The following is a 110,467-nucleotide window of genomic DNA, read 5'->3' on the forward strand; positions in this document are numbered from 1 at the left end:
CGCCGCCCGGCACCCCGTGCCCGGCGGCGCGGTTTTTTCAGCCAACCGACATTTCGCCTTGCGTAAGATGCGGCATCGCCCCGCCGCGCCATCCGCCATGTCCGCCACCGATCCCGCCGTTGCCGCACCGCCCACGCTGCCGCAGATTTTCCTGGCCTTCTCCAAGGTCGGCCTGACCAGTTTCGGCGGCGGGCTGAGCGGCTGGATGATGCGCGAATTCGTGCAGCAGCGGCGCTGGCTGTCCGAATCCGACTTTCTCAGCGGCCTGGCGCTGGCGCAGTCGTTCCCCGGCGTGAACGTGGTGAACCTGGCCATCTGGATCGGCTTTCGATTGCGCGGCGGCCCCGGCGCGCTGCTGGGCGGGCTGGGCATTACCGTGCCGCCGATGCTGGTGGCGATCGCCGCCGCGGCGCTGTTCACCCGCATGGCCCAATCCCAGGGCCTGCACGTGGCCATGGCGGGCGTGGCGGCCGCGGCAGTGGGCGTGTCGCTGCAGACCGGCCTGCGCGCCGCGCGGCGCGCGCTGCAGGGCTGGGTGCCGGCCGCGGTCATGGGCGTGACCTTCGCCGCCATCTTCCTGTTGCGCCTGCCGCTGCTGTGGGTGGTGGGCGTCATGGCGCCGCTGTCGATCGGCATCGCCTACTCGCGCCTGCGGCGGCGGGAGCGGCAAGCATGAACCTGGCCACGCTGCATGACCTGTTCGCGGTCTTCGCGCCGCAGTCGTTCCTGACGGTGGGCGGCGGCCAGAGCATCCTGCCCGAGATCCACCGCCAGGCCGTGGACAACTACGGCTGGATCACCGAGGCGCAGTTCCTGGACTACTTCGCGCTGTCGCGCATCACGCCGGGGCCGGCCTCGCTGCTGGTGACACTGATCGGCTGGCAGGTGGGCGGCTGGGCCGGCGCCATCGTCGCCTCGATCGCGATCTTCCTGCCCTGTTCGCTATTGATCTATGCGCTGGCGCGGGTCTGGGCGCGCTACCGCCACGCCACCTGCGTGCGCGCCATCGAGGCCGGACTGGTGCCGGTGGCGGCCGGCATGATCCTGGCTTCGTCGTGCACGCTGCTGCGCGCCGCCGAAGGCGGGGCCTGGGCCTGGGGCGTGGCCGCCGTCTCGACGCTGGCGCTGGTCTACACCCGCGTCAGCCCCTTTTTGATGCTGGCGCTGGGCGCGGTCGTGTTCCTGGCCGCGCTGGCCTGACGCGCAACGCCGCCGATCGCCGCGCCAGCGTGCCCGGCTCCGCGCCCAGCCGCCGGCCGTCGCGCCGCTAGGCGCCGCCGCCCTGCATGCGCCGGCCCGACACCGCGGCCTGGCCCAGCCAGTACACCGCGCCCGCCACCACGAAGCTGGCCGGCGCCGCGAAGGTCGCGGCCAGGCCGCTCACGTGCATCAACACCAGGCCGCTGGCGGCGCCCGCGAACCAGGCGCCGAGGCCGCGGCGGTTGTAGGCGCTGCCGCCGCCCGGCGCCGGCGCGGTCTCGCCCACCGCCAGGATGTGCACCAGCGCCACCGCGACCCACGCCACCACGAAGATGCCCTGGTACGCCAGCGCCTGCAGCAGGTAGGCGAACACGTCGAACAGCATCAGGGCGTACGACACCAGGCCCACCACCACCGCCCACGCCGCCTTGGGCCAACGGCCCAGGCCGAAGCGCGCGAAGAAGGCCTGCATGTTGATGGTGGCCAGGTAGTAGTTGGCAGTGTTGATGCGGGTCTGCGTCACCCACACGAAGAACAGGCCGCCCAGCCCCATCAGCTTGAGCAGCGCCAGCACCACCGACACTTCGCTCAAGGCGCCATCGCCGGGAATGATGGCGACCAGGTAGATGCCGGCCACGCCATTGAGCAGGAAGGTGACCAGGTAGAACGGCATGCCGAAGTTGTAGCGGCCGTGGTAGCGCGCATCCTCGCGGCGGCCGAAGCGCGCGTAGTCGAAGGTGAACATCATCAGGATCCACACGCCCATGTAGTACACGTAGGCGTCCCACCAGCCGCCCGCCACCGGCCCGCCGGCCGGGCCGAACGCCAGCCAGGCGTCGCTGTAGCCGTATTCGCGCGTGGCCAGCACCACCGCCAGCAGCAGGCCGCCCAGGTAGAACGGCAGCAGCACGCCGTTGAACTTGTCGAGCCAGCGCTGCACGCTGCCGAAGATCAGCAGCACACTGTAGATGACCACCAGCAGCGCGAAGGCCCAGTAGGGCACGGCCGGGAACATGTGATGCGCGGCGACGGCCATCACCGAGCCCTCGAACACGGCGTAGTAGATGGCGGTGGCAAAGAAGATCAGCGTGGCCAGCGCCGCGCCCGAGGTGCCGAACACGCCGCGCGAGAACAGCGCCACCGACTGCCCGGTGCGGATGGCATAGCGCGAGATCACGGCGTTGATGAGGCCATACGAAATCACCGACAGCACCATGCCGATGATGGCGTTGCGGGCGCCGTAGTTGAGCGCCAGCGTGGCGCCGACCACGATGTAGAAGATGGCGCTGCACACGGCCCACCAGGCCATGGTGAGCGGGAATCGGCCCATGCGGTCGGCATCGGCCACGGTGGCTAGGGAAGTGTCCCGGTCAGAGGACGAGGAGCTGGAAGCAAGGTTGGCCATGGAGGCTCTCCTGACGTGCTGAAGAACCGCGGAATGCGGACGAGTACGGCGTGCAGCGTGTGAAACTCGAAAAGCACAGGCGCAGGCGCGCCCGCCCGGCCCGTCGCAACGGGCCGGAAGGAAAGCAACGATCAACGGGAAAGCGGGGCCGGGATCAACCCATGGCGGAGCGCAGCCTGTCGAGGCGGGCGCGGTAGTCCTTGCGGGCCTGCAAGGCGGTCTCGAGCGTGACCCGCTCGAAGCGGGCCTGCTGGTTGGGCTGCATCTGGCCGACCTTGTCGAGGTCGGCGCTGATGACGGTGCCGATCATGGCGTAGCCGCCGCCGGACACGGCGTCGCGATGCAGGATGATGGGCTCCACCCCGGCCGGCACCTGGATCGACCCGATCGGATAGCAGGCGTCGACGATGTTGGACGGATCGGCGCCCGCGCCAAACGGTTGCTCGCGCGGCTGGAACTTCAGGGCGCGGCCTTTCTTGTAGCGGTAGCCGATGCGGTCGGCCTCCGAGGTCACGCTCCAGGCGTCCTCGTAGAACGAGGCCGCCGATTCCGGCATCAGGCGATGGTCGTACAGGCCCGGCACCACGCGCAGCACCTGTTCCTTCGGGCACTCGCTGGCGAGCGCGGCCGGCAGCGCGCGGCCCACCCGTGCACCCGGGCGCGGCGCGCCCACGCGCAGGCGATCGCCGGCCTGCAGGCGGCGGCCCTCGAAGCCGCCGATCGCGCCCAGCGTATAGGTCGAACGGCTGCCCAGCACCTCGGGCACGTCGATGCCGCCGGCGATCGCCAGGCAGGCGCGCGCGCCGGCCTGCACGAAGTCGAACGACAGCCGGGCGCCGGCCGGCACCGCCAGCGCGGTGTTGCAGGCCTGCGCCTGGCCGTCGATCCTGGGCATCATGGTGGCGCCGGTGACGGCGATCACCGCGGCGCGCGTGAAGCGCAGCTCTGGGCCCATCAGCGTGCATTCCAGCACCGCCGCGTCCTCGGGGTTGCCCACCAGCAGGTTGGCGGCGGCCAGCGCATACTGATCCAGCGCGCCCGAGGGCGGAATGCCCAGGTGGTAGTAGCCCTGGCGGCCACGATCCTGGACCGACGTCGCCAGCCCGGGCTTGATCACTTCGATGAGCGGTTCGTCATGCGACATGGAGCGTCTCCAGAAGGCGGGCGTTGTACTGCGCCGGCGCGGCCATGAATTCGGACAGCGAGAACGACACCGGGCGGATGTCGAGCTGGAAGGTGCCGGCTTCGACTTCGGCCACCGCGGCGTCGTAGTCGGCGCGGCTGATCGGCTTGAACTTGACGATGTCGCCGGGGCGGAAGAACACCATGGAGTCGCGCAGGTGCGCCTGGCGCTGGGCCGGCTCGAAGATCGGCGCGGGCGTCACGCCGAACATCTGGTAGCCACCGGCGCCGCGCACGGAATAGATGCAGGCGAAGCAGCCGCCATGTCCCACCGTGTGCTTGGGCGTGTCGGTGCGCGGCCGCAGGTACTTGGGCACTTCGAGCTGGCGCTCGCGCTCGACCATCTGGAACATGAACGGCAGGCCGGCCACGAAACCAACCATCGACACGAACCAGGGCGCGCTGGAATGCGCCGCGATGAAGTCGTCGATGCCGGCAAAGCCATTGATGCGCGCGGCGTACTCCAGGTCGGTCGAGGCCGGGTCCTGGTGACGCTCGCGAAAGCGCATCAGCGTCTCGTGGGTCCACGGGTCGTTGTACAGCACCGGCACTTCAATGACGCGGGTATCGAGCCGCAGGTTGTCCAGGTCGATGGTGGCCTCGATCTCGCGCAGAATGGCCAGCATGGCCTCGGGCGCGACCCGCTCGGGGTCGTAGCGGATCTGGTACGAGGCGTTGGCCGGGCAGATTTCGCTGACGCCGGGCACGGCGCGTTCGCGCAGCGCGCGCGTGATCGCCATGCCCTTGAAGAACGCGGCCAGCGACATCGATTCGCTGATCTCGGCGAAGATGAATTCATCGCCGCCATGGGTGTAGCGCACCGTCATTGGGTCCCCTCCCGCTGCTGCATCCAGCTTTCCAGATAGTTGGTGTGATAGTCGCCCGCCATCACGCCCGGATCGGCCACCAGGGCGCGATGCAGGGCCAGCGTCGACGGCACGCCCTCGAATTCGGTTTCGTCCAGCGCGCGCGCCATCCGCGCCAGCGCGGCATCGCGGTCTTCGTCCCACACGATCAGCTTGGCCAGCAGCGAATCGTAGTAGGGCGGCACCACGCTGCCGGCGTACACCATCGAATCGATGCGCACGCCCGGCCCGGCCGGCCAGCGCACGTGCGACACGGTGCCGGGGCCGGGCGCGAAATTGCGCGACGGGTCTTCGGCGTTCAGGCGGCATTCGATGGCGGCGCCGCGCATGACGATGTCCGATTGCTTGAAGCGCAGCGGCTCGCCGTCGGCGATGCGCAGCATCTCGCGCACCAGATCGATGCCGGTGATGGCCTCGGTGATGGGATGCTCGACCTGGATGCGCGTGTTCATCTCGATGAAGTAGAACTCGCCGCGGGCCTCGTCGTACAGGTACTCCAGCGTGCCGGCGCCGCGGTAGCCCACCGATTCGGTCAGGCGCAGCGCCGATTCGCACAGCGCCTGCCGCAACGCGGGGCTCAGCGCCGGCGACGGCGCTTCCTCGAACACTTTCTGGCGGCGGCGCTGCAGCGAGCACTCGCGCTCGAACAGGTGCACCGCGCGCTCGCCGTCGCCCAGCACCTGCACCTCGATGTGGCGGGCGCGCGACAGGTAGCGCTCCAGGTAGACGCCGCCGTCGCCGAAGGCAGCGCGCGCCTCGGCCTGCGCCATGGGGATGGCCTCGCGCAACTGCGCCTCGTCGGCCGCCACGCGGATGCCGCGGCCGCCACCGCCGGCACTGGCCTTGATCATCAACGGATAGCCGATCTGCGCGGCGTGGCTCAGGGCCTCGTCCAGCGAGCCCACCACGCCCTCGCTGCCCGGCACCGTGGGCACGCCCGCCGCCTTGGCGCAGGCACGCGCCGCGGCCTTGTCGCCCATGCTGCGGATGGTGCGGGCGTCGGGGCCGACGAACACCAGGCCGGCGTCGGTCACGGCCTGGGAGAAGTCGGCGTTCTCGGCCAGGAAGCCGTAGCCCGGATGGATCGCGTCGGCGCCGCTCTCGCGCGCCGCGGCCAGCAGGGCCTCGGCATTCAGATAGCTGCGGGTGGCGTGGGCCGGGCCGATGTGGACGGCGGCGTCGGCCAGGCGCACCGCCAGCGCATCGCGGTCGGCGTCGCTGTAGACCGCCACCGTGCGCATGCCCAGTTCGCGCGCGGCGCGGATCACGCGCAGCGCGATCTCGCCGCGGTTGGCGACCAGCAGGGTCTGGATGCGGCGCGGCCGGTAGAAGGAATGCACGCCCATGCCTCAGCCCTCGATCCGCAGCAGGGCCTGGCCCGGTTCGACCGGATCGCCGTCGGCCACCAGGATCTCGGCGACCACGCCGCCGATCTCGGCCTCGATCTGGTTGAACTGCTTCATCACCTCGACGATGCCGACCACGTCGCCGGGCTTGATGGCGGCGCCCACCTCGACGAACGGCGCGGCGTCCGGACTGGGACGGCGATAGAAGGTGCCGGGCAGGGGGCACTGGATCTCTTGCTGCGACATGGTTTTCTCCTTGGAATGTATGGGAATGGTGGGCGGATCAGGACAGCTGCGGCGGCGCGATGCGGATGCCGTGCGCCTCGAGGCGGGCGCGGGTGGCCTGCACCAGCGCCAGCGCGCCGGGGGTGTCGCTGTGGATGCAGACGGAATCGAAGCCGATCGGGATGTCGCGGCCGTCCACGGTGCGCACCTTGCCATCGGTACATGCGCGCAGCACCTTGTCGGCCACCTGCTCCGGATCGAGCGCCTGGGTATAGCGCGTGAACACGATCGAGCCGCTGGCGTCGTAGTCGCGGTCCGCGTAGAACTCACGCACCACCGGCAGGCCCAGCTCGCGCGCCACCTTGCAGGTCAGCGAGTTTTCCATGCAATACAGCATCAGCGTGGGTTCCAGGTCGCGCAGCGTCTGCACCAGCCGGCGCGACAGGGTTTCGTCGCGCGCGGCGCGCATGTAGAGCGCGCCATGCGGCTTGACGTGCTGCAGCCGCAGGCCATAGAGGCGGGCGAATTCGCGCAGCGCGCCGACCTGGTAGACGATGTCGTTGACCAGGCCCTCGGCGTTCTCGTTCAGGTCGCGGCGGCCGAAGCCGACCAGGTCGCGAAAGCCGGGATGCGCGCCGATGCCGATGCCGTGCTCGCGCGCCATTACCACGGTGCGGTTCATGATGTTGGGATCGCCGGCATGAAAGCCGGTGGCGATGTTGGCCGAGCTGATCAGCGGCATGATGGCGTCGTCCACGTCATCGCCGATTTTCCAGGAACCAAAGCCCTCGCCCATGTCGGAGTTCAGGTCTATCGTCGCCTTGCTCATGAAACAGGATCTCCTTCTGCTTGCGGGCCGGCTGGCCGCGCAATGCCTGCACAGTAGCGAAGCGGCCAAGGGATAAAAAGTTCTTTTTTTGGATCAATCCTTATCTGAATTTCAGATGCCCCACGTTGCGCACCAAATCGGGGCGATGGATGAATTCCTATGAAATTTCAGGGATTTCCCTGAGATTCATCGCACCCCGATGGCGCGGATAAACAGATATTCTGGTGGCTATCTATCTATTAATCAGATATTGAAGCCATGTCGCTTACCCTCCGGCAGCTCAAATATTTCGTCGCGGCCGCCGAACTCGGACAGATCTCACAAGCGGCGATCCAGCTGGCGATCTCGCAATCGGCCGTCACCACGGCCATCCGCGAACTGGAAGAGAGCGTGGGCTCGCCACTGTTCCAGCGCAGCGCCAGCGGCGTGGCGCTGACCGAGACCGGACGCGGCTTCCTCAACCACGCCTACAACATCCTGTCGTCGGTCGACGAGGCGCTGCGCATGCCCAGCGCCGACGCGCGCGAGAGCGGGCGCCTGCTGCTGGCGGCGTCCTACACCGTGATCGGCTACTTCCTGCCATACCACCTGCAGCGCCTGTCGCAGCTCTATCCCAACCTGGACATCCAGCTGCACGAGCTCAACCGCAACGCGATCGAGGAGGGCCTGATCGCGCATCGCTACGACATGGCGGTGCTGCTGACCTCGAACGTGGTGAATCCGGAACTGGCGGTCGAGCATTTCTTCGGCTCGCCGCGGCGGCTGTGGGTGCCGGCGCGCCATCCGCTGCTGGCGCGCGACACCGTCACGCTGGAAGACGTGGCGCATGAACCGTTCATCATGCTCACGGTCGACGAAGCCGCGCACACCGCGCTGCGCTACTGGAGCGAGACGCCGTTCCGTCCCGACGTGCGCCTGCGCACCTCGTCGGTGGAGGCGGTGCGCAGCATGGTGGCCAATGGCGGCGGCGTGGCGGTGCTGTCGGACATGGTCTATCGGCCGTGGTCGCTGGAAGGCCGCCGCATCGAGACCATCCAGTTGAAGGATCCGATCCCGCCGATGAACGTGGGGCTGGCGTGGCGCAAGGGCGCCGACATCACCGGCCCGATGCGCGCGGTGCGCGACTATTTCCGCCATGCCTACGCCGTGCCGCGCGGCACCGATACCTTGCGCTGAGTCCGATTCGTGCGTAGTTGTGGCGCTGCAACCACGCGCCGCGTTGCCGCTTGATACACGTCAAGACCCGCTTTTCCCGCCTCTGCGAACCTGAATGCCTACATTCACGCAATACACGGAGAGAGGAAATGTTCGCGACGTATCGGCGCACCCGCGCCCTTGCCCTGGCCACTGCCTGCGGCGCCACCCTGATGCTTGCCGCCCCCGCCCAAGCCCACGAAGCCGGCGACATCCTGTTCCGGGTCGGCGTGACGCAGGTCCGTCCCGCATCCAACAACGGCACCGTGCTCGATGGCACCGTCAAGCTCGACGCCAACAACAACGTGCGCCCCAGCTTCACGCTGGCCTACATGGCCACGCGCAACATCGGCATCGAACTGCTGGGCGCCTGGCCGTTCCAGCACGACGTGAGCGGCAGCGGCCTGGGCAAGATCGGTTCGAGCAAGCAGTTGCCGCCGACCCTCAGCCTGCAATGGCACATCCTGCCCGACAGCATGGTGCAGCCGTACATCGGCGTCGGCATCAACTACACCAAGTTCTTCGACACCAAGGCCGAAGGCGCGCTCAAGGGCTCGGACCTGAAGATGGGCGATTCGTGGGGCGTGGCCGCGCAACTGGGCGCGGACATCAAGATCAGCGAACGCTGGTTCATGAACGCCGACATCCGCTACATCGACATCAAGTCGAAGGTGAAGCTCAACGGCGAACACATCGGCACCGCCCGCATCAACCCGTGGGTCGCCACGCTGGGCGTCGGCTACCGCTTCTGATACCCACGCCCCATCGGCTACTGGCGCCGCTGCGCCAGTAGCTGCTGCAACGCCTGCAATGCAGGCGTTTCGTCGTCCGCGCGCCAGATCAATCGCGTCTGCGCGCGGCCGTGTTTGCCGGACAGCGGCGTCACGCGCAGCGACTGCTCCGCCCCCAGCACCGCCAGCACCGAGCGCGGCACGATCGCCACGCCCGACCCCGCGGCCACGCAGGCCACGATCGCGTGGTACGACGCGAACTCCATCACCTTGCCCGGCGCCACGCCTTCCTGGCCGAACCAGGATTCCAGGATGCGGCGATAGGAACACCCCGCCGCGAACGCGATGACGCTGCGATCGCCCACGTCCTTGGGCCCGTGGATCTCGGGCCAGGCCAACGGCGAGATCAACGCCAGCTCTTCCTCGAACGCCAGCTGCTGCGCCAGGCCCTCCGCCTCGAAGGGCTGGGCCACGAACGCGGCCTCGATCTCGAAGTCGCGCACCTTGGCCGCCAACGCGCCCGAGGTCCCGGTCACCAGTTCGATCCGCACTTTCGGCCAGGCCGCGTGGTACGCCGCCAGGATGGGCGGCAGGCGCGCCGCGGCCGTGCTTTCCATGGTGCCGATGCGCAACAGGCCTTGCGGCGCGCCGTCGCGCACGGCCGCCTGGGCCTCGGCCGACAGACGCAGCATGCGGTCGGCATAGGACAGCAGCACGCGCCCCTGTTCCGACAACACCAGGCGCCGGTTTTGCCGGCGGAACAGCGGCGTCTCGAGCGTCGCCTCCAGCTGCTTGAGGCGGGTCGAGACGTTGGACTGCACCCGGTTCAGGTGGGCCGCGGCGCGCGCCACGCCGCCATGGTCCGCCACCGCTTTGAAGATCTGCAGCGCGTCGAGGTCTAAGTTTCTCATTTCAAGAACTCATATTCTTAATAATTCACTATTCAAGATATTAGTACAGCCGTAGAGTGGGAGCCATGTCAATAGCCGCCCGCCCCGATCCCGCGCCCCCGCGCGGCGCCCTCAGCCTGGCCTTGCCGGCCGCGCTGGCGCTGGCCGCCGCCATGGGCATCGGCCGCTTCGCCTTCACCCCGGTCTGGCCGCTCATGGCCCAGGAAGCCGGGCTGTCGCTGGCGCAGGGGAGCTGGCTGGCGTCGGCCAATTACGCCGGCTACCTGCTGGGCGCGCTGGCCGCCGCGGTGCGGCCGCCGCGCCATCCGCGCGCCATGCTGGCGGTCAGTCTGCTGGCCGTGGCCCTGCTGACGCTGGCCATGCCGTGGGTCCACGGGGTCCTCGCCTGGAGCCTGCTGCGGCTGGTGGCGGGCTATGGCAGCGCCAGCGCCTTCATCTGCGTGGCCGCCGCGCGTCCGGTCGGGCCCGGCGACCCGCGCGCCCCGGCGGTGTCCGCCATCACTTACGCCGGCGTCGGCGCCGGCATCGCGCTGACGGGCCTGGCCTGCCTGGCGCTGATGGCGTCCGGCGCCGGCGCCAATGCCAACTGGACCGCGCTGGGCGGACTGACGCTGGCGCTGTCGGCGCTGGCCTGGCCGGGCCTGAACCGCCCGGCGCCGGCCCACCACCTGGCCGCCGCGCCCGCCCCGGGACGCCTGCCGCCGGGCATCGGCCGGCTGGCGCTGCACTACGGCGTGTTCGGCGCCGGCTACATCATTCCGGCGACCTTCCTGCCCGCCATGGCCCGCGAGATCATTCCCGATCCGGCGGTGTTCGGCTGGGCCTGGCCGCTGTTCGGCCTGGCCGCCGCGCTCTCCTGCCTGGTGGCGCCGCGCGTGGCGCAGGCCCGCGACGACAAGACCGTGTGGCGCGGCGCGCAGGCAGTGATGGCGCTGGGCATGCTGGCGGTGGCGGTATGGCACAACATCGCCGCGGTCATCGTCGCCGCGCTGCTGGTGGGCGGCACCTTCATGGTCATCACCCAATCGGGCATGCTGGCCGCGCAGCGGCTGGCCGGCGGCGCCGCGCCGCGGGCCGCGGCCGTCATGACATCGGCCTTTGCCGCCGGCCAGATCATCGGCCCGCTGCTGGCCTCGGGCGCGGCGCGCTGGGGCGCCAGCCTGCCGCAGGTACTGGCCGGCGGCGCGGCGCTGCTGGCGCTGTCCGCCTGGCGCTTGGGAAATATCAGCGCCGCGGGCAAGAACGCTGGGCATAATGCGATCGGTTCCCAGGAACCATCAAATTAAGAGAGAGGAGTCACCCAGCATGAAATCGCTACGCCCCCTGGTCGCCGCCCTGGCCACCTTCGCCGCCCTTGGCGGCACCGCCCACGCCCAGGCCGCCGACTGGCCCGCCAAGCCCATCACCATGATCGTGCCCTACGCCCCGGGCGGCTTTGCCGATACCCGCGTGCGTCTGCTGGCGCGCAAGCTGGGCGAATCGCTGGGCCAGCCGATCGTGGTCGAGAACAAGGCGGGCGCGGGCGGCGTGGTCGGCACCAACCTGATCGCCAAGGCGGCGCCCGACGGCTACACCATCGGCACCGGCAACCTGGCGCCGATGGCGGTCAACCCGTCGCTGATGAAGGACATGCCGTACAACCCGCAAAAGGACCTGGCGCCGGTCATCCTGATCGAGAACAGTCCGCTGGTGCTGAGCGTGAACAACGAACTGCCGGTCAAGACCCTGGCCGACCTGATCGCCATGGCCAGGAAGCAGCCCGGCAAGCTGTCGTTCGGTTCGTCCGGCGTGGGCGGCGCGCACCACCTGTCCGGCGAGATGTTCCGCGAGCAGGCCAAGATCGACATCGTGCACGTGCCCTACAAGGGCGGCAGCCTGGCCGCGACCGACCTGATGGGCGGCCATATCTCGATGATGTTCGAGATGGGCTATTCGGCGCTGCCGGCCATCCAGGGCCAGAAGATCCACCCGATCGCGGTGACGTCGGCCCAGCGCCTGGCGGTGCTGCCGGACGTGCCGACCATGGCCGAATCCGGCCTGCCGGGCTTCGAGTCGTACAACTGGCAGGGCATCGTCGCCCCCGCCGGCACCCCGGCGCCCATCATCGCCAAGCTCAATGCCGAGTTCAACCGCATCCTGAAGGAGCCCGACGTGCAGAAGGCCATCGCCGACACCGGCAGCCAGGCCGGCGGCGGCACGCCCGAGGAATTCGGCGCGTTCATCAAGAGCGAAACGGCCAAGTGGGCGCAGGTCATCAAGGCTGGAAACATCCAGCTCCAGTAAGCCAACCAGGAGTATCCCCATGACATCCCGCCTTTCCGATCTGCTCAAGCTCGACCACCCCATCATCCAGGCGCCCATGGCGGGCGGCGCGACGACGGTGGAGCTGGTGTCGGAGGCCTCGAAGGCGGGTGTCCTGGGTTCGCTGGGCGCGGCCTACCTGACGCCCGAGCAGATCGAGACGACCGCCGCCGCGATCCGCGAGCGCACCGACCGGCCGTTCGGCATCAACCTGTTCGCGGCGGTGCCCGAACAGCCCTTCAAGGGCGACGCCAGCCGCATGCTGGCCCTGCTGGCGCGCTACCACGCCCAGCTGGGCCTGCCGGCGCCCGTCGCCCCCGCCCCGCAGGCCGATCCGCTGCCCGGCCAGATCGAGGCCGTGCTGCGCGTGAAGCCGGCGGTCCTGAGCTTCACCTTCGGCCGCCTGCCGGCGGACGTGCTGGCGCGCTGCCGCGAACTGGGCATCCTGACGGTCGGCACCGCCACCACCGTGCGCGAAGCCGTGGTGCTGGAGCAGGACGGGGTTGACGCCGTCGTGGCCCAGGGGGCCGAGGCGGGCGGGCACCGCGGCACCTTCCTGGACGATTTCGAGCATTCGCTGATCGGCACCATGGCCCTGGTGCCGCAGGTGGCCGACGCGGTGTCGATCCCGGTGATCGCCTCCGGCGGCATCATGGACGGCCGTGGCATCGCCGCCGCGCTGGCGCTGGGCGCGGACGTCGCACAAATGGGGACAGCATTCCTGACCACGGACGAAGCCGGCATCGGCGACGCCTACAAGGCGGTGCTGCCCGCCTCGCGCCCGGAACAGTCGCGGGTGACCCGGGCCTTCTCCGGACGCCCGGCGCGCGGGATCGTGAATTCCTTCATGCGCGACGCCGACCAACTTTCGGACGATATCCTGCCGTACCCGCTGCAGAACGCGCTGACCCGCCCCATGCGCACGGCCGGCGGCAAGGCCGGCAACATCGCCGTCCTGTCGCTGTGGGCCGGCCAGGGCGCGCCGCTCGCGCGGCGGGAAAGCACGGCCGCGCTGGTGGCCCGGCTGGCGCGCGAAACCGCCGCGGCGCGCGGCCGCGGCCAGGCCTGACGGACCCTGGCGCGGGCGGTTCGGGGGCTCTTTTGGCCCCCGGTGATTGTTCCCAATGGCGAAAACACTGTTCCATAGGGGGCCATATCGCACTGCGATGACAATTCGTCGGGCTACAATGGCCCCTCGCCGCCGGGTGCGACGGGTCTTTTCTCGTCCCCGGCATATGAGTAACAGGGCGCTTCCCGACGCAGCCCGTCTCGCTCGCGCCGGCCGGATGTCCCGCCCGCGCACCAGCGTGGCGGCAGGGCATTCGCCACCGAAACACCCTTTTGTTGCCCATGCCCGATCAAACCCGCAGCACCCCGGAATTCGCCCTGCGCCTGGAAGGTGTGGCGCTAGGCTACGGTGATTTCACCGTCTTGCGCGACATTTCCATGGAAGCGCGCTCGGGCCAGGTGGTCGCCATCATGGGCGGCTCGGGCTCCGGCAAGACCACCCTGCTGCGGGCCGCCACCGGCCAGCTCACCGCGCAACAAGGCACCGTGCTGGCATTCGGCCAGGACATCGCACGCGCCACGCCGGCCGAACTGCAGTCCCTGCGCAAGCGCATGGGCGTGCTGTTCCAGCAGGGCGCGCTGTTCACCGACCTGAACGTGTTCGAGAACGTCGCCTTCCCGCTGCGCGAACACACCACGCTGGCCGAGTCCGAAATCACCGCCCGCGTGCTCGACAAGCTCGACGCCGTCGGCCTGCGCGCCGCCGCCCACCTGAAGGTGGCCGAAGTCTCCGGCGGCATGGCTCGCCGGGTGGCGCTGGCCCGCGCGGTGGTGCTGGAACCCGAGCTGATCCTGTACGACGAACCCTTCGCCGGCCTCGATCCGATCTCGCTGGGCATCACCGCCCGCCTGATCCGCAGCCTGGCCGACCGCCTGGGTTGCGCCTCGGTGCTGATCACCCACGACGTGCACGAATCGTTCGCGATCGCCGACCAGGTCTACCTGGTGGGGCAAGGCCAGCTCAAGGCCGCCGGCAGTCCCGAGAGCCTGTCGGCCTCGCAGGACCCCTACGTGCAGCAATTCCTCAAAGGCGAACCCGACGGCCCGGTCGCGTTCCAGTACCCCGAAACGCCGGCCTTCCAGAAATGGCTGTCGCAACAACAAGGGCGCAAGGCATGAGCGGATCCAACAACGCCGTGAGCGCGCTGGGCGGCTGGGTGCGCACCCGCATCGCCGGCATCGGCTACTTCACCCGTTTCTTCGGCGCCATGCTGGCGCGCAGCGGCATCGCGCTGTCGCGGCCGCGGCTGGTGTCGCAGCAAATCCATTTCATCGGCAACTTTTCGCTGCTGATCATCGCTGTGTCCGGCATGTTCGTCGGCTTCGTGCTGGGCCTGCAGGGCTATTACACGCTGAACCGCTACGGCGCCGAGGAATCGCTCGGCCTGCTGGTGGCGCTGTCGCTGGTGCGCGAACTGGGGCCGGTGGTGACCGCGCTGCTGTTCGCCGGCCGCGCCGGCACCTCGCTGACCGCCGAGATCGGCCTGATGAAGGCCGGCGAGCAACTGTCGGCCATGGAAGTGATGGCGGTCGACCCGATGCGCCGCGTGCTGGTGCCGCGCCTGTGGGGCGGCATCATCGCCATGCCGATCCTGGCCGCCGTGTTCTCCATGGTGGGCATCCTGGGCGGCTGGGTGGTCGGCGTGCTGATGATCGGCGTCGACGCCGGCGCCTTCTGGTCGCAGATGCAGGGCGGCGTCGATGTCTGGAACGACGTCCTGAACGGCGTCATCAAAAGCCTGGTCTTCGGCGTCACGGTGACGCTGGTGGCGCTCTACGAAGGCTGGCAGGCCAAGCCCACCCCCGAAGGCGTCGCCCGCGCCACCACCCGCACGGTGGTGGTGGGTTCGCTGGCGGTGCTGGGGCTGGACTTCCTGCTGACCGCCTTGATGTTTGGAAACTGATTACGGATCGATCATGTCTCGCGAAAAAACCGATTTCTGGGTAGGCCTGTTCGTCTTGCTGGGCGCGGCCGCGCTGGCGTTCCTGGCGTTGCGCGCCGGCAACTTGAGCACCTTTTCTTTTGCCCCCACCTATACGCTGACGGCCAATTTCGATAACGTAGGCGGCCTCAAAGTGCGCGCGCCCGTGAAAAGCGCCGGGGTCGTGGTCGGCCGGATCTCCAAGATCTCCTTCGACGACAAGACCTTCCAGGCGGTCGTCGCGATGAACCTGGAAACCGCCTACCAGTTCCCCAAGGACTCTTCCGCGGCCATCCTCACCTCGGGCCTGCTCGGCGAGCAATACCTGGGCCTGACGCCGGGCAGCGAAGACGACAACCTGGCCGAGGGTGGCAAAATCCGCTATACCCAAAGCGCCGTGGTGCTGGAACAGCTGATCAGCAAGTTCCTGTACGGCTCGGCCGAGAAGGAAGGCACGAACGCGGCTGGCGCGCCCGACGCGAAAGCCCCGAATTGAAGAGGACCCGTCACGCCCGGCAACAACCCGAAGCTTGACGCGCCGCACGCTGCAATAAAAATAGAAATCTGCTGATAGGGATGCCCTGATCATGAACACGAAAGTTCTTTCCCGCATTGCCACCGTCGCCGCCGCCGGCGCACTGATGGCGGGCTGCGCCGCGCCGCAGCATCCGGATCCGCGCGATCCCTGGGAAGGCTTCAACCGCGGCGTGTACAAGTTCAACGACACCGTCGACCGCGCGGTCTTCAAGCCGGTGGCGCAGGCCTACACCTACGTCACGCCGGAGCCGGTGCGCAGCTGCGTCCACAACATCTTCAGCAACGTCGGCGATCTCTGGTCCGGCACCAACAGCTTCCTGCAAGGCCGCGGCCACGACTTCGTCAACACGCTCGGCCGCTTCCTGTTCAACACCACCATGGGCGTGGGCGGCTGCTTCGACGTCGCCTCGGCCAACGGCGCGCGCAAGATCCCGAACGACTTCGGCACCACGCTGGGCGTCTGGGGCTTCAGCCAGGGTCCGTACCTGGTGCTGCCGTTCTTCGGTTCGGCCAGCGTGCGCGACGGCGTCGGCCTGGTCGGCGACTGGCAGGGCCGCATGCACGGCTACATGGGCGTGAGCGCCATCGACAATGTGCCGCTGCGCAATTCGCTGTGGGGCCTGGAAGTGGTCGACACGCGCGCCAGCCTGCTCAACGCCACCGACACCATCGACCGCGTGGCGCTCGATCCGTACAGCTTCGTGCGCGATGCCTACCTGCAACGCCGCGCCGCCATGGTCAACGGCCAGCGCGTGGATGACGAATCCAGCCTGCCCAACTACGAAGACGACGAGGACGACGCCGCCAAGGCCAAGGGCGCGCCCGCTCCGGTCGCCAACCCCGCAACCAAGTAAGCTGTCGGATTGCGTTTTCAGTAGAGCAAGGAGTTTCCATGTCGTTTTCTTTTTTCCCCCTGCTCCAGCGCCTGGCGTTCGCCGGCCTGCTGGGACTGGCGGCATCCGCCGCCGTGCAGGCGCAACCCAACGCCAACGGCGCGCCCAACGACTTCGTGCTGGCCGCCGCCAATGAGGCGCTGGACGTCCTGAAGGCCGACGGCGCCGTCAAGGCCGGCAACACGGCCCGCATCAACCAGGTCGTGAACGAACACATCCTGCCCTACGTCAACTTCCAGAAGACGACGCGGCTGGCCGCCGGCCGCTACTGGCGCCAGGCCACCGAACAGCAACGGACCGCCCTGGCCGATGCCTTCCGCGGCACCCTGGTGCGCACCTACAGCGGCGCGCTGACGCGCGTCACGTCCGGCACCACGATCACGGCCCTGCCGTTCCGCGGCGACCCCAAGGCCGACGACGTGGTCGTGCGCACGCTCATCAGCCAGCCCAACGGCCAGCCGGTCGGCGTCGACTACCGCCTGGAAAAGACGCCCCAGGGCTGGAAGATCTACGACATGAACGTCGAAGGCATCTGGCTGATCGAGAACTACCGCAACCAGTTCGCCCAGCAGATCAACCAGAACGGCATCGACGGCCTGATCCAGGCGCTGAACCAGCGCAACCAGTAACGATCCCGTCCGGCTTGTCCCGGCCCGGCGCGCCCCTGCGGTCCGCCGGGCCTGTCATTTTTGGGGACAGACCAGCGCGCTGCGCCCCCACGGCCGTCGGGGCTATCGGCGCCTCGCGTAGCGGGGCGCTTATATAATGATCAATTCGCTCTTTGCCGGGCCCCCTCGCCGCCGTCATGTCCGCCGTCAGTCTTGAGAACGTCTCCAAAATCTACTCGCCGCGCCGCAGCGGCTGGGGCAAGCTCACCGGGCGCGCGCCCGGCGCCGGCTTCCAGGCGCTCGACAACGTCAGCCTGAACATCGAGCACGGCGAGTTCTTCGGCCTGCTGGGCCCCAACGGCGCCGGCAAGACCACCCTCATTTCCATCCTGGCCGGGCTGGCGCACGCCAGCGCCGGCCGCGCCACCGTCTGTGGGTACGACGTCGTGGCCGACTACAAGTCGGCGCGGCGGGCCCTGGGCGTCGTGCCGCAGGAACTGGTCTACGACCCGTTCTTCACGGTGCGCGAGACGCTGCGCATCCAGTCCGGCTATTTCGGCCTGCGCAAGAACGACGACTGGATCGACGAGATCCTCTTCAACCTCGGGCTGGCCGACAAGGCCAACTCGAACATGCGCGCGCTGTCCGGCGGCATGAAGCGCCGCGTGCTGGTGGCGCAGGCGCTGGTGCACCGCCCGCCCGTGATCGTGCTGGACGAGCCCACCGCGGGCGTCGACGTCGACCTGCGCCGCACCCTGTGGGAATTCATCTCGCGCCTGAACAAGGCCGGCCACACCATCATGCTGACCACCCACTACCTGGAAGAAGCGGAAGCCCTGTGCGGCCGCATCGCCATGCTCAAGGGCGGCCGCATCGTGGCGCTGGACACCACCCAGGCGCTGCTGGCCCGCGTCGGCGGCGTCGACCTCGAGGACGCCTTCGTGCGCATCATGCACCAGGACGACGCCCCGCAACCCGAAGAGATTTCGCAATGACGCAGCCCGCCGCCAATGCCAGCCAGCCGCTGGTGCAGCCCCGCCTGGACGCGGGCTCCGGCTTCCCGACCCTGCTGCGCAAGGAATTGCTGCGCTTCTGGAAGGTCAGCTTCCAGACCATCGCCGCGCCCGTCATCACCGCGCTGCTGTACCTGCTGGTGTTCGCCCACGTGCTGGAAGGGCGCGTCATGGTCTACGGCAGCGTGCCGTACACGGCGTTCCTGATTCCCGGGCTCATGATGATGAGCATGCTGCAGAACGCCTTCGCCAACCCGTCGTCGTCGCTGATCCAGAGCCGCATCACCGGCAACCTGGTGTTCATGCTGCTGCCGCCGCTGTCGCACCGCGACATCTTCGCCGCCTACGTGCTGGCGGCCGTGGTGCGCGGCCTGGCCGTGGGCCTGTGCGTGTGGGTGGTGGCGCTGTTCTTCGTCTCGCTGGTGCCGGCCAACCCGCTGTGGCTGCTGGTGTTCGCGGTGCTGGCCTGCGGCATCATGGGCGTGCTGGGCCTGATCGCCGGCCTGTGGTCCGAGAAATTCGACCAGCTGGCGGCGTTCCAGAATTTCCTCATCATGCCGGCCACCTTCCTGTCCGGCGTGTTCTATTCCATCCATACGCTCCCGGCCTTCTGGCAGGGCGTGTCCCACTGGAACCCCATCTTCTACACCATCGACGGTTTCCGCTACGGATTCTTCTCGGTGTCGGACGTCTCCCCCTGGCGCAGCCTGGCGGTGGTGACGGGGGTGTTCCTCGCGCTTTCGATCTATGCGCTGCGGCTCCTGGCCAGCGGCTACAAACTCAGGAACTGACGTCCATGCTTCCCACTCCCGCGCAAGTCCGCCAATACATCGCGGACGGCCTGCCCTGTGAACACCTCGACGTACAGGGCGACGGCTCGCATTTCGACGCGGTCATCGTCAGCACCGCCTTCGAAGGCAAGCGCCTGATCCAGCGCCATCAATTGGTCTACGCGGCGCTGGGCGACCGCATGAAGGCCGAGATCCACGCCTTGTCGATGCGCACGCTGACCCCTGCCGAATACACCCAGGCGGGCAAGTAACCATGGACAAACTCCGCATTACCGGCGGCGCGCGGCTGCACGGCGAAGTCACCATCTCCGGCGCCAAGAACTCGGCGCTGCCGATCCTGTGCGCCGGCCTGCTGACGGCCGACGCGCTGACCATCTCCAACGTGCCGCACCTGAACGACACCGCCACCATGCTGCGCCTGCTGGGCCGCATGGGCGTGCGCGCCGAGCGCGGCAGCGACGGCATCGTGACGCTGCAGGCCGACCGCGTCGACAGCCTCGAAGCGCCGTACGACCTGGTCAAGACCATGCGCGCCTCGATCCTGGTGCTGGGCCCGCTGGTGGCGCGCTTCGGCGAGGCCCGCGTCAGCCTGCCCGGGGGCTGCACCATCGGCCAGCGGCCGGTGGACCAGCACATCAAGGGCCTGGCCGCGCTGGGCGCCGACATCAGTATCGAGCACGGCTTCGTGGTGGCGCGCGCCAAGCGCCTGAAGGGCGCCTCGATCCGCACCGACATGGTCACCGTCACCGGCACCGAGAACCTGCTGATGGCCGCGGTGCTGGCCGAAGGCCAGACCGTGCTGGAAAACGCCGCCCGCGAACCCGAGGTGGTCGATCTGGCCGAGCTGCTCATCAATATGGGCGCCCGCATCCAGGGCCACGGCACCGACCGCATCGTGATCGACGGCGTCGAACGCCTGCACGGCGCCGAGCACCGCGTGATCTCCGACCGCATCGAGGCCGGCACCTTCCTGTGCGCCGTGGGCGCGGCCGGCGGCGACATCGTGCTGCGCAACACCGACGCCGGCATTCTCGGCGCCACGCTCGACAAGCTGACCGAGGCCGGCCTGACCATCGAGACCGGCCCCGACTGGATCCGAGGCGCCATGTCCACGCGCCCCAAGGCCGTGGGCTTTCGCACCCATGAGTACCCCGGCTTCGCCACCGACATGCAGGCCCAGGTGATGACGCTGAACACGGTGGCCGAAGGCACCTCGGTGATCGTCGAGAACATCTTCGAGAACCGCTACATGCACGTGCAGGAACTGCGCCGCATGGGCGCGGACATCGACATCGACGGCCATACCGCCATCGTGCGCGGCATCGCCCGCCTGTCCGGCGCGACGGTCATGGCCACCGACCTGCGGGCCTCGGCCAGCCTGGTCATCGCCGGCCTGGCCGCCGATGGCGACACGCTGGTCGACCGCATCTACCACCTGGACCGCGGCTACGACCGGATGGAAGTCAAGCTGCGCGCCCTGGGCGCCAATATTCAACGCGTTGCTGAACGCACTAGCGGCAAGGAATCGGCATGAGCAATGCCCCTCTCGCGCCCCTGACCCTGGCTCTGTCCAAGGGGCGGATCTTCGAAGAAACCATGCCTTTGCTGGCGGAAGCCGGCATCGAGGTGCCCGAGAACCCCGAAAGCTCGCGCAAGCTGATCCTGCCGACCAGCGATCCCGGCCTGCGCCTGATCATCGTGCGCGCCTCGGACGTGCCGACGTACGTGCAGTACGGCGCGGCCGACCTCGGCATCGCCGGCAAGGACGTGCTGATCGAGCATGCTGCCGAACAACCCGGCGGCCTGTACCAGCCGATCGACCTGAACATCGCCAAGTGCCGCCTGGCCGTGGCCGTGCGCAACGGCTTCGACTACGAAGCCGCGGTGCACCAAGGCGCGCGCCTGCGCGTGGCCACCAAGTACGTGCAGTCAGCCCGTGAACACTTCGCCTCCAAGGGTGTGTACGTCGACATCATCAAGCTGTATGGTTCGATGGAACTGGCGCCGCTGGTGGGCCTGGCCGACTGCATCGTGGACCTGGTGTCCACCGGCGGCACGCTGCGCGCCAACGACCTGGTCGCGGTCGAGGACATCATGCCGATCTCCTCGCGCCTGATCGTCAACCAGGCCGCGCTGAAGACCCGCGGCGAACGCCTGCAACCGCTGCTGGACGCCTTCGAGCGCGCCGCATCCCGCAACGCCTGACCCAGGCCGCCGCCCCCAATGCGGCGACCGCCACCCGCCTGAACGCCATGGCCCTGATCAATCGTCTCGACTCCCGCGATCCCGGATTCGCATCCGCCCTGTCCAAGCTGCTGGCCTTCGAGGCCACCGAGGACGAGTCCATCGACCGCGCCGCCGCCGGCATCCTGGCCGACGTGCGCGCCCGCGGCGACGCCGCGCTGGTGGAATACACCCAGCGCTTCGACCGCATGCCGCACGCGGCCGCGGACACGCTCGAAATCCCCAAGGCCGACTGGCATGCGGCCCTGGCCGCGCTGCCCGCGGCCCAGCGCGACGCGCTGCAGGCCGCCGCCGAGCGCGTGCGCCGCTACCACGAACGCCAGCGCGCCGAGACCTGGACCTACACCGAGGCCGACGGCACCGTGCTGGGCCAGCAGGTCACGCCGCTGGACCGCGTCGGCCTGTACGTGCCGGGAGGCAAGGCCGCGTATCCGTCGTCGGTGCTGATGAACGCCATCCCGGCCAAGGTCGCCGGCGTGCAGGAACTGGTCATGGTCACGCCCACGCCGGACGGCGTGCGCAACCCGATCGTGCTGGCCGCCGCCGCCATCAGCGGCGTCGACCGCGTGTTCGCTATCGGCGGCGCGCAGGCCGTCGGCGCACTGGCCTACGGCACCGCCACCGTGCCGGCCGTGGACAAGATCGTCGGCCCCGGCAACGCCTACGTGGCCGCCGCCAAGCGCCGCGTGTTCGGCGTGGTCGGCATCGACATGATCGCCGGCCCCAGCGAAATCCTGGTGATCTGCGACGGCAAGACGCCGGCCGACTGGATCGCCATGGACCTGTTCTCGCAGGCCGAGCACGACGAACTGGCCCAATCCATCCTGCTGTGCCCGGACGCCGCCTTCATCGCCGAGGTCGAGGCCGCCATCGCCCGCCTCCTGCCGACCATGCCGCGCGCCGACATCCTGCGCACCAGCCTGGCCAACCGCGGCGCGCTGATCCAGGTGCGCGACCTGGACGAAGCCTGCCGCATCGCCAACGACATCGCCCCGGAACACCTGGAGATCTCCACCGAGCAACCGGAAATCTGGACCGCCAGGATCCGCCACGCCGGCGCCATCTTCATGGGCCGCTTCAGCTCGGAAGCCCTGGGCGACTACTGTGCCGGCCCCAACCACGTGCTGCCCACCTCGCGCACGGCCCGTTTCTCGTCGCCGCTGGGCGTCTACGACTTCCAGAAGCGCTCCAGCCTGATCCAGGTTTCGCACCAGGGCGCCCAGACGCTCGGCCGCATCGCCGCCGAACTGGCGCTGGGTGAAGGCCTGCAGGCCCACGCCGCCAGCGCCCAGTACCGGATCGACCAGCCATGAGCGGGGTCGCCGGCCGCATCGCCGGCACCATCCGGCCCGACATCCGTGAACTGAGCGCGTATCCGGTGGCCCACGCCGAAGGCTGCATCAAGCTGGACGCGATGGAGTCGCCCTACGAACTGCCCGAGGCGGTGCGCGACGACCTGGCGCGCGTGCTGCGCGATACGCCGCTGAACCGCTACCCCGCCGCCGACCTGTCCGAATTGCGGCAGGCCGTGAAATCGGCCTTCGGCGTGCCCGCGGCCGCCGGCGTGCTGTTCGGCAACGGTTCGGACGAGCTGATCCACATCGTGGTGCAGGCCTGCTGCAACCCGGGCGAGGTGGTGCTGGCGCCGTGGCCGTCGTTCGTCTATTTCGACATGGCGGCGCGCTTCGACCACGCCCGCTTCGTCGGCGTGCCGCTCACCGATGATCTGTCCCTGGATCTCCCGGCCATGCTGGCCGCGATCCGCGAACACCAGCCCAAGGTGGTGTTCCTGGCCGTGCCCAACAATCCCACCGGCGGCGCCTGGTCGGACGAGGACATGGCCGCCATCATCGCCGCCGCGCCCGGCCTGGTGGTGGTGGACGAGGCCTACCAGCCCTTTACCGACCGCAGCTGGATGCCGCGCCTGCTGGACGCGCCCAACGTGGTGGTGATGCGCACGGTGTCCAAGATCGGCCTGGCGGGCCTGCGTTTCGGCTACCTGGCCGGCCACCCCGACTGGATCGCCGAACTGGACAAGGTGCGCCCGCCCTACAACCTGGACGTGCTGACCCAGGCCGCGCTGCTGACGGTGCTGCGCCACAAGCCGGTGCTGGACCAGCAGGCCGCGCGCCTGCGCGCCGACCGCGAGCCGCTGGCCGCGGCCCTGGCGGCTCTGCCCGGCGTCAGGGTATTCCCTTCCGCCGCCAACTTCGTACTCGCCCGCTTTTCCGGCAAGCTGGACGGCAACGCCGTGCATCTTGCCCTGAAACAGCGCAAAATATTGGTTCGTAACTTCTCCAACGCCCACCCGCTCCTGGCCGGCTGCCTCCGCATCTCGGTGGGCGCGCCAGCCGAGAACGCCGCTTTGCTATCGGCACTGCAAGACATCCTGAGTGCCTAATCGAGTCCTGACATGCGTACCGCAGAGATCACCCGCAACACCAACGAAACCCGCATCCGCGTGGCCATCAACCTGGATGGCACCGGCAAGCAGACGATCGACACGGGCGTGCCCTTCCTGGACCACATGCTGGACCAGATCGCGCGCCACGGCCTGATCGACCTCGACATCAAGGCCGAGGGCGACCTGCACATCGATGCGCATCACACGGTGGAAGACGTGGGCATCACGCTGGGCATGGCCATCGCCAAGGCAGTCGGCACCAAGGCCGGCCTGCGCCGCTACGGCCACGCCTACGTGCCGCTGGACGAAGCGCTGTCGCGCGTGGTGGTCGACTTCTCGGGCCGTCCCGGCCTGGAATACCACATCCCCTTCACGCGCTCGCACATCGGCGCCTTCGACGTCGACCTGACGCGCGAATTCTTCCAGGGCCTGGTCAACCACGCGCTGATCACCCTGCACATCGACAACCTGCGCGGCACCAACGCCCACCACCAATGCGAAACGGTCTTCAAGGCCTGTGGCCGCGCGCTGCGCATGGCCATCGAAGTCGACCCCCGCATGGGCGACGTCGTCCCCTCGACCAAGGGCGTGCTGTAACGTCCGCGACCTCCCGCCACGCATCAGGTAAACCGAAGTGACCACTATCGCCATCGTCGACTACGGAATGGGCAACTTCCACTCCGTCGCGCGCGCGCTCAAGTACGCCGCCCCCGACGCGGACATCCGCATCTGCAACCAGCCCCATGAAATCGACGCGGCCGACCGCGTGGTGTTTCCCGGGCAGGGCGCCATGGCGGACTGCATGCGCACCCTGAATGAATCCGGCCTGCGCGAAGCGGTCGTCAAGGCCGCCCGCGGCAAGCCGCTGCTGGGCGTCTGCGTGGGCGAACAGATGCTGTTCGACTCCAGCGAAGAGGGCGCCACCCCCTGCCTGGGCCTGTTCCCCGGCGTGGTGCGGCGCTTTGCCGGCCCGCGCTTCGCCGACCTCGCCGCCGGCGACGACGCAGCCTGCCTGGCCGACACCGGCGCCGCCGGCCCGGTCGACGCCCGCCCCGAACTGCTGAAAGTCCCGCACATGGGATGGAACAAAGTCCGCCAGACGCGCTCTCACCCTATCTGGGACGGCATTCCGGACGACACGCATTTCTATTTCGTCCATAGTTATTACGCCGACCCGGCCGATACGAGCCTGACCGTTGGTGAAACCGATTATGGCGTCGCCTTTACCTGCGCGGTGGCGGCAGCTAACATTTTCGCGGTGCAGTTCCACCCCGAGAAGAGCGCCGAGCACGGTTTGCGCCTGTATCGCAATTTTGTAGACTGGCAGCCGTAAGCCATCAGCACACCGCTCTGGCCCATGCGCTCCAGCCCGTTCAACCCCATATTTTCCCGCTGCCAACCATGCTGCTGATCCCCGCCATCGATCTCAAAGACGGACGCTGCGTGCGTCTGCGCCAGGGCGACCTGGACGATGCAACGGTGTTCTCCGAAGACCCCGCCTCCATGGCTTCCAAATGGCTCGAGCAGGGCGCGCGCCGCCTGCACCTGGTCGACCTGAACGGCGCCGTCGCCGGCAAGCCCAAGAACGAAGCGCCCATCAAGGCCATCCTGGACGCCGTCGGCGACGACATCCCCGTCCAGATCGGCGGCGGCATCCGCGACCTCGACACCATCGAGCGCTACCTCGACGCCGGCATTTCCTACGTGATCATCGGCACCGCCGCGGTCAAGAACCCGGGCTTCCTGCAGGACGCCTGCGGCGCCTTCCCCGGCCAGATCATCGTCGGCCTCGATGCCCGCGATGGCAAGATCGCCACCGACGGCTGGAGCAAGCTGACCCGCCACGGCGTGCTCGACCTGGCCAAGAAGTTCGAGGACTACGGCTGCGAAGCCATCATCTACACCGACATCGGCCGCGACGGCATGCTGTCGGGCGTGAACGTCGAGGCCACCGTGCGCCTGGCGCAGCACGTGCGCATCCCGGTGTACGCCTCGGGCGGCATCGCCGGCATCCAGGACATCGAAGCGCTGTGCGCCGTCGAGGAAGAGGGCGTCGAAGGCGCCATCCTGGGCCGCAGCATCTACGAAGGCACGCTCGACTTCCAGGCGGCGCAAGCGCGCGCCGACGAATTGGCCAAATGAACACCGCCAGCAGGTCCCCCGAGGCCGGCGCGCCCGCCCAGAGCGCGCTGACCCGCCGCATCATCCCCTGCCTTGACGTCACCGCCGGCCGGGTCGTCAAGGGCGTCAACTTCGTCAACCTCGCCGACGCCGGCGATCCCGTCGAAATCGCCCGCCGCTACAACGAGCAGGGCGCCGACGAGCTCACCTTCCTGGACATCACCGCCACCAGCGATGGCCGCGACCTGATCCTGCCCATCATCGAGCAGGTCGCCTCGCAGGTCTTCATCCCCCTGACGGTGGGTGGCGGCGTGCGCCAGGTGTCGGACATCCAGCGCCTGCTCAATGCCGGCGCCGACAAGATCAGCATCAACAGCGCCGCCGTGGCCAATCCGGAACTGGTGCGCGCGGCCTCCGACTACCACGGCTCGCAATGCGTGGTGGTGGCGATCGACGCGCGCCGGGTCTCGGCCGCGGGCGAACCGTCGCGCTGGGAAGTGTTCACCCATGGCGGCCGCAAGGCCACCGGGCTGGACGCCGTGGCCTGGGCCCGCCGCATGGCCGCCTACGGCGCCGGCGAGATCCTGCTGACCAGCATGGACCGCGACGGCACCAAGTCGGGCTTCGACCTGGAACTGACCCGCGCCGTCTCGGACGCGGTGCCGGTGCCCGTCATCGCCTCGGGCGGCGTCGGCTCGCTGCAGCACCTGGCCGACGGCGTCACCACGGGCCGCGCCAGCGCGGTGCTGGCGGCCAGCATTTTCCACTTCGGCCAGCACACGGTCGGCGAGTGCAAGCGTTTCATGGCCGAGCAGGGCATTGCAGTGAGGATGTGAAGATGAGCAACGAACCCAGCTGGATGGCCGACGTCGTCTTCGACGAAAGCGGCCTGATCCCCGCCATCGCGCAGGACGCCGACAACGGCCAGATCATGATGGTGGCCTGGATGAACCGCGAATCGCTGGCCGAGACCGCCGCCACCGGCCGCGCGGTGTACTGGTCGCGCTCGCGCCAGCGCCTGTGGCGCAAGGGCGAGGAATCCGGCCACGTGCAGCAGGTGCATGAACTGCGCCTGGATTGCGACGGTGACGTGGTGCTGCTCAAGGTGCACCAGGAAGGCGGCATCGCCTGCCACACCGGCCGCGCCAGCTGTTTCTACCGCCGCCTGGAAGGCCAGACCGACCAGGCCACCTGGGTCACGGTGGACCCGGTGCTGAAAGACCCCGAGCTGATCTACAAATGACCGATTCGCCCCTGACCGCCCACGACGTCCTGGCCCGCATCGCCGACACCCTGGAAACCCGCCGCCCCGAAAACGGCGGCGATCCCAAGGCCTCGTACGCGGCCAAGCTGCTGTCCAAGGGCCCCGACGCCTTCCTCAAGAAAATCGGCGAGGAAGCCACCGAACTGGTCATGGCCGCCAAGGATGGCGTGCCCGAACGCATCGTCAGCGAAACCGCCGACCTGTGGTTTCATTGCCTGGTCGCGCTGACGCACTTCAATCTGCGGCCCGACGACGTGCTGGCCGAACTGGCCCGCCGCGAAGGGCTGTCGGGCCTGGCCGAGAAGGCCAGCCGTCCCCAGGACTGACACGGAACCGGAAAAATGAGCGCCAACTGTATCTTCTGCAAGATCGCCGCCGGCGAAATCCCGTCCAAGAAGGTCTACGAGGACGAGGAGTTTGTTGCATTCCACGATATCAACCCGGCCGCGCCGGTGCATTTATTGCTGATACCTCGACGTCATGTCATATCCATGCAGGATATTACGGCCGAGGACGCAGGTTGGTTGGGTAGAATGATGGCATTGGCGCCGCGGCTTGCCGCTGAAAACGGTTGTAGCCCGGGCCCTGATGGCGGGTTTCGCATCATGATCAATTCTGGCGTCGAAGGCGGCCAGGAAGTCCCGCATCTGCATTTCCACATCATCGGCGGTCAGCGACCCTGGAAAGGGCGCATGGCCCCCACTGCGTAATACGGAGAACCATCATGGGTAGCTTTAGCATTTGGCATTGGCTGGTCGTTCTGGTCATTGTGGCGCTGATTTTCGGCACCAAGAAACTGCGTAACATCGGTTCCGACCTGGGCGGCGCCGTCAAGGGCTTCAAGGAAGGCATGAAGGACGCCAACGGCGAGAAGCCGGCCGAGCCCATTGCCCAGCAGCGCGTCGCCGGCGACACCATCGACGTGCAGGCCAAGGAAAAGTCCAACACCTGAGCGCCTGCTCCCCCGGGCCCGGCCTGAACCGGCCGGCCCTAATTGCCTCAATTCCCGAGCGGCCGTCGAATGTTTGATGTCAGCCTCACTGAACTGATGGTGATCGGCGTCGTCGCGCTGATCGTCATCGGCCCCGAACGCCTGCCCAAGGTCGCCCGCACGGTCGGCCACCTGCTGGGCCGCGCGCAGCGTTACGTCAATGACGTGAAATCCGATATCCAGCGCGAGATCGAGCTGGACGAACTGCGCAAATTCAAGAGCGAAATGGAGACGGCGGCGCAGGATGTGCACCAGTCCCTGAACGACACCCACAACGCCTTGCAGGAGCCGGTGCAGCAATTCCGCGCCGAACTCGACGAAGTCGCCCGTGAAGCCAGCGGCAAGCCCGCGCTGACGGCCGGCGCCGAAACCACCGCCCCCGCCGACCCGCACGCCGCGCCCGCCAATACGGCCGCGACCGGCGCCGCGCCGGCCCCGGCGGCCAACCCGCTGATGACGCCGCACGCCGCCCAGCCGGCCGAGCCGCCGCGCATCATCGCGCCGCCCAACCCGAACCTGAGCCTGGACCTGGATCCGCCCGCCGCCGCGCCGGCAGTCCAGCCCGCTCCCGCCCCGCAACCCGCGCCGACCCCGGCGCCCGCGGCCGACGCGCCCGCCGCCAGCGACCACCCGCCGGCCGCCAAGCCCGCCACGCCCCCCGGAACCGCAACGTGACCCAGGACGCCTCCCAAGAAGACGGCCAGCAGGAAAGCTTCATCTCCCACCTGGTCGAACTGCGCACCCGCCTGCTGCGCGCCGTCAGCGCGGTGGTGGTGGTGTTCATCATCCTGTTCATCTACCCCGGCGCCTCCGCCATCTATGACGTGCTGGCCCAGCCCATGCTGGCCTCGCTGCCGCAGGGCACGCGCATGATCGCCACCGGCGTCATCACGCCCTTCATGGTGCCGGTCAAGGTCACCATGATGGCCGCCTTCATCGTGGCGCTGCCGGTGGTGCTGTACCAGGCCTGGGCGTTCGTCGCCCCCGGCCTCTACAAGCACGAGAAACGGCTGGCGCTGCCGCTCATCATCTCCAGCACGCTGCTGTTCATCGCCGGCATGGCGTTCTGCTATTTCGTGGTGTTCCGCACGGTCTTCCACTTCATCGCCACCTTCGCGCCGCAGTCGATCACGCCGGCGCCGGACATCGAGGCCTACCTGAGCTTCGTCATGACCATGTTCATGGCGTTCGGCATCACCTTCGAAGTGCCGGTGGCCGTGGTGCTGCTGGTGCGCATGGGCGTGGTGGAGCTGTCCAAGCTCAAGAGCGCGCGCGGCTACGTGGTGGTCGGCGCCTTCATCATCGCCGCGGTGGTGACGCCGCCGGACGTGGTCAGCCAGTTCATGCTGGCGGTGCCGCTGTGCCTGCTGTACGAACTGGGACTGATCTGCGCGCGCATGGTCACGCCCAAGGCCGGGGCCGAGGAGGCCGCCAATGACGGCTCGCTGACTGAACGCAACTGAGCGAACGCAACCGGGCGCATCGCGTTCGAGCGAAGCGGGGGCCGGTGGCCCCCGTTTTTTTTCGCACAAACGGACGGTTTCCGCTTGTCCCGCGCGGGCTGCAAACTTACATTGCGGCCATGTCGCTCGCCCTACGCCTGCGCGCCCTGATGCGGTGGCGCGGCATCAAAAGCCAGAACCAGCTCGCCCGCATCTCCGGCGTGCCGCAGTCCTGCATCCACCGCATCCTCACCCGCGATGAGCGCTACGCGCCCACCCGCGCCACGCTGCTGCGGCTGGCGCAGGCGCTGGACACGCAGGTGCCCTGGCTGGCCGACGGCATGGTCGTGCAGGCCGCCGCGCCGGCCCCGCATGAAGCCCAGCAATCCGACGCCTACTGCATCGAAATCTGCGCGCTGCTGCGCGATCAGCCCGAGGCCACCCGCAAGCGCGTGCTGCAGGTGGTGCGCCTGGTGCTCGACGCCCCGTGCCGCCCCCGTCGCCCCGGTCGCCCGCAAACGCCAAGCCTGCCCAAGGCCGGACCGTAGCGCCACGCCCACGCCACCGCGGCTCGCGGCCAGCGCCGAATTCTTAGCGCGGCAGCCCCGGGCGCGTGCCCACCATCAACGTCAGCTCGGCCACCTTGCCGCCGCGCAACACGCCCAGCGTCGCGCGCTGTCCCGGCGTCAGTTGCGCGATCTCGGCCAGCAGCCCCGACGTGTCCATCATCGGTTTGCCGTTCACCGTCTGCACGATGTCGCCCACGCGCAGGCCGCCCTTGGCGGCCGGGCCGTCGCGCAGCACGCCGGCGATGATCACGCCGCGCGCATCGCGCTCCAGCTGGAACGCGCGCGCCAGCTCAGGCGTCAGGTCCTGCGGCTCCACGCCCAGCCAGCCGCGCTTGACGCCGCCGGTCTTGACGATCTCGTCCATCACCTTGCGGGCGATGTCGATCGGCGTGGCGAAGCCAATGCCCATCGAGCCGCCGGACTCGGAATAGATCGCGGTATTGATGCCCACCAGATTGCCCTGCGCATCCACCAGCGCGCCGCCCGAATTGCCCGGATTGATGGCGGCATCGGTCTGGATGAAGTTCTCGTAGGTATTCAGGCCCAGCCCGTTGCGGCCCAGCGCCGACACGATCCCCTGCGTGGTGGTCTGCCCCACGCCGAACGGATTGCCGATCGCCAGCACCACGTCGCCCACCCGCAGGCCGCGGTCCGGCGCCAGCGTGGCCGCCGGCAGGTTGCGCAGGCTGGCCAGCTTGAGCACCGCCAGGTCGGTGTCCGGATCCGCGCCCACCACCTTGGCCGTGTCCTTGCGCCCGTCCGCCAGCGCCACCTCGATTGCGTCGGCCGCCTGCACCACGTGATAATTCGTCAGCACGTAGCCGTCATGGTTCACCACCACGCCCGAGCCCAGGCTGGTGCTGGCCTGGCGCCGGCTCACGCCCGGCACCTGGCCGAACAGCTGACGCAGGATCGGATCGTCCGGCAGCGGCACCAGCGGCACGTCGACGTGCTTGGTGGTGTAGACATTGACCACCGACGGCGCCGCGCGCGCCACGCCATCGGCGTAGGACACGGCTCCCGCCACCGGCCGCGCGGCCGCGGCAACCGGCGGCAGCGTCGCGGCGGGCGCGGCGTCCGGCCCGACCAGCCGCAGCAGATCCGGCCGCAAGGTGGTGACGACGAATAGAATACCCAGGCAGACCGTGACGGCCTGAGCGAAGATCAGCCAATATCGGCGCATGTTTCTGATAGGACTAGCAATGAGTAAAGTGGACTCCCACGTCCTGGCCGCCTGGCTGGACGACACCCTGCAAGCCGCCCGTTTCAAAGACTACTGCCCCAACGGGCTGCAGGTGGAAGGTCGATCCGAAGTCGGACACATTATCACCGGTGTCACCGCCAGCGAAGCCCTGTTGCGCATCGCCGTCGAACGCGGCGCCGACGCGGTGCTGGTCCATCACGGCTGGATGTGGCGCAACGAGGACCGCCGCGTCATCGGCACGCGCCGCACCCGCATGGCGCTGGCCCTGAAGAACGACCTCAACCTCTACGCCTACCACCTGCCCCTGGACGCCCATCCCACCCTGGGCAACAACGCCCAGCTGGCCCGCGTCCTGGGCCTGCAACCCGAACGCCGCGACGACGGCGCCCCGCGCACCTGTGGCCCCGACAACCTGGTCTGGCTAGGCGCCGCCCCCGACCTCGCCACCCTCGGCCAGCTCGCCGCCCGCATCCAGCAACGCCTGGGCCGCCAGCCCCTGGTCGTCGGCAACCCCGACCAGCCCCTGGCCCGCATCGCCTGGTGCACCGGCGGCGCCCAAGGCATGCTCGCCGACGCCATCGACGCCGGCGCCACCGCCTACATCACCGGCGAAGCCTCCGAATCCACCTTCCACCTCGCCCAGGAAACCGGCGTCGCCTTCCTCGGCGCCGGCCACCACGCCACCGAACGCTACGGCATCCAGGCCCTGGGCCATGCCGTGGCGGAACGCTTCGGCATCAAGGTCGAATTCGTGGACCTCGACAACCCGGTGTAACAGCAACGAAGGGCATGCCCGCAACGCTGATCCCAGCGCGCCCCCGCAGCACGTATGCCAAAACCGGCTGCCCGCGCAGCCGGTTTTGGCGGGCAACACAACCCTCTCCCATGCCGCCTGGGTCCAGCAGCGCTTGGAACCTCGAAACCGGTAGCCCGGTGCGGGTGGTCGCGGGCGGGGCGCGCCGTCAGATGCGCCCGGCGGAAACCGAAGGCAGCCGCCAAAGGCGGCAACGAGGTTGAGCACGGGGCAGTCCGGAGCGAACGCTCCGGACCGCAATCGCAGGCGCGCCCCGCCCGCGACCACCCGCGCCGGGCGGCCTACGAAGCCCACAACCTCCGCAAGCAAACAACCGCTGAACCAATAAAAAAGCGCCCCACAGGGCGCTCTTCCATTTCAGCTCAAGGCTGCCTCTTCAACAAATCCCGAATCTCGCGCAACAACGCCACATCCTCAGGCGTCGCAGCCGGAGCCGCCGGCGCCGGCGCTTCCTCGGCCTTCGTGCGCGCCTTGTAGATCGCCTTCACCATCCAGAAGATCACAAACGCCAGCAACACGAAGTTGATGATGATCGTGACGAAATTCCCCCAGGCGAAAACATTGGCCCCCGCCTTCGTCAGATCCGCATACGTCATCGGCCCGTTGTAACCAGCAGGCATCGACAGCACCAGGAACTTGTTCGAGAAATCAACGGACCCGCCAAGCACGAAGTTCACCAGAGGCATGACGATATCCTTGACCAGCGAATCGACGATCCTGCCGAACGCCGCCCCGATGATCACACCAACCGCCAAATCGACCGCATTGCCTTTGACAGCGAAATCCCGGAATTCTTTGACGAAACCAGTTGCTTTGCTCATAAAAGCACTCCCTTCGTGATACGCCCACCAGTAGGCTGGCGCTATAATACGCGGTTGCTATGTTGTTACATATTCCCGCGAAGCCGATGCCGCAGAAGTGATGCTACTCGTAGAGCGGGCGCATCAACAAGGATAGGAAGATGAGTCAGGATACGCTGGTGCATGATGATGACGGTGCGGTTGATCCAAATCTGCCGCCCGATCCTTCGCGACGTTTCTGGGTAACCACCGCCTGTGCTGTGGGTGGCGTAGCAGGTGTCGCAACGGCAATACCGCTTGTGAGCACGTTTTCTCCTTCTGAAAAAGCCCGCGCCGCCGGCGCCCCCGTCGAAGTCGACGTGGGCGACATTCCCGTCGGCACCATGAAAACCGTGGAATGGCGTGGCAAACCGGTCTGGATCATCCACCGGTCTCCTGAACAGATCGCCGGCCTCAAGACCCAGGACGCGCTCCTGGCGGATCCCGACTCCAAACGGCCCGGCTTCACTCCCAAATACGCAGAAAACGAGGGCCGCTCGCGCAAGCCCGAACTGTTCGTCTGCGTCGGCATCTGTACCCACTTGGGCTGCTCGCCCACCTCGCACTTCGAAACTGGCGGCGGTGGCGGCATGGGCGCTTCCTGGCAAGGCGGATTCCTCTGTCCGTGCCACGGCTCTACGTTCGACCTGGCAGGCCGGGTCTACAAGAACAAGCCCGCTCCCGATAATCTCGAAGTTCCGCCGTACCAGTATCTCACCGACTCCCGCATCATCGTGGGCGTTGATGAAGACAACAAGGCCTGACGCACGCGTCGCGCTTTTTTCCCGAATTACGTAAGTAAAACAAATACGCCACGTATTAGAGAAGGAGCCGTTACATGGCTGGCGAGAAAACCGTCGAGACGACAGGCCTGTTGGGCTGGCTGGATCGGCGCTTCCCGGTGACCTCCACCTGGAAAGCGCATCTGTCCGAATACTACGCACCGAAAAACTTCAATTTCTGGTATTTCTTCGGCTCGCTGGCACTCCTGGTGCTGGTGCTGCAGATCGTGACCGGCATTTTCCTGGTCATGCATTACAAGCCGGACGCCGAGCGCGCGTTCCAATCCGTCGAATACATCATGCGCGAAGTCCCGTGGGGCTGGCTGGTGCGCTACATGCACTCGACCGGCGCCTCGATGTTCTTCGTCGTGGTCTACCTGCACATGCTGCGCGGCCTGCTCTATGGCTCGTACCGCAAGCCGCGTGAGCTGGTCTGGATCTTCGGCGTCGCGATCTTCCTCTGTCTGATGGCCGAAGCATTCTTCGGCTACCTCCTGCCGTGGGGCCAGATGTCCTACTGGGGCGCACAGGTGATCGTGAACCTGTTCGCGGCCATCCCGTTCATCGGCCCCGAGCTGTCGATCTGGATCCGCGGCGACTACGTCGTGTCCGACGCCACGCTGAACCGCTTCTTCGCCTTCCACGTCATCGCCATTCCGCTGGTGCTGGTGGGATTGGTGGCAGCGCACCTGGTGGCGCTGCACGAAGTCGGCTCGAACAACCCGGACGGCATCGAGATCAAGCAGGGCCCGAAGGACAAGTACGGTCGGCCGAAGGACGGCATTCCGTTCCATCCGTTCTACACGGTGCACGACCTGGTCGGCGTCGCGGGCTTCCTGCTGGTGTTCGCCTTCATCGTGTTCTTCGCGCCGGAAATGGGCGGGTACTTCCTGGAGTTCAACAACTTCATCCCGGCCGACTCGCTCAAGACGCCGCCGCACATCGCCCCGGTCTGGTACTTCACGCCGTTCTACTCGATGCTGCGCGCCACCACCGACGAGTTCACGTGGGTGCTGGCCGGCGCCTCGGTGCTGGGCGCCATCGCGTTGCTCGTCAAGAGCAACCTGAAGGGCTTCATGCGCATCGCCGTCCCCGGCATCCTGATCGTCGTGGCCGTGCTGCTGCGCGCGATCGACGCCAAGTTCTGGGGCGTGGTCGCCATGGGCGGCACCGTGGTCATCCTGTTCTTCCTGCCGTGGCTGGACCATTCCCCGGTCAAGTCGATCCGCTACCGCCCCACCTGGCACAAGTGGATCTACGGCATCTTCATGGTCAACTTCCTGGTGCTCGGCTACATCGGTACGCAGCCGCCCAGTCCGCCGTTGAACATCACGTCGCAGATCGGCACGCTGCTGTACCTGGCATTTTTCTTCCTGATGCCGGTCTGGAGCCGCCTGGGCACTTTCAAGAAAGTGCCTGACCGCGTGACGTTCCACGCCCACTGAGCCCACGAGAATAACGGACTGACCATGATCAAGAAGCTGATGGGTGCCGTGGCGTTGATGCTGCTCACGTGTACCGCCACGTTCGCCGCCGAGGGCGGCTATCCGCTGGACAAGGCGCCTTACCGCGTCAACGACATGGCGTCGCTGCAAAACGGCGCCAAGCTGTTCGTCAACTACTGTCTGAACTGTCACAGCGCATCCTCGATGCGCTACAACAAGCTCAAGGACATTGGCCTGACCGACCAGCAAATCAAGGAAAGCCTGCTGTTCACCGGCGAGAAGGTCGGCGACATGATGACTGTCGCCATGACGCCCAAGGACGCCAAGAAGTGGTTTGGCACCACGCCCCCGGACCTGTCCGTGATCGCGCGCGCCAAATCCGTCAACGCCGGCCCCTCGGGTTCCGACTACATCTACACCTACCTGCGCACGTTCTACCGTGACACCTCGCGTGCCACGGGCTGGAACAACCTGGTGTTCCCGGCCGTCGGCATGCCGCACGCGCTGTGGGAACGGCAGGGTCCGCGCGAGCTGACCACGGTGGCGATGCACGAGGTCGAAGGCAAGGACGGCGCGCCGCAGTCGTGGGAACGCGTCACGACGGTGTACGATGCGCAAGGTTTTTCCACGGTCAAGGCCGAACCGGTAGCCAGCTACCACGGCCATGCCACCTTCGAGGCCAAATTCAAGGCCGCCAACCCGGCCCAAATCGCAACATACGACAACGACGTCGCCGACCTGACCGCGTTCATGGCCTGGATGGCCGAACCCGTCCAGACCTTCCGCGTCCAGCTGGGCGTCGGTGTCATGTTGTTCCTGCTCTTGTTCTTCCTGGTGATGTGGCGCCTGAACGCCTCTTACTGGAAACACGTGCGCTAACCGCAACGCCCCGCCAGGCGTATCTGCCCCCATTTTCGTGGCGGTGGATAATGGCGGGTTAGGGCTGTATGCCTACCCCCCGCCTGGCAATCGGGGCCAGCGCCTGCTAGATTAGGGCGCTGGCCTTTCGTTTTTCATAAAGGATTTATCGCCATGATGGTGCTCTATTCCGGAACCACGTGTCCGTTTTCGCAACGCTGCCGCTTCGTGTTGTTTGAAAAGGGCATGGATTTCGAGATCCGCGACATCGACCTGTACAACAAGCCCGAAGACATCTCGGTGATGAACCCGTACGGTCAAGTGCCCATTCTGGTCGAGCGCGACCTGGTCTTGTACGAGTCGAACATCATCAACGAGTACATCGACGAGCGCTTCCCGCACCCGCAGCTCATGCCGGCCGATCCGGTCATGCGCGCCCGCACCCGCCTGTTCCTGTACAACTTCGAGAAAGAGCTGTTCGTCCACGTCTCGACGCTGGAAGACCGCAGCGCCAAGCCCGACGAGAAGAAGCTGGCCAACGCCCGCCAGAACATTCGCGACCGCCTGGCCCAGCTGGCCCCGATGCTGCTCAAGAACAAGTACATGCTGGGCGAGGAATTCTCCATGCTCGACGTGGCCGTGGCCCCGCTGCTGTGGCGCCTGGACCACTACGGCATCGAACTGCCCAAGAACGCGGCTCCGCTGCAAAAGTACGCCGAACGCATCTTCTCGCGCCCGGCCTACATCGAAGCGCTGACGCCTTCGGAAAAAGTGATGCGTCGCTAAGGTTGTCGCGTGATGGGTGAAACTTCGACCAAACCGTATCTGATCCGCGCGCTGCACGAATGGTGCACCGATAACGGCTATACGCCGTACATCACCGTGCAGGTCGACGAGCACACCATGGTGCCCGTCGCCCACGTGCGCGACGGCCAGATCACCCTGAACGTGGGTACGCTGGCCACCAACCGCCTGGTGCTGGGCAACGAATTCATCGAATTCCAGGCCCGCTTCAGCGGCGTGACCGAAAACGTCTACGTACCGGTGGGCGCCGTCAGCGCCATCTATGCGCGCGAAACCGGCGCCGGCATGGGCTTCGAAGTGCAGCCCTACGAACCGCCGGCCCCGGGCGCGCAGAACGCGTCCGAGAGCGTCCCGTCCGAAGCCGAGGCGGATGCCGCCCCCGGCGATGACGGCGGCGACGACGAGCCCAAGCGTCCGCGCCTGACCATCGTCAAGTAATCCGGCAGGTCCCCCGCGCCGCCCTGGCCCCAGGCCCGGGCGGCGCGGTCACGTCTGGCCGCCGCCGATGTGACGCGCCATTGCATGGCGATTTTTTGAAACCCAGGATAAGAATGCGTATCATTTGCATATCTGGGCAAAATCCCGTCTCATACGCCTGTATCGGGCCCGCGCGGCCCGCCGCGTCCGTCGCGGCGCACGCCGTCCCCGGCCTTCCAGGAGTGATGCCCCGCCCATGCCGTACCTGATCGGAATGACGCCCGCCGGCGGCGTATCCACCCAGTTCATGCCGCAGATAGACCGCCAGCTGGTCGCCAAGCTGTGCCTGTTCGACACCCTGTCGGACGACGATCTTGCCAACATCCCGCGTCAGATCCGCCTGACCCTGCGCAGCACCGGCCGCGTTCCCGCGATCGTCGGATGGGACGGCGGGCCGTTCCTGGTCAATGCGCGGGTGCGCGAACTCATGGAAACGCTCGAACCCGACACGCACCGCTTCCTGCCGGTCGAGGCCGAGACCATGATCGTCGGCCGCAAGAGCCGGCCGTTCCGCACCTACCACCTGCTGCTGTGCCCGCCGCGCGTGGACGCCGTCATCATCGAGAAGACCGAGTTCTCCAAGGGCATGGGCCGGGCCGGCTACGAAGCCGGCGGCTGCTTCTCGTACCTGAAGGGCACGCCGCTGGTGCTGGACCGCGGCGCCATCCAGGACCGCTGCTTCTGGCGCCTGCCGCGGCAATTCGGCGTGCGGCCGGCCTATCCGCACAGCGGCATCAGCGGCTACTTCTGTTCGGATGAATTCTGGCGCGCCCTGCGCGCCGAGCGTCTTGGCGGCTGGGAAGCCAAGCGGCGCTGCGCGACGGGCGCGCGACCGGAATGACGCGCATGCACGCCGGAAAGAATCTCCTTTTTTCATTACAATGCAGTCCCTGCGCGCGCCCCTGGCGCGCCACGCCGGTGTAGCTCAGTTGGTAGAGCAGCTCACTTGTAATGAGAAGGTCGAGGGTTCGATTCCTTTCACCGGCACCATCCCCCTCCCAAGACACCAGCCAAAATGGCACGGCTTTTATCGCCCGAACGCCCCCCTAAATTGGCTTCATCTCACCTAAGAGAGGGCTAGGTCGTATCAAAACCAGAAGCACGCCATCCGTCTGATATGCCAAACCGGCAGATGGGGCGGCCACCTTCCGAGCTGTAACGTTAAGCTACAATCCTGCCCACTCTTTGGCTCAATGAGGCTCGGCAGCATGAACACAAATCATCTTCCGGGGGCACAACGAAAACGCTTCTGGCAAAAAAAGTGGCCCAGAGAAGTCCTGTTTAACGGGCCTCCTATCATCGTGGCAGGTTCGGCCGCAGTGAAAAGTTGGCGAGATACCCTGTTTGACGAGTGGATATTTGGACTAGCAACCGCAGCCTGCGTCTGGTTGATCTTGGCAACCATAGTTCGGGTCGCAACTGCTCGCGCCGAAGATCAAAAGGAGGGCCCGGACGTCATCCATGAAGGGCTCTATGCAGCGGTATCTACTGTGCATACCATGCTTTCAGAGTGGTGCAACAAACGCAAATGCGGGGCTGACATCCGCGCGACCTTTCACCGAGTCGTACCCCCAATTCATGATCCGCGGGAGATCGAGCAGATCATCAATTACGCAGGTTCGAATGGCGAGGGTGTTGGCCGGAAATTTCCAATCCATACAGGTATAACCGGCAGAGCAATCAGGAATAAGAAGCCTCTGGTGATGTCCAGCCAAAACGGGACAGAAGAGCAACTTCGCACCGAACTAGTACACGAATGGGGATACACCGAAGCAGAAGCTCGCAAACTCGGGCCCGGACGCTACTCTGCAATGGCAGTCCCCGTTCTGGACCGCTCTGGACAGCACCCGATTGGCGTGATCTACTTGGATTCAAGTGACCGCGCTCTCTTCGAACGCGATGATGTTGTGGAAATTGTTGGCGCTGGCACCAAGGCCATTAGCGACTTTGTCACGAAAAGGTATTGATATGAACACTGCCACCAAGAAGCCATCTGAGACTTTCGTCAAAGAATCCAAGCTCATTTCGAAGCCCGGTGCAGTAATTAAAGTCCGAGAACTGACCCTTACGGACTTTGGGGTGCGAGCAATTACCAGTGGCAGCGTTGGAATCAGACAAGGTGCACGGGAAGATGCAGGCCCACCGTCACCGTTGAAGAAGATGGTTTCAGCATGAAACCAGTAAAAAAGCCCAGCCGAAAGGCCGGGCTTTTTGCATTGGGCGCCACTCCGAATGCCGTCCGCTGAACCGCGGATTCCGACCGTCGACGCCGCTCTTTCAGCCCAAGGCGGGCAGCATGTTGAACAGCAGCACCATCACCAGGCCAACCACCGCCACGATGGACTGCACCACCGAGATCGTCTTGGTGGCCTCGCCCATCGTCATGCCGAAGGATTCCTTCACCATCCAGAACCCGGCGTGATTGGCGTAGTTGAAGAACAGCGAGCCGCAGCCGATCGACAGCGCCAGCAGCGGCAGGTTGAGCGAGGGATCGGCGCCGGCCAGCGGCGCCAGCAGGCCAGCCGCGCCGACGATGCCGACCGTGGCCGACCCGGTGGACACCGACAGCAGCATGGCGATCAGCCAGCCCAGCACCAGCGGCGGGAACGCGAACTGGTGGGTCAGGTGGACGATGGCGTCGCCGACCTTGGCGCTGGTCAGCACCTGCTGGAAGGCGCCGCCACCGGCGATGATCAGCATGATGCCGGCAATCGGCTTGAGGCTCTTGCCGAGCGCGTCGCGCAGCTTCTCGGCGTCGCCGCCGCGCGCCAGCACCAGCGCCACGGCCGCGAACAGCACGCCCAGCAGCATGGCGACCAGCGGATTGCCCAGGAAGGCCGCCACGTGCATCAGGGACGACGTCTTGGGCAACAGCATCTCGGCCACCGCGTGCAGCAGCATCAGCAGCGCGGGCAGCAGGGCCGCCAGCACGCCCAGGCCCACGCCGGGCACGGAATGGCCGGCATCGGCCGCGCGCACGGCGGTGAATTGCTCGAGCAGGGCTTCGTCCGGGCGGGTCGTCATGCGCGGCGCGATGAAGGCGCCATACAGCGGACCGCCCAGGATCATGGCGGGCAGGGCGGCGAGGAAGCCGTAGATCATGGTCGGGCCGACCGTGGTCTTGAGACTGGCGATCGCCGTCAGCGGACCGGGATGCGGCGGCACCATGCCGTGCATGGCGGCCAGCGCCGAGATCACCGGCACGCCCACGTACACGTAGGCCGAGCCCTTGAAGCGTTCCTGGCCTTCCAGCTTGCGGGCCACGCTGAAGATCAGCGGCAGCATCACCACCAGGCCCACTTCGAAGAACATCGGGATGCCGATGATGAAGGCCACCAGCGTCATGGTCCAGGGGATCATGCGCGCCGAGGTGCGGTTCAGGATGGCATTGGCCAGGCGCTCGGTGGTGCCCGAATCCGCCAGGATCTTGCCGAGCATGGCGCCCAGCGCGATCACCACGCCCACCGCGCCCAGGGTCTTGCCGGCGCCGTCGGTCAGGTTCTTGACGATGGCGGTCGGCTCCATGCCGGTGGCGAACCCGACGCCGATGGACACGATCAGCAGCGCCAGCAGCGGATGCATGCGGATGCGCGAGACGATGAGTGCGACCAGCACCAGGACGCTTACCAGGGCGGTAAGCAACAGTTGGATGTCGAACGAAGACATGTGTGAAACCCAGAAAAAACGTGAGAGGTCGCGAACCTTCTGGTTGCCATGATAAGGGATCGCCCTGACGCCCAACCGTCATGAACCCACGGCCCGCGGGGTCGTTTTGCATTCCCCGCGAAATTTGTGCATAATTCGCCCCCTCTACCTGTTCCCCGATAGCTCAGTCGGTAGAGCGACGGACTGTTAATCCGCAGGTCGCTGGTTCGAGCCCAGCTCGGGGAGCCAAAGAATGCAGTACTGAAGGGCCCGCAACGTGTTGCGGGCCTTTTGCATGGGCGAACGCCTGGAACACCCCGCCAAACTCGGACGGTGTCCCCCCTCGATCGGGCCGTCGAGGCCCGGGTGCGGGGTGAAATGGTTCTACGATGGACATCGAGTCAACCGTGATGCCCGGGTCCCAGCCGCTTTCCCATGCCTTCCCAAACGAAGTCCGTCGACGCCAAGGCCGCCTTTGAACTCGTGTTCGGGCTGCTGCAGAAAAACCCCTGGATCGTGCGAGACGCCTCGGCCCCGCTGCCGGACATCGCGGTCATGAAGCGACACCAGGCCGATGCCGTCAATGCGATCCTGTGGATCTGTGAAACCGGCGATCTGGCAGGCTGGCCCGCGCAGACGCCGCCGGAAGCCCAGGCCACGGCCTCGTATCTGCTGATGGATCTCACCTTCCGCCTCCTCGATCCCGCCTCGCCCTTGTTGGCGGGCGCCTGGGACGTCCCTGCGGACCAGCCGCCGCATCAGCAGGCGCTGCGCATCGTGCGGCATGAAGTGCAGCGCAGCAAGCCGATCACCGCGGCCGACCTGGCCCGATTCCCCGCCCGCGCCTGATTTGCGAGAATGGGGCGCCCGCCGGATACTGCCCCGTCCGGTCCTTTCCGCCACCGCCCGCCCCATGCGATCCAATCGATCCCTGCCCGCCCTGGTCTCGCTGCGCGCCTTCGAGGCCGCCGCCCGGCGCCTGAGCTTCAGCCTGGCGGGCGAAGAGCTGTTCGTCACCCAGAGCGCCATCAGCCACCATATCCAGCGGCTGGAGGCGGAACTGGGCGTGGCGCTGTTCGAGCGCCGCACCCGCGCCGTGGCGCTGACGCCGGCCGGGCAGGCCTATTACGAGCGGGTCCATGCCGCGTTCACGCTGCTGCGCCAGGGCACCGACGACATCCGCGCGCCGGCCGCCGCGCGCCACACGCTGCGCGTCGGCCTGCTGGCGTCATTCGCCACGCGCTGGCTGGCGCCGCGGCTGGCGGACTTCGCCGCGGCCCACCCCGACATCGACCTGCAACTGCTGCCCGACATCGGCCTGGCCGACGTGGCGGGCGGCGAAGTCGATGTGGCCATCCGCTACGGCCGTGGCACCTGGCCGGGCGTCAAGGCGCGCCGGATCATGGCGGAGCGGCTGTCGGTGGTGTGCGCCCCCGCGCTGCTGGCGGGCCGGCGACGGCCGCGCACGCCGGCGGACCTGCTGCGCCATCCCTTGCTGGTCTCGCACACCCGGCATCCGTTCGAGTGGGACACGTGGTCGCGCCATCATGGCCTGGATCTCGGCCGCGCCCAGACCGTGCACCTGCACGACTACAACATCGTCGTCGAGGCGGCGCTGGCGGGGCAGGGCCTGGCCATGGGCCGCCACCGCATGATCGCCGCGCAGCTGGCCAGCGGCGCCCTGGTCGAGGCCCTGCCGGGCACCACCCTGGACGATCCGCGCATCGGCTGGTGGTTCGTGAGCCCGCGCGGCAAGGCCGATGCCGCCGCCCAGGCATTCCAGGCGTGGCTGATGCGGGCCGCGGCGGAAGGCTGACGCATTACTTTTACTCATACGTGGTTCGCAATAATTGATTGGTCAGGCGCGGCGCGCGCCGATAGCATGGGGATCACCCTTTCCTTTCCCCGTTTCTCAGGTGACTCCATGACCCGTACGATCTCCGGCCGCGCGACCGAACTCGGCCTTGCGCTGGACCCCGCGGCCGCGCCCGCCGCCAATTACGTCCCCTTCGTGCAAGAGGGCAACCTGCTGTACATCTCGGGCCAGATCTCGCGCGCCGGCGGCAAGGCGGCGTTCCTGGGCCAGCTGGGCAACCAGATTTCCGAGGCCGACGGCGTCGCCGCCGCGCGCCTGTCGGCGCTGGGCATCCTGGCGCAGATCGCCGCCGCCACCGGCGACCGCCTCGATCGCGTGGCGCGCGTGGTGCGCCTGGGCGTGTTCGTCGCCAGCACGCCGGACTTCAACCGCCAGAGCGCGGTGGCCAACGGCGCCTCGGACCTGATGGTCGAGGTGTTCGGCGACGCCGGCCGCCATGCGCGCAGCGCGGTCGGCGTGGCCTCGCTGCCGCAAGGCGTGGCGGTGGAAGTGGAAGCGGTCATCGCGCTCACCCCCGCCTGATGCCGCGACGCCGGGCCGCCGCCCGGCGCGACTTTCCTGGAATCGCCATGTCCGCCGTCCTGACTCCCGCCGTCCTGGAAGCGCTGCGCGCCGCCACGCCCGGCACGCGCACCACCGTCCACTTCAACCACGCCGGCGCCTCGCTGCCGTCCGCCGCCACCCTCGACGCCATCCAGGCCCATCTGCGGCGCGAAGCCGAGCAGGGGCCGATGGAGGCGGGCGTGGCCGCGCGTGCAACGACCGAGCAGGCGCGCCAGCTGGCGGCGCGCCTGCTCAACGCCCAGCCCGACGAAATCGCCCTGACCAGCGGCAATTCGCCCGGCTGGGGCGCGGCCTTCGCGGCGCTGGGGCCATGGCGAGCGGGCGATCGCATCCTGGTCGGACGCCATGAATGGGGCGGCAATCTCTCCGCCATGCGGCTGACGGCGCAACGCGCCGGCGCCTCGATCGAGACGATCCCGTCGGACGACAGTGGTTGCGTCGATCCGGCCGCGCTACAAGCCATGCTGGACGAACGGGTGCGGCTGATCGCGCTGACCTGGCTACCCGCCAACGGCGGCCTGATCAATCCGGCCGCCGCCGTCGGCCGCGTGGCGCGCGCCGCCGGCGTGCCGTATTTCATCGACGCGGCGCAGGCCGTGGGGCAATTGCCGGTGGACGTCGCCGAAGTCGGTTGCGACGTGCTGAGCGGCGCCGGGCGCAAGGCCCTGCGCGGCCCGCGCGGCACCGGCCTGCTGTACGTGCGGCGCGACTTCCTGCCACGGCTGACGCCGGCATTCGTCGACACCTATTCCGCGCCGCTGGACGCCGACGGCCAGCCGCAAGTGCGCGCCGACGCGGCGCGCTTCGAATCCGCCGAGGCCTCGCTGGCGCTGCGCTGCGGCCAGGCCAACGCGCTGCGCGAAGCGCTCGACATCGGCCTGGACGCCATCCGGACCCGCATCGACACGGTCGCCCAGGCGCTGCGAACGGAGCTGGCCGCGATTGCCGGCATCGAGGTACTGGACCAGGGCCGCGAACGCTCGGGCCTGGTGTCGTTCAATCTCGCCGGGCACGAAGCCACCGCGGTGCAGCGCGCCCTGGCGGCGCAGGGCATCATCATCGGCAGCAACGGCGTGCCGTACACGCCGCTGGACATGAACGCGCGCGGACTGACGCAGATCGCGCGCGCCTCGGTCAGCTACCTGACGCGCGACGACGAGATCGACCGGCTGCTCGACGCGCTGCGCACGCTGGCGCGCCAGGGCGGCTAGCGTTCGTCGCCGCGGCGCCGACGGACACCGCGGCGCCGTCGCCCTACACCGCGACGCGGCGCGCGAATGGCGACCACTTGGTGAAGACCAGCAGGTTGCCAAACATCACCAGCGCCAGGCCCAGCAGCGCGGCGGGGGTCCACTGGTAGCCCTCGGCGAAGGTCGACACGCTCAACGCCACCACCGGGAACAGCACGGTGCAATACGCCGCGCGCGCCGGCCCCATGCGGCCGACCAGCGTCAGGTAGGCGGTGAAGCCGATCACGGACCCCGGAATGGCCAGGTACACCAGCGCGCCGACATAGGCCGTGGACGTGTCGAAGCGGAACGGCACGCCGGCGATCAGGCAGCCAGCCAGCAGCACGGCGGCGCCGTACAGCATGCTGTAGGCGTTGCCGGTGAGCGGCCGCAGGCCCGCGCGCTGCTGCAGCGACGACAGCATGTTGCCGGTCGAGAAGCAGAACGTGCCGAGCAGCGCGAAGCCCAGGCCCAGCAGGGTCTCATGGCTGGCCTGCTGGCCCGACAGTTCGGGCCAGAACAGCAGCACCAGTCCGCTGAAACCCACCACCCCCGCGACCATCACGCGCGGCGCGATGCGGGTGCCGAACCACAGCCGCGCATTGAGCGCGTTCCACAGCGTGGCGGCCGAGAACACCACCGACACCAGGCCGCTGGGAATCCACTGCGTGGCCGTGTAGAAACAGAGAAAGTTCAGGCAGAACAGGCACAGCCCCTGGCCCAGGCAGAGCCAATGCGCGCGCCGGTCCATGCGCTGCAATTTGCGCGTCAGCAGCAGGACGGCGAACAGCACCAGCCCGGCCAGCGCGAAGCGGTAGAAGATGGAGACGGGAATGGCCACCACGCCCAGCTGGAGCTTGATGGCGATCCAGGTGGTGCCCCAGATGATGACGGTCAGGAAATACAGTAAGAGATTCACTTTCGGACGCTCGGCAGGGCGAAAAAAGACATGGGATCGAGGCATGCGAAAAAGCGCTGCCCTGTCGCGCAGTCTGCGCCCGCGCGTCCCGCGAAAATTGCCGGTTCTTGCGGTTTTTTCTTGCGTCGCGCGATCCACGCGCGCAAGGATCGCAGTAGCATTTCGGTTCCATGGGCACCAACGCATCGGCTCCGTCCGACTTCTCCGTTTTCCGCACGCTGTCCGCGTCCACCGCGACGCTGGCGCGCGCGGCCTCGCTGGGCGAGGGCATCGCCATTTCGCAATGGGGCCGCAGCGCCCACGAGACGCTCGGCTACGACATGCCCGGGCATCACACGCTGTCGCTTTACCTGCATGGCGGCGAGAAATCGTTCCGCGTCGGCAATCCGCTGCACGGCGGCGCCGGCAAGTTCTGCGTGCTGCCGGCCGAGCACTATTCGCGCTGGTGCATGAACGACACGGTGCACTTCCTGCATCTGTACATCGCGCCGGAGCGGCTGGCGCGCGAGGCCGTGATGCGGCTCGATTGCGAGCCGCGCTCGCTCGAACTGCGCGACCGCACCTACATTCACGACGACTCGCTGACCGATGTCTGCCGGGCCCTGCTCGACACCGACTGGAATGCGCCCGCCGACCGCTTGGCCGCCAGCAGCGCGGCCGAGACGGTGCTGCATCACTTGCTGCTGCAGGGCGTGTCGCGCAAGGCCGCGCCGCCGGCCCGCGGCGGCCTCGCGCCCGCGGTGCGCCGGCGCGTCATGGACTACGTCGACGCGCACCTCGCCGAGCCCTTGACGCTGGACCAGCTGGCCGGCGTGGCCGCGTTGTCCACCTACCACTTTGCGCGCATGTTCCACGCCTCGTTCGGCGAACCGCCGCACGCCTGGGTGCGCGGCCGCCGCCTGGCGCATGCGCGCGGCCTGCTGGCGGCCGGCAAGGGCGATCTGGCGGGCATCGCGCAGGCCGCCGGGTTCGGCAACGCCAGCCACCTGTCGCGCGTCTTCCGCGACGCGGTCGGCGTGACGCCGGGGCAATACCGCGCCGCCCGCCGCGGCCACTGAACCGCACGCCCGCGGGGCCCTCGCGGTCTACAATGGCGCACCGCCCTTCGCGGCCTTGATCGCCTGCCCCGCCCGCGATGCCATCGCCGATTTCCCGCGCCGTTTCCGCTGTCCCCGACGTCTCCCGCCCCTCGCCGCTGCGCGCGCATTGGCTGGCCGAGCTGATCCGGCTGCGCGAAGCGCATTGGGGGCCGCTGGAAGACGCCGCCGTGGTGCGGCAGGTGCGCCAGATGGACGTCGCGCTGCCGGACCGCATCCTGGCCCGGGCGCAACAACTGGCGCAACGCGAAGGCCTGGCGCCGCTGGTGGACGGCTGGCGCCGCAGCGCCTGGGCCGTGCTGGCCGCGTTGCTGCTGCTGGCGCTGCTGTCCGGCGCGGGCGTGGCCGCCGGCGCGCTGGGCGACGGCACGCGTCCCGTCAATGTGCTGTGGGCGCTGGGCGCCTTGCTCGGCCTGCACGCGCTCACTTTCCTGCTCTGGCTGGCCAGCTTCCTGCTGGCGCCGGCCGCGATGACCCCGCTGGGACGCCTCTGGCTCTGGGCCACCCGCAAGCTGGCGCGCGGCCCGGACGGCGCGCTGGTGCCGCAGGCCCTGCTCAACCTGCTGGCCCGCGCCGGCGCGCTGCGCGGGCTGTTCGGCGCCGTCAGCCACGGCCTGTGGCTGGCCGGCCTGGGCGCGGCGCTGGCGACCTTGCTGGCGCTGCTGACCACCGCCAGCTACCGCTTCATCTGGGCCACCACGCTGCTGGCGCCCGACACCTTCGTCGGGTTGACCCAGGTCGTGGGCTGGCTGCCCGCGCACCTGGGCTTTCCGCTGCCCGACGCCGCCATGGTGCGCGCCAGCGATGGCGTCCAGGCGTTGGGAGCCGACGCGCAGGTGCAATGGTCCTGGTGGCTGATCGGCGTGCTGGTGACCTACGGCATCCTGCCGCGCCTGCTGGCGTGGCTGGCATGCCTGGCCGTCACCCGGCGCGCCTTGCGCGGCCTGCGCATCGATCCCGCGCTGGCCGGTTACGCGGCACTGCGCGACCGGCTGGAGCCCCCGGCCCAATCCACCGGCATCGACCGCCCGGTCGATCCGCTGCACCAGCCCCGCGTCGAATCGGCGGTCCCGGCAGGCATGGGCGGCCAGCCCGTGCTGCTGGGGCTGGAGCTGCCGGCGGACCTGGACTGGCCGCCCACGGGCCTGCCCGACGCCATCCGCATGGCCGGCAACCTCGATACCCGCGAACAACGCAATCGGCTGCTGGACGCGCTGTCGCAAGCCGCCGCCTCGCGCCTGCTGATCGCCTGCGACGCGCGCCAGACGCCCGACCGCGGCACGCTCGCGCTGATCGTCGAACTGGCCGCGCACGCCGGCCAGACCCGCGTCTGGCTGCGGACACCCGCCGCCGCCGCCACCCGCGAACCCGTGTGGCGCGAACGCCTGGCGGCCCTCGGCCTGGAAGCCGGCGCCATCATCGGACCGGGCGGCGCGCCGCTGGCCTGGCTGGAGCACGGCGATGCGTGAGCCGCTCATCAGCATCGCCGTGGTCGGCCACACCAACACCGGCAAGACCTCCCTGCTGCGCACGCTGACGCGCGACACCACCTTCGGCGAAGTGGCCGACCAGCCCGGCACCACGCGCCATGTCGAGGGCGCGCGCCTGCGGCTGGACGGCCGTCCGGTGCTGGAATGGTTCGACACGCCGGGCATGGAAGACAGCATCGCCTTGCTGGAGTACCTGGAGCGTCTCGCCCAGCCCGGCGAACGGCTCGACGGACCGGCGCGCATCCAACGCTTCCTCGACACCCCGGAAGCGCACGGCCGCTACGAGCAGGAAGCGCGCGTGCTCAAGAAGATGCTGGACTGCGACGCCGCGCTGTACGTGGTCGATGCCCGCGACCCGGTGCTGGGCAAGCATCGCGACGAACTGGCCATCCTGGCGGGCTGCGGCCGCCCCTTGCTGCCGGTGCTGAACTTCGTCAACGCGCCCGCGCACCGCGCCGGCGAATGGCGCGACGCGCTGGCGCGGCTCGGGCTGCACGCGGCGGTCGAGTTCGATACCGTCGCGCCGCCGCTCGATGGCGAACAGCAGCTCTACGCCAAGCTCGGCGTGTTGCTGGACCGCCATGCCGACACGCTGGCGCAACTGGCCGACAGCCTGGCGCGCCAGCGCCGCGAACGCCACGAAGCGGCCTGCGAGCTGCTGGCCGATCTGCTGGTCGACGTCGCCGCGCTGCGTCTGACCAGCGCCAGCGACGAAGCGGCGCTGGCCGCGACCGCGCAGCAACTGCGCCAACAGGTGCGGCAGCGCGAACAGGCCTGCGTCAGCGCCTTGCTGGCGCTCTACAACTTCCGTTCATCTGATTTCGATGACGACGCGCTGCCCTTGCAGGGCGAACGCTGGGGCATGGACCTGTTCCACCCGCAGGCGCTCAAGGACATGGGCGTGCAGGTCGGCATGGGCGCGGCCGCCGGCGCCATGGCCGGCGCCGCGGTGGACCTGCTCAGCGCCGGTCTCAGCCTGGGCACCGGCATGTTGATCGGCGCCGCCGCCGGCGGCCTGTGGCAAGGCGTGGAAAAACTCGGCAAGCGCGTCGCCGGCAAGCTGCGCGGCTGGCGCGAGATCAGCGTCGACGACGCCGTGCTGCGCCTGCTGGCGTTGCGCCAGCGGCAATTGATCGACGCGCTCGAACGCCGCGGCCACGCGGCCCGCGCGCCGCTGCGGCTGGACCGGCCCGATGACGATGCGCTGCGCAGCGGACCCTTGCCCGAGGCGCTCAAGGAAGCCCGCAGCCGCCCCGAATGGTCGGCGCTGGCCCCCGGCCACGAAGACAGCGAACGGCGCAAGCAGGTGGTGCGCGAATTGGCGAAAGCAAGCAAGTACTAACCCCAATCCAAACCGATTGACGCTTAAACGAATCGCTCTATAAGATTCGTTTTGCATCGGTGCGGTCCATCCCGCCATGACAATCACAAGGGGTTGGATCTACCGTGAACCGCCTTTCCTCGTAGCAGCAACGCCATGCCCCGGCTCCCCGTGGGCCCGGGCCCTATCACTTCTGTCGCGCTATCCGCGCATTACGGAGCATGAGGGCTATGCGTACTTTTCCCCACCTAAAGCAAGTGGCGCTGGCAGCCGCGCTGACGGCCTCATTGGCATTCAGCGCCGGCGCGGCCGCCAAGACCTTCCACTGGTCTTATCAGGGCGACGCCACATCGATGGATCCGATGGCGCTGAACGAGACCTTCACGCTGGGCTTCCAGGGCAACATCTACGAAACGCTGGCCGGCTACGACGGCAACCTGAAACTGACGCCACTGCTGGCCGAGAGCTGGGAAAACCCCGAGCCCACCAAATGGGTCTTCAAGCTGCGCAAAGGCGTGAAATTCCACGACGGCTCGCCGTTCACCGCCGATGACGTGATCTTCTCGTGGAAGCGCAGCCTCACGCCGGGCTCCGACATGAAGGGCTACGGCGCCAAGGCCTCCGACATCAAGAAGGTCGACGACTACACCATCGAGGTCACCACCCCCACGCCCAACCCGATCCTGCCGCGCGAATGGGTGTTCCTCTACATCATGAGCAAGACGTGGTCGGAAAAGAACAAGACCACCGAGGCCACCAACGTCAAGGGCGACAACCAGGGCAACTACGCCAACCTCAACGCCAACGGCACCGGCCCGTTCATGCTGGTGTCGCGCCAGCCCGACGTGAAGACCGTGCTCAAGCGCTACGACGGCTACTGGAACAAGGACATCAAGACCAACGTCGACGAGGTCATCTTCCAGCCGATCACGCAGGAAGCCACGCGCGTGGCCGCGCTGATCTCCGGCGAGATGGACCTGGTGCAGCCGGTGCCGGTGCAGGACTGGAAGCGCCTGGAAGACGCCAAGGGCGTCAAGCCGCTGACCGCGCCCGAGGCCCGCGCCATCTTCATCGGCATGGACCAGGACCGCGACGAGCTGCTGTTCTCGGACGTGAAGGGCAAGAACCCCTTCAAGGACCCCAAGGTGCGCGAGGCCGTGGTGCTGGCCGTGGACACCAAGGCCATCAACGAAAAGATCATGCGCAACGCGGCCAAGCCGCTGGGTTCGCTGATCGCCACCGCCATCAACGGCTACGACGAATCGTTCGGCGCGCCCTACAAACCGGACCCGGAACGCGCCAAGAAGCTGCTGGCCGAGGCCGGCTATCCGAAGGGCTTTTCCGTGACCATGGACTGCCCCAACGACCGCTACGTCAATGACGAGAAGGTCTGCCAGGCGGTGGCCGGCATGCTGGCGCGCGTCGGCATCAAGATCAACCTGCTGGCGCAGACCAAGTCCAAGTACTTCGGCAAGATCCTGCTGCAGGCCGGCAACCAGACCAGCATGTACATGCTGGGATGGACGCCCAGCTCGACCGACGCCCACAACACGCTGCTGAACCTGGCCGCGTGCCGCGACGCCAAGACGGCGGCGGGCCAGTTCAACCTGGGCGGCTACTGCAACAAGAAGGTCGATGACCTCACCGCCAAGATCGGCGTCGAGACCGACCAGGCCAAGCGCAACGCGATGATCAAGGAAGCCTTCGGCATCGTGCGCAGCGACTTCGGCTACCTGCCGCTGCACCAGCAGCCGATGTCGTGGGGCGTGAAGGACAACATCAAGGTCATCCAGCGCGCCGACGACGTGCTCGACCTGCGCGACGTGGTCCTGCCGTAACCCCCGGACGCCGCGCCACGCCGCAGGGCGTGCGCGGCGCCGTGTTGATGCGACCCCCGCGACGGCGCCAGCCGTCCGGGCGCGCCCGGCCCAGCCCCGCTTGCCGCCACCGGCAACGCGGCCCGGCGTTATCCGACCCAGAGGGCATCCGACCATGCTTTCCTTTATTGCGCAGCGGCTGATCCAGTCGGTGCTGGTGATGTTGACGGTGGCGCTGATCGCGTTCTCCATGTTCCGCTATGTCGGCGATCCGATCGCCAGCATGGTGGGCCAGGACACCACGCCCGAACAGCGCGATCAGCTGCGTGAACAGCTGGGCCTGAACGATCCCTTCGTGGTGCAGTACGCGCATTTCGTCGCCAACGCGGTGCGCGGCGACTTCGGCATTTCCTATCGCCATCGCCGGCCGGTCAGCGAACTGCTCGAAGAACGCCTGCCGGCCACGCTGGAGCTGTCGTTCGTGTCCGCCGTGATGGCGCTGGCGCTCGGCATCCCCATGGGCATCTACACTGCGCTCAAGCGCCACGGCGTGCTGTCCAAGACCTTCATGGCGATCTCGCTGGCCGGGATCTCGCTGCCCACTTTCCTCATCGGCATCCTGCTGATCCTGTTCTTCGGCGTGCAGCTGCGATGGCTGCCCAGCTTCGGACGCGGCGACGTGGTCGAACTGGGCTGGTGGACCACGGGCTTCCTTACCAAGTCCGGATGGCTGGCGCTGATCATGCCGGCGATCACGCTGGCGCTGTTCCAGATGACCCTGATCATGCGGCTGGTGCGCGCCGAGATGCTGGAGGTGCTGCGCGCCGACTTCATCAAGTTCGCGCGCGCCCGCGGCCTGCCGGAGCGCCTGATCAACTTCCGCCACGCGCTCAAGAACACCATGGTGCCGGTCATCACCATCACCGGCCTGCAGCTCGGTTCCATCATCGCCTTCGCCATCATCACCGAGACGGTGTTCCAGTGGCCCGGCATGGGCCTGCTGTTCATCCAGGCCATCAGCATGGTCGACATTCCGGTGATGGCCGCCTACCTGGTGCTGATCGCCTTCATGTTCGTCGTCATCAACCTCGTGGTCGATCTGCTGTATTTCGCCGTCGACCCGCGCCTGCGCGTGCAGAGCAAATAAGGGAACCGCCCATGAACGCCCGCATCGCTCCCTTCTTCGCGCGCGCCGCCGACAGCGACCTCTGGCACAGCTTCAAGCGCTCGCCCGGCGCCATCATCGCCGCCGCCGTCACGCTGGCCATCCTGCTGGGCGCGCTGTTCGCGCCGGTGGTGGCGCCGCACAACCCGTTCGACCTGGCCTCCCTGAACATCATGGACGCCAACACCCCGCCCGCCTGGCAGGAGGGCGGCAGCCCCGACTTCCTGCTCGGCACCGACGACCAGGGCCGCGACATCCTGTCGGCCGTGCTGTACGGCTCGCGCGTGTCGCTGCTGGTGGGCTTCGCATCGGTGCTGTTCTCGATGGTGCTGGGTGTCACGCTCGGCCTCATCAGCGGCTACGCCGGCGGCCGCGTCGACAGCTTCATCATGCGCATCGCCGACGTGCAGCTGTCGTTTCCGGCCATCCTGGTGGCGCTGCTGATCGACGGCGTGGCGCGCGGCGTGTTGCCGCGTGACATGCATGACCAGCTGGCGCTGTACGTGCTGATCTTCGCCATCGGCATCTCGGGCTGGGTGCAATATGCGCGCACCGTGCGCGGCTCGACGCTGGTGGAGCGCAACAAGGAATACGTGCAGGCGGCGCGGCTGATCGGCATCGGCCCGGTCACCATCCTGCGCCGCCACATCCTGCCCAACGTCATGGGGCCGGTGCTGGTGATCGCCACCATCCACCTGGCGATCGCCATCATCACCGAGGCCACGCTGTCATTCCTGGGCGTGGGCGTGCCGCCGACCGCGCCGTCGCTGGGCACGCTGATCCGCATCGGCAACAGCTACCTGTTCTCGGGCATGTGGTGGATCTCGATCTTCCCCGGCATCGCGCTGGTCGCGCTGGTGCTGTCGGTCAATCTGCTGGGCGACTGGCTGCGCGACGCGCTCAACCCCAAGCTGCGCTGAGGATGCCATGGCCCTGCTGAACATCGAAGACATCCGCATCGAATTCCCCAGCCGCCGCGGCACGCTGGTGGCGGTGGACGGCGTGTCGCTGTCGCTGGAGAAAGGCGAGATCCTGGGCGTGGTCGGCGAGTCCGGCGCCGGCAAGTCGACCATCGGCAACGCCGTGATCGGCCTGCTCGAAGCGCCCGGCCGGCTGGCCGCCGGCGCAGTGCTGCTCAACGGCGAACGCATCGACACGCTGACGCCCGCGCAGCAGCGCAAGGTGCGCGGCCGCCGCATCGGCATGATCTTCCAGGATCCGCTGACCTCGCTCGATCCGCTGCAGACGGTCGAAAGCCAGCTGGTCGAGACCATGCTGGTGCACCTGGACCTGACGCACGACCAGGCCAAGGCGCGCGCGGTGCAGTTGCTGGCGCAGGTCGGCATCGACCAGCCCGAGCTGCGCGTGCAGCAGTATCCGCACCAGTTCTCGGGCGGCATGCGGCAGCGCGTGGTGATCGCGCTGGCGCTGTGCTGCGAACCCGAGGTCATCATCGCCGACGAACCCACCACCGCGCTCGACGTGTCGATCCAGGCGCAGATCCTGGAGCTGCTGAAAAAGCTCTGCCGCCAGGAACAGGTCGGCATGATCATCATCACCCACGACATGGGCGTGATCGCCGACGTCACCGACCGGGTGGCGGTGCTGTACCACGGCAAGCTGGTCGAACAGGGCCCCACCGCCAAGATCCTGGGCGACCCCGACCATCCCTATACCCGCAGCCTGATCTCGGCCGTGCCGCGACCGGACATCAAGCTCAAGCGCTTTCCGCTGGTCACCTACATCGAGGATGTGAAGACCCCGGCCAAGCCGCTCGACCTTGCCACCCACTGGCTGGGCCAGCGGCGCGACTTCGGCGCGCGCGGCGACGGCCCGCTGGTACAGGTCCGCGACCTGGGCATGCGCTTCGTGCTCAAGAGCGCGCTGCTCAAGCGCAACCAGCGCACGCTGGACGCGGTCAAGCGCGTCAACTTCTCGATCGGCGAAGGCGAGGTGTTCGGCCTGGTGGGCGAATCCGGCTCGGGCAAGTCCACCGTGGCGCGGCTGATCTCGGGCCTGTATACGCCCAGCGGCGGCTCGGTCACATTCGGCGGCACCGACCTGACCGCGCTCAAGGGCGAAAAACAGCTCAACCCGTTCCGGCGCCAGATCCAGATGATCTTCCAGGATCCGTTCTCGTCGCTCAATCCGCGCATGCGGGTGCTGGACATCGTGGCCGAGCCGATCCGCTTCCACAAGCTGGCGGCCAACGAGGCCGAGACGCGCCGCGTGGTGGCCGACCTGCTCGACGTGGTCGGGCTGGGCGACCGCGCCGCCGAGCGTTTCCCGCACGAATTCTCCGGTGGCCAGCGCCAGCGCATCTGCATCGCGCGGGCGCTGGCCACGCGGCCGCGCTTCCTGATCTGCGACGAGCCCACCTCGGCGCTGGACGTCTCGATCCAGGCGCAGATCCTGAACCTGCTCAAGGACCTGCAGGAGCAGCTGGGCCTGACCATGCTGTTCATCAGCCACGACCTGCCCGTCATCCGCCAGATGTGCGACCGCGTCGGCGTGATGCGCTACGGCGAGCTGCTGGAAGTGGCCGAGACCGAGACGCTGTTCGAACACCCGCAGCATCCCTATAGCCAGCACCTGCTGGGGCTGATGCCCCGCTTGCAGTCGATGTCCCGCGAGGGGCTGGACGTGGCCGGCTGAATCCGAGCGAGACGACAAGGAGCGAGACATGAGTGCGACGCCACAGACCCTGTTCATCGGCGGCAAGGTGTTCGACGGCCGCGGCCAGGTGCTGCCGAACCACGGCGTGCTGGTCGAAGGCAAGAACGTGACGCGCGTGGCGCCGGCCGGCGAATTCACCGGCTTCGCCGGACGCCGCGTCGATACCAGCGGCATGACGCTGATGCCCGGCATGGCCGACTGCCACGTGCACCTGGTCTATACCGGCAGCGCCGACCCCCACGTGCAGATGTCGAAACAGGGCCCGGCGCAGATCACCCTGACCGCGCTGGAGAACGCGCAGGCCGCGCTGCGCGGCGGCTTCACGGCGCTACGCGACTGCGGCGGCAAGGACTACCTGGAATTCGGCGTGCGCGACGCCATCGCGCGCGGCGTGTTCCCGGGCCCGACCATCAAGGCCTCGGGCCGCATCATCTGCATGACGGGCGGCCACGGCAACCGCATCGGCCGCGTCGCCGACGGCTGTGAGGAAGTGGTGAAAGCCGTGCGCGAGCAGGTCCACGCCGGCTGCGACCTGGTCAAGATCATGGCCACCGGCGGCGTCATGACGCCGGGCGTGAGCCCCATGGACGCGCACTACAGCTTCGACGAGATGAAGGCGGGCGTGCACGAGGCCAAGCGCTTTCGCAAGAGCACGGCCAGCCACGCGCAGGGCACGCAGGGCATCCTGAACGCGGTGCGCGCCGGCATCGACTCGATCGAGCACGGCATCTTCATGGACGAGCAGTGCCTGAGCGAAATGCTGGCGGCCGAGACCTATCTGGTGCCGACCATCGCCGCGGTGCGCAACATCGTCGCCAACGCCGACAACGGCATTCCCGCCTACGCCGTGGAGAAAGCGCGCGCGGTGGAGCAGCGCCACCGCGAGTCGATCCAGATGTACTACAAGGCGGGCGGACGCATCGCGCTGGGCACCGACGCCGGCACGCCGTTCAACCTGCACGGCGAGAACGCGATGGAGCTGGCCTACATGGTGGAATTCGGCATGACGCCGGTCGACGCGCTGATCGCGGCCACCTCGCGCGGCCACGACCTGATGGGCATGGACGGCCATGGCGTGGTGGAGCAGGGCGCCGTAGCCGACCTGTTGCTGGTGCGCGGCGATCCGACCGAGGACATCATGCAGGCCGCCGACCGCCGCTTCCATGTGGCCGTGCTGCGCGGCGGCGACGTGGTGGCGGGCGCCTTGCCGGCCTGACGCGCGGGGCCCGCGGGAAGCAAGCGGGCCTTACTTCACGCCGTGCGACATGAGCCAGGCCAGGAAGGTTTCGAGCGGCATGCGTTCGCCGTTGAAGTCCACCTGGCCGCCCGCGTAGTTCAGGCTCGCCAGCAGCTTGCCGTCTTCCAGGCGCCCCCACTGGCTGCCCACGATGCGGTCGCGCACGCTATCGGCCTGCCGGCGCGCGGCCTCGCGGGCGGCGGCCTCGGGCATGCCGTTGGCCTGCAGGCGCACGGCGATCAGGTCGGCCACGCTGGCGACCGGCACCGACAGCCGCGCGTCGAACTTGCGCACGGTCTCCTTGACCACCGCGGCCGGCGAGTGATTCCACAGCGTCGGCGCGGCCAGGCCCACCGCCAATTGCAGCGTGGCGCTGCCGTTGGCGGTATCGACCTGCAGCGGCGCCAGCGAGAAGCCGGGCTCGGCCAGCAGGAATTTCATCACGTGGCCCGCGCCCACCATCTTGTCGCTCAGGCTGCCGCCGCCGTCTTTCGTGGCCTCCATGGTGTCGCGGAACGCGCGGAACGATACCAGGTCCAGGTTGTGCGCCTGCGCCGCCAGGCGCAGGTTGGCCACCTGTCCGGCGCGCGTGTCGATGCCCGCCACCTGCACGGCCAGCTTGCCCTGCATGGCGCTGTCGGCGCCGCTGGCGTCGAGATTCACGGCGACGTCGCGCAGCGTGACCGGCTCGCCGTCGATCTCGACGGTCCATTGCTTGAGGGTCGCGCGCGTCGTGGCGGCGCCGGTCTCGTCGGCGGCGCGGGTCGCATCGTACGTGATCGCCAGGTCGCGCATGGCCAGCCGGCGCGTGTGGCTCGCGCCGTCCTTGGTGAACGGCTCGAACAGGTCGGCGCGGTCCGAGCGGACCGTCACGGTGGCGCGCTTGCCGCCGGCGGCGACATCGGCCCGCAGCGTCAGGCCCGAGAAACTGAAACGGGACGCGTCGCGCGCGCGCTCGACCGGCGCCAGCGCCAGGGAGACCGCGATATCGCGGCCATAACCCGCCACGGCCTCGGCCGTCACGGGCACGCCGCCCTGCGCGGCGGCGAACCAGGTTTCCAGTGACGGCGTAGGCGCCAGCTCCGCGCGGGCGGCGGCCATGGCCGGGAACAGATGGCCCCGCGACAGGCGGTACAGCGGGAACGGTCCGTGATCCAGGCGCACCACCATCTCGTAGTCGCGTCCCGCCGCCCCGGGACCATCCTTGGCCAAGGGCTGCGCCTTCAGCCGATAGCGCGCCTGCGACGTGAACACGCCGCGCTCGTACGACAGCTGCTCGACCGACAGCGTCTCGCCCAGCTTCGCGCCGATCAGCCGCGCCTGCGCGTCGGCGCTCTCGGCCAACTGCGCCATGCCGTTCTCGAGCTGCTTGCCGGTGTACCAGGCCGTGCCCGTCCAGATCGCGCCCAGCGCCAGCACAGTGCAACCCACCGCTACCCATTTCCGCATGATGTCCGTCCCGCTTCCCAGTTGCGCCGGCCTCGCATGGACCGCAGCCGCCAGCATACGCCGCGCATGAAAAACGGGCTGCCACGCCCGAAGGCGCCGCAGCCCGTGCAAGGCGCCGGCATCACGCCGGCGCCAGGGTCCTGCCCGCGCCTTAGCGCATGCCGCCCATCGCGCCGCTCATGACCATCATCATGAACTGCTGCAGCGGCATCTTCTTGCCATTGAAATCGACCTGGCCGTCGGCGTAGTTCAGGTAGGAAACGATGTTGTCGTTTTCCGCCTTGGCCACGCCCATCGCCACGGCCATGGTGCCGACCATTTCGGCCTGGCCCTTGGCGGTCTGCGCGGCACGGTCGGCCGGCACGCCACGCATCTGCGGCTCGATCGCCATCAGGTCGGCCACGTTGGCCTTGGACAGCACCAGCTTGGCGTTGAGCTTGCGGATCGCTTCCATGGCCAGGTCGCTGGCCGGCTTGTCGGTCGAGGCCGGCTTGGCCAGGTCCACGTCCAGGTTGAAGGTCGAGGTGCCGTTGGCAGTGCGCACCTGCAGCGGCGACACCGACAGGCTGGGGTTGCCGGCCAGCAGCAGCTCGACGTTGGTCTTCAGGATCTGCTGCTCTTCGGGCGTGAACTCGGGCGAAGCCTGCTCGCCGCCGCCTTGCATCATGCGGCGCGACGACGCTTCATAGACGTCGTTCAGCGCCTTGAGCGCCTTCGGGTCCATGTTCTTCATGCCGATGGCCAGTTGCAGGCCCGCCATGTCCTTTTCCTGGACATTGATCATGCCGAAGTCCAGCACCATCTTGGCGTTCACGCCGGTATCGGCCTCGGCCAGGTCCACGGCAATGCTGGTGTCCTTGAGCAGCACCGGCGGCTTGGTCTTGGACGTGATGGTCCATTCCTTCAAGACCAGCTTCTGGCTGCCCATGGCCATGTCGTTCTTGCCCGGGGTCAGGTCGCTGTTGAGCGTGATGCCCTTGACCGCCATGCCGACGATATCGCTGTCGCCGGCGGGGCCGGCCAGCGTCACGCCGTCGCTCTTGAGCGCCAGCACGCCGTGCTTGCTGCTGGTGTCGAAGTCGACGTCGGCGGCCAGGCCGGCGAAGGTCAGCTTGGTCCTGTCGGTCGAGGCTTCGGCCGGGGCCAGGTTGAACGTGCCGGTGACCTGCTTGCCGTAGCTGACGCTATAGGCGCCCGTCAGCGGCGTGGCGCCCTTGGTGGCGGCGAACCAGCCCTTGACGGCCGGGGTTTCCTCGATCTGGAAGCGGCTCGCGACCATGGCCGGGGCCAGCTTGCCCGAGGCCAGGTTCGAGAACGGGAACGGACCGTGCGACAGGTGCTCGACGAACTGCAGCTCGCGTTCCTCGGCCGGCTTGCCATCCTTGGCGGGCAGCGTGAACTTCACGCGGTAGCGCTCGGTCGACGAGAACACGCCGCGCTCGAACGACATCAGTTCGATGACGGGGGTCACGCCCCACTTTTCGCCGATCTTGCGCAGTTCGACGTTGCCGTCTTCGATCGACTGCTTCACGAACGCCTCGGCCTTCTGGCCGGTGTACCAGGCCGTGCCGGTCCAAATCGCACCCAGTGCAACGACCAGACCCGCTATTGCCGCCTTTTTCATAGCAACCCTTAATTCTTGTGTGTTGGAGGTAAGCGCACGGATTATAGGGAGCGCAGCCTAGGGATTACGCTAATTTCGTACACATTTAGTGCAAAATGTTACGGGCCATGCCGATAACAGGCGATTCCGCATGCGCCGCCGCCGCATCAGCTACAATTGCCCGGCGTGCTTTGCCAATCTGCACGCGTCCGCTAGGCACTTCGCCGCCAAGCTTCGCCCTCAGGGGCGCTTCCCTTTTCTCCTTATTCGTCCGCCTGGATTGGAGTCTCTCAACTTGAGCGACGGGCTGCCGCTGGAGTTGTTTTGACTACCTCTTCCTCTTTCGCCGACCTCGGGCTGGCCGATTCCCTGTTGCGCGCCATTGCCGATACCGGCTACACCGCACCCACCCCCATCCAGGCCCAGGCGATTCCGCAGGTCCTCAAGGGTGGCGACCTGCTGGCCGCCGCCCAGACCGGCACCGGCAAGACCGCCGGCTTTACGCTGCCCATCCTGCATCTGCTGATGCAGAGCAAGCCGGAAGCCCGCAAGGCCGGCCGCCCGCGCTGCCTGATCCTGACCCCGACGCGCGAACTGACCGCGCAGGTGGCCGAATCGGTGCAGACCTACGGCAAGCACACCTCGCTGACGTCCATGGTGATGTTCGGCGGCGTCAACATCAACCCCCAGATCTCCGCCCTGCGCAAGCCGCTGGACATCCTGGTGGCCACCCCCGGCCGCCTGCTGGACCACTGCGGCCAGAAGACGGTCGACCTGTCTGGCGTCGAGATCCTGGTGCTGGACGAAGCCGACCGCATGCTGGACATGGGCTTCATCCGCGACATCCGCAAGATCCTGGCCTTGCTGCCCAAGCAGCGCCAGAACCTGCTGTTCTCGGCCACCTTCTCGGATGAGATCCGTTCGCTGGCGCGCGGCGTGCTGAACAACCCCGGCGAAGTCTCGGTCACCCCGCGCAACACCGCCACCGAACTGGTCACCCAGACGGTGCACCTGGTCGAACAGCACCACAAGCGCGACCTGATCAGCCACATCATCCGCGAAAGCGGCTGGCACCAGGTGCTGGTGTTCACCCGCACCAAGCACGGCGCCAACCGCCTGGCCGAAAAGCTGGTCAAAGACGGCCTGACCGCCGCCGCGATCCACGGCAACAAGAGCCAGTCGGCCCGCACCCGCGCGCTGGCCGGCTTCAAGGAAGGCACCGTGACGGTGCTGGTGGCCACCGACATCGCCGCCCGCGGCCTGGACATCGACCAGCTGCCCCAGGTGGTGAACTTCGAACTGCCCAACGTGCCGGAAGACTACGTGCACCGCATCGGCCGCACCGGCCGCGCCGGCGCCACCGGCGCCGCGGTCTCGCTGGTGGACAACAGCGAAATCAAGCTGCTCAAGGACATCGAGCGCCTGATCAAGAAGACCATCGAGCGCAAGCCGGTGGCCGACTGGACTCCGCCCGCCACCAGCGCCGCCGCCTTCGAACGCCAGGAACGCGACGAAGACGGGCGCCAGCCGCGTGGCGGTGGCGGCCGTAACGGCGGCCGCGGCGGCAACGCCGGCGCGCCCCGTTCGCGTCCGGCCAACGCCGCGCCGCGCAACGCCAACGGCGGCCGCGCCCCGGCGCCGGCCCGTGCCGGCGGCGACAACCGCGGCGGCCAGGGCCAGCGCGACGGCAAGCCGTCCGACCGTCCGGCCCACGCCGGCCGCGGCGACGCCCGCCCGCAGCAGAACCACCGCCGTCCCGAAGGCAGCGCCCGTCCCGCCGGCAACGGCAACGGCGGCCGCCCGGCCGGCGGCCCGCGCGCGGCGCTGCTCTCCAAGTAATATCAGCGGCATACCTGTTACTGCGACCCACGGACCCGCGCCATCATGCCTCTTTCTACCTGGTTGACGTTCTTCCTGGCCTCCTGGGCCATTTCGTTCTCGCCCGGCGCGGGGGCCATCTCCGCGATGTCCTCCGGACTGAAGTACGGCTTCGCCCGCGGCTACTGGAACACGGCCGGCCTGATCATGGGCATCCTGTTCCAGTTCGTGGTGGTCGCGGTCGGCCTGGGCGCGGTGCTGGCCACCTCCGAGATGGCCTTCAACGTGGTCAAGTACCTGGGTGTCGCCTACCTGATCTACCTGGGCGTGCGCCAGATCCGCACTGACGCCGCGCCGGTCGCGGTCGATGCCGGCGATCCCAAGCAGGCCTCGATCCGCGAGCTGGTGATGCGCGGTTTCCTGATCAACACCATGAACCCCAAGGGCACGGTGTTCCTGCTGGCCGTGGTGCCGCAGTTCGTCGACACCGCCTTGCCGCTGACGCCGCAGTACGCGGCGCTGGCCGGCACGCTGGCGTTCACCGACCTGGTGGCGATGGGCGTGTACACGCTGCTGGCGGCGCGCGTGCTGCGCCTGCTGCGCGATGCCAAGCACATCCGCTGGATGAACCGCACCTTCGGTTCGCTGTTCATCCTGGCCGGCGTGTTCCTGGCCTCGTTCCGCCGCCATTCCTGAATTTCCACGCGCGGGGCACGCGCCGGCAACGGCGCGTGCCCCGCTTGTTTCGATGCACGATACCGGACCGCGCCGGGCTGAAGCCGCGGCGTCAGGTTGAATCCTCCGATCATGAACATCCCACAAGAAGTAGCGCGGCGCCGTACCTTCGCCATCATTTCCCACCCCGACGCGGGCAAGACCACGCTGACCGAAAAGCTGCTGCTGTTCGCAGGCGCGATCCAGATCGCCGGCAGCGTGAAGGCGCGCAAGGCTTCGCGCCACGCCTCGTCCGACTGGATGGAAATCGAAAAGCAGCGCGGCATTTCGGTGGCCTCGTCGGTGATGCAGATGGAATACCGCGACTGCGTCATCAACCTGCTCGACACCCCGGGCCACCAGGACTTCTCGGAAGACACCTACCGCGTGCTGACGGCGGTGGACGCCGCGCTGATGGTGATCGACGCCGCCAACGGCGTCGAACCGCAGACCATCCGCCTGCTGCAGGTCTGCCGCGCGCGCAATACGCCCATCATCACGTTCATCAACAAGATGGACCGTGAAGTGCGCGAGCCGCTCGAACTGCTGTCGGAGATCGAAGGCCACCTGGGCATGGACGCCGTGCCGTTCTCGTGGCCGGTGGGCATGGGCAAGGCCTTCGGCGGCGTGTTCGACATCCGCCGCGACCGCATGCGCGTGTTCCGTCCCGGCCAGGAGCGCCGTTCGGACAACGACGATTTCATCGAAGGCCTGACCAATCCCGAGATCGGCCGGCGTTTCGGCTCGGCCTTCGAACAGGCCAGCGGCGAGATCGAACTGATCAACGAAGCCGCGCCCGCGTTCGACCGCGACCAGTTCCTGGCGGGCAAGCAGACCCCGGTGTTCTTCGGCTCGGCCATCAACAACTTCGGCGTGCAGGAAGTGCTGGACGCGCTGGTCGAACAGGCGCCGCCCCCCGGCCCGCGCGTCGCGCTGCAACGCGAAGTGCAACCCGAGGAGCCCAAGTTCACCGGCGTGGTGTTCAAGGTGCAGGCCAACATGGACCCGGCCCACCGCGACCGCGTCGCCTTCGTGCGCGTCAGCTCCGGCCGCTTCGAGCGCGGCATGCGTCTGAAGGTCGCGCGCACCAACAAGGAAATGCGCCCCAACAACGTGGTGTCGTTCCTGTCGCAACGCCGCGAACTGCTGGACGAGGCCTATGCCGGCGACGTCATCGGTATTCCCAACCACGGCGTGCTGCAACTGGGCGACGTGCTGACCGAAGGCGAGACGCTGCAGTTCACCGGCCTGCCGTTCTTCGCGCCGGAACTGTTCCAGGCCGTCGAAGTGAAGGACCCGCTGCGCACCAAGCAGTTGCGCACCGGCCTGACGCAGTTGGGCGAAGAGGGCGCCATCCAGGTGTTCCGCCCCGAGGCCGCCGGCGGCTCGCTGCTGCTCGGCGCGGTCGGCCAGCTGCAGTTCGAAGTGGTCGCGCACCGCCTCAAGACCGAGTACGGCGTGGACGCGCGCATGCTGCCTTCGCGCTACACAATGGCACGTTGGATTACTTCTGATAACCCCAAGGCGCTGCGCAAGTTCATGGATGCCAATGCAGCCCATATCGCCTATGATGTGGTCGATGCGGCGGCATTTTTGATCAGTTCCCCCGCGCAGTTGCGCGTGGCCGAGGAACTGTATCCGGATGTGAAATTCCACGCCATGCGGGAGCACGGCGGCAAGGTCTTCGGAGACAAGGCGTAGACCCGTTCGGGTACCGCACGGCAGATGAGGGTAGCAATGTCTTGGCGTTTATTATTCGCAACGCTCCTGCTGGCGCTTGGCGCGTCGGCATGGGGCGGCATTCAACTGGGTGATTGGCTGGTGGCGCATGCGCCGCCCGCCGCGCCTGCGCCCGGCCAGGATGCGGCCGCGTCGCAGCAGCCCGTGCTCGACGCCAACGGGCGTCCCTACGTGGCCCAGCCGCCGCAGCCGCGCATCGACGGCACGCTCGGCGTGCCCGACAAGCCCGCCGACCGCGAATGGGCCATCAACACCGTGTCGCTGTTCGACACCGTCAGCGATCCGGCCGTGAAGATCTCGCGCGAACGCATCAGCCAGGAACAGGCGCGCGAAATCGCCGCCGCCTCGGAGGTGCCGCTGCCGCAAGGCGGTTCCGACGTCAGCACGCTGGACCTGCAGGCGCCGGGCACCGGCGCCGCCGTCAATGGCGGCCAGGGCCAGGCGGGCACCCAGACGCAGGCCGCCGGCTACGGCAACACGCCGATGGTGCAGGCGCCGCCGCCGCCCAACTCCTCGCCCGCGCCCGGCGCGCCCGGCTGGCAGGACGCGCTCAAGCGCGAACTGGCGCAGTGCGCCACGCAAGGCTTCTTCGAGCGTCCCTCGTGTTCGTGGGCGGCCCGCAACAAGTACTGTGGTCCGAACCGCGCCTGGGGCACGATGGCCGAATGCCCGGCCCGCCCACAGTAAATCCCCGCATTCACCGTCCGCGCCACGCGCGGCGGCAGCAAAAAAATGGCGCCCCGCGGGGCGCCATTTTCATGCCGGCACAATCGTTCAGTCGGGCACCGACATCTGGCTTTGCAGGTAGTTCTGCAGGCCGACCTTGTCGATCAGGTCGATCTGGGTTTCCAGGTAGTCGATGTGCTCTTCGGTGTCGTCCAGGATGTCCTGGAACAGATCACGCGACACGTAGTCGCGCACCGATTCACAGTAGGCGATGGCTTCCTTGACGGTCGCCTGGGCGCCTTGCTCCAGCTTCAGGTCACAGGCCAGCAGCTCCGGCACGTCCTCGCCGATCAGCAGCTTATGCAGATCTTGCAGATTGGGCAGGCCGTCGAGCATGAAGATGCGCGCGATCAGGCGATCGGCATGCTTCATTTCACCGATGGACTCTTCGTACTCGTGCTTGCCCAGCTTGTCGAAACCCCAGTGGTTCAACATGCGGGCGTGCAGGAAATACTGGTTGATCGCCGTCAGTTCGTTGGTCAGTTGCTTGTTCAGAAACTGGATGACGGTTTTGTCGCCTTTCATAATGGACTCCTTGCAGTCGGGCGCGACGCGCACTGCATCGCGACAAGAAGCGCACGATGCCGCGAGTACGCAACCCCGGCAGACTAACATCGGCCGCGGGGCCGCGCCTAGCCTTGGCGCGCATTTGGTAAACCGCTTTACGAGCGCTACAAGAAAGCGACAAACAAATGAGAATGAGTATGTGTGCGGGATGATTTGCCAGCGCGATACCGGTATTTGGCGGCCTGCGCGCGCGTGACGCGCCATATTCGGCCGCCATTTGCCGCGAAAAGCGCTGCCGGCGCGCAGCGCTCGCGCCGGATTCCATCGATCGCCCGCCCAATCTTTTTTTATGGCGCGCGCCGCGTCGCCAGCCAGATGCCGAACGCGATCGGCACGATGCCCAGCAGATCCAGCCACGACACCTGTTCGCGCAGCACCAGCCAGCCGAACAGCAGGCCCAGCGGCGGCATCAGGAAATGCAGGGCGCTGGCCGCCGTCGCGCTGGCGCGGCCCAGGATCATGAACCACAGGTAGTAGCCACCAATCGACACCGCCACGATCATGTAGGCCATGCTCCAGAACAGGCTGGCCGTCATGCGCGCATCGCCGATGTTGTCGTGCAAGAGCGCCACTGGCATCAACGCCACCGCGCCGGCCAGCGACTGGATGCCGGTCGCCATCCACAAGCCGGTCGACGGCTTGAGACGCTTGTAGAGCAGCGTGCCCGCCACCAGCGCCACCAGGCCGCCTGTCACCAGCAGGGTGCCGTGCAGATCCTCCTGCATGCCCGACAGGCGCGAACGCAGCACCAGCGCCACGCCGGCCAGCCCCAGGCACAGGCCCAGCATCTTGCGCCAGCCCAGCCGCTCGCCGAGCACCGGCCCGGCCAGCACGCCGATCAACAGCGGATTGGTGCTGATCAGCACCGCGGTGAAGGCCGACGACACCGTGGTCATGCCGCTCCAGCTCAGGCCCAGGTAGGCCGCGTTGTTCAACATACCCAGCAGCACCAGCGACGCCAGGTCGCGGCCGCTGGGCCGTTGCCAGCGGCCACTGGCCGCGGCCACGCCGAGCATCAGCGCGCCTGCGATCAGGAACCGGATTGTCAGCAGGGTCAGCGGCGGACAGTCGCGCACCGCGATCTTGGCCGCCGCGAACGCCGAGCTCCACAGGAAACAGAACGCCGCGATGGGCGTCCAGGCCACGCCCATCGGCGCGTCGGCGGGCAGGGCGGTGGCGGGCAAAGTCGATGACGCCTTCATGGCAGCAGGTCCGGCAAAGGAAGAGGAGCCCATTCTGGGCGCGGCCCTATCCATTGACAAACGCTTTATTTGGATCAAAAGTATTTGAAAAACCGATGCCAAGGCGCCTTCCATGCTCGATCTCGATCTATTGCACAGCTTCGTCTCCGTCGTCGACGCGGGCGGGTTCACCCGCGCCGGCGAACGGGTGCACCGCAGCCAGTCCACCGTCAGCCAGCAGATCCGCAAGCTGGAAGAGACCCTCGAATGCTCGCTGTTCGTGCGCGAGGGCCGCCAGGTCCACCTGACCGAGGACGGCGAGCGCCTGCTGGGCTATGCGCGCCGCATGCTGGCGCTGTCCACCGAGGTGCGCGAAGCCGTCAGCGGCCGCAAGCGGGTGGAGGTGATCCGGCTGGGCATTCCCGACGATTTCGCCGCCGACACGCTGACGGCCATCGTGGCGCAGTTCGCCCGCGCCCGGCCGGCCGTCAGGCTGTCGGTGCGCTGCGACCTGACCGTGGCCCTGACGCGCGGCCTGGAACGGGGCGACCTGGACCTGGCGCTGCTCAAGCGCGAGCCGGGCGCCGGCCCGGCGCTGACGAGCTGGCCGGAACACCTGCACTGGATCGCCGGCCAGCACGGGCTACCCGCCAGCACCGAACCGGTGCCGCTGGTGGCCTTTCCGCAGGGCTGCATCTACCGCAACCGCGCCATCCACGCGCTCGAGCGCGCCGGACGCCGCTGGCGCATCGCCTACGAGAGCCCCAACCTGATGGGGATCCAGGCCGCGCTGGCGGGAGGATTGGGGGTGGCCTTGCTGGAGCGCCGCTGCATCGCCGCGGGCCATCGGCTGGTCGATGACATGCTGCCGCCGGTGCCGCCGTCCGAATTGGCGCTATGCCTGGCGGACAACGCGCGCGAGCCGGTGCGCCAACTGGCGGGGATGATCAGGGATTTTTGTGAAACGGAAACACAACGGCTTGCAGGGCTGGGCCTGCAAGCCGTGACAGATGACGGCGCCGCTCAGGCGACCGCGACCTGGATGACCGGATAGCTGCTGTTCGCCGCGGCCGCGCCCGGCTCGGCCATGGCGGCCGGCGGGTTGACCGGAACGGCGATCGAGCGCACATCGCACACGCTGGAACAGCGGCCGCCCGGCAGGTATTCGGCGGCGGTGGCCGCGCAGCAGCCGCAGCACGTGGCCACGCCCAGCTCGAACTGCAGGTCGGAAAGCGACGTCGCGCCCGCGTCCACGCTGGCGCGGACTTGGCGTTCGGTAATGGCATTACATACGCAAATGTACATGAGAATAATTATCGACATTTATTCGTGCAATGACAAGTACCGTGCCTAAATAATTTGCAACTTCGTGGTCACCTAACTCTTTGAAATAAGGGACGTTTTATCGGCACCGCTTGGCACACGGCGGGATGGTGCGTGCCCCACCCCGCGCCCCATACCACGCCGTTCAGTCGCTCCAGCAGGGCGCCCTTTGCCATCAATTCGAGGGATATTCGCGGCGGGCATGCAGGATATTGATGACCTCGATCGCCGTCCCGGTGACCCTGCCTGTTCTTCAGTCTCGAATTCCGAGAGCGTGGGGGAAGGGACTGGGCCCATGGAAAAGCTCCTGATGAAAGCCCGGTGTACGGCAACGAACGCTCATCAAGGCGCCGGGCCCCACGGCGCTCTGCCGCAAAAATATCCCTTATTTCACCGCGCCACGGCCTGCGCCTTGCGTAGCGCGGCGGGCGCGATCCGCAGCGCTTCGCGGTATTTCGCGACCGTGCGGCGGGCGATGACGATGCCCTGGTCGGCCAGCTTTTCCATGATCTGGCTGTCCGACAGCGGCTTGGCCCGGTTCTCCTCGGCCACCATCTGCCGGATGAAGGTCTGCACCGCCGTGGCCGAGGTGGCGTCGCCGCCGTCCGTCGACACCCCCGCCCCGAAGAAGCGCTTGAGCTCCAGCGTGCCAAACGGAGTGAGCATGTACTTCTGTGTCGTGGCCCGTGAAATGGTCGATTCGTGCAAGCCCAGCTCGCCCGCGATGTCTTTCAGGATGAGCGGCCGCATGGCCGCCGGCCCCTGGCTGAAGAAGGCGGTCTGGCGGTCGACGATGGCCTGGGACACCCGCAGGATGGTGTCGAAGCGCTGCTCGACGTTGCGAATCATCCACTTGGCCTGCTGCAACTGCGCCTGCAGGCCGGCATGGGCCGATTCCTTCTGGTTGCCCAGCATCTGCGCGTACAGGCCGTTGATCTGCAGGCGCGGCACGGCGGCGCTGTTAAGCGTCACCTGCCAGCCGCGGCGCGTCCTGCGCACGATCACGTCGGGCACGGCGTAATCGGCCGCCGGCACCGTCCAGGCGCGGCCGGGACGCGGCTCCAACCGCAGGATCAGGGCATGGGCGACGCGCAGGGTCGCCTCGTCACAGCCGACCGCCGCGCACAGGCGGGCGTTGTTGCCGGTGGCCAGCAACGCCAGGTGCTGGCCGCAGATGAGGCGGGCGCAGGCCAGCGCCTTGGGATCGGCGGCCTCGGGCAGGCGCCCCAGGTCCGGGTTGCGCAGCTGCAACAACAGGCAATCGGACATGTCGCGGGCGCCGATGCCGGCCGGATCGAACGACTGCAGCAGCGACAGCGCCGCGCGCAGTTCATCCAGGTCCGGCTCCATCTCAGCGGGCAGCCAGCTCAGGATTTCCTCCAGCGGCGACCCCAGGTAGCCGTTCTCGTCCAGTTCGTCGATCAGCAGCGCCGCCAGGGCGGCATCGCGCGGCGCCGCGCGCGTCAGCACCAGCTGGCCCAGCAGGTGCTCGCGCAGGGTATCGGGCCGGGCCGCCTCGGGCAGGCTGGAATCGTCGTCGGGGTAGACCCCGCCCGAGCCCGGCATTTCGTCCACCGGGGTCTCGCGTTCGGGCGCTGGCTCGTCGTCCTGCACCGACGATTCGCGCTCGGATTCCGCCTGCGTCTCGACCGACGACGGTTCATCGTCGCGTTCCAACAACGGATTGTCGGCGAGCACCTGCGAGATTTCCGCCTCGAGGTCGAGCGTGGACAGCTGCAGCAACCGGATGGATTGCTGCAGTTGAGGGGTCAGCGTGAGATGCTGGCCGGGCCGCAGTTCTAAAATAGGACGGGTCATAGGTACAATATTTTGCATGATGAATCAGACTTCGCCCGCACGCGTTCGCCAGGATTGCCGACTTATCGGCCAGACCCTGCTCAAACTGGCACTTCCCCGACTTCTCGTGCGCGCGATCGTGATCGCCGTTGCCGTGATCGTCTGGTATCTCGCCGCCTCCTGGATCCTGGATTTCGGCAAGCGCATCAACTACGAATTCCTGCATTCGCTTGGCCAACCCACCATGGACATGGTGCAGAAGGTCAATCCGTACATCTGGTGGGTCGTCGCCGGCATCTGGACCCTGATCGTCTTCTTCATCCTGCGCGCCTGGCTGTCGGCCAGCCTGGCATCCGGTCGCGCCACCCCGGTGAGCACCGGCGTGCTGGCCGACCTGGCGCCGCAGCTGTCCGAGGAGTCCCTGGGCGTGCTGCGCTGGACCTGGGGCACCCGCGAGGAACCCTTCACCGTCGGCGACCTGCACCGTTCGCTGTCGGAAATCCGCCACAACCGCATCGGCAAGATCGCCATGGTGGCCGAACAGGCCGACATCCTCGACGGCGCGACCGCCAAACCGTCGCGCGACGATCGTGATGACGGCCGCCGTGGCGACGACCGCCGCGATGCCCGCGACAGCCGCGAACCCCGCTACGTCGAGCCCCGCATCGGCGGCCCGGCCCGCTGAAGCGGCGCGCACCGCCGTCAGACCGCTGATCCAGGCCGCCGCGAGGCGGCCTGGTTGTTTCAGTCCCCTGCCAGCCGGGCTCCCCTATACTGCCCCTCCAGGCTCGCGCAACCGCGGGCCGCGCACCTTCAAAACCAGACCAAGCCGACTGCAGAGACCAGTCGGATGCGCGGCCAGCCCCCTGGAGTTGCTTTACATGTTCCGCACCCCCGTCCGGTATGCCGCCGGCCTCCTGCTGGCCTGCTCGGCCGCCTTCGTCGCCGCCCCGGCATCCGCCGCCTGGCCCGACAAGCCCATCACGTTCGTCGCGCCCTTCAGCGCCGGCGGCGCCAACGACCTGGTCGCGCGCATCATCGCCAAGGCGGTGGGCACGACCCTGAACCAGCCCGTCATCGTCGAAAACCGTCCCGGCGCCGGTGGCGTGGTCGGCGCCGCGCACGTCGCGCGCAGCGCGGCCGATGGCTACACCTACCTGGTGGGCAGCAACGGTACCGTCACCAACAGCCTGATCCGCTCGGACCAGCCCTACAAGGACGAAGAGCTGACCCCGGTGGCGCTGCTGTCGATCACGCCGTCGGTCATCGTCGCCAATCCGTCGAACCCGGCCAAGGACCTGAAGGACTTCGTCGAACGCGCCAAGAAAGCCAAGACCGACCGTATCACGTTCTCGACCGCCGGCAACGGCAGCACGCCGCACTTCGTGGCCGAGATGGTCAAGGAAGCCACCGGCCTGCCGGTCGAGCCGATCGCCTACAAGAGCGGCTCGGAAGGCGTGACCGCGGTGATCGGCAAGCAGGTCGACGCCACCTCGGAAGCCAGCATCGTCACGCTGCCGCTGGTGCAGAGCGGCAAGCTCAAGGCTCTGGCCACCACCTGGGACAAGCGCATGGCCAGCGCGCCGGACATCCCCACCACCGCCGAGCTGGGCTTCCCCGCCATCCGCATCGGTCACTGGGCCGGCCTGTACGCGCCCGCCGGCACGCCCGCCGACGTGCTCGACAAGATGAACGCCGCGATCGAGAAATCGCTGCAGACCAAGGAAGTGCAGGACGCGCTGCGCCAGAGCAGCATCGAGCCGGGCGGCGGCTCGCGCGCCAGCTTCGTCGAGTTCGCCAAGAGCGAGCGCGAGCGCCTGGGCCAGGTCGTCAAGAACGGCCACATGCAGACGCAGTAACGCCAGATGCAATAACACTTGCGATGCACCGCCGGGGACGGATCCGTCCCCGGCTTTTTTATCGCTTTCCCAATTGCGCAGTCCGCAAAAGTATGTTTGACTAGCAACCTATGGCCGCTCAACGCACCTCCCTCGCGATTGCCACCGGACGCTCCGCCGCTCCGGTTGCCGGCCTGCGCGCTCGTACCGCCTTCATCGCGCTATCGCTATACCTACCGATCGGTTGCCGGGCCTAGTGTCCCCGTGGTAGCTCGGCAGCCACGCTTGCCACACGCGATTTCCCCTTTTCAAAACTGAATCTTGCGCCGCGCGAATGCGGCCAACCCTGGCACCAGGCCGCCATCCGGCCGCATGCCGGCCGAGGAAACCGATCCCGGGATTCACAAGAAACCGATCGAGGTGTAGTGATGATGCTTGCCAACCCCGCCACCAAATACGTCCCCTTCACGCCGTTCGCCCGCGACTTTTCCGAGCGCACCTGGCCCAGCCGCCGCATCACGCAGCCGCCGATCTGGATGAGCACCGACCTGCGCGACGGCAACCAGGCCCTGATCGAGCCGATGAGCGTCGAGCGCAAGCTCCGCTTCTTCGAGCAGCTGGTCAAGATCGGCTTCAAGGAAATCGAAGTGGGTTTCCCGTCGGCCTCGCAGACCGACTTCGATTTCGTGCGCAAGCTCATCGACGAAAAGCGCATCCCCGACGACGTCACCATCATCGTGCTGACCCAGTCGCGTGAAGACCTGATCAGCCGCACGGTGGAATCCGCCGCTGGCGCCAAGCAGGCCATCGTCCACTTGTACAACGCCTGCGCCCCGGCGTTCCGCAAGGTCGTGTTCAACATGACCAAGGACGAGATCAAGAACATCGCCACGACCGGCACGCGCCTGGTCAAGCAGCACGTGGCCAAGCACCCGGAAACCAAGTGGCGCTACCAGTACTCGCCCGAAGTGTTCAGCACGACCGAGCCGGAATTCGCGCTGGAAGTCTCGAACGCCGTGGCCGACGTATGGCAACCCACGCCGGACTGCAAGATGGTGCTGAACCTGCCCGCCACCATCGAGGCCACCACGCCGAACATGTACGCCGACCAGATCGAATGGATGCACAAGAACCTGGCGCGCCGCGACAGCATCGTGTTGAGCGTGCACCCGCACAATGACCGCGGCACCGCCGTGGCCGCCGCCGAATTCGCCGTGATGGCCGGCGCCGACCGCATCGAAGGCTGCCTGTTCGGCAGCGGCGAGCGCACCGGCAACGTCGACCTGGTCACGTTGGCCCTGAACCTCTACACCCAGGGCGTGCACCCGGGCCTGGACTTCTCGGACATCGACGAAGTGCGCCGCTGCGCCGAGTACTGCAACCAGTTGCCCGTGCACCCGCGCCACCCGTACGCCGGCGACCTGGTCTTCACGGCCTTCTCCGGTTCGCACCAGGACGCCATCAAGAAGGGCTTCGCGCAGCAGCAGCCCGACGCCGTCTGGGAAGTGCCGTACTTGCCGATCGACCCGGCCGACCTCGGCCGCAGCTACGACGCCGTGATCCGCGTCAACAGCCAGTCGGGCAAGGGTGGCGTGTCGTACCTGCTCGAACAGGAACACGGCCTGGTGTTGCCGCGCCGCCTGCAGATCGAATTCAGCCGCGCCATCCAGCGCGTCACCGACGAGACCGGCCGCGAAGTCACGGCCGACGACGTCCACACCATCTTCAACCGCGAATACCTCGAGCAGAAGACCCCGTGGAAGCTGGTGCGCCATCGCATCGACGGCAATCCGTCGGCCGGCGAAGGCCAACACTTCAGCATCGAGGCCGAGCTCGAATACAACGGCGAACGCCGCATCGTGACGGGCAAGGGCGACGGCGCCATCTCGGCCTTCGTGGCCGCGCTGGACGTGCCGGTGCGCATCATGGACTACCACGAGCACGCCATCGGAACCGGCACCGACACCCGCGCCGCCTCCTACGTGGAACTGCGCGTCGGCGACTCGAGCACGGGCTTCGGCGTGGGCATCGACCGCGACATCGTCACCGCCTCGTTCCAGGCCGTGCTGAGCGCGGTGAACCGCCACATCAACGCCGGCACCGTCGCCACCGAACAGGAAGCCGCCGAGGCCGCGTGATCCGCCGCCAGGCCGCGGGCGTGGCGGTTACCGCCGCCGCGTCCCCCGCGCGCTTCTTACGGTGAAGCCGCTCCGCACAACAAAAGGCCCGCCTTTATCCGGCGGGCTTTCTTTTTTTGCGCGGCGGGCTGGCTCAGCCTCGCGGCCACATGTCGGAGGCGCCGATATCGGGTTCGCGCGCGGCCAGCAGCCGCTCGTGGATCCAGGCGGCGATCGCCAGGGTGTGATGGTCGTCGTAGCGCTTGCCGATCAGTTGCAGGCCCACCGGCAGGCCTTGCGGGCCGGTGGCGAAGGGCAGGTTCAGGCACGGCAGGCCGAACAGGGTCCAGGCGCGCGAGAACTGCGGGTCGCCCGTGCCGAGGTCGGCGAACGGCGCTTCGCCGCTGGCGGCGGGCGCGAGCAGCACGTCGTACTTGTCGAACCAGCCGTCCACGCGGGCGCGCGATTCGGCGGCCCGCGCCAGGTTCCTGATGTGCTCTTCGGCGGTGATCTGCGCGCCGGCCTCGAGGATCGCCTGGATCTTCGGGCTGAGCTGCGCGGCGTGCTCCAGCCGTTCATAGGCCAGCGACTGCGACGACTCGAACGCCATGATGTCGGCGTGCAGCTGCACCAGCATGCAGTGTTCCGGCGGCAGCGGCACTTCTTCGACGTGGGCGCCGGCGCGCGACAGCGTGGCGGCGGCCTGCGCGAAGGCTTCCTTGGTCTCGGACTGGGCATGGCGCCACTGCAGGCTGCGGTACATGCCGATGCGCGGCTTGGCGTCGTAGGCGAGGTCCAGCAGGCGCGGATCGCGCATCAGGACGGAAGCGAACAGGGCCACGTCCGGCACCGAGCGGGCGAAACCGCCCACGGTGTCGAGCGATTCGGCCAGGCTCTTCACGCCGGCCCGCGGAATCGCGCCGAAGGTGGGCTTGTAGCCGACGATGCCGCAATACGAAGCGGGGCGGATGATGGAGCCCGCGGTCTGCGAGCCCAGCGCGAACGGCACCATGTCGTCGGCCACCGCCGCGGCCGAGCCGCTGGAGGAGCCGCCGGGCGTGTAGGCCTCGTTGCGCGGATTGCGCGTCGGCCCGGCCTGGTAGGTGGCGAATTCGGTGGTGACGGTCTTGCCGATGACGATGGCGCCGGCATGGCGGCACAGCGCGACGGCAGCTGCGTCCAGTCCGGGGTGATGGCGCTCGTAGATGGGTGAACCGTAGCGCGTCGGCAGGTCGACGGTGTCGAACAGGTCTTTCACGCCCAGCGGCAGGCCGTGCAGCGGGCCGCGCAATGCGCCCCGGTCGAGGGCTTCCGCGTGATCCAGGGCGGCCTGTTTCTGCAGCGCCGTCCAGGCATGGATGGTGTTTTCGCGTTGTTCGATGCGCGCAAAGCAGGCCCGCACCAATTGCACCGCAGTCAATTCGCGCCGTTGCAGCTTGCGCGCCGCTTCAAGCGCGCCAAGTCTGTTTAAGGCAGTAGACATGATCCTTTCCTCTATCCCGGTGCCGTGCGAGATGCACGGTACTGACTTCCGCACCCGGTCCCCTTGACCTGGGGTTTATCCCGATCCGGCTGGCGGCATGATGCCGGCCGGTTGTGACAAACCCAGCCATTGTGCGCGTCGCGCCGCGCCTTGGCTTTGTGTTGTTGCGTCGTTAACAGCATAGCGCAAACCCGTGCAATACAAAGGTCATATTTGTCTTGTAAGATGAAAACGTTTTCAGCAAACCGGCAGCAATGTAGCCATGGCATCGCGCCCATCGCCCCGCTTTTCCATCATCGAGGTTGCCCGCAAGGCAGGGGTGTCGCCCGCGACGGTTTCGCGCGCATTCAACCAGCCGGACATCGTCCATCCCGACACGCTGGCGCACATCCGCGCCATCGCCAAGCGGGCGGGCTTCCGGCCCAACCGCGTCGGCCGCAGCCTGCGGTCCGGCAGCACCCGCACCATCGGCCTGATTCTGCCGACGCTCTCCAATCCGGTGTTCGCCGAGTGCTTCGAAGGCGCGGAACGGCGCGCCCGCGAGTCCGGCTACAGCGTCATGCTGACCGCCACCGGCTACGACCCGGCGGTGGAATCGGCGGCGGTCCAGGGACTGATCGACCACCAGGTCGACGGCCTGATCCTGACCGTGGCGGACGCCGCGCGCAGCACCACGCTGGACGACCTGGACAGCGCCGGCATGCCCTACGTGCTGGTCTACAACGAGTCCGCCGCCCACCCCTATGCGTCTGTCGACAATCGCGCCGCGGCCATCGACATGGTCTCGCACCTGGCCGCGCTGGGACACCGGCGCATCGCCCTCGTGACCGGCCCGCTGACCGCGTCGGATCGCGCGCGCCGCCGCCTGGCGGGCGCCCGCGCCTGCGCCAAGAAGCTGGGGCTGGAGCCGATCCAGCACATCGCCATGAGCTCGCACACCGGCAGCGACGCCGACGCCCTGAAGGGCGCGCTGCGCGGCAAGCAGGCGCCCACGGCCCTGTTCTGCTCGAACGACCTGCTGGCCACGGCGGTCATCGCCGACCTGGTGGCGCTGGGCCTGTCGGTACCGTCCGATATTTCGGTCTGTGGCTTCGACGGCATGCGCTTTGGCGCCTTGCTGACGCCGCCTCTGACGACCGTGGCGCAGCCCAGCGACGGCATCGGCCAGTCCGCCTGCTCCAACCTGCTGGCGCAGATCCACGGCCAACCGCCGCAATCGAGCCGGCTGCCGCACTGCATCGTCGTGGGCGGCACCGCGGCGCCCGTGCGCCGCTGATTTCCCCTTTTCGAATTCCGACACAGACACGCGCCATGCTCATCGCACAGATCACCGACCTGCACATGCGCACCCCGGGCGACAAGGCCTACGGCATCATCGATCCCGCCGCCTTCCTCGGCCCCGCGGTGCGCGCCCTGAACGCCCTGACGCCGCGGCCCGACTGCGTGCTGATCACCGGCGACCTGACCGACCTGGGCAAGGCGCACGAATACCAGGCGCTGCGCGAGCAACTGCACGCGCTTGAAATCCCGTATTTCCTGCTGCCGGGCAATCACGATGACCGCGCGCAATTGCGCGCCGCCTTTCCGGAACATGCCTACCTGCAAGGGCAGGGGCCGTTCATCCAGTACGCGGTCGAGACCTATCCGCTGCGCCTGCTGGCGCTGGACACCGTGGTGCCGATGAAAAGCCACGGCGAGCTGTGCGAGGCGCGCCTGGGCTGGCTGGCCGCGCGCCTGGCCGAGCAGCCCGACCGGCCGACGCTGGTGCTGATGCACCATCCGCCGTTCCAGACCGGCATCGAACACATGGACGCCATCGGCCTGCTGGCCGGCGGCCCGGAACTCGAACGCATCGTGGCGCGCTATCCGCGCGTCGAACGGGTGCTGTGCGGCCACCTGCACCGCACCATCTTCCGCCGGTTCGGCGGCACCATCGCCTCGACCTGTCCGGGCACCGCGCACCAGCTGGCGTTGGAGCTGGGGCCGCGCCCGACCTTGCAATACATCATGGAACCGCCGGGCTACCAGCTGCACTGGTGGCACGACGACGCACTGGTCACCCACCATGCCGTGATTGGGGAATACCCCGGGCCGTATCCCTTCGCCTGAGTCGCGATCTCGATTACAAACACTATGCCTTGCCATATCTCCGTCATGATTGCGCTGCACAATGAAAAGGTTTTCATCGCACGCGCCGCAGACGGATCTGAAAATTAGATCTACGAGACAGCATGTCATCCATCGTTCTGGATAACCTCACCAAGCAATACGGTGGCGCGGCCGCGATCCACGGCGTCAGCTTCACCGTGCCGGCCGGCAGCTTCACCGTGCTGCTGGGCCCCTCGGGCTGCGGCAAGTCGACCACCCTGCGCATGATTGCCGGGCTCGACACGCCGACCTCGGGCACGATCCGCATCGGCGACCGCGACGTGACGCAGTTGCCGCCCGCCAAGCGCCGCATTTCCATGGTGTTCCAGTCGTACGCGCTGTTCCCGCACCTGTCGGTGCGCGAGAACATCCTGTTCGGCCTGAAGGTGCGCAAGGAACCCGCCCGCGACTACGACCGCCGCCTGCAACGCGTGGCCTCGTTGCTGGGCCTGGGCCACCTGCTGGACCGCAAGCCGTCGCAACTGTCGGGCGGCCAGCAACAGCGCGTGGCGCTGGGCCGCGCGGTGATTTCCGAAGCGCCGGTGTGCCTGATGGACGAGCCGCTGTCCAACCTGGACGCGCAGCTGCGTCATGAAATGCGGCGCGAGATCCGCGCCTTGCAGCAGGACCTGGGCATCACCATGGTGTACGTCACGCACGACCAGACCGAGGCCATGAGCATGGCCGACCAGGTGGTGCTGCTGCGCGGCGGCCAGATCGAACAGCACGATACGCCCGACGGCCTGTACGCCCGTCCGGCCAGCGAATTCGCGGCGCGCTTCATCGGCACGCCGCCCATGAACCTGATCAACCTGATGCCGCTGCAGGGCGCCACCGTGATCGCCGGCACCCATGGCCCGGCCATCGCCGGCGCGCCGGAAGGCGCCGCCAAGCTGGGCGTGCGCCCCGAGCACATCCGCATCGACGGCGACGGCATCGCCGCCACGGTGGAAAGCGTGGAGTACTTCGGCGCCGATTCCATCGTGGTCTGCCGCATCGGCGACAGCCGCGGCGTGGCGGTGCGCGTGGGTGGCCACCTGCGGGCCCGCGCCGGCGAGGCGCTGCGCCTGTCGTGGCCGCACGAGCAACAGCATTTCTTTGCCGCCGATTCGGCGGTCATCAACACCGTCGGGCGCTGAAGACGCCCAATCCACAGGAAAGGAAACGCAATCATGCGACGCATCGTACTCAAGACCCTGGCCGCCAGCCTTGCCGCCGCCTGCCTGTCGCTGCCCGTGCAGGCGCAGCAAAAGCCCGTCGAAGTGGAGTTCTACTACCCGGTCGCCGTGGGCGGCCCGATCACCAAGATCGTCGACGACATGGTGACGGACTTCGAAAAGGAAAACCCCGGCATCAAGATCAAGCCGATCTACGCCGGCTCGTACCAGGACTCGATCGCCAAGGCCCTGACCGCGCTCAAGGGCGGCACGCCGCCGCAACTGGCCGTGCTGCTGTCGACCGACATGTTCACGCTGATCGACGAAGACGCCATCGTGCCGATCGACGGCCTGGCCAAGAGCGACGCCGACAAGAAGTGGCTGGGCGGCTTCTACGACGCCTTCATGCAGAACAGCCGCAGCGGCGGCCACACCTGGGGCGTGCCGTTCCAGCGTTCGACCATCGTGATGTACTACAACAAGGATCTGTTCAAGGCCGCCGGCCTGGATCCCGAGCGCGCGCCCGCCACCTGGGCCGAGCTGGTCGAGTACGGCAAGAAGCTGACGAAGCAGGACGCCAGCGGCAACACCACCCAGTGGGGCATCGAGATCCCGTCGGGCGGCGCCTTCGCCTACTGGCTGTTCCAGGCCCTGACCACGCCGAACGGCGCGATCCTGATGAACGAGGCCGGCAACGAGGTCTACCTGGACAAGCCCGCCGTGGTCGAGGCCGCGCAGTACTGGCGCGACCTGTCGGCCAAGCACAAGGTCATGCCCACCGGCACCATCGACTGGGGCACCACGCCCAAGGACTTCCTGGAAAAGAAGGCCGCCATCATCTGGACCACCACCGGCAACCTGACCAACATCCGCAAGAACGCCGACTTCCCGTTCGGCGTGGCGATGATGCCGCAGCAAAAGCGCGGCGGCAGCCCGACCGGCGGCGGCAACTTCTACATCTTCAAGAGCGGCACGCCGGAACAGCAGCAGGCCGCGCTCAAGTTCGCGCAGTGGGCCACCACGCCTGAACGCGCCGCCGACTGGAGCATCGCCACCGGCTACGTGGCCGTGACGCCCGCCGCCTGGCAGACCGAGAAGATGAAGAAGTACGCGCAGGAAGTGCCGGCCGCCGCCGTGGCGCGCGACCAGCTGCAAGTGAGCGTGGCCGAATTCTCGACCCACGAGAACCAGCGCGTCACCAAGACCCTGAACGACGCGCTGCAGGCCGCGCTGACGGGTTCGAAGACGCCGCAGCAGGCGCTGACGGACGCCCAGCGCGAGGCCGACCGCATACTGCGTTCCTACAAATAAATCCGCAAGCACGATGAGCCGCTCTTTGAATGCGCTTTATGGCTGGCTGCTGTTGCTGCCAGCCATCGTGCTGCTCGCCGCGTTCACGCATTACCCGGCGCTGGCGACGCTCTGGCACAGCTTCTATTCGACCCCGAAGGGCGCGCGCCCGGCCCGCTTCGTCGGGCTGGACAACTACGCCGTCATGCGCGACGACCCGGTGTTCTGGCAGTCACTGTGGAACAACCTGTGGTTCGCGCTGGGCACCATTCCGACCTCGATCGGCATCGCGCTGGTCATGGCGCTGTGGGTGAACCGCAACCTGCGCGGGCGCGGTTTCCTGCGCATGGCGTACTTCACGCCGACGGTGCTGCCGATGGTGGCGGTGGCCAATATCTGGCTGTTCTTCTACACCCCGCAGTACGGCCTGATCGCGCAGGTGATGCAGCTGTTCGGCTCGCCCGGCCCCAACTGGCTCGGCAACCGCGAAACCGCGCTGCCGGCGCTGATGCTGGTGACGGTGTGGAAGGAATCCGGCTTCTTCATGATCTTCTACCTGGCCGCGTTGCAGACGGTGTCGCCGTCGCTGCGCGAGGCGGCGATGCTGGAAGGGGCCTCGCGCTGGCAGTACTTCCGGCGCGTGCTGTGGCCGCTGCTGATGCCGACCACGCTGTTCGTGCTGATCAACGCGCTGATCAATGCCTTCCGGCTGGTGGACCACGTGGTGGTCATGACCCGCGGCGGGCCCGACAACGCCAGCACGCTGCTGCTGTACTACATCTACCAGGTGGGCTTCAGTTTCTGGGACACCGCCTACGCCGCGACGCTGACCGTCGTGCTGCTGGTGGTGCTGGCGCTGACGGCGCTGATCAAGTTCCGCTGGCTGGACCGCAGGACGCACTACCAATGAAAGACAAGCTCGATACCCTGGGCGCGTGGGCGCTGGGCCTGCTGTGGATCCTGCCGCTGGCGTATGCCGTGTGGGCGGCGTTCCACCCGCCGGCCTACGCCACCCGCTTCGACCTGTTCGCGCCGCTCACGCTCGACAACTTCGCGCGCGCCTGGCAGGCCGCGCCGTTCCCCCGCTATTTCGCCAACACCTTCCTTTTGGTGACGATGGTGCTGGCGGCGCAGCTGGTGCTGTCGACGCTGGCCGGCTACGCCTTCGCGCGCTTCGAGTTCCGCGGCCGCGATTTCGTCTTCATGCTGGTGCTGCTGCAGCTGATGATCATGCCGGACGTGCTGCTGGTGGAGAACTACCGCTCCATGAGCCAGTTGGGCATCCGCGACACGGTGTTCGCCATCGGCCTGCCGTATTTCGCCTCGGCCTTCGGCATCTTCCTGCTGCGCCAGACCTTCAAGACCGTGCCGCGCGAGCTGGAAGAGGCCGCGCGCATGGAGGGCGCCAACGCCCTGCAGGTGCTGTGGAAGGTGTACGTGCCACTGGCCAAGCCGATCTACGTGGCCTACGGGCTGGTGTCGGTCAGCCACCACTGGAACAACTTCCTGTGGCCGCTGATCATCACCAACTCGGTGGAATCACGGCCGCTGACGGTCGGCCTGCAGGTGTTCTCGTCCACCGACCAGGGCATCGACTGGTCGGTGATCACCGCCGCCACGCTGATGTCGGCGGCGCCCCTGCTGATCGCCTTCCTGCTGTTCCAGCGCCAGTTCGTGCAGTCGTTCATGCGCGCCGGCATCCGCTGAGCGACGCCAGGCGCTAGGCCCGGCCCGCCAGGAAGGCCGGGTTCTGCCAACCCTGCAGGTCGCGCACCTGCTGCTGGTCGCCGGCCATCAGGCTGGCCTCGCGCTGCAAGGAGGCCTGCAGCGACGACTGGTGCGCCTCCAGCTGCTGGCGCGACCAGCCGGAGAAATCCGCCTGCCGCTCGCCCGCCTGCGCCGGGCTGTGCAGGGCCTGGTACATGGACAGCAGCACATCGTGCTCGTTGGCCAGCGGGTTGAACACCGGCTGCGCCCGGTCCGCGACGAAGCGGACGCGCAATTCGGTGCCGCCCCGCGCATCCAGCGCCGTCTCGAACTGCATGCCGCGCGCGCCCTCGGGAAAACCGCGCCGGTGATCATCCAGCGTCAGGCGGCCCGGCTCGCCGCCGCTGTCGCCGGCCATGGCGCCGGTATAGGCCGACGGCGCATGCATCAGGAAGCTGTACAGCTTGCGGTCCGGGTCGGCCACCGACAGGCTGCCGTCGGCGTTGCGGGTGACGGCCGGATCCTGGCCGTTGCCGCCTTCAGCCGCGGCGGCGAAATACCAGGCCATGGCGCGCGCCGTGGTCAGGTTGGCGGTGACCGCGACCTGCTGGATGCCTTCGCCCACCGCGACGGCGCCGAAGGCCGGCTGGCCATTGGCGCGCAGGGCCTGCGTGAGATTCTCGCCGATGTGCATCTGGCGGCGCACGTCGGCCAGCCCTTGCGAGGCGCCGGCGTCGGTGGCGCGCTGCATCACCCGTACATCGATGCCATCACGCACGATGCCGCCGTCGCGCGGCGACGCCAGCAGGCCGAGCGCGGCACGGCCGGCCCCCTGGGTGTAGGCCAGCTCGCTCTTGCCCGCGGCGCGCCGCTCCAGCAGCCGCCCCGGCACGTTGGGCAGGTCGGACAGGAAGCGGCCGACGCTGGACAGCCCGCGCGCGATCGAACCGAAAAAGGACTGGAACGCCGACTTGGCCCGCGCCGCCAGGCCCAGCGTCTGCGCGCGCGCCTGGCCATCGCCCAGGGCGACCGGATGGCGCAGGGCGGTGCCTTGCGCGGCATCCGATGGCGCGGTCTTGAGCGCCTCGCCCACTTGCGCCAGTTCGCGTTGCAGCGCGTCCATGCGCGGCGCGCGTTCCAGCGACACCAGCAGGGTGCGATCGGTGGCGGTCTGGCGCGACTGTTCCTGCGCGATCAGGTTGTCCAGTTCCTTGAACTGCGGTTGCAGCGATTGCAGGGTGCTTTCGACCAGGCTGAGCGCCCCCCGATTGGTCGCCAATTCGGGGAAGTCGCGCAGCGCGGTCAGGCCCAGGTAGGCGCCGCCGAGCACGGCGGTGGCGTTGATACCGATGCCGGTCGGGGTCCACCCCATCGGCGAGGTGACGATGCTGGTGGCCGTCGGGATCGCCACCGCCGCGGTGGTCCATCCCAGCGTGGTCAGCCCGGCCGACATGGCGCCGCGCGCCTGGTGGTTCCAACGCGACAGCGTGTCCCAGTTCGACAGCGTCGGCGCATTCAGCCGCTCGCCATCGGGCACGCGCAGCGCGTCGCCGCCCATGCGGCGCAGTTGCTCGTTGAGCTTGGCCATTTCCAGGTCGATCTTGCCGGCGACCTCGCCGGCGCGCGCCAGGTTGCGCTCGGAGACGGTCTGGCTGGGCGCGACGCCGGAGCCTTCGGCCACTGGCGTGCCGCCACCCGGCAGATAGGCGCGGACCGTGCTCGCCACCGTCGACACGGTGCTGGCCACGGTCGACGTCACCGCGCCGAGCGCGTTGCCGCCCAGGGCCATCATGCGGCTCAGGATGCCGTCCTGCTGCTGTTGCGTCTGCTGCGCGACGGCCTCGCGGGCCGGCGTGGATCCGGTCTCGACATTCAGGCCCGGATCGCCGATGTCTCCCAGCAGCGCGGACAGCGGCAGGATCTCCACGTCGTCCAGCGAGGACGGCCCCGTCGATCCGACCGGCCCGTCCGGCAGCGCCTGCCGTTCCAGTTGGCGGGCGTTGTAGGCGGCGACGCCATCGTCGTCGCAATCGAAGAACTCGTCTTCGCCGTCATCCACCTCGGTCAGCGTGTCATCGTCCTCGGTGTCGGTGCGGACCTCGTCACCGGCGCCGCCGTCGGCGCGCACCTCGGCGTCGTCATCGACGGGGTCACCGTGCATGGCAAAGGTGAACGCCTCGGCGGCCTCCCAGAAGGCCGACAGCGCGCCGCTGAACCAACCCCGGCTCTGCGCCGCGTCCTCGCGCAACGCGCTGGTGCCGCCTTCGCCGACGGCCACCATCGTGCCTTGCAGCCCGCCCTGGCCGGGTTGGGGCGACGCCTGCGTCCCGGCGGTCTTGCCGGTCGCGTTGTCCTGCGGAGGGGGCAGCTCGCCACCGGCCACGCGGCCGGCATTGGGATTGATGAACATGGCGGCGCTCCCGGTCAGGCGGCGAGTTGCGGCAGTTCAGGCGTGACGCGGCCCTGCACCACGTCGCGCCACAGCAGCCCGACATCGGCAAAGGCATCCAGCGCGGCGGCCAGCGCCGGCGCGTCGCACAGGGCCAGCGGCGCACGGGCGCACAGCACCACGACCCCGGTGCCCGCCTGCAGGCCGAGCGTGCAGCCGCCCGTGCCCACCCACAGGGCGTTGGCTTCGAGCATCAGCTGCAGCAGCCTGTCGCGCGCGACCTGCGGAGCCGGCCGTCCCAGCGTGGCGAAGAAGGCGATGTCACCGGCGTCGGCATCGCCTTCGACGGACAGGCCGACCACGATGTCGGCGATGACCAGTTCCTGGTTGGCCAGGAAATCCTCGACCGGCGACAGGCCGGCGAGGCGCGCGTAGTCTTCGAGCAGCGTTTCATAGCGGGACATGGGAAGGCTCCTGTCGCAAAGCGGATTCAGCGGGGACCGGCGGGGTGACCCAGCCCTTGGTCGATGGCGGTTGCCCAGGCGCTCGAGGCCTCGGCCAGGTCGCGCCAGGCTTGCGCCAGGCGCTCGGGCGGCAGATCCAGCGGCTGGCGGCTGGCCAGCACCAGATGGCCCGATTGCTGCAGGCCGAGGGTGGCGCCGCGGGTGGCGGGACCGAGGGTGTTGGCCTGCAATAGCAACGGCAGCAGGCCCGCGGGCGGCTCGGCCGGCAGCGGTTGCGCGCCGACGCGGCAGGCGCCCTGCATGGCGCCGCCCAGGCCGTCGTCGACATACGCCAAGGCGATGGCGGCGCCGTCGATGACGAGTTCCTGGCGGTCGGCCAGCGCCGGCGCATCGACGCCGATATGGATGGCGAGGTCGGCCAGGGCGGCGTGATAGCGTGCTTCGGACATGGGCGTAGGGCTCCAGCGCGGGGTTGGCGGGATCAGGCGCGCAGATGCAGCATGGCGGCGCCGGCGTCCGTGGCGGGCGGCGACGCGGGCCGCGTCAGTTGCGCGGCCCAGGTCTGGGCGTCGACGCAGAGACTGGCCAGCAGGGCGTCCAGCGTGGCGGCGGTCAGGGAACCGATGCGCCGCGCCGCGCTGAGCATCACGGTGTCGTCGCCGCGCAGGCCCAGCGTGGCGCCATGCGTGCCGGCCCACAGGTTGTCCGCCCGCAGCAGCAGCCGGCAGACCGCCACCGGGACACCGGCAGGAAAGCGCGCCACGTCGGCGCGGCACAGCAGCCGGCCGTCATCGGCAGGGCGGTCGGGCCCGGCGGGCTCGAACCACAGGCTGATGGCGCGCCCGCCGATGACGACGGCCTGTGTCCGCGCCACGTCGGCATGGGCCGGACGGCGGCGCGCGTAGGCGTCCAACAGGGCGAGATAACGATCCTGGCTCATGTCACGGCTTCCGCGTAAAGGGGATGATCGGCGGGGGGGATGATCGGCGGATGGCGCGAGGCCACCCTCGCCCATGAGTAACGGGCAGGCCGGAATGGTTCCGTGACAGCGGACGCGGCGGAGCGGGCGGGTTGGGTTGGGGCCAGTGCGCGGCCGCGAAGCGCCCAAAGAAAAAGCCGGATTCGGGATCGGATCCGGCTTCGGGGACGGGGCGGCGGGCGCCGCCCGGTCAGTAACCGACCGTCAGGCCGGGCAGGTCCACGGTGATGCGCGGGCGCTCCAGCGCCAGCGCCAGGTGCTCGGCGAACTCGCGGGCTTCCTTGGCGTCGGTGGACAGGATGTCGTAGCCCAGCGCGTCGGCCACGCCCAGCACCTTGTCCAGCAGCAGCACCTTGCCGCTCGGGCGCAGGGGTTCACAGCCCAGGGTTTCCCAGGCGCCGTCGAACCAGTCGCGGGCGTCGTTCTGGCGCTGCGGGCTGGGTTCGACGTTGGCCGACAGGTCCAGCGAACGCCGGGTGTCGAAAACGATGGTGATGTCGCTGCGCATGGCAGGGATTCCTTGAAATGGCGTCAGCCGCAAAGGGTAGGGAAAAATCGCCGGGCAGATTGTCCGTCCGGCGACATTGCCTACCAGCCGCGGGAGACTTCCCAGGTGACCTCGGCGCCGGCGGCCTGCGACTGGCGCATCATGTCCAGCAAGGGGAAGGCGCGTTCCTTCAGGCCGACCGCGCGCGCCATGGGGGCCACGGGCGCCTTGTCCTCGTCTTCCTCGTCCTCGTCGTGGCTGCCCTGGGACTCCTCGATGGCCCGCTCGATGCCCTGGATGGCCGGGCCGAGCTGGTCGGCGGTGAAAACGCCGCGCTCGGGGATCTTGTCGCCGAAGGACTTGCCCGCCGCCTGCAGCAGGATGCCGGCGTGGTCGGTCAGCATCAGGACTTCGGCCACGACCTTGGAGTGAAATGTAATCAGCATATTCCGGTCTCCCTCACTATTGAATACCTTCCATACACTACCGCAACGCCCAGGGGATGCCAACTGGCCCCCGCGGCGGGCCATGCCGGGGCGGGGGCCGCGCCCGGTGGCGGCCGCCAAATCAAGCTATGATTCAGGAGATTCCCGTGACGGCAGACGCCGCGGCGGCCGAGAATCCGGCGCCCAGGCGCGGTCGTGCCCCGAGCGGCGCGCCCGCCGGCCCGATCCCGCCCCCTGGCGCCGCCGGCGGGCCCGTACGCGCCCCCGGCCCGACGCCTTCGTCACCCACCCAGAACTTCTCCAGACGCCCATGCTCCCCGAGCAACAAAAACAGCTTATTTCCCTGATCCAGGCCGCGGTTGCGCAGAGCCTGCCCGACGCCCGAGCCACCGTGCTGCTGGAGCGCCCCAAGGTCGCCGCCCACGGCGACGTCGCCACCAACGTGGCCATGCAGCTGGCCAAGCCGGCCAAGCGCAACCCGCGCGAACTGGCCCAGGCCATCGTCGAGGCGCTGCTGGCGCAGCCCGGCGCCCGCGATCTGGTGGAAAGCGCTGAAATCGCCGGTCCCGGCTTCATCAACCTGCGCGTCACCGCCGCCGCCCGCCAGGCCGTCATCACGGCCGTGGCCGAACAGGGCGAGGCCTTCGGCCGCTCGCCCCGCAGCGGCGAGAAGATCCTGGTGGAATTCGTGTCCGCCAACCCCACCGGCCCGCTGCACGTCGGCCACGCCCGCCAGGCCGCCCTGGGCGACGCCCTGTGCCGCCTGTACGACGCCATCGGCTGGGACGTGACCCGCGAGTTCTACTACAACGACGCCGGCAACCAGATCGAGAACCTGGCCATCAGCGTGCAGGCGCGCGCCCGCGGCTTGACGACCGACTCGCCCGAGTGGCCCGCCGACGGCTACAAGGGCGACTACATCGTCGACATCGCCCGCGACTTCCAGGCCGGCAAGACCCTGCAGGCCTCGGACGGCGAGCCCGTCACCGCCACCGGCAACATCGACAGCCTGGACGACATCCGCGCCTTCGCCGTGGCCTACCTGCGCCGCGAGCAAGACCTGGACCTGCAGGCGTTCGGACTGAAGTTCGACAACTACTACCTGGAAAGCTCGCTGTACACCTCGGGCCGGGTCGAGGCCACCGTCAAGGCGCTGGTCGCCGGCGGCCATACCTATGAAGAAGGCGGCGCGCTGTGGCTGCGCACCACCGAACTGGGCACGGGCGACGACAAAGACCGCGTCATGCGCAAGAGCGAGGGCGGCTACACCTATTTCGTGCCGGACGTGGCCTACCACAAGGCCAAGTGGGAACGCGGCTTCCACCGCGCCGTGAACATCCAGGGCAGCGACCACCACGGCACCGTGGCGCGCGTGCGCGCCGGCCTGCAGGCGCTGGAAGAAGGCATCCCCAAGGACTACCCGTCGTACGTGCTGCACAAGATGGTCAAGGTGATGCGCGGCGGCCAGGAGGTCAAGATCTCCAAGCGCGCCGGCAGCTACGTGACCATGCGCGACCTGATCGACTGGGTCGGCCGCGACGCCGTGCGCTACTTCCTGATCCAGCGCCGCGCCGACACCGAATTCGTGTTCGACGTCGACCTGGCGCTGTCCAAGAGCGACGAGAACCCGGTCTATTACATCCAGTACGCCCACGCGCGCATCTGCTCGGTCATCAACAACGCCGCCATGCCGGCGGCGGACGTGGCCGCGGCCGATACGTCCCTGTTGACCGCCCCGAGCGAATTCGCGCTGATGCAGCGCCTGGCCGAATTCCCCCACGTGGTGGCGCTGGCCGCCCAGGAACTGGCGCCGCACCACATCGCCTTCTGGCTGCGTGACTGCGCGTCGGACTTCCATGCCTGGTACAACGCCGAACGCGTGCTGGTCGACGACACCGCGCTCAAGCTGGCGCGCCTGCGCCTGGCCGCGACCACGCGCCAGGTGCTGGCCAACGGCATGGCGTTGATGGGCGTGTCCGCCCCCGAGCGGATGTAACATCGGTACATGGCCACCAAGCGCAAACCCACCCGCCGGTCAGGCGAAAGCGGCAGCACCCTGTACGGGGCGCTCGCCGGTCTGCTCCTCGGATTGATCGTGGCCGCCGTCGTGGCGTTCTACGTCACCAAGGCGCCCGTGCCCTTCGTCGATCGCGCCACCCGCCAGGGCGACGCCGGCAAGCTGCCCGACCCGCGCCAGGCGCCGGACCCCAACGCCGGCCTGTATGGCCGCGACGGCGCCGCGGGTTCGTCGCCCACCGGCCCGACCGCCACGGCGCCGGCGCCGCTGCCGGGCGCCGGCACCGAGCCGTCGCGCAAGCCTGACGACCTGGGCGCGCTGATCGCCACCCTGCCGACCTCCAACAACACCCCCGCCGCCGCGCCGGCCGCGACCCCGGCGCCCGCGCCGGCCGCCAGCGCGCCGCCCACGCCCATCGCCAAGATGGCGCCGAGCCCGGCGCCCGCGGCCAAGGCGCCGGTCGCCAGCGCCGCCCCGACGGCGTCGGCCAGTGGCTCGTACTACCTGCAGGCCGGCGCCTTCCGCGGCCAGGACGACGCCGAGTCGCTCAAGGCCCGCATCATCCTGCTGGGCCTGCCGGTGGCGGTGCAGAAGGCCGAGGTCAACGGCAAGCCGATCAACCGCGTGCGCGTGGGTCCGTTCGCCCGCCTGGACGACATGAACCGCGCCCGTGGCCGCCTCGGCGAAAACAAGATTGAAACGGCGGTGGTGCGCCAGTAACACGGCGCCCCCATCATGGTTTTTGATTGAACTAATCCGGGCCTGGCCCTGTCTGTAACCTCTTTGTTCAGGAACCTCATCCCATCATGCTGTCCCCCAAGCTCATCCGCATTCTGGCAGCCGCCGCGCTGACCGCCACCGCGTTCTTCAGCCCGGTCAGCCACGCCCAGGGCGCCCAGGCCTACGTGCCGATCAATCCGCCGCTGCCGTCGGACACCCCGGGCAAGATCGAGGTCCTGGAATTCTTCGCCTACACCTGCCCCCACTGCGCCGCCATGGAACCCATGGTCGAGGACTGGGCCAAGACCAAGCCCGACGACGTCGTGCTCAAGCAGGTGCCGATCGCCTTCAACGCCGGCATGAAGCCGCTGCAACAGCTGTACTACACGCTGCTGGCCCTGGATCGCCCCGACCTGCACGCCAAGGTCTTCACCGCCATCCACGGCGAGCACAAGCGCCTGATCGACAAGAAGGCCATGGGCGAGTGGGCCGCCGCGCAAGGCGTGGACCGCGCCAAGTTCGATTCGGTGTTCGACTCGTTCAGCGTCCAGACCCAGGTGCAGCGCGCCAACCAGCTGGCCGAGGCCTACCGCATCGACGGCACGCCGTCGTTCGCCGTGGGCGGCAAGTTCATGACCTCGCCGGTCATGGCGGGCAACAGCTATGAAGGCGCCATCAAGGAAGTGAACCAGCTGATCCCGATGGCCCGCGGCAAGTAATCCCGCGCAACGCCTGATATCGAGACGCCCCGAGCCGCCAGGCCGGGGCGTTTTTCATGGGGTCATCCCCAAGACCCGCCCCCACGGCAAAGCGCCCGGCGCGGGCTACACTTCCTTCCACAATAATTCGCCGCCATGCGCGGCTCACAAGGGTGGAAGACATGAGACAGCAATTCCTGCGCCGCGCGGCGCTGGGCGCATGCCTGGCGCTGGCCGGCATGACCGCGCACGCCAATGACGCCGACGGCGTCAAGATCGGCGTCCTGACCGACATGGCGGGCGTCACCGCCGACGCCACCGGGCGCGGCTCGGTCGAGGCGGCCCGCCTGGCGATCGAGGAACTCGGCGGCAGCGTGCTCGGCAAGCCGGTGTCGCTGGTGTCCGGCGACCACCAGCACCGGCCCGACATCGGCAGCAGCATGGTGCGCAAGTGGTACGACACCGACGGCGTCGACGTGGTGGTGGACGTGCCCAATTCGTCGGTGGCGCTGGCGGTGCAGGGCATCGCGCGCGAAAAGAAAAAACTGGTGCTGTTCTCCAGCCCCGGCACCACCGCGCTGACGCAGGCGCAATGCTCGCCCTATGGCGTGCAGTGGACCTACACCACCTACGCGCTGTCGCGCGGCACGGCCACCGCCGTGGTCAAGGAAGGCAACAAGCGCTGGTTCATCCTGGCGTCCGACTACGCCTTCGGCAAGCAGCTGGCCGCCGATACCGAGACCGTGGTCAAGGCCAATGGCGGCGAGGTCGTGGGCACGGTGTTCCATCCGCTCAACGCCTCGGACTTCGCCTCGTTCCTGCTGCAGGCGCAGGCCTCCAAGGCGCAGATCATCGCCGTCGCCAATGCCGGCGGCGACACCATCTCGGCGATCAAGCAGGCGGCCGAATTCGGCATCTCCAGCGGCGGCCAGAAGCTGGCGGCGATGCTGTTGCTGCTGACCGACGTGCACAGCCTGGGCCTGCAGGCCGCGCAGCACACCTACCTGACGGTGCCGTCCTATTGGGACATGAACGACGGCACCCGCGCCTTCAGCAAGAAGTTCGAGGCCCGCCTGGGCCGCCCGCCCACCTTCCTGCAGGCCGGCGTCTACAGCTCGGTGCGCCATTACCTGCGCGCGGTGCAGGCGGCCGGCACGACCGATTCAGACGCGGTGATGGCGAAGATGAAGTCGATGCCGATCGACGACCCCTTCAGCCTGAACGCGCACATCCGCGAGGACGGCCTGGTGGTGCGCGACATGATGCTGGCGCAAGTGAAATCGCCCGACCAGTCCAAGGCGCCCTGGGACTACTACAACATCGTGCGCACCATTCCCGGCGACTCGCTCGCCTGGCCCCTGTCGGAAAGCCAATGTCCGCTGGTCAAGAAGTAGGCCCCCTGGAAGTAGCCCCCCTGGCGCTGGCCGATTTCGGCAGCTTCTACGCGGGCGGGCGGCAGGCGCGCATCAGCGGCCGCCCGGTGCGCGAGATCGCCTTCACCAAGACCGCCTCGCTGTCGTACGACCCCAACGGGCTGTATCACGTCGAACAGGCCTACGTGCAGTTCTTCATTCCGGCCGAGCGCCGCCATCCGCTGCCGCTGGCGCTGCTGCATGGCGGCGGCATGACCGGCGCCATGTGGGAACAGACGCCGGACGGGCGGCGCGGCTGGCTGCAGCACTTCGTGCGGCAGGGACACGCGGTCTATGTGGTCGACAACGTCGAGCGCGGCCGCGCCGGCTGGACGCCGTTCGAGGAAGTCTGGCCGGATGCCCCCATCGTGCGCAACGCCGAGGAAAGCTGGTCGCTGTTCCGTCTCGGCCGCGCCGAGGATTACGCGCGGCGCCGGGCCTTCGACGGCCAGCGCTTTCCGCTGGCGGCCTTCGACGACTTCATCCGCCACGCGGTGCCGCGCTGGCTGGGCAACAACGATGCGGCGCTGGCGGGCTTGTGCGCCGCGCTGGAACGCATCGGCCCGTGCCTGGTGCTGGCGCACAGCCATGGCGGCGAAGTGGCCTACCGCGCGCTGCAGGCGCGTCCGGACCTGGTGCGCGGCGTTATCGGCATCGAGCCGTCGGGCTTCTCGCAGCAAGTGGACCCGGCCGCGGTGACGGACAAGCCCTTCCTGTTCGTCTATGGCGATTATCTCGACGCCACGCCGCTATGGGCCAAGCTGGATGCGGCCGGGCAGGCCTACGCTGACCGCCTGGCGGCGCAGGGCGGCCGCGTGACCCGCTGGCGCCTGGCCGACATGGGCATCCGCGGCAATTCGCACCTGCCGATGATGGACGACAACAGCGACGACATCGCCGCGCGCATCGGCGCGTGGATCCGCGCCAACGCCTGAGGCGGCCTGACAGGCGGCCGGCCCTTGCCAGGGCCGGCGTTCCCTCGGGTTGGCCGCCCCGCGTCAGCCCTTGACGGCAGCGGCCTTTTCCAGCGCCTGGGTCAGGTCGGCAATGATGTCCTGCGGCGACTCCAGGCCGATGTGCAGGCGCACCAGTGCGTTCTGGCCCTCGCCCCAATAGCGGTGGTGCGACAGGTCCCTGGGCGACACCAGCTGCACCAGGCTTTCGTAGCCGCCCCACGAGAAGCCGATGCCGAACAGTTCCAGCTCGTCCACGAACACGCGCGCGGCGGCCGGCGACAGGCGCAGTTCGACCGACAGCATGCCGTTGGAGCCGGTGCAGTCGCGCTGCCACAGCGCATGGCCCGGATCCTGCGGCCAGGCGGGGTGGAACAGGCGCACGGTCTCGGCACGGCCCTTGAAGAATTCGCACACTTGCAGCGCGTGGCGGGCGTGTTGCGCCATGCGGATCGGCATGGTGCGCACGCCGCGCAGCGCCAGCCAGGCATCGTCGGCGCTGATGGAATAACCCATCGCGTACTGGGTGCGGTTCAGTTTCCTGGCGATGGCTTCGTCATTGGTGACCACCGCGCCCAACATCAGGTCGGAATGGCCGCCCACGTACTTGGTGCCGGCGATCACCGACACCTGCGCGCCCAGCGTCAGCGGCCGATAGATGTAGCCCGAGCCCCAGGTGTTGTCGGTGGCCAGCACCAGGCCGTGGCGTTGCGCGATGGCGGCCATGGCGCCCATGTCCAGCATCTCGAACAGCAGCGAGCCGGGCGATTCCACGTACAGCAGCCTGGTGTTGGGCTGCACCAGCGCGTCCAGGTCCTCGCCGGCGGCGAAGTAGGTGATCGAGATGTTCATGCGCTTGAGCACGGCATCGTCGAGCTCGCGCATCGGGCCGTAGACGCAATCGGAGATCAGGGCGTGGTCGCCGGCCGAGCACAGCGCCAGCATCACCATCGTCATGGCCGACAGGCCGGACGGCGCCAGGTAGGCATGGGTGCCGCCCTCGAGCTGCGCGAAGACCTGCTCCAGCGCCGCGTGCGTGTCCATGCCCATGCGGCCATAGGTGGTGGCGCGGCCACCGGCCGCCTTGGTGCGCTGGGCTTTTTCCAGCGCCGCCAGGTTCTCGAAGCGCACCGTGCTGGCCCGCATCGGCGGCAGCGGCACCGGCGCCGTGCCCGTCTCGGGGTTGAACGGGGCGGTGCCCGCGTGCTGCAAAACCGTATCGATGTGTTTGGTAGCCATCTTCAAGAGGGAGTGCTTGCGTATTGTCGGGAATCCGAACCCTAGCAGGAACGCGCCGGAATGTCGCGCCCCCGGGCGCGGTGTCAGTCGATCCAGCGCACCGCCGCATCCAAGTCGGCGCGGCTGGTGCGATAACTGTTGGCCGGATGCGCGGCATCCGCGTAGCCGAACGAGATCGCGCAGACCACGCGGCGGTCGGCATCGATGCCCAGGATCTCGCGCAGCACCTCGGGATACATCGCCAGCGAGGCCTGGGCCACCGTGGCCACGCCGTTGGCCTGCGCCGCCAGCAGGAAATTGGCGACATAGCCGCCGCAGTCGATGGCGCCGTATTCGCCCAGCGCCTCGTCGGTGGTGATGACGGCCACGTGCGGCGCGTCGAACAGCTGGAAGTTGCGCAGCTCCTGGCGGCGGTAGGCCTCGCGGTCGCCGCGCGCCACGCCCACCGCGCCGTACAACTGGAAGCCGGACTCCCGGCGCCGCGCCAGGTAGTCGCCCTGGTACTCGCGCGGGAACGGAAAATCGGGCGTGAAGCCGGATTGCCCGGCGCGTGCCACCAGGGCCTGGCTCAGGCGCCGCGCGCCGTCGCCCGAGGCCACCGTCACCTGCCACGGCTGGCAGTTGCACCACGACGCCGTGCGCTGCGCCAGCGTCAGGATGCGTTCGATGGTGGCGCGCGGCACCGGCTCGGGCAGGAAGGCGCGGCAGCTGTGGCGGGTACGCAGCCAGTCTTCGAGCGCGGCATCGGGACGCGCGGCGGGCGCTTGCGGTACGGCGGGCATGGTGTCTCCTTGGTTTCCTCGTATGATGCCACTTGATTGCCGGCGCGCAAGGCGCCGCCCGACCCTGGCGAGACCCCATGCTGCCCCTCGATTCCCTGATCGCATTCTTCGGCATTGCCGTATTGCTGGCCTTGACGCCCGGGCCCGACAACCTGTTCGTGCTGATGCAGTCGGCCATCTGGGGCCGCAAGGCCGGGCTGTTCGTGGTGCTGGGACTGTGCACCGGGCTGCTGGGCCACACCGCCGCGGTGGCGCTGGGGCTGGCCGCCGTGTTCGCCGCTTCGCCGGTGGCCTTCACGGTGCTGAAGCTGGCGGGCGCGGCCTATCTGGCGTACCTGGCCTGGCAGATCCTGCGGGCGCCGGTGCATGCCGAGGACGGCGAAAGGCCAGCGCCGATGAAGACGTCCGCGCTGTATCGCCGCGGCATCGTCATGAACCTGACTAATCCCAAGGTGCTGCTGTTCTTCTTCGCCTTCCTGCCGCAGTTCACCTCGCCCAAGCTGGGTTCGGTGGGCTGGCAGACGGTACAGCTGGGCGCGGTGTTCATGCTGGCCACGCTGCTGGTGTTCGGCGCCATCGCCTTCTTCTCGGGCGCGTTCGGCGAACTGCTGCAGCGCTCGGTCACGGCCAAGCGCTGGCTCAACCGCGTCGCGGCGCTGGTGTTCGTGGGGCTGGCCGTGCGGCTGGCGACGGCCACGCGCTAGCGAGCGGCGTCAGGCCGCCTTGAAGCGGACGATGCCGTCCGCGCCCGTGGCGCGCGTCAACTTGCCTTCGAAATACAGCGCATGCAGGTGCGCCAGCGCCTCGCCCATGGCGAAGGTCAGCTGGTGCAGGTCGAGCTTGCGCTTGAACAGCACCGGCACGATGTCCGAGGTCGATTGCGGCCCGGCGGTACAGGCCTCCAGTACTTCGGCCAGGCGGTCGCGGTGGTGCTCGTGCTGCTGCGCGATGCGTTCGTGCAGGCCCTTGAACGGCCGGCCATGCGACGGCAGCACCAGCGTGTCGCGCGGCACGTCGGCATAACCGTCGAGCGAGCGCAGGTACAGCGGCAGCGGATTGGCGTCGGGCTCGTAGTCGAACACGCTGACATTGGTGGAGATGCGCGGCAGCACCATGTCGCCGGAGATCAGCACGCCCAGGTCGGGCGAATGCAGCGAAGCGTGCTCGGGCGCGTGGCCGTAGCCGACGATGACGCGCCAGTCGCGCGCGCCGATGCGCACGCCGTCGCCATGCATGATGCGGGTGTAGCGCGCGGGTACGGCCGGCACCAGGTTGGGGAAGTAGTTGGCGCGCTGGCGGATCTGTTCCTGCGCGTCCGGGTCGGTCAGGCCGTGGCGGGCGAAGTGGTCGACCGCCGACTGGCCGCCGGGACCGGCGCCGGCGTCATTGCGGCGCGAAGACCACAGCGACGCGACCATGAAGTCGGTCATGGTCATCCACAACCGCGCATCCCAGCGTTCGCACAGCCAGTAGGCCAGGCCGATATGGTCGGGGTGCATGTGGGTGACGATCACGCGCAGCACCGGCAGGCCTTCCAGTTCGTTCTCGAATACCTGCTCCCACAGCGCCTTGACCTCGTCGCGCGAGATGCCACAGTCGACGATGGTCCAGCCGTCGCGGCCGTCGATGCGATCACGCAGCAGCCAGAGATTGATATGATCCAGCGCGAACGGCAGCGGCATGCGGATCCATTTGACGCCCTCGGCCACCTGGTGGGCCCGGCCGGCTTCGGGCTGAAAATCGGCCCAGGGATACTGCAGCTTCTGTTCGTTGGGGTTCATTGCCTCGCTCTCCACGCTTGACGATCGCGTCAAGTCATCATAATTTACGTTTACGTAAACTGCCACACGTCGCATGTCCCCGTCAACCTGGACCATCTCCGAGCTCGCCCGCGAGTTCGACGTCACGCCCCGCACGATCCGCTTCTATGAAGACCAGGGGATCGTCAGCCCGGCGCGCGAGGGCCGCAACCGCATCTTCGGGCCGCGCGACCGCACGCGCCTGAAGCTGGCCCTGCGCGGCAAGCGCCTGGGCCTGCAGCTGTCGGAGATCCTGACGCTGATCGACATGTACGACGGCCCCGGCGACACCGAGGTGCAGTTGCGCCAGTACCTGGCGGTGCTGGCCCAGCACCGCGCCACGCTGGAACAGCAGCGCCGCGACATCGAGGATACGCTGCAGGAGATCGCGATACAGGAACGCCAGTGCCACGATCTGCTGGCGCAGCAGCGGGCCTGACCGAACCATGGGCATGCTGCAAACCGTCGCGCTGTTCGTCCTGACCGCGCTGGCCGAGATCGTTGGCTGCTACCTGCCGTACCTGTGGCTGCGCCGTGGCTATTCCATCTGGCTGCTGGCGCCGGCCGCCGTCAGCCTGGCCCTGTTCGCCTGGCTGCTGACGCTGCACCCGACCGCGTCCGGCCGCGTGTATGCGGCCTACGGCGGCGTGTACATCGGCATGGCGCTGCTGTGGCTGTGGGCGGTCGACGGCGTGCGGCCCAGCGTCAGCGACTACGTCGGCGTGGGCCTGTGCCTGGCGGGAATGCTGGTCATCATGTTCGGGCCGAAGACCGCCTGAGCGCTTGCCGCGGATAACCGGAAGTCGGCCCTCCCGACTCCGTGCCCGATTCGCATGGCGCGACCCGTCTCGCGGCGTCATTCCGCCTTGATGTTGCCTTCCTTGATGATGCGGGCGTTGCTGGCGTATTCGGCCTGCACCTGCTTGACGAAGGCGTCGCCGGACGCGGTGCCCGGCTGCAGGTAGGACTTGGCCAGCAGTTCCTTGAACTCGGGGCTGGCCACGGCCTTGGCCAGCGCGGCCTGCAGCGGGCCCGACACCGCCGGCGGCAGGTTGGCCGGCGCGAAGATACCGAAGTTCGAGAAGTACTGCGCCTGCGGCAGCTTCAGTTCGGCCATGGTGGGCACGTCGGGCCAGGCGGCCAGGCGCTCGGGCGCCATCACCGCCAGCGGCTTGAGCGCGCCGCTGGCCACATGCGGCAGCACCACGTCGGTGTTGACCACCAGCAGCTCGACCACGCCGCCCAGGCCGTCGGTCAGCGCCTGGCTGTTGCCGCGGTAGGGCACGTGCAGCATCTTGGTGCCGGTCTGCGTGGTCAGCGCCGCCATGCCGATGTGGGCCACGGTGCCCTGGCCCGGCGTGCCGTAGCGCACGCCGTCCGGGTGCGACTTGGCGTAGTCGATCAGGCCGGCGAAGTCCTTCACCGGCAGCGCCTTGGTGGCGACGATGGCCACGGGCGCCACGGCCACGCTGGCCACCGGCGTCAGGTCCTTCATCGGGTCGTAGTTGGTCTTGGCCAGGTGCGGGAAGATGGTCAGCGGGCTGGTCGAGGCCAGCAGCAGGGTAGTGCCGTCCGGCTGGGCGCGCGCCACGAAGTCGGTGCCGACCGAGGCGCCCGCGCCGGGTTTGTTTTCGACGATGACGGTGGCGTTGGCCTCCTTGCGCAGCACGTCGCCCAGGCGGCGCCCGATCGCGTCGGCGCTGCCGCCGGCGGTGTAGGGCACGACCAGGGTGATGGGCTTGGCGGGCCAGCCCTGCGCCAGCGCGGCGCCGCCCGTCATGATTGCCAGGGCCGCCCCCGCGGCCGTGAACAGCATCTTCTTTTTCATAGCTTCCTTGTGGTGTTGCGTAGCACTGCGTCAGGTAATGCGTGAAACGGGTAAAGCAAAAGGAAAACTCGTCGTGGCGGCGGCCGCGCGCAATCAGCCGGCCAGGTAGCGCTGCGCCAGGCGCACCCAGTAGCTCGCGCCCGGCGCGATCAGGGCATCATTGAAGTCGTAGCTGGTGTTGTGCAGCATGCAGGGGCCCAGGCCGTGGCCGGCCATGCGGTGGTCGCCGTCGCCGTTGCCCAGGAACACGTAGCAGCCGGGCTTGGCCTGCAGCAAAAAGGCGAAGTCCTCCGAGGCCATCACCGGCTCGATCACGCGGGCGTGGTCGGCGCCGGCCACCTCGCGCATGACCTCCATGCAGAACTCGGTCTCGGCGGGCGTGTTGATCAGCGCCGGGTAGCGGCGCTCGAAGTAGACCTCGGCCTCGCAGCCGTGGGCGGCGGCGATGCTGCCGGCGATCTCGTGCATGCGGCGCTCGATCAGGTCGACCACGTCGGTGCTGTAGGCGCGCACCGAGCCGCCCAGCCAGGCGCTGCCCGGGATCACGTTGATGACGCTGCCGCCGGCCTGCACCTGGGTGATGGACAGCACGGCGGCGTCCAGCGGGCGCTTGCTGCGCGTCAGGATGGTCTGCAGCGACTGGCCGATGGCGAACAGCGCCGGCACCGGGTCGGCGCAATCGTGCGGCGCGGCGGCGTGGCCGCCCTTGCCGCGCACGGTGATCTTGAAGCCGTTGGCGGACGCCATCATCGGCCCGGCGCAGACGCCGAACGAGCCGGCTTCCAGGCCCGGCCAGTTGTGCATGCCGAACACGGCTTCGCAGGGAAAGCGGTCGAACAGGCCGTCCTGGATCATGGCGCGGCCGCCGGCGCCGCCTTCCTCGGCCGGCTGGAAACAGAAATAGACGGTGCCGTCGAAGCCGCCTTCCTGCTGCAGGTGGCGCGCGGCGGCCAGCAGCATGGCGGTGTGGCCATCGTGGCCGCAGCCGTGCATCTTGCCGTCGTGGCGCGAGCGGTGCTCGAACTGGTTCTCTTCCTGCATCGGCAGGGCGTCCATGTCGGCGCGCAGCATGATGGCGCGGGGGGAAGCGCCACGCTTGATGACGCCGACCACGCCGGTCTTGGCGATGCCGGTGTGGGTCTCGATGCCCCAGCCGCGCAGCGCGTCGGCCACCACCTTGGCGGTGCGGTGCTCTTCGTAGCAGAGCTCGGGATGGGCGTGCAGGTCGCGCCGCAGCGCCACAATATCGTCGAGATTGGCCAGGTCGGACACCGCTTACTCCGTAACAAAATTTCAAGTTTCAAGGACCCGGGGAATAGTACCCAGCGCGCTTCCCCGGGGACGCAAACATTTGCCTAGGGAAAACCCGACTCTCATTTACGTTTACGTAAACGTAATATTTGCGGTGCATCATTGCGTAGCCTGCGTCGATCAGCGCATCATGGGGCCACGCGGCGAGATCCGGCGCGGTCCCTTGCGCCCATAAGAATGTAAGTACCCACTATCACGGAGACAGCGATGAACCTTCCTGGCCTGAACTTCGATCTGGGCGAAGACCTGGACATGCTGCGCGACGCCGTGCGCACTTTCGCGCAGGCCGAGATCGCGCCGCGCGCCGCCGAAGTCGACCGCAGCGACCAGTTCCCCATGGACCTCTGGCGCAAATTCGGCGACCTGGGCGTGCTGGGCATGACGGCCAGCGAAGAGTACGGCGGCGCCAACATGGGCTACCTGGCCCACATGGTGGCGATGGAGGAAATCTCCCGCGCCAGCGCCTCGATCGGCCTGTCCTATGGCGCCCACTCGAACCTGTGCGTCAACCAGATCAACCGCAACGGCACCCCGGCCCAGAAGGCCAAATACCTGCCCAAGCTGATCTCCGGCGAGCACGTCGGCGCGCTGGCCATGAGCGAACCGGGCGCCGGCTCGGACGTGGTCAGCATGAAACTGCGCGCCGAAAAGAAGGGCGACCGCTACGTGCTCAACGGCACCAAGATGTGGATCACCAACGGCCCCGACGCCGACACCCTGGTGGTCTACGCCAAGACCGACCCCGAGGCGCACCAGCGCGGCATCACCGCGTTCCTGGTGGAAAAGGGCTTCAAGGGCTTCTCGGTGGCGCAGAAGCTGGACAAGCTCGGCATGCGCGGCAGCCACACCGGCGAACTGGTGTTCCAGGATTGCGAGATCCCCGAGGAAAACGTGCTGGGCCAGGTCAACGGCGGCGTCAAGGTGCTGATGAGCGGCCTGGACTACGAGCGCGCCGTGCTGTCCGGCGGCCCGGTCGGCATCATGCAGGCCGTGATGGACGTGGTGGTGCCGTACATCCATGACCGCAAGCAGTTCGGCCAGGCCATCGGTGAATTCCAGCTGATCCAGGGCAAGGTCGCCGACCTGTACACCACGCTGCAGGCCAGCCGCGCCTTCTGCTACCAGGTCGGCAAGAACCTCGACCGCCTCGGCGCCGAGCACGTGCGCCAGGTGCGCAAGGACTGCGCCGCGCTGATCCTGTACACCGCCGAGAAGGCCACCTGGATGGCCGGCGAGGGCGTGCAGATCCTGGGCGGCAACGGCTACATCAACGAGTACCCGGTGGGCCGTCTGTGGCGCGACGCCAAGCTGTATGAAATCGGCGCGGGCACCAGCGAGATCCGCCGCATGCTGATCGGCCGCGAGTTGTTCGCCGAGACGGCCTGAGTCCACCCCGGAAGTCGTTTGCCATGATCCGCACGTCCGACGTCCAGCACATCGAGCAGGCGCCCGCGCAGGGCCCCTCGCCGCTGGACGTCGCGCGCCGCATCCTGGCCGGCTTCGACCGCCACTACGCGCTGTTCCGCTATAGCGCGCAGCGCGCCAAGGCGCTGTTCGAATCGGGCGACTGGCACGGCATCCAGCGCCTGTCGCGCGAACGCATCGAGTACTACGACATGCGGGTGCGCGAGTGCGCCAGCCAGCTCGAGGGCGTGCTGCGCGGGCGGCCCGAGGGCGCGGTCGGCGCCCATGGCGGCAATGGCGCCGATGGCGCCAACGGCGCCGCCCACCCGGCGCCGACCGAGACGCAGACCGCCTACTGGCAGCAGATCAAGCAGGAATTCGTCGGGCTGCTGGGCGAGCACCGCCAGCCCGAATGCGCCGAGACCTTCTTCAACTCGGTGTCGTGCCGGCTGCTGCACCGCGATTATTTCCACAACGATTTCCTGTTCGTGCGGCCGGCCGTGGCCACCGACTACCTGGACAGCCGCATGCCGTCGTACCGGGTCTATTACCCGGTGACCGAGGGGCTGCAGAAGAGCCTGATCCGCATGGTGGCCGAGTTCGGCCTGGCGCTGCCGTTCGAGGACCTGCCGCGCGATACCCGCCTGCTGGCGCGCGCCGCGATCGGGCAGTTGCGCCGGCAGTTGCCGCGCCACGTCGGCCGCCGCATCGCCAGCGACTGCCAGGTGCACGCGCTGGGCTCGCTGTTCTTTCGCAACAAGGGCGCCTACATCGTCGGCCGCCTGATCAACCAGGGCACCGTCTACCCCTTCGCCGTGGCGCTCACGCGCAACCCGGCCGGCCAGGTGAACCTGGACGCGCTGCTGCTGGGGTCGGACGACCTGAGCACGCTGTTCAGCTTCACCCGGGCCTATTTCCTGGTCGACATGGAAACGCCGGCCGCGGTGGTCAACTTCCTGGCCAGCCTGCTGCCGCGCAAGCCCAAGGCCGAGCTGTACACCATGATCGGCCTGCAGAAGCAGGGCAAGACGCTGTTCTACCGCGACTTCCTGCACCACCTGGCGCATTCGCGCGACGCCTTCGACATCGCGCCCGGCATCAAGGGCATGGTGATGTGCGTGTTCACGCTGCCGTCCTATCCCTATGTGTTCAAGCTGATCAAGGACCGCATCGACAAGGACGGCATGGACCACGCCACCGTGCGGCGCAAGTACCAGATGGTCAAGCTGCACGACCGCGTGGGCCGCATGGCCGACACCTGGGAATACTCGCAGGTGGCGCTGCCGCGGGCCCGCTTCGCGCCGCAGCTGCTGGACGAACTGCGGCGGCTGGTGCCCAGCCTGATCGAGGAAACCGGGGACACGGTGGTCATCCGCCACGTCTACATCGAGCGGCGCATGACGCCGCTGAACCTGTATCTGAGCCAGGCGCCTGACGCGCTGCTGGAACCGGCCGTGCGCGAGTACGGCGACGCCATCCGCCAGCTGGCCGCGGCCAACATCTTCCCCGGCGACATGCTCTACAAGAACTTCGGCGTGACGCGGCTGGGCCGGGTCGTGTTCTACGACTACGACGAGATCCAGCGCATGACCGAAATGAATTTCCGACGGATTCCGCCCGCCCCCAACGAGGAGGCGGAAATGGCGTCGGAACCCTGGTATGCGGTCGGACCGAACGACGTCTTCCCCGAGGAGTTCGGCCGTTTCCTGCTGGGCGACGCGCGCGTGCGCGGCGCCTTCCTGCGCCACCATGCCGACCTGCTGGAACCGGAATGGTGGCAGGCCTGTCGCGCCCACGTGGCGCAAGGCCGGATCGAAGAATTTTTCCCTTACGATACGGACAGGCGCCTGCGCCCGGCACCCGCCGGCGCGGCCTCGTAAAAGACGCTGTCCCGACCCTCACAGGAGCTAGTCATGTCAGACCCCATCGTTATCGTTTCCGTCGCCCGCACGCCCATGGGTGGCATGCTCGGCAGCCTGTCCGGCCTGGCCGCGCATGAACTCGGCGCGATCGCCATCAAGGCGGCCGTCGAACGCGCCGGCGTCAAGCCCGAGCAGATCGAAGAAGTCATCATGGGCAACGTGCTGCAGGCCGGCCAGGGCCAGGCCCCGGCGCGCCAGGCCGCGCTGGGCGCGGGCCTGCCGCTGGGCGTGGCGTGCACCACCGTCCACAAGGTGTGCGGTTCGGGCCTGAAGGCCGCCATGTTCGGCCATGACCTGCTGGCCGCGGGTTCGGCCAACATCGTCGTCGCCGGCGGCCAGGAAAGCATGAGCAATGCGCCCTACCTGATGCTCAAGGGCCGCCAGGGCTACCGCTACGGCCACAGCACCATCTATGACCACATGGCGCTGGACGGCCTGGAAGACGCCTACGACAAGGGCAAGGCCATGGGCGTGTTCGCCGAGGATTGCGCCGCCAAATACTCGTTCACCCGCGAGCAGCAGGACGCCTTCTCGCTGGAATCGCTGCGCCGCGCCCGCGCCGCCAGCGAGGACGGCAGCTTCAAGTGGGAAATCACCCCCGTCACGGTCGCCGGCCGCAAGGGCGACACCGTGATCGACACCGACGAGGCCCCCACCAAGGCCATGCCGGAAAAGATCCCGACGCTCAAGCCGGCGTTCAAGAAGGACGGCACCGTCACCGCCGCCAACTCGTCGTCGATCTCCGACGGCGCCGCCGCCATGGTGCTGATGCGCGCGTCCACCGCCGAGAAGCTCGGCGTCAAGCCGCTGGCCCGCATCGTGGCCCACAGCCAGCACTCGCAGGAACCGAACTGGTTCACCACCGCCCCCGTCGGCGCGCTCAAGAACCTGTTCGCCAAGACCGGCTGGAAGGCCGAGGACGTGGACCTGTACGAGATCAACGAAGCCTTCGCGGTGGTCACCATGGCCGCCATGGCCGACTTCAAGCTGCCGCACGACAAGGTCAACATCCACGGCGGCGCCACCGCCCTGGGCCACCCGATCGGCGCCTCCGGCGCGCGCCTGATGACCACGCTGATCGGCGCGCTGCGCAAGACCGGCGGCAAGCGCGGCGTGGCCACGCTGTGCATCGGCGGCGGTGAAGCCGTCGCCATGGCGATCGAGATGGTCTAAGGCGGTATGTTCGGTAAACGGGCCGCGGCCCGTTTACCGAACCGGATTCCGTTGCGTCTTTCTTGCATGGCAGTGTCCGCGACGGGTCGGTCGCGGGCCGTGCGGGAGAGGCGCAACGAAATCCGGACAAGCAACAAGAATCATCGACAACCAGGCCCGGACCACCGGGCGGCGAGACAAACCGCTCGACCCCGAGCGCCTTCAACATCCCAATCAGCAGGACGGGTGGTACCCCATGCCCATCATCGAATCCCGCATCAATCCGCGGTCGCAGGACTACACCGACAACGCCCGCGCCATGCAGGCGCAGCTGGACGACCTGAGCCAACAGCTGGCGCAGACCGCGCTGGGCGGCAGCGAATCCTCGCGCGCCAAGCACGTGGCGCGCGGCAAGCTGCTGCCGCGCGACCGCGTCGAGCAACTGATTGATCCGGGTTCGCCGTTCCTGGAACTGTCGCCGATGGCGGCGCACGGCATGTACGACGGCGACGCGCCGGGCGCGGGCGTCATCACCGGCATCGGCCGCATCGCCGGCAACGAATGCGTGATCGTCTGCAACGACGCCACCGTCAAGGGCGGCACCTACTACCCGATGACGGTCAAGAAGCACCTGCGCGCGCAGGAGATCGCCGCGCAGAACCGCCTGCCGTGCGTCTACCTGGTCGATTCCGGCGGCGCCAACCTGCCGCAGCAGGACGAGGTCTTTCCCGACCGCGACCACTTCGGCCGCATCTTCTACAACCAGGCGCAGATGTCGTCGCAGGGCATCGCGCAGATCGCGGTGGTGATGGGCTCGTGCACCGCCGGCGGCGCCTACGTGCCCGCCATGAGCGACGAGTCCATCATCGTCAAGAACCAGGGCACCATCTTCCTGGGCGGCCCGCCCCTGGTGAAGGCCGCCACCGGCGAGGAAGTCAGCGCCGAGGACCTGGGCGGCGGCGATGTGCACACGCGCCTGTCGGGCGTGGCCGACCACCTGGCCGCCAACGACATGCACGCGCTGCAACTGGCGCGCGGCGCCGTGGCGCGCCTGAACCGCCAGAAGCCCGCGCCGCTGGCCACCGTGCCGGTGCGCGAGCCGCGCTACGACCCGGCCGAACTGAACGGCATCATCCCCGCCGACACGCGCAAGCCGTATGACGTACGCGAGGTCATCGCCCGCATCGTCGACGGTTCCGAGTTCGACGAATTCAAGGCGCGCTTCGGCCCCACGCTGGTGACCGGCTTTGCCCACATCCACGGCATGCCGGTCGGCATCGTCGCCAACAACGGCATCCTGTTCTCGGAATCGGCGCAAAAGGGCGCGCACTTCATCGAGCTGTGCGCGCAGCGCAAGATCCCGCTGGTGTTCCTGCAGAACATCACCGGCTTCATGGTCGGCCGCAAGTACGAAAACGAAGGCATCGCGCGCCACGGCGCCAAGATGGTCACCGCGGTGGCCACCGCCAACGTGCCCAAGTTCACCGTGCTGATCGGCGGCTCGTTCGGCGCCGGCAACTATGGCATGTGCGGCCGCGCCTATTCGCCGCGCCTCTTGTTCATGTGGCCCAACGCGCGCATCTCGGTCATGGGCGGCGAGCAGGCCGCCAGCGTGCTGGCCACGGTCAAGCGCGACGGCATCGAGGCGCGCGGCGGCCAGTGGTCCGCCGCCGAGGAAGACGCCTTCAAGGCGCCGATCCGCGAACAGTACGAACGCGAAGGCCATCCGTACTACGCCACCGCGCGGCTGTGGGACGACGGCATCATCGCGCCGGCCGACACGCGCCGCGTGCTGGGGCTGGCATTGTCGGCGGCGCTGAACGCGCCGATCGAAGACACGCGCTTCGGCGTCTTCCGGATGTAGAGCGCGCGCCGCGCTCCCCGCCTTTCGCCCAAGAATGATTCCAGTCTGGATAACGCCATGTTCGATACCCTGCTGATTGCCAACCGCGGCGAAATCGCCTGCCGCGTCGCCGCCACCGCCCGCCGCCTGGGCATCCGCACCGTCGCCGTCTATTCCGACGCCGACGCCAACGCCCGCCACGTCGCCGCCTGCGATATCGCGGTACACATCGGCGGCCCCGAGCCGCGCGCCAGCTACCTGCGCGCCGACGCCATCCTGCAGGCCGCGCGCGATACCGGCGCCAAAGCCATCCACCCCGGCTATGGCTTCCTGTCGGAAAACGAAGCCTTCGCCGAAGCCGCCGAACAGGCCGGCATCGCCTTCGTCGGCCCGCCGGCGTCCGCCATCGCCGCCATGGGCAGCAAGTCCGCCGCCAAGTCGCTGATGGAAAAGGCCGGCGTGCCGCTGGTGCCCGGCTACCACGGCGACAACCAGGACCCGCAATTCCTCAAGGAACAGGCCGACGCCATCGGCTACCCGGTGCTGATCAAGGCCAGCGCCGGCGGCGGCGGCAAGGGCATGCGCGTGGTCGACGCGTCGGGCGCGTTCCTGGACGCCCTGGCCTCGTGCCAACGCGAGGCCGCCTCCAGCTTCGGCGACGACCGCGTGCTGATCGAGCGCTATCTGCAGAAGCCGCGCCACATCGAGATCCAGGTGTTCGCCGACACGCACGGCAACTGCGTCTACCTGTTCGAGCGCGACTGCTCGGTGCAGCGCCGCCACCAGAAGGTGATCGAGGAAGCGCCCGCCCCCGGCATGACCGAGGAACGCCGCCGCGCCATGGGCGAGGCCGCCGTGGCCGCCGCACGCGCGGTGGGCTACGTCGGCGCCGGCACGGTGGAATTCATCGCCGAGCCCGATGGCCGCTTCTACTTCATGGAAATGAACACGCGCTTGCAGGTAGAGCATCCGGTCACCGAGATGATCACCGGCCACGACCTGGTCGAATGGCAGTTGCGCGTGGCCGCCGGCCAGCCGCTGCCGGCGCGCCAGGAAGACCTGCGCATCCACGGCCACGCCATCGAGGCCCGCATCTACGCCGAGAACCCCGAGAAGGGCTTCCTGCCGTCCATCGGCACGCTGGCCTACCTGGGCCTGCCGGCCCACGTCGCCTTCGCCAACGGCGACATCCGCGTCGATGGCGGGGTGCGCACCGGCGACACCATCACGCCGTTCTACGACCCCATGATCGCCAAGCTGATCGTGCACGGCGCCGACCGCGACCAGGCCCGCGCCCGCATGCTGCAGGCGCTGGCGCAGACCCAGGCGGTGGGGGTGCAGACCAACGTCGCCTTCCTGGCGCGCCTGATGCGCGACAGCGCCTTCGCCGCCGCGGACCTCGACACCGGCCTGATCGAACGCCAGCGCGCCACGCTGCTGCCCGAGCCGGCGCCGGCCGACGCCGCCACGCTGGCGCTGGCCACCGCCGCCGTGCTGGCCAGCCAGGGCCAGGCGCAATCGGCGCCGCATGCCGCCGCCCCGGCCGATCCGTGGGACATGCACGACGGCTGGCGCCTGGGTGGGCGCTACCAGCGCACCCTGCAATGGGTCGACAACGGCGAGACGCGCCATGTCACCGTCGCGCGCCAGGGCGCCGACTGGACGCTGGACAGCGGCAACGGCGCCCAGCCCTTCGCCTGGCGCGCCGAGGCCGCGACAGGCCTGGCCCGCACCCTGCGCATCACCCTGGACGGCCGCGAGCGCGTCGGCACGGTCGCGCTGCACGCCGACAAGGCCCACGTCTTCGGCGACGGCGGCGCGCGCGTGCTGGACCTGTACGACCCGCTGGCGCACGCCCAGGATACCCAGGGCGAGCATGGCGGCGGCCTGACCGCGCCGATGCCGGGCAAGATCATCTCCATCGCCGTCAAGGCCGGCGACAGCGTCACCAAGGGCCAGCCGCTGCTGGTGATGGAGGCCATGAAGATGGAGCACACCATCTCGGCGCCGGCCGACGGCAAGGTCGAGGAACTGTTCTACGCCGTCGGCGACCAGGTGACGGAAGGCGCCGAACTGGTGGCGATCGGCGCCTGAACGCGCGCGCCGTCGCCGGTTCCCGCGGCGATGGCGTGTCTTTCCGCAAGAGGCATGCATGGCCAGCCAGATGTCCTGCGAGTTGATCCAGGTCGCGCCGTCGGCGCGGCTGGCCGGCATCGTGTCGCACCTGACCGGTTACCGCGAAGGCGGGCAGGGCGCCGGCATGCAGTGGCTCGAAAGCGCTCCCCTGACGGTGCCGCTGGTGATCAGCTTCGGCAGCCCCTTCGGTATCGGGCTGGGCCGCGCCGACGGCCCGGCGCCCTGGTCCAGCTTCGCCTCGGGCCTGTATGCCGGCCCGGTGTTCGTCGCCTCCGACGGCGCCGCCGAATGCCTGCAGGTCGACTTCACGCTGCCCGGCGCCTACCGCTTCTTCGGCGGCATGGTCGAGGACCTGGCGAACCGCCTGGTCGACCTGGGCGACGCGCTGGGCCGCGCCCCATCGGAACCGGTGGCGCATGCCTACCGGTTGCTGCTGCGCGAGCACGGCACGTTGCGCATCGGCGCGCATGCTGCGCTTTCACCAGGCCTGCCGGCTGGCGCAACAACCCGGCAGCGAATGGGCCCAGGTGGCGGCCGCTGGCGGCTATGCCGACCAGGCCCACCTGGCGCGTGAATTCATCGACCTGGCGGGTGAATCGCCGCAGGCCTGGGCGCGGCGCCAGGCCAGGTAACAAATCTTCAAGACCCGGCGCGCGCGTCGGTTCATCATGAAGGCTCCCTCTTGCCCCAGGAGCCAGCCAATGAACCCGAAACCCCAAGAACCGCCCCGCCTGTTTCCCACCCTGCGCTGCCAGGACCCGGACGCCATGATGCGCTGGCTGGCCGACGTGCTCGGCTTCACCGAACTTGCGGTCTACCGCGACGGCGCCGCGGTGCAGCACGCCGAAATGGCACTCGGCAGCTCCATCCTGATGCTGGGCCAGCACCGCGACGACGACTACGGCCGACAGATCGGCGACCCGCAGGGCCGCCGCACCGACGCGCTGTACCTGGCGGTGGACGACCCCGACGCCCTGTATGTCACGGTGAAGGCCAGCGGCACGACCATCGTGGCCGAACCCTACGATTCGCCGCACGGCAGCCGCGACTTCGCCTGTCGCGACCCCGAGGGCAACCTGTGGTACTTCGGCACTTACTGGCCCAAAGCCTAGCGGTCACCCGCCCGCGCCTGCCGCGCGTTCCGCCTGGATGCGCCGCCTGACCTACCCGCCCATGCGGCGCGCCTGGCCGGGGGTATAGCCGAAACGGCGCTTGAACAGCCGCGAAAAATGTGACTGATCCGAAAACCCCCACTGCTGCGCGACCCCGGCCACCGACACCGGCCGGGCCGGGCCGCGCAGCGTCTGTTCCGCCCGGTCCAGCCGCTGTTCGTGCAGCCATTGCATGAAGGTCTGGCCCACGTCGCGGTACAACGCGTGCAGATAGCGCACGGAAATGCCGCAGGCCTGCGCCACGCGCTCCGGCCCCAGGTCGCAATCGGCCAGGTGCCGGCGCGCATAGGCCTCGATGCGGCACAGGTGCGCCGCCCGCACGGCGGAGTCTCCCGGGTCCAGCACCCGCGCATCTTCCTGCACGGAACAGACCAGCAGGTCGACCAGCTGCTGCGCCAGCAGGTCGCGCATCGTGTCTTCGCCGCGGCCGAGCTGGCGGCCGATCAGGTCGACATAGGAAGCGAACAGCCAGCCCGGCCCCTGCGTCGCGTCGAACGACAGCGCGCAATAGCGGCCGGGCTCGCGCAGGTGTCCGCGCATCATCGCGCCCGGCACCTTGAGCACCCACAAGGCATTGTCGCGCCCGTACGAGAATTCATACGGGCTGTGGCCATGTTCGAGCAGGAACGCGCCCGGATGGCAAAGCGTCTCGCGCCCCGCCTGCAAGAAGCGGATGTCGCTCTGGCGCGGCACGGTAATCAGATAGTGTTCGTCGGTGCCATCCCGCAGATGCGTCGCCAGCCGCCGATAGCACAGCGGCGAGGATGCCAGCCGCGACAGCGACAGGTCGCCCAGGTTCCACGAATGCAGCGCCCCGTCGAAACGCCCTGCGTCCTGAAACTGCAATTGCAGGCTGAAATAGGTGCGGCCGACCGCGGTGTCCCAGTAGCGAGCGCGGTCGGCGGCGGCCAGGGAGGCGGTATCGTAGCGGGCGTCCATGATGCTATTCCTCGTGCAAGGCCTGGCGCCCCCCTCCCGTGCCAGGCCCTCTGGTATCAACAGGCCCTAATCTGAATCAGCCGCCATCACGGGTCAATAAGTATGTACCCGAGCCGTGCAGGACGGCGTTCCAGCCGGGGCGCACCACGATCGTCGTCGTGGGCTCTTCAATCACCGCTGGCCCCGCTATCCGATCGTCCGCCAGCAGGCGCAGCCCGTCGTACACCGGCGTGTCGACCCAGGCGCCGTCGGCCTCGAACAGCATCTCGCGCCGGCTGTCGAGCGCGGCCTCGGGGTGGCCGTTGCCGGGCGCCAGGCTTGGCAGCGCGGGCTTGTCGACCTCGCCCACGGCCATCACCTCCAGGTTCACCAGTTCCACCAGGTTGTGCGGCTCGGCATAGGTGTAGAGCTGCTCGTGGCGCGCATGGAAATCCGCCAGCAAGGTCCGCAGGGTCTCGCGGGTGAAGGCGCCCGCGGGCACGTCGACCTGGCACTCGTGGATCTGGCCCTGATAGCGCATCTCCACCTTGCGCGACAGCGAGATCCGTGACGGCGCGAAGCCATCGGCGCCCAGCAACTCGTGGCCGCGCCGCTCCATGTCGCGGAACAATCCATCCAGCCGCGCGATGTCGGCGTGCTCGTCCAGCCGCATCACGGCACTGGCCAGGAAATGGTATTTGACGTCCGAGATCACCTGGCCGAACGCGCACAGGCAAGAAGCGATCTTGGGCACCAGGACGGTGCGGCTGCCGATCTCCTCGGCCAGCGCGACGATGTGCATGCCGGCGGCGCCGCCGGCGCAGACCAGCGCGAAATCGCGCGGGTCGTAGCCGTTCTCGATCGAGATGCCGCGAATGCCGTGCGCCATGTTCAGGTTCACCAGCGTGCCGATGCCATGGGCCGCGCGCGCCAGGCTCAGGCCGAGCGGTTCGGCCACATGGCGCTGCACGGCCGCGCGGGCCCGTTCGCGATCCAGGCGGATGGTGCCGCCCAGCACCGCATCCGGGCGCAGATAGCCCAGCACCATGTTGGCGTCGGTGACGGTGGGGGCTTCGCCGCCCAGGCCATAGCAGGCCGGCCCGGGCATCGAGCCGGCGCTTTGCGGCCCCACTTCCAGCATGCCGAAGGCGTTCAGGTGCGCGATGGACCCGCCGCCCGCGCCCAGCGTTTCCACATGGATCATCGGCACGCCGATGCGATGGCGCAGGAAGTCGATATTGCGGTTCAGGTTGGTCTGGCCCGCGCGGGCCATGGTGATGTCGAACGACGTGCCGCCCATGTCCACCGTGATGATGTTGTCGATGCCGAACGGCGCCGCCACGTACAGACCGGCCTGGGGCGCCGACGCCGGCCCCGAATTGATGGCGTTGACCGCCCGCCGCCGCATCACATCGCCCACCG

Annotated in this window: 110 protein-coding genes and 2 tRNA genes (1 of these 112 only partly in view); 81 read left to right on the forward strand and 31 right to left on the reverse strand. The window is 68.2% G+C overall.

Annotated elements, in window-relative coordinates; translation table 11 throughout:
* Positions 1 to 97: 97 nt before the first annotated feature.
* Positions 98 to 676 (forward strand): chromate transporter, encoded by a 579-nt coding sequence (locus I6I07_RS06110; RefSeq protein WP_198485999.1) that lies wholly within the window; start codon positions 98 to 100, stop codon positions 674 to 676.
* Complete coding sequence (locus tag I6I07_RS06115; RefSeq protein WP_198486000.1) at positions 673 to 1,200, forward strand: chromate transporter; 528 nt, start codon at positions 673 to 675, stop codon at positions 1,198 to 1,200. Before I6I07_RS06110 ends, I6I07_RS06115 begins: the two co-directional genes overlap by 4 nt.
* Positions 1,201 to 1,267: 67 nt before the next feature.
* Here I6I07_RS06115 and I6I07_RS06120 read toward each other — a convergent pair whose 3' ends face one another.
* The 6 genes from I6I07_RS06120 to I6I07_RS06145 all read right to left on the reverse strand — a co-directional run bounded on the left by I6I07_RS06120 (position 1,268) and on the right by I6I07_RS06145 (position 7,053).
* Positions 1,268 to 2,605 (reverse strand): purine-cytosine permease family protein, encoded by a 1,338-nt coding sequence (locus I6I07_RS06120; protein WP_198486001.1) that lies wholly within the window; start codon positions 2,603 to 2,605, stop codon positions 1,268 to 1,270.
* A gap of 154 nt (positions 2,606 to 2,759) precedes the next feature.
* Entirely contained in the window at positions 2,760 to 3,749 is a 990-nt protein-coding gene (locus I6I07_RS06125; protein ID WP_198486002.1) for a biotin-dependent carboxyltransferase family protein, read from the reverse strand.
* On the reverse strand, positions 3,739 to 4,614 hold the full coding sequence (locus tag I6I07_RS06130) for a 5-oxoprolinase subunit B family protein (RefSeq protein WP_198486003.1): 876 nt from the start codon (positions 4,612 to 4,614) through the stop codon (positions 3,739 to 3,741). Before I6I07_RS06130 ends, I6I07_RS06125 begins: the two co-directional genes overlap by 11 nt.
* On the reverse strand, positions 4,611 to 5,999 hold the full coding sequence (locus I6I07_RS06135) for an acetyl-CoA carboxylase biotin carboxylase subunit (protein WP_198486004.1): 1,389 nt from the start codon (positions 5,997 to 5,999) through the stop codon (positions 4,611 to 4,613). The genes I6I07_RS06130 and I6I07_RS06135 overlap by 4 nt, the downstream gene beginning before the upstream one ends.
* A gap of 3 nt (positions 6,000 to 6,002) precedes the next feature.
* A complete protein-coding gene (locus I6I07_RS06140) occupies positions 6,003 to 6,245 on the reverse strand; it encodes an acetyl-CoA carboxylase (protein WP_198486005.1) in 243 nt (80 codons plus the stop codon).
* A gap of 37 nt (positions 6,246 to 6,282) precedes the next feature.
* Positions 6,283 to 7,053, reverse strand: coding sequence for a 5-oxoprolinase subunit PxpA (locus I6I07_RS06145; RefSeq protein WP_006392349.1), 771 nt, complete (start codon positions 7,051 to 7,053; stop codon positions 6,283 to 6,285).
* A 258-nt stretch (positions 7,054 to 7,311) separates the two neighbouring features.
* Here I6I07_RS06145 and I6I07_RS06150 point away from each other — a divergent pair, with 258 nt between their 5' ends.
* Both I6I07_RS06150 and I6I07_RS06155 read left to right on the forward strand, forming a co-directional pair.
* The gene (locus I6I07_RS06150; RefSeq protein WP_006392348.1) at positions 7,312 to 8,229 is read left to right on the forward strand and encodes a LysR family transcriptional regulator; all 918 of its coding nucleotides are present in this window, start codon (positions 7,312 to 7,314) and stop codon (positions 8,227 to 8,229) included.
* A 128-nt stretch (positions 8,230 to 8,357) separates the two neighbouring features.
* Entirely contained in the window at positions 8,358 to 8,999 is a 642-nt protein-coding gene (locus I6I07_RS06155; protein ID WP_198486006.1) for an OmpW/AlkL family protein, read from the forward strand.
* Between the two features lie 17 nt (positions 9,000 to 9,016).
* Here the strand turns inward: I6I07_RS06155 and I6I07_RS06160 are convergent, their stop codons facing one another.
* Positions 9,017 to 9,889, reverse strand: coding sequence for a LysR family transcriptional regulator (locus I6I07_RS06160; RefSeq protein WP_198486007.1), 873 nt, complete (start codon positions 9,887 to 9,889; stop codon positions 9,017 to 9,019).
* A gap of 65 nt (positions 9,890 to 9,954) precedes the next feature.
* Here I6I07_RS06160 and I6I07_RS06165 point away from each other — a divergent pair, with 65 nt between their 5' ends.
* The 26 genes from I6I07_RS06165 (at position 9,955) to I6I07_RS06290 (ending at position 30,036) form a co-directional block, all read left to right on the forward strand.
* Complete coding sequence (locus I6I07_RS06165) at positions 9,955 to 11,175, forward strand: YbfB/YjiJ family MFS transporter (protein WP_198486008.1); 1,221 nt, start codon at positions 9,955 to 9,957, stop codon at positions 11,173 to 11,175.
* A gap of 19 nt (positions 11,176 to 11,194) precedes the next feature.
* Positions 11,195 to 12,172: a Bug family tripartite tricarboxylate transporter substrate binding protein gene (locus I6I07_RS06170; protein WP_198486009.1), complete on the forward strand. Its 978-nt coding sequence runs from the start codon at positions 11,195 to 11,197 to the stop codon at positions 12,170 to 12,172.
* A 19-nt stretch (positions 12,173 to 12,191) separates the two neighbouring features.
* Positions 12,192 to 13,259 carry an NAD(P)H-dependent flavin oxidoreductase gene (locus I6I07_RS06175; protein WP_198486010.1) on the forward strand — a complete coding sequence of 356 codons (1,068 nt, stop codon included), beginning with the start codon at positions 12,192 to 12,194 and terminating at the stop codon, positions 13,257 to 13,259.
* Between the two features lie 281 nt (positions 13,260 to 13,540).
* Complete coding sequence (locus tag I6I07_RS06180; protein ID WP_035359857.1) at positions 13,541 to 14,377, forward strand: ABC transporter ATP-binding protein; 837 nt, start codon at positions 13,541 to 13,543, stop codon at positions 14,375 to 14,377.
* Positions 14,374 to 15,162, forward strand: a complete 789-nt coding sequence (gene mlaE / locus I6I07_RS06185) for a lipid asymmetry maintenance ABC transporter permease subunit MlaE (protein WP_006392341.1) — start codon at positions 14,374 to 14,376, stop codon at positions 15,160 to 15,162. The genes I6I07_RS06180 and mlaE overlap by 4 nt, the downstream gene beginning before the upstream one ends.
* Positions 15,163 to 15,175: 13 nt before the next feature.
* Positions 15,176 to 15,676, forward strand: coding sequence for an outer membrane lipid asymmetry maintenance protein MlaD (mlaD, locus tag I6I07_RS06190; protein ID WP_006392340.1), 501 nt, complete (start codon positions 15,176 to 15,178; stop codon positions 15,674 to 15,676).
* 91 nt (positions 15,677 to 15,767) lie between these two features.
* The gene (locus I6I07_RS06195; RefSeq protein ID WP_198486011.1) at positions 15,768 to 16,571 is read left to right on the forward strand and encodes a VacJ family lipoprotein; all 804 of its coding nucleotides are present in this window, start codon (positions 15,768 to 15,770) and stop codon (positions 16,569 to 16,571) included.
* A gap of 38 nt (positions 16,572 to 16,609) precedes the next feature.
* A complete protein-coding gene (locus I6I07_RS06200) occupies positions 16,610 to 17,239 on the forward strand; it encodes an MlaC/ttg2D family ABC transporter substrate-binding protein (protein WP_198486012.1) in 630 nt (209 codons plus the stop codon).
* A gap of 176 nt (positions 17,240 to 17,415) precedes the next feature.
* Positions 17,416 to 18,213 carry an ABC transporter ATP-binding protein gene (locus tag I6I07_RS06205; RefSeq protein ID WP_198486013.1) on the forward strand — a complete coding sequence of 266 codons (798 nt, stop codon included), beginning with the start codon at positions 17,416 to 17,418 and terminating at the stop codon, positions 18,211 to 18,213.
* Complete coding sequence (locus I6I07_RS06210; RefSeq protein WP_006392336.1) at positions 18,210 to 19,022, forward strand: ABC transporter permease; 813 nt, start codon at positions 18,210 to 18,212, stop codon at positions 19,020 to 19,022. The genes I6I07_RS06205 and I6I07_RS06210 overlap by 4 nt, the downstream gene beginning before the upstream one ends.
* 5 nt (positions 19,023 to 19,027) lie before the next feature.
* Entirely contained in the window at positions 19,028 to 19,273 is a 246-nt protein-coding gene (locus tag I6I07_RS06215; protein ID WP_006392335.1) for a BolA family protein, read from the forward strand.
* A 2-nt stretch (positions 19,274 to 19,275) separates the two neighbouring features.
* Positions 19,276 to 20,556 (forward strand): UDP-N-acetylglucosamine 1-carboxyvinyltransferase, encoded by a 1,281-nt coding sequence (gene murA / locus I6I07_RS06220; protein ID WP_198486014.1) that lies wholly within the window; start codon positions 19,276 to 19,278, stop codon positions 20,554 to 20,556.
* On the forward strand, positions 20,553 to 21,227 hold the full coding sequence (gene hisG, locus I6I07_RS06225; protein ID WP_006392333.1) for an ATP phosphoribosyltransferase: 675 nt from the start codon (positions 20,553 to 20,555) through the stop codon (positions 21,225 to 21,227). The genes murA and hisG overlap by 4 nt, the downstream gene beginning before the upstream one ends.
* A gap of 47 nt (positions 21,228 to 21,274) precedes the next feature.
* Positions 21,275 to 22,579 carry a histidinol dehydrogenase gene (hisD, locus tag I6I07_RS06230; protein ID WP_198486015.1) on the forward strand — a complete coding sequence of 435 codons (1,305 nt, stop codon included), beginning with the start codon at positions 21,275 to 21,277 and terminating at the stop codon, positions 22,577 to 22,579.
* Positions 22,576 to 23,667, forward strand: coding sequence for a histidinol-phosphate transaminase (gene hisC, locus I6I07_RS06235; RefSeq protein ID WP_198486016.1), 1,092 nt, complete (start codon positions 22,576 to 22,578; stop codon positions 23,665 to 23,667). Before hisD ends, hisC begins: the two co-directional genes overlap by 4 nt.
* A 12-nt stretch (positions 23,668 to 23,679) precedes the next feature.
* Entirely contained in the window at positions 23,680 to 24,267 is a 588-nt protein-coding gene (gene hisB, locus I6I07_RS06240) for an imidazoleglycerol-phosphate dehydratase HisB (protein ID WP_006388056.1), read from the forward strand.
* Between the two features lie 37 nt (positions 24,268 to 24,304).
* Entirely contained in the window at positions 24,305 to 25,003 is a 699-nt protein-coding gene (gene hisH, locus I6I07_RS06245) for an imidazole glycerol phosphate synthase subunit HisH (RefSeq protein WP_198486017.1), read from the forward strand.
* 68 nt (positions 25,004 to 25,071) lie between these two features.
* The gene (gene hisA, locus I6I07_RS06250) at positions 25,072 to 25,812 is read left to right on the forward strand and encodes a 1-(5-phosphoribosyl)-5-[(5-phosphoribosylamino)methylideneamino]imidazole-4-carboxamide isomerase (protein WP_198486018.1); all 741 of its coding nucleotides are present in this window, start codon (positions 25,072 to 25,074) and stop codon (positions 25,810 to 25,812) included.
* The gene (gene hisF, locus I6I07_RS06255; RefSeq protein WP_006392328.1) at positions 25,809 to 26,627 is read left to right on the forward strand and encodes an imidazole glycerol phosphate synthase subunit HisF; all 819 of its coding nucleotides are present in this window, start codon (positions 25,809 to 25,811) and stop codon (positions 26,625 to 26,627) included. The genes hisA and hisF overlap by 4 nt, the downstream gene beginning before the upstream one ends.
* A 2-nt stretch (positions 26,628 to 26,629) precedes the next feature.
* Positions 26,630 to 27,034 carry a phosphoribosyl-AMP cyclohydrolase gene (hisI, locus tag I6I07_RS06260; protein WP_198486019.1) on the forward strand — a complete coding sequence of 135 codons (405 nt, stop codon included), beginning with the start codon at positions 26,630 to 26,632 and terminating at the stop codon, positions 27,032 to 27,034.
* On the forward strand, positions 27,031 to 27,381 hold the full coding sequence (locus I6I07_RS06265; protein ID WP_006392326.1) for a phosphoribosyl-ATP diphosphatase: 351 nt from the start codon (positions 27,031 to 27,033) through the stop codon (positions 27,379 to 27,381). Before hisI ends, I6I07_RS06265 begins: the two co-directional genes overlap by 4 nt.
* Before the next feature lie 15 nt (positions 27,382 to 27,396).
* Positions 27,397 to 27,765 (forward strand): histidine triad nucleotide-binding protein, encoded by a 369-nt coding sequence (locus I6I07_RS06270; protein ID WP_006392325.1) that lies wholly within the window; start codon positions 27,397 to 27,399, stop codon positions 27,763 to 27,765.
* 14 nt (positions 27,766 to 27,779) lie between these two features.
* On the forward strand, positions 27,780 to 28,007 hold the full coding sequence (tatA, locus tag I6I07_RS06275) for a Sec-independent protein translocase subunit TatA (protein WP_006392324.1): 228 nt from the start codon (positions 27,780 to 27,782) through the stop codon (positions 28,005 to 28,007).
* Between the two features lie 69 nt (positions 28,008 to 28,076).
* Positions 28,077 to 28,721: a Sec-independent protein translocase protein TatB gene (gene tatB / locus I6I07_RS06280; protein ID WP_198486020.1), complete on the forward strand. Its 645-nt coding sequence runs from the start codon at positions 28,077 to 28,079 to the stop codon at positions 28,719 to 28,721.
* A complete protein-coding gene (gene tatC, locus I6I07_RS06285; protein WP_198486021.1) occupies positions 28,718 to 29,509 on the forward strand; it encodes a twin-arginine translocase subunit TatC in 792 nt (263 codons plus the stop codon). The genes tatB and tatC overlap by 4 nt, the downstream gene beginning before the upstream one ends.
* A 119-nt stretch (positions 29,510 to 29,628) precedes the next feature.
* Positions 29,629 to 30,036, forward strand: a complete 408-nt coding sequence (locus I6I07_RS06290) for a helix-turn-helix domain-containing protein (protein WP_198486022.1) — start codon at positions 29,629 to 29,631, stop codon at positions 30,034 to 30,036.
* Between the two features lie 43 nt (positions 30,037 to 30,079).
* Here I6I07_RS06290 and I6I07_RS06295 read toward each other — a convergent pair whose 3' ends face one another.
* On the reverse strand, positions 30,080 to 31,240 hold the full coding sequence (locus tag I6I07_RS06295; RefSeq protein ID WP_006392320.1) for a trypsin-like peptidase domain-containing protein: 1,161 nt from the start codon (positions 31,238 to 31,240) through the stop codon (positions 30,080 to 30,082).
* A gap of 19 nt (positions 31,241 to 31,259) precedes the next feature.
* Here I6I07_RS06295 and I6I07_RS06300 point away from each other — a divergent pair, with 19 nt between their 5' ends.
* Positions 31,260 to 32,036: a Nif3-like dinuclear metal center hexameric protein gene (locus I6I07_RS06300; RefSeq protein ID WP_198486023.1), complete on the forward strand. Its 777-nt coding sequence runs from the start codon at positions 31,260 to 31,262 to the stop codon at positions 32,034 to 32,036.
* A 401-nt stretch (positions 32,037 to 32,437) separates the two neighbouring features.
* On the opposite strand, the gene mscL is transcribed toward I6I07_RS06300, so the two are convergent.
* Positions 32,438 to 32,896 (reverse strand): large conductance mechanosensitive channel protein MscL, encoded by a 459-nt coding sequence (gene mscL, locus I6I07_RS06305; RefSeq protein ID WP_198486024.1) that lies wholly within the window; start codon positions 32,894 to 32,896, stop codon positions 32,438 to 32,440.
* Between the two features lie 140 nt (positions 32,897 to 33,036).
* Between mscL and petA the strand changes: the two genes are divergently transcribed.
* The 8 genes from petA (at position 33,037) to I6I07_RS06345 (ending at position 39,247) form a co-directional block, all read left to right on the forward strand.
* Positions 33,037 to 33,678 carry a ubiquinol-cytochrome c reductase iron-sulfur subunit gene (gene petA, locus I6I07_RS06310; protein ID WP_006392317.1) on the forward strand — a complete coding sequence of 214 codons (642 nt, stop codon included), beginning with the start codon at positions 33,037 to 33,039 and terminating at the stop codon, positions 33,676 to 33,678.
* Between the two features lie 74 nt (positions 33,679 to 33,752).
* A complete protein-coding gene (locus I6I07_RS06315) occupies positions 33,753 to 35,141 on the forward strand; it encodes a cytochrome b (protein WP_198486025.1) in 1,389 nt (462 codons plus the stop codon).
* A gap of 24 nt (positions 35,142 to 35,165) precedes the next feature.
* Complete coding sequence (locus I6I07_RS06320) at positions 35,166 to 36,020, forward strand: cytochrome c1 (RefSeq protein ID WP_198486026.1); 855 nt, start codon at positions 35,166 to 35,168, stop codon at positions 36,018 to 36,020.
* A gap of 153 nt (positions 36,021 to 36,173) precedes the next feature.
* Positions 36,174 to 36,785, forward strand: coding sequence for a glutathione S-transferase N-terminal domain-containing protein (locus I6I07_RS06325; RefSeq protein WP_006388039.1), 612 nt, complete (start codon positions 36,174 to 36,176; stop codon positions 36,783 to 36,785).
* A gap of 12 nt (positions 36,786 to 36,797) precedes the next feature.
* Entirely contained in the window at positions 36,798 to 37,241 is a 444-nt protein-coding gene (locus tag I6I07_RS06330) for a ClpXP protease specificity-enhancing factor (protein ID WP_006392314.1), read from the forward strand.
* Between the two features lie 235 nt (positions 37,242 to 37,476).
* Positions 37,477 to 38,121, forward strand: coding sequence for an imm11 family protein (locus I6I07_RS06335; RefSeq protein WP_198486027.1), 645 nt, complete (start codon positions 37,477 to 37,479; stop codon positions 38,119 to 38,121).
* Between the two features lie 73 nt (positions 38,122 to 38,194).
* A tRNA-Thr gene (locus I6I07_RS06340) sits at positions 38,195 to 38,270 on the forward strand.
* 218 nt (positions 38,271 to 38,488) lie between these two features.
* A complete protein-coding gene (locus tag I6I07_RS06345; RefSeq protein ID WP_232625923.1) occupies positions 38,489 to 39,247 on the forward strand; it encodes a GAF domain-containing protein in 759 nt (252 codons plus the stop codon).
* 310 nt (positions 39,248 to 39,557) lie between these two features.
* Here the strand turns inward: I6I07_RS06345 and I6I07_RS06350 are convergent, their stop codons facing one another.
* Complete coding sequence (locus I6I07_RS06350; protein WP_198486028.1) at positions 39,558 to 40,946, reverse strand: GntP family permease; 1,389 nt, start codon at positions 40,944 to 40,946, stop codon at positions 39,558 to 39,560.
* A 152-nt stretch (positions 40,947 to 41,098) separates the two neighbouring features.
* On the opposite strand from I6I07_RS06350, the gene I6I07_RS06355 reads away from it, so the two are divergent.
* The 5 genes from I6I07_RS06355 (at position 41,099) to I6I07_RS06375 (ending at position 44,576) form a co-directional block, all read left to right on the forward strand.
* Positions 41,099 to 41,174, forward strand: a tRNA-Asn gene (locus I6I07_RS06355).
* Between the two features lie 186 nt (positions 41,175 to 41,360).
* Complete coding sequence (locus I6I07_RS06360) at positions 41,361 to 41,774, forward strand: hypothetical protein (protein WP_198486029.1); 414 nt, start codon at positions 41,361 to 41,363, stop codon at positions 41,772 to 41,774.
* A gap of 64 nt (positions 41,775 to 41,838) precedes the next feature.
* Positions 41,839 to 42,741, forward strand: coding sequence for a transcriptional regulator GcvA (gcvA, locus tag I6I07_RS06365; protein ID WP_198486030.1), 903 nt, complete (start codon positions 41,839 to 41,841; stop codon positions 42,739 to 42,741).
* Between the two features lie 108 nt (positions 42,742 to 42,849).
* Positions 42,850 to 43,323 carry a RidA family protein gene (locus I6I07_RS06370; RefSeq protein WP_198486031.1) on the forward strand — a complete coding sequence of 158 codons (474 nt, stop codon included), beginning with the start codon at positions 42,850 to 42,852 and terminating at the stop codon, positions 43,321 to 43,323.
* Positions 43,324 to 43,370: 47 nt separating this feature from the next.
* Positions 43,371 to 44,576 (forward strand): aminotransferase class V-fold PLP-dependent enzyme, encoded by a 1,206-nt coding sequence (locus I6I07_RS06375; RefSeq protein ID WP_198486032.1) that lies wholly within the window; start codon positions 43,371 to 43,373, stop codon positions 44,574 to 44,576.
* Between the two features lie 43 nt (positions 44,577 to 44,619).
* Here I6I07_RS06375 and I6I07_RS06380 read toward each other — a convergent pair whose 3' ends face one another.
* Positions 44,620 to 45,513, reverse strand: a complete 894-nt coding sequence (locus tag I6I07_RS06380; RefSeq protein WP_198486033.1) for a DMT family transporter — start codon at positions 45,511 to 45,513, stop codon at positions 44,620 to 44,622.
* A gap of 170 nt (positions 45,514 to 45,683) precedes the next feature.
* Between I6I07_RS06380 and I6I07_RS06385 the strand changes: the two genes are divergently transcribed.
* From I6I07_RS06385 to I6I07_RS06420, 8 genes are all read left to right on the forward strand, one after another.
* Positions 45,684 to 46,571 carry a helix-turn-helix domain-containing protein gene (locus tag I6I07_RS06385; protein ID WP_198486034.1) on the forward strand — a complete coding sequence of 296 codons (888 nt, stop codon included), beginning with the start codon at positions 45,684 to 45,686 and terminating at the stop codon, positions 46,569 to 46,571.
* 77 nt (positions 46,572 to 46,648) lie between these two features.
* Complete coding sequence (locus tag I6I07_RS06390) at positions 46,649 to 48,079, forward strand: DUF2868 domain-containing protein (RefSeq protein WP_198486035.1); 1,431 nt, start codon at positions 46,649 to 46,651, stop codon at positions 48,077 to 48,079.
* A complete protein-coding gene (locus tag I6I07_RS06395; protein ID WP_198486036.1) occupies positions 48,072 to 49,442 on the forward strand; it encodes a GTPase/DUF3482 domain-containing protein in 1,371 nt (456 codons plus the stop codon). Before I6I07_RS06390 ends, I6I07_RS06395 begins: the two co-directional genes overlap by 8 nt.
* Before the next feature lie 209 nt (positions 49,443 to 49,651).
* The gene (locus I6I07_RS06400) at positions 49,652 to 51,259 is read left to right on the forward strand and encodes an ABC transporter substrate-binding protein (protein WP_035359848.1); all 1,608 of its coding nucleotides are present in this window, start codon (positions 49,652 to 49,654) and stop codon (positions 51,257 to 51,259) included.
* A 154-nt stretch (positions 51,260 to 51,413) separates the two neighbouring features.
* Positions 51,414 to 52,385 carry an ABC transporter permease gene (locus tag I6I07_RS06405; RefSeq protein ID WP_198486037.1) on the forward strand — a complete coding sequence of 324 codons (972 nt, stop codon included), beginning with the start codon at positions 51,414 to 51,416 and terminating at the stop codon, positions 52,383 to 52,385.
* Positions 52,386 to 52,396: 11 nt separating this feature from the next.
* The gene (locus I6I07_RS06410; RefSeq protein ID WP_198486038.1) at positions 52,397 to 53,323 is read left to right on the forward strand and encodes an ABC transporter permease; all 927 of its coding nucleotides are present in this window, start codon (positions 52,397 to 52,399) and stop codon (positions 53,321 to 53,323) included.
* Between the two features lie 7 nt (positions 53,324 to 53,330).
* Positions 53,331 to 55,058 (forward strand): dipeptide ABC transporter ATP-binding protein, encoded by a 1,728-nt coding sequence (locus I6I07_RS06415; RefSeq protein ID WP_198486039.1) that lies wholly within the window; start codon positions 53,331 to 53,333, stop codon positions 55,056 to 55,058.
* 28 nt (positions 55,059 to 55,086) lie between these two features.
* Complete coding sequence (locus tag I6I07_RS06420) at positions 55,087 to 56,295, forward strand: metal-dependent hydrolase family protein (protein WP_198486040.1); 1,209 nt, start codon at positions 55,087 to 55,089, stop codon at positions 56,293 to 56,295.
* Between the two features lie 30 nt (positions 56,296 to 56,325).
* On the opposite strand, the gene I6I07_RS06425 is transcribed toward I6I07_RS06420, so the two are convergent.
* Together I6I07_RS06425 and I6I07_RS06430 are read right to left on the reverse strand one after the other, a co-directional pair.
* Positions 56,326 to 57,765 (reverse strand): YdgA family protein, encoded by a 1,440-nt coding sequence (locus tag I6I07_RS06425; protein WP_232625924.1) that lies wholly within the window; start codon positions 57,763 to 57,765, stop codon positions 56,326 to 56,328.
* A gap of 151 nt (positions 57,766 to 57,916) precedes the next feature.
* Entirely contained in the window at positions 57,917 to 59,389 is a 1,473-nt protein-coding gene (locus tag I6I07_RS06430) for a YdgA family protein (protein WP_198486042.1), read from the reverse strand.
* Positions 59,390 to 59,692: 303 nt separating this feature from the next.
* On the opposite strand from I6I07_RS06430, the gene I6I07_RS06435 reads away from it, so the two are divergent.
* From I6I07_RS06435 to I6I07_RS06450, 4 genes are all read left to right on the forward strand, one after another.
* On the forward strand, positions 59,693 to 61,207 hold the full coding sequence (locus I6I07_RS06435; RefSeq protein WP_198486043.1) for a DEAD/DEAH box helicase: 1,515 nt from the start codon (positions 59,693 to 59,695) through the stop codon (positions 61,205 to 61,207).
* A 45-nt stretch (positions 61,208 to 61,252) separates the two neighbouring features.
* The gene (locus I6I07_RS06440) at positions 61,253 to 61,882 is read left to right on the forward strand and encodes a LysE family translocator (protein ID WP_006386996.1); all 630 of its coding nucleotides are present in this window, start codon (positions 61,253 to 61,255) and stop codon (positions 61,880 to 61,882) included.
* A gap of 111 nt (positions 61,883 to 61,993) precedes the next feature.
* The gene (locus tag I6I07_RS06445; RefSeq protein ID WP_006392292.1) at positions 61,994 to 63,601 is read left to right on the forward strand and encodes a peptide chain release factor 3; all 1,608 of its coding nucleotides are present in this window, start codon (positions 61,994 to 61,996) and stop codon (positions 63,599 to 63,601) included.
* Positions 63,602 to 63,625: 24 nt separating this feature from the next.
* Positions 63,626 to 64,327: a hypothetical protein gene (locus I6I07_RS06450; RefSeq protein ID WP_198486044.1), complete on the forward strand. Its 702-nt coding sequence runs from the start codon at positions 63,626 to 63,628 to the stop codon at positions 64,325 to 64,327.
* An 87-nt stretch (positions 64,328 to 64,414) separates the two neighbouring features.
* Here I6I07_RS06450 and bfr read toward each other — a convergent pair whose 3' ends face one another.
* Positions 64,415 to 64,891 (reverse strand): bacterioferritin, encoded by a 477-nt coding sequence (gene bfr, locus I6I07_RS06455; RefSeq protein ID WP_006386993.1) that lies wholly within the window; start codon positions 64,889 to 64,891, stop codon positions 64,415 to 64,417.
* 329 nt (positions 64,892 to 65,220) lie between these two features.
* Positions 65,221 to 66,135: a DMT family transporter gene (locus I6I07_RS06460; RefSeq protein ID WP_198486045.1), complete on the reverse strand. Its 915-nt coding sequence runs from the start codon at positions 66,133 to 66,135 to the stop codon at positions 65,221 to 65,223.
* Positions 66,136 to 66,247: 112 nt separating this feature from the next.
* On the opposite strand from I6I07_RS06460, the gene I6I07_RS06465 reads away from it, so the two are divergent.
* Positions 66,248 to 67,168, forward strand: coding sequence for a LysR substrate-binding domain-containing protein (locus tag I6I07_RS06465; protein ID WP_198486046.1), 921 nt, complete (start codon positions 66,248 to 66,250; stop codon positions 67,166 to 67,168).
* Here the strand turns inward: I6I07_RS06465 and I6I07_RS06470 are convergent.
* On the reverse strand, positions 67,138 to 67,437 hold the full coding sequence (locus I6I07_RS06470) for a (2Fe-2S)-binding protein (protein ID WP_104021657.1): 300 nt from the start codon (positions 67,435 to 67,437) through the stop codon (positions 67,138 to 67,140). The two genes, I6I07_RS06465 and I6I07_RS06470, sit on opposite strands and share 31 nt — an antisense overlap.
* Before the next feature lie 390 nt (positions 67,438 to 67,827).
* A complete protein-coding gene (gene rpoN, locus I6I07_RS06475) occupies positions 67,828 to 69,273 on the reverse strand; it encodes an RNA polymerase factor sigma-54 (RefSeq protein WP_198486047.1) in 1,446 nt (481 codons plus the stop codon).
* Between rpoN and I6I07_RS06480 the strand changes: the two genes are divergently transcribed.
* The 3 genes from I6I07_RS06480 to leuA all read left to right on the forward strand — a co-directional run bounded on the left by I6I07_RS06480 (position 69,272) and on the right by leuA (position 73,210).
* Positions 69,272 to 69,919: a hypothetical protein gene (locus I6I07_RS06480; protein ID WP_198486048.1), complete on the forward strand. Its 648-nt coding sequence runs from the start codon at positions 69,272 to 69,274 to the stop codon at positions 69,917 to 69,919. The two genes, rpoN and I6I07_RS06480, sit on opposite strands and share 2 nt — an antisense overlap.
* A 196-nt stretch (positions 69,920 to 70,115) precedes the next feature.
* Positions 70,116 to 71,093 (forward strand): tripartite tricarboxylate transporter substrate binding protein, encoded by a 978-nt coding sequence (locus I6I07_RS06485; RefSeq protein WP_198486049.1) that lies wholly within the window; start codon positions 70,116 to 70,118, stop codon positions 71,091 to 71,093.
* A 407-nt stretch (positions 71,094 to 71,500) separates the two neighbouring features.
* A complete protein-coding gene (leuA, locus tag I6I07_RS06490) occupies positions 71,501 to 73,210 on the forward strand; it encodes a 2-isopropylmalate synthase (RefSeq protein WP_006392282.1) in 1,710 nt (569 codons plus the stop codon).
* A gap of 133 nt (positions 73,211 to 73,343) precedes the next feature.
* Here the strand turns inward: leuA and I6I07_RS06495 are convergent, their stop codons facing one another.
* Positions 73,344 to 74,672 (reverse strand): amidase, encoded by a 1,329-nt coding sequence (locus I6I07_RS06495; protein ID WP_198486050.1) that lies wholly within the window; start codon positions 74,670 to 74,672, stop codon positions 73,344 to 73,346.
* Positions 74,673 to 74,934: 262 nt separating this feature from the next.
* On the opposite strand from I6I07_RS06495, the gene I6I07_RS06500 reads away from it, so the two are divergent.
* From I6I07_RS06500 to I6I07_RS06525, 6 genes are all read left to right on the forward strand, one after another.
* Entirely contained in the window at positions 74,935 to 75,948 is a 1,014-nt protein-coding gene (locus I6I07_RS06500) for a LacI family DNA-binding transcriptional regulator (protein ID WP_198486051.1), read from the forward strand.
* A gap of 35 nt (positions 75,949 to 75,983) precedes the next feature.
* The gene (locus I6I07_RS06505) at positions 75,984 to 76,781 is read left to right on the forward strand and encodes a phosphodiesterase (RefSeq protein WP_198486052.1); all 798 of its coding nucleotides are present in this window, start codon (positions 75,984 to 75,986) and stop codon (positions 76,779 to 76,781) included.
* Between the two features lie 122 nt (positions 76,782 to 76,903).
* Positions 76,904 to 77,959: an ABC transporter ATP-binding protein gene (locus tag I6I07_RS06510; protein ID WP_198486053.1), complete on the forward strand. Its 1,056-nt coding sequence runs from the start codon at positions 76,904 to 76,906 to the stop codon at positions 77,957 to 77,959.
* 33 nt (positions 77,960 to 77,992) lie between these two features.
* Positions 77,993 to 79,288 (forward strand): ABC transporter substrate-binding protein, encoded by a 1,296-nt coding sequence (locus I6I07_RS06515; protein WP_006392277.1) that lies wholly within the window; start codon positions 77,993 to 77,995, stop codon positions 79,286 to 79,288.
* Between the two features lie 13 nt (positions 79,289 to 79,301).
* Entirely contained in the window at positions 79,302 to 80,177 is an 876-nt protein-coding gene (locus tag I6I07_RS06520; RefSeq protein ID WP_035359840.1) for a carbohydrate ABC transporter permease, read from the forward strand.
* Positions 80,174 to 80,974, forward strand: a complete 801-nt coding sequence (locus tag I6I07_RS06525) for a carbohydrate ABC transporter permease (protein WP_006386977.1) — start codon at positions 80,174 to 80,176, stop codon at positions 80,972 to 80,974. The genes I6I07_RS06520 and I6I07_RS06525 overlap by 4 nt, the downstream gene beginning before the upstream one ends.
* Before the next feature lie 13 nt (positions 80,975 to 80,987).
* Here the strand turns inward: I6I07_RS06525 and I6I07_RS06530 are convergent, their stop codons facing one another.
* From I6I07_RS06530 to I6I07_RS06555, 6 genes are all read right to left on the reverse strand, one after another.
* On the reverse strand, positions 80,988 to 83,384 hold the full coding sequence (locus I6I07_RS06530) for a hypothetical protein (RefSeq protein ID WP_198486054.1): 2,397 nt from the start codon (positions 83,382 to 83,384) through the stop codon (positions 80,988 to 80,990).
* Positions 83,385 to 83,398: 14 nt separating this feature from the next.
* Positions 83,399 to 83,827, reverse strand: a complete 429-nt coding sequence (locus tag I6I07_RS06535) for a type III secretion system chaperone (protein ID WP_006392274.1) — start codon at positions 83,825 to 83,827, stop codon at positions 83,399 to 83,401.
* A 26-nt stretch (positions 83,828 to 83,853) separates the two neighbouring features.
* A complete protein-coding gene (locus I6I07_RS06540) occupies positions 83,854 to 84,276 on the reverse strand; it encodes a type III secretion system chaperone (protein WP_198486055.1) in 423 nt (140 codons plus the stop codon).
* A 32-nt stretch (positions 84,277 to 84,308) separates the two neighbouring features.
* A complete protein-coding gene (locus I6I07_RS06545; protein ID WP_198486056.1) occupies positions 84,309 to 84,767 on the reverse strand; it encodes a type III secretion system chaperone in 459 nt (152 codons plus the stop codon).
* Between the two features lie 229 nt (positions 84,768 to 84,996).
* Positions 84,997 to 85,314, reverse strand: a complete 318-nt coding sequence (locus tag I6I07_RS06550; RefSeq protein ID WP_006386976.1) for a hypothetical protein — start codon at positions 85,312 to 85,314, stop codon at positions 84,997 to 84,999.
* Positions 85,315 to 85,394: 80 nt separating this feature from the next.
* Entirely contained in the window at positions 85,395 to 85,739 is a 345-nt protein-coding gene (locus I6I07_RS06555) for a DUF1840 domain-containing protein (protein ID WP_198486057.1), read from the reverse strand.
* A 310-nt stretch (positions 85,740 to 86,049) separates the two neighbouring features.
* On the opposite strand from I6I07_RS06555, the gene argS reads away from it, so the two are divergent.
* The 5 genes from argS to I6I07_RS06580 all read left to right on the forward strand — a co-directional run bounded on the left by argS (position 86,050) and on the right by I6I07_RS06580 (position 91,521).
* The gene (argS, locus tag I6I07_RS06560; protein ID WP_198486058.1) at positions 86,050 to 87,735 is read left to right on the forward strand and encodes an arginine--tRNA ligase; all 1,686 of its coding nucleotides are present in this window, start codon (positions 86,050 to 86,052) and stop codon (positions 87,733 to 87,735) included.
* A gap of 9 nt (positions 87,736 to 87,744) precedes the next feature.
* Positions 87,745 to 88,476 (forward strand): SPOR domain-containing protein, encoded by a 732-nt coding sequence (locus I6I07_RS06565; protein WP_198486059.1) that lies wholly within the window; start codon positions 87,745 to 87,747, stop codon positions 88,474 to 88,476.
* 86 nt (positions 88,477 to 88,562) lie between these two features.
* Positions 88,563 to 89,195: a thiol:disulfide interchange protein DsbA/DsbL gene (locus tag I6I07_RS06570; RefSeq protein WP_198486060.1), complete on the forward strand. Its 633-nt coding sequence runs from the start codon at positions 88,563 to 88,565 to the stop codon at positions 89,193 to 89,195.
* 161 nt (positions 89,196 to 89,356) lie between these two features.
* Complete coding sequence (locus I6I07_RS06575; protein WP_006392267.1) at positions 89,357 to 90,568, forward strand: ABC transporter substrate-binding protein; 1,212 nt, start codon at positions 89,357 to 89,359, stop codon at positions 90,566 to 90,568.
* Positions 90,547 to 91,521, forward strand: a complete 975-nt coding sequence (locus tag I6I07_RS06580) for a hypothetical protein (RefSeq protein WP_198486061.1) — start codon at positions 90,547 to 90,549, stop codon at positions 91,519 to 91,521. Before I6I07_RS06575 ends, I6I07_RS06580 begins: the two co-directional genes overlap by 22 nt.
* A 63-nt stretch (positions 91,522 to 91,584) precedes the next feature.
* Here I6I07_RS06580 and metC read toward each other — a convergent pair whose 3' ends face one another.
* Both metC and I6I07_RS06590 read right to left on the reverse strand, forming a co-directional pair.
* A complete protein-coding gene (metC, locus tag I6I07_RS06585; RefSeq protein WP_420094556.1) occupies positions 91,585 to 92,778 on the reverse strand; it encodes a cystathionine beta-lyase in 1,194 nt (397 codons plus the stop codon).
* A gap of 83 nt (positions 92,779 to 92,861) precedes the next feature.
* The gene (locus I6I07_RS06590) at positions 92,862 to 93,560 is read right to left on the reverse strand and encodes a nitroreductase (RefSeq protein WP_198486063.1); all 699 of its coding nucleotides are present in this window, start codon (positions 93,558 to 93,560) and stop codon (positions 92,862 to 92,864) included.
* 77 nt (positions 93,561 to 93,637) lie between these two features.
* Here I6I07_RS06590 and I6I07_RS06595 point away from each other — a divergent pair, with 77 nt between their 5' ends.
* Positions 93,638 to 94,264 carry a LysE family translocator gene (locus I6I07_RS06595; RefSeq protein WP_006392263.1) on the forward strand — a complete coding sequence of 209 codons (627 nt, stop codon included), beginning with the start codon at positions 93,638 to 93,640 and terminating at the stop codon, positions 94,262 to 94,264.
* Positions 94,265 to 94,273: 9 nt separating this feature from the next.
* On the opposite strand, the gene I6I07_RS06600 is transcribed toward I6I07_RS06595, so the two are convergent.
* The gene (locus I6I07_RS06600) at positions 94,274 to 95,341 is read right to left on the reverse strand and encodes an MBL fold metallo-hydrolase (protein ID WP_198486064.1); all 1,068 of its coding nucleotides are present in this window, start codon (positions 95,339 to 95,341) and stop codon (positions 94,274 to 94,276) included.
* Positions 95,342 to 95,414: 73 nt separating this feature from the next.
* On the opposite strand from I6I07_RS06600, the gene I6I07_RS06605 reads away from it, so the two are divergent.
* Together I6I07_RS06605 and I6I07_RS06610 are read left to right on the forward strand one after the other, a co-directional pair.
* Positions 95,415 to 95,798, forward strand: a complete 384-nt coding sequence (locus I6I07_RS06605) for a MerR family transcriptional regulator (RefSeq protein ID WP_198486065.1) — start codon at positions 95,415 to 95,417, stop codon at positions 95,796 to 95,798.
* A 7-nt stretch (positions 95,799 to 95,805) separates the two neighbouring features.
* Positions 95,806 to 96,138: a YnfA family protein gene (locus I6I07_RS06610; protein ID WP_198486066.1), complete on the forward strand. Its 333-nt coding sequence runs from the start codon at positions 95,806 to 95,808 to the stop codon at positions 96,136 to 96,138.
* Positions 96,139 to 96,215: 77 nt separating this feature from the next.
* Here the strand turns inward: I6I07_RS06610 and I6I07_RS06615 are convergent, their stop codons facing one another.
* Both I6I07_RS06615 and I6I07_RS06620 read right to left on the reverse strand, forming a co-directional pair.
* Entirely contained in the window at positions 96,216 to 97,187 is a 972-nt protein-coding gene (locus I6I07_RS06615; protein WP_198486067.1) for a Bug family tripartite tricarboxylate transporter substrate binding protein, read from the reverse strand.
* 93 nt (positions 97,188 to 97,280) lie between these two features.
* The gene (locus I6I07_RS06620) at positions 97,281 to 98,459 is read right to left on the reverse strand and encodes a M20 aminoacylase family protein (protein WP_061072787.1); all 1,179 of its coding nucleotides are present in this window, start codon (positions 98,457 to 98,459) and stop codon (positions 97,281 to 97,283) included.
* 246 nt (positions 98,460 to 98,705) lie between these two features.
* On the opposite strand from I6I07_RS06620, the gene I6I07_RS06625 reads away from it, so the two are divergent.
* The 7 genes from I6I07_RS06625 (at position 98,706) to I6I07_RS06655 (ending at position 108,067) form a co-directional block, all read left to right on the forward strand.
* Positions 98,706 to 99,884, forward strand: coding sequence for an isovaleryl-CoA dehydrogenase (locus I6I07_RS06625; protein ID WP_006392256.1), 1,179 nt, complete (start codon positions 98,706 to 98,708; stop codon positions 99,882 to 99,884).
* Between the two features lie 23 nt (positions 99,885 to 99,907).
* Positions 99,908 to 101,782, forward strand: a complete 1,875-nt coding sequence (gene aceK / locus I6I07_RS06630) for a bifunctional isocitrate dehydrogenase kinase/phosphatase (RefSeq protein ID WP_198486068.1) — start codon at positions 99,908 to 99,910, stop codon at positions 101,780 to 101,782.
* A gap of 33 nt (positions 101,783 to 101,815) precedes the next feature.
* On the forward strand, positions 101,816 to 102,997 hold the full coding sequence (locus I6I07_RS06635; protein ID WP_198486069.1) for an acetyl-CoA C-acetyltransferase: 1,182 nt from the start codon (positions 101,816 to 101,818) through the stop codon (positions 102,995 to 102,997).
* 235 nt (positions 102,998 to 103,232) lie between these two features.
* Positions 103,233 to 104,840, forward strand: a complete 1,608-nt coding sequence (locus I6I07_RS06640) for a carboxyl transferase domain-containing protein (protein ID WP_198486070.1) — start codon at positions 103,233 to 103,235, stop codon at positions 104,838 to 104,840.
* A gap of 57 nt (positions 104,841 to 104,897) precedes the next feature.
* A complete protein-coding gene (locus tag I6I07_RS06645) occupies positions 104,898 to 106,913 on the forward strand; it encodes an acetyl/propionyl/methylcrotonyl-CoA carboxylase subunit alpha (protein ID WP_198486071.1) in 2,016 nt (671 codons plus the stop codon).
* 509 nt (positions 106,914 to 107,422) lie between these two features.
* Positions 107,423 to 107,587, forward strand: coding sequence for a helix-turn-helix domain-containing protein (locus I6I07_RS31635; RefSeq protein ID WP_232625925.1), 165 nt, complete (start codon positions 107,423 to 107,425; stop codon positions 107,585 to 107,587).
* A gap of 69 nt (positions 107,588 to 107,656) precedes the next feature.
* Positions 107,657 to 108,067: a VOC family protein gene (locus tag I6I07_RS06655; protein WP_198486072.1), complete on the forward strand. Its 411-nt coding sequence runs from the start codon at positions 107,657 to 107,659 to the stop codon at positions 108,065 to 108,067.
* 51 nt (positions 108,068 to 108,118) lie between these two features.
* On the opposite strand, the gene I6I07_RS06660 is transcribed toward I6I07_RS06655, so the two are convergent.
* Positions 108,119 to 109,066 carry a helix-turn-helix domain-containing protein gene (locus tag I6I07_RS06660; RefSeq protein WP_232625926.1) on the reverse strand — a complete coding sequence of 316 codons (948 nt, stop codon included), beginning with the start codon at positions 109,064 to 109,066 and terminating at the stop codon, positions 108,119 to 108,121.
* A 76-nt stretch (positions 109,067 to 109,142) separates the two neighbouring features.
* On the reverse strand, positions 109,143 to 110,467 hold the 3' portion of the coding sequence (locus I6I07_RS06665) for a hydantoinase/oxoprolinase family protein (RefSeq protein WP_198486073.1). The gene runs 760 nt beyond the window's last position; only the last 1,325 of its 2,085 coding nucleotides appear in the window; its start codon lies beyond the right edge, outside the window; its stop codon occupies positions 109,143 to 109,145.

Source organism: Achromobacter deleyi (genome assembly GCF_016127315.1).
Taxonomy (GTDB): Bacteria; Pseudomonadota; Gammaproteobacteria; order Burkholderiales; family Burkholderiaceae_B; genus Achromobacter; species Achromobacter insuavis_A.

What these genes read in the sequence shown, in the direction of transcription:
- I6I07_RS06110 (WP_198485999.1), top strand. Translation starts at nt 98, where the DNA reads ATGTCCGCCACCGATCCCGCCGTTGCCGCACCGCCCACGCTGCCGCAG.
- I6I07_RS06115 (WP_198486000.1), top strand. Translation starts at nt 673, where the DNA reads ATGAACCTGGCCACGCTGCATGACCTGTTCGCGGTCTTCGCGCCGCAG.
- I6I07_RS06120 (WP_198486001.1), bottom strand. Translation starts at nt 2,605, where the DNA reads ATGGCCAACCTTGCTTCCAGCTCCTCGTCCTCTGACCGGGACACTTCC.
- I6I07_RS06125 (WP_198486002.1), bottom strand. Translation starts at nt 3,749, where the DNA reads ATGTCGCATGACGAACCGCTCATCGAAGTGATCAAGCCCGGGCTGGCG.
- I6I07_RS06130 (WP_198486003.1), bottom strand. Translation starts at nt 4,614, where the DNA reads ATGACGGTGCGCTACACCCATGGCGGCGATGAATTCATCTTCGCCGAG.
- I6I07_RS06135 (WP_198486004.1), bottom strand. Translation starts at nt 5,999, where the DNA reads ATGGGCGTGCATTCCTTCTACCGGCCGCGCCGCATCCAGACCCTGCTG.
- I6I07_RS06140 (WP_198486005.1), bottom strand. Translation starts at nt 6,245, where the DNA reads ATGTCGCAGCAAGAGATCCAGTGCCCCCTGCCCGGCACCTTCTATCGC.
- I6I07_RS06145 (WP_006392349.1), bottom strand. Translation starts at nt 7,053, where the DNA reads ATGAGCAAGGCGACGATAGACCTGAACTCCGACATGGGCGAGGGCTTT.
- I6I07_RS06150 (WP_006392348.1), top strand. Translation starts at nt 7,312, where the DNA reads ATGTCGCTTACCCTCCGGCAGCTCAAATATTTCGTCGCGGCCGCCGAA.
- I6I07_RS06155 (WP_198486006.1), top strand. Translation starts at nt 8,358, where the DNA reads ATGTTCGCGACGTATCGGCGCACCCGCGCCCTTGCCCTGGCCACTGCC.
- I6I07_RS06160 (WP_198486007.1), bottom strand. Translation starts at nt 9,889, where the DNA reads ATGAGAAACTTAGACCTCGACGCGCTGCAGATCTTCAAAGCGGTGGCG.
- I6I07_RS06165 (WP_198486008.1), top strand. Translation starts at nt 9,955, where the DNA reads ATGTCAATAGCCGCCCGCCCCGATCCCGCGCCCCCGCGCGGCGCCCTC.
- I6I07_RS06170 (WP_198486009.1), top strand. Translation starts at nt 11,195, where the DNA reads ATGAAATCGCTACGCCCCCTGGTCGCCGCCCTGGCCACCTTCGCCGCC.
- I6I07_RS06175 (WP_198486010.1), top strand. Translation starts at nt 12,192, where the DNA reads ATGACATCCCGCCTTTCCGATCTGCTCAAGCTCGACCACCCCATCATC.
- I6I07_RS06180 (WP_035359857.1), top strand. Translation starts at nt 13,541, where the DNA reads ATGCCCGATCAAACCCGCAGCACCCCGGAATTCGCCCTGCGCCTGGAA.
- mlaE (WP_006392341.1), top strand. Translation starts at nt 14,374, where the DNA reads ATGAGCGGATCCAACAACGCCGTGAGCGCGCTGGGCGGCTGGGTGCGC.
- mlaD (WP_006392340.1), top strand. Translation starts at nt 15,176, where the DNA reads ATGTCTCGCGAAAAAACCGATTTCTGGGTAGGCCTGTTCGTCTTGCTG.
- I6I07_RS06195 (WP_198486011.1), top strand. Translation starts at nt 15,768, where the DNA reads ATGAACACGAAAGTTCTTTCCCGCATTGCCACCGTCGCCGCCGCCGGC.
- I6I07_RS06200 (WP_198486012.1), top strand. Translation starts at nt 16,610, where the DNA reads ATGTCGTTTTCTTTTTTCCCCCTGCTCCAGCGCCTGGCGTTCGCCGGC.
- I6I07_RS06205 (WP_198486013.1), top strand. Translation starts at nt 17,416, where the DNA reads ATGTCCGCCGTCAGTCTTGAGAACGTCTCCAAAATCTACTCGCCGCGC.
- I6I07_RS06210 (WP_006392336.1), top strand. Translation starts at nt 18,210, where the DNA reads ATGACGCAGCCCGCCGCCAATGCCAGCCAGCCGCTGGTGCAGCCCCGC.
- I6I07_RS06215 (WP_006392335.1), top strand. Translation starts at nt 19,028, where the DNA reads ATGCTTCCCACTCCCGCGCAAGTCCGCCAATACATCGCGGACGGCCTG.
- murA (WP_198486014.1), top strand. Translation starts at nt 19,276, where the DNA reads ATGGACAAACTCCGCATTACCGGCGGCGCGCGGCTGCACGGCGAAGTC.
- hisG (WP_006392333.1), top strand. Translation starts at nt 20,553, where the DNA reads ATGAGCAATGCCCCTCTCGCGCCCCTGACCCTGGCTCTGTCCAAGGGG.
- hisD (WP_198486015.1), top strand. Translation starts at nt 21,275, where the DNA reads ATGGCCCTGATCAATCGTCTCGACTCCCGCGATCCCGGATTCGCATCC.
- hisC (WP_198486016.1), top strand. Translation starts at nt 22,576, where the DNA reads ATGAGCGGGGTCGCCGGCCGCATCGCCGGCACCATCCGGCCCGACATC.
- hisB (WP_006388056.1), top strand. Translation starts at nt 23,680, where the DNA reads ATGCGTACCGCAGAGATCACCCGCAACACCAACGAAACCCGCATCCGC.
- hisA (WP_198486018.1), top strand. Translation starts at nt 25,072, where the DNA reads ATGCTGCTGATCCCCGCCATCGATCTCAAAGACGGACGCTGCGTGCGT.
- hisF (WP_006392328.1), top strand. Translation starts at nt 25,809, where the DNA reads ATGAACACCGCCAGCAGGTCCCCCGAGGCCGGCGCGCCCGCCCAGAGC.
- hisI (WP_198486019.1), top strand. Translation starts at nt 26,630, where the DNA reads ATGAGCAACGAACCCAGCTGGATGGCCGACGTCGTCTTCGACGAAAGC.
- I6I07_RS06265 (WP_006392326.1), top strand. Translation starts at nt 27,031, where the DNA reads ATGACCGATTCGCCCCTGACCGCCCACGACGTCCTGGCCCGCATCGCC.
- I6I07_RS06270 (WP_006392325.1), top strand. Translation starts at nt 27,397, where the DNA reads ATGAGCGCCAACTGTATCTTCTGCAAGATCGCCGCCGGCGAAATCCCG.
- tatA (WP_006392324.1), top strand. Translation starts at nt 27,780, where the DNA reads ATGGGTAGCTTTAGCATTTGGCATTGGCTGGTCGTTCTGGTCATTGTG.
- tatB (WP_198486020.1), top strand. Translation starts at nt 28,077, where the DNA reads ATGTTTGATGTCAGCCTCACTGAACTGATGGTGATCGGCGTCGTCGCG.
- I6I07_RS06290 (WP_198486022.1), top strand. Translation starts at nt 29,629, where the DNA reads ATGTCGCTCGCCCTACGCCTGCGCGCCCTGATGCGGTGGCGCGGCATC.
- I6I07_RS06295 (WP_006392320.1), bottom strand. Translation starts at nt 31,240, where the DNA reads ATGCGCCGATATTGGCTGATCTTCGCTCAGGCCGTCACGGTCTGCCTG.
- I6I07_RS06300 (WP_198486023.1), top strand. Translation starts at nt 31,260, where the DNA reads ATGAGTAAAGTGGACTCCCACGTCCTGGCCGCCTGGCTGGACGACACC.
- mscL (WP_198486024.1), bottom strand. Translation starts at nt 32,896, where the DNA reads ATGAGCAAAGCAACTGGTTTCGTCAAAGAATTCCGGGATTTCGCTGTC.
- petA (WP_006392317.1), top strand. Translation starts at nt 33,037, where the DNA reads ATGAGTCAGGATACGCTGGTGCATGATGATGACGGTGCGGTTGATCCA.
- I6I07_RS06315 (WP_198486025.1), top strand. Translation starts at nt 33,753, where the DNA reads ATGGCTGGCGAGAAAACCGTCGAGACGACAGGCCTGTTGGGCTGGCTG.
- I6I07_RS06320 (WP_198486026.1), top strand. Translation starts at nt 35,166, where the DNA reads ATGATCAAGAAGCTGATGGGTGCCGTGGCGTTGATGCTGCTCACGTGT.
- I6I07_RS06325 (WP_006388039.1), top strand. Translation starts at nt 36,174, where the DNA reads ATGATGGTGCTCTATTCCGGAACCACGTGTCCGTTTTCGCAACGCTGC.
- I6I07_RS06330 (WP_006392314.1), top strand. Translation starts at nt 36,798, where the DNA reads ATGGGTGAAACTTCGACCAAACCGTATCTGATCCGCGCGCTGCACGAA.
- I6I07_RS06335 (WP_198486027.1), top strand. Translation starts at nt 37,477, where the DNA reads ATGCCGTACCTGATCGGAATGACGCCCGCCGGCGGCGTATCCACCCAG.
- I6I07_RS06345 (WP_232625923.1), top strand. Translation starts at nt 38,489, where the DNA reads ATGAACACAAATCATCTTCCGGGGGCACAACGAAAACGCTTCTGGCAA.
- I6I07_RS06350 (WP_198486028.1), bottom strand. Translation starts at nt 40,946, where the DNA reads ATGTCTTCGTTCGACATCCAACTGTTGCTTACCGCCCTGGTAAGCGTC.
- I6I07_RS06360 (WP_198486029.1), top strand. Translation starts at nt 41,361, where the DNA reads ATGCCTTCCCAAACGAAGTCCGTCGACGCCAAGGCCGCCTTTGAACTC.
- gcvA (WP_198486030.1), top strand. Translation starts at nt 41,839, where the DNA reads ATGCGATCCAATCGATCCCTGCCCGCCCTGGTCTCGCTGCGCGCCTTC.
- I6I07_RS06370 (WP_198486031.1), top strand. Translation starts at nt 42,850, where the DNA reads ATGACCCGTACGATCTCCGGCCGCGCGACCGAACTCGGCCTTGCGCTG.
- I6I07_RS06375 (WP_198486032.1), top strand. Translation starts at nt 43,371, where the DNA reads ATGTCCGCCGTCCTGACTCCCGCCGTCCTGGAAGCGCTGCGCGCCGCC.
- I6I07_RS06385 (WP_198486034.1), top strand. Translation starts at nt 45,684, where the DNA reads ATGGGCACCAACGCATCGGCTCCGTCCGACTTCTCCGTTTTCCGCACG.
- I6I07_RS06390 (WP_198486035.1), top strand. Translation starts at nt 46,649, where the DNA reads ATGCCATCGCCGATTTCCCGCGCCGTTTCCGCTGTCCCCGACGTCTCC.
- I6I07_RS06395 (WP_198486036.1), top strand. Translation starts at nt 48,072, where the DNA reads ATGCGTGAGCCGCTCATCAGCATCGCCGTGGTCGGCCACACCAACACC.
- I6I07_RS06400 (WP_035359848.1), top strand. Translation starts at nt 49,652, where the DNA reads ATGCGTACTTTTCCCCACCTAAAGCAAGTGGCGCTGGCAGCCGCGCTG.
- I6I07_RS06405 (WP_198486037.1), top strand. Translation starts at nt 51,414, where the DNA reads ATGCTTTCCTTTATTGCGCAGCGGCTGATCCAGTCGGTGCTGGTGATG.
- I6I07_RS06410 (WP_198486038.1), top strand. Translation starts at nt 52,397, where the DNA reads ATGAACGCCCGCATCGCTCCCTTCTTCGCGCGCGCCGCCGACAGCGAC.
- I6I07_RS06415 (WP_198486039.1), top strand. Translation starts at nt 53,331, where the DNA reads ATGGCCCTGCTGAACATCGAAGACATCCGCATCGAATTCCCCAGCCGC.
- I6I07_RS06420 (WP_198486040.1), top strand. Translation starts at nt 55,087, where the DNA reads ATGAGTGCGACGCCACAGACCCTGTTCATCGGCGGCAAGGTGTTCGAC.
- I6I07_RS06425 (WP_232625924.1), bottom strand. Translation starts at nt 57,765, where the DNA reads ATGCGGAAATGGGTAGCGGTGGGTTGCACTGTGCTGGCGCTGGGCGCG.
- I6I07_RS06430 (WP_198486042.1), bottom strand. Translation starts at nt 59,389, where the DNA reads ATGAAAAAGGCGGCAATAGCGGGTCTGGTCGTTGCACTGGGTGCGATT.
- I6I07_RS06440 (WP_006386996.1), top strand. Translation starts at nt 61,253, where the DNA reads ATGCCTCTTTCTACCTGGTTGACGTTCTTCCTGGCCTCCTGGGCCATT.
- I6I07_RS06445 (WP_006392292.1), top strand. Translation starts at nt 61,994, where the DNA reads ATGAACATCCCACAAGAAGTAGCGCGGCGCCGTACCTTCGCCATCATT.
- I6I07_RS06450 (WP_198486044.1), top strand. Translation starts at nt 63,626, where the DNA reads ATGAGGGTAGCAATGTCTTGGCGTTTATTATTCGCAACGCTCCTGCTG.
- bfr (WP_006386993.1), bottom strand. Translation starts at nt 64,891, where the DNA reads ATGAAAGGCGACAAAACCGTCATCCAGTTTCTGAACAAGCAACTGACC.
- I6I07_RS06460 (WP_198486045.1), bottom strand. Translation starts at nt 66,135, where the DNA reads ATGAAGGCGTCATCGACTTTGCCCGCCACCGCCCTGCCCGCCGACGCG.
- I6I07_RS06465 (WP_198486046.1), top strand. Translation starts at nt 66,248, where the DNA reads ATGCTCGATCTCGATCTATTGCACAGCTTCGTCTCCGTCGTCGACGCG.
- I6I07_RS06470 (WP_104021657.1), bottom strand. Translation starts at nt 67,437, where the DNA reads ATGTCGATAATTATTCTCATGTACATTTGCGTATGTAATGCCATTACC.
- I6I07_RS06480 (WP_198486048.1), top strand. Translation starts at nt 69,272, where the DNA reads ATGATGAATCAGACTTCGCCCGCACGCGTTCGCCAGGATTGCCGACTT.
- rpoN (WP_198486047.1), bottom strand. Translation starts at nt 69,273, where the DNA reads ATGCAAAATATTGTACCTATGACCCGTCCTATTTTAGAACTGCGGCCC.
- I6I07_RS06485 (WP_198486049.1), top strand. Translation starts at nt 70,116, where the DNA reads ATGTTCCGCACCCCCGTCCGGTATGCCGCCGGCCTCCTGCTGGCCTGC.
- leuA (WP_006392282.1), top strand. Translation starts at nt 71,501, where the DNA reads ATGATGCTTGCCAACCCCGCCACCAAATACGTCCCCTTCACGCCGTTC.
- I6I07_RS06495 (WP_198486050.1), bottom strand. Translation starts at nt 74,672, where the DNA reads ATGTCTACTGCCTTAAACAGACTTGGCGCGCTTGAAGCGGCGCGCAAG.
- I6I07_RS06500 (WP_198486051.1), top strand. Translation starts at nt 74,935, where the DNA reads ATGGCATCGCGCCCATCGCCCCGCTTTTCCATCATCGAGGTTGCCCGC.
- I6I07_RS06505 (WP_198486052.1), top strand. Translation starts at nt 75,984, where the DNA reads ATGCTCATCGCACAGATCACCGACCTGCACATGCGCACCCCGGGCGAC.
- I6I07_RS06510 (WP_198486053.1), top strand. Translation starts at nt 76,904, where the DNA reads ATGTCATCCATCGTTCTGGATAACCTCACCAAGCAATACGGTGGCGCG.
- I6I07_RS06515 (WP_006392277.1), top strand. Translation starts at nt 77,993, where the DNA reads ATGCGACGCATCGTACTCAAGACCCTGGCCGCCAGCCTTGCCGCCGCC.
- I6I07_RS06520 (WP_035359840.1), top strand. Translation starts at nt 79,302, where the DNA reads ATGAGCCGCTCTTTGAATGCGCTTTATGGCTGGCTGCTGTTGCTGCCA.
- I6I07_RS06525 (WP_006386977.1), top strand. Translation starts at nt 80,174, where the DNA reads ATGAAAGACAAGCTCGATACCCTGGGCGCGTGGGCGCTGGGCCTGCTG.
- I6I07_RS06530 (WP_198486054.1), bottom strand. Translation starts at nt 83,384, where the DNA reads ATGTTCATCAATCCCAATGCCGGCCGCGTGGCCGGTGGCGAGCTGCCC.
- I6I07_RS06535 (WP_006392274.1), bottom strand. Translation starts at nt 83,827, where the DNA reads ATGTCCCGCTATGAAACGCTGCTCGAAGACTACGCGCGCCTCGCCGGC.
- I6I07_RS06540 (WP_198486055.1), bottom strand. Translation starts at nt 84,276, where the DNA reads ATGTCCGAAGCACGCTATCACGCCGCCCTGGCCGACCTCGCCATCCAT.
- I6I07_RS06545 (WP_198486056.1), bottom strand. Translation starts at nt 84,767, where the DNA reads ATGAGCCAGGATCGTTATCTCGCCCTGTTGGACGCCTACGCGCGCCGC.
- I6I07_RS06550 (WP_006386976.1), bottom strand. Translation starts at nt 85,314, where the DNA reads ATGCGCAGCGACATCACCATCGTTTTCGACACCCGGCGTTCGCTGGAC.
- I6I07_RS06555 (WP_198486057.1), bottom strand. Translation starts at nt 85,739, where the DNA reads ATGCTGATTACATTTCACTCCAAGGTCGTGGCCGAAGTCCTGATGCTG.
- argS (WP_198486058.1), top strand. Translation starts at nt 86,050, where the DNA reads ATGCTCCCCGAGCAACAAAAACAGCTTATTTCCCTGATCCAGGCCGCG.
- I6I07_RS06565 (WP_198486059.1), top strand. Translation starts at nt 87,745, where the DNA reads ATGGCCACCAAGCGCAAACCCACCCGCCGGTCAGGCGAAAGCGGCAGC.
- I6I07_RS06570 (WP_198486060.1), top strand. Translation starts at nt 88,563, where the DNA reads ATGCTGTCCCCCAAGCTCATCCGCATTCTGGCAGCCGCCGCGCTGACC.
- I6I07_RS06575 (WP_006392267.1), top strand. Translation starts at nt 89,357, where the DNA reads ATGAGACAGCAATTCCTGCGCCGCGCGGCGCTGGGCGCATGCCTGGCG.
- I6I07_RS06580 (WP_198486061.1), top strand. Translation starts at nt 90,547, where the DNA reads ATGTCCGCTGGTCAAGAAGTAGGCCCCCTGGAAGTAGCCCCCCTGGCG.
- metC (WP_420094556.1), bottom strand. Translation starts at nt 92,778, where the DNA reads ATGGCTACCAAACACATCGATACGGTTTTGCAGCACGCGGGCACCGCC.
- I6I07_RS06590 (WP_198486063.1), bottom strand. Translation starts at nt 93,560, where the DNA reads ATGCCCGCCGTACCGCAAGCGCCCGCCGCGCGTCCCGATGCCGCGCTC.
- I6I07_RS06595 (WP_006392263.1), top strand. Translation starts at nt 93,638, where the DNA reads ATGCTGCCCCTCGATTCCCTGATCGCATTCTTCGGCATTGCCGTATTG.
- I6I07_RS06600 (WP_198486064.1), bottom strand. Translation starts at nt 95,341, where the DNA reads ATGAACCCCAACGAACAGAAGCTGCAGTATCCCTGGGCCGATTTTCAG.
- I6I07_RS06605 (WP_198486065.1), top strand. Translation starts at nt 95,415, where the DNA reads ATGTCCCCGTCAACCTGGACCATCTCCGAGCTCGCCCGCGAGTTCGAC.
- I6I07_RS06610 (WP_198486066.1), top strand. Translation starts at nt 95,806, where the DNA reads ATGGGCATGCTGCAAACCGTCGCGCTGTTCGTCCTGACCGCGCTGGCC.
- I6I07_RS06615 (WP_198486067.1), bottom strand. Translation starts at nt 97,187, where the DNA reads ATGAAAAAGAAGATGCTGTTCACGGCCGCGGGGGCGGCCCTGGCAATC.
- I6I07_RS06625 (WP_006392256.1), top strand. Translation starts at nt 98,706, where the DNA reads ATGAACCTTCCTGGCCTGAACTTCGATCTGGGCGAAGACCTGGACATG.
- aceK (WP_198486068.1), top strand. Translation starts at nt 99,908, where the DNA reads ATGATCCGCACGTCCGACGTCCAGCACATCGAGCAGGCGCCCGCGCAG.
- I6I07_RS06635 (WP_198486069.1), top strand. Translation starts at nt 101,816, where the DNA reads ATGTCAGACCCCATCGTTATCGTTTCCGTCGCCCGCACGCCCATGGGT.
- I6I07_RS06640 (WP_198486070.1), top strand. Translation starts at nt 103,233, where the DNA reads ATGCCCATCATCGAATCCCGCATCAATCCGCGGTCGCAGGACTACACC.
- I6I07_RS06645 (WP_198486071.1), top strand. Translation starts at nt 104,898, where the DNA reads ATGTTCGATACCCTGCTGATTGCCAACCGCGGCGAAATCGCCTGCCGC.
- I6I07_RS31635 (WP_232625925.1), top strand. Translation starts at nt 107,423, where the DNA reads ATGCTGCGCTTTCACCAGGCCTGCCGGCTGGCGCAACAACCCGGCAGC.
- I6I07_RS06655 (WP_198486072.1), top strand. Translation starts at nt 107,657, where the DNA reads ATGAACCCGAAACCCCAAGAACCGCCCCGCCTGTTTCCCACCCTGCGC.
- I6I07_RS06660 (WP_232625926.1), bottom strand. Translation starts at nt 109,066, where the DNA reads ATGGACGCCCGCTACGATACCGCCTCCCTGGCCGCCGCCGACCGCGCT.